A 95,688-nucleotide genomic window follows, 5' to 3' on the forward strand; every position below is an offset into this window, starting at 1 on the left:
ATGTTCCAAGGCGTTCTTCTATTTTTCCTTTTAGCGTGTGACTTTTTCATTCGTTACCGCGTTGTACCATCACGTGAAAACATGGCCTAGGAGTAAAGCGTGGATATTGATTTAATTACACAAGTTCTGTTTGCGGCCATTAAAACTGGTACGCCGTTGCTGTTCATTGCGCTAGGCGAAGCAATCTGTGAAAAGACGGGCGTACTTAACCTTGGTCAAGAAGGCATGATGCTGATGGGCGCTGTAGTAGGCTTCATGGCGGCTTATGGCACAGGAAATGCAGGCTTTGGCTTACTTGGTGCCATGCTGATCGGCATGGTCATGAGCCTGATTTTCGGCTTTTTAGTGTTACACCTTGGTGCTAACCAAGTCGCCACTGGTTTGGCTTTAACTATCTTTGGCACTGGGTTGAGTGCATTTATTGGCTCTGGTGTCGTTGGACAGACCATTGCGGGCTTCCAGCCTGTGCACATCCCTGTTTTGTCCGACTTGCCTGTTGTGGGCAAAGTTCTGTTTAGCCACGATCCACTGGTATATCTAGCCATCGCATTAGCATTAGTGATCGCATGGGTAGCCAATAAAACGCGTATCGGTTTAACAATCAAAGCAGTAGGCGAAAACCCTAACGCGGCCAACGCAATTGGTATTAAAGTACTACGAGTACGCTATCTTGCAGTTATGTTTGGTGGCGCTATGGCCGGTCTTGGTGGTGCTTATATGTCACTTGTTTACACACCAATGTGGGTAGAAAACATGACGGCAGGCCGTGGCTGGATCGCCCTTGCCTTGGTTGTTTTCGCATCATGGCGTATTGGCAATATTGTATTAGGGGCGTATCTATTTGGCCTTGCCAGCATCATGCACTTAGTACTTCAAGGTATGGGCTGGTCTATTTCACCAAACTTACTAGCAATGTTGCCTTACGTTGCGACCATTGTCGTTATGGTGATTATTAGCGCAGACAAATTCAAAGAGAAGCTATTAGCACCGCGCTCTCTTGGCAAGCCGTTCGATCCACGTCAAATGGCCTAATAGGTTTTGGTAAACGTTTTTTGTAAATCGCCCTCGGGCACAAAAGGAGCAAATAATGAAACTTAAGAGCTTACTTGTAGGTCTAGGCCTATTGGCAGGTGTTGGTGCAGCTCACGCTGCAGACGACCCATTCAAAGTAGGATTTGTTTATGTAGGCCCCGTTGGCGACCTAGGTTGGAGCTATGAGCACGACCGCGGCCGTCAAGAGCTTGAAAAATACTTTGGCGACAAAGTTGAAACTACTTACGTTGAAAACGTGCCCGAAGGTGCTGATGCTGAGCGTGTTATCACGCAACTGGCTAAATCTGGCAACGACCTAATCTTCTCTACGTCATTTGGTTTCATGAACCCGACACTGAAAGTTGCTAAGCGCTTCCCAAAGGTTACCTTTGAGCACGCAACAGGCTACAAACGCTCTAAGAACATGGGGACTTATGTTTTAAGAACGTATGAAGGTCGTTATGTTTCTGGCGTCGCCGCAGGCATGCTAACGGAAACAAATACGATCGGTTACATTGGTTCATTCCCAATCCCGGAAGTTATCCGAGATATCAACTCTTCTTTCATGGCAGCTAAGAGCGTTAACCCTGATGTTACCATGAAAATTGTGTGGGTGAACTCTTGGTATGATCCAGGTAAAGAAACCGATGCTGCGAATGCTCTAATGGATCAGGGTGTGGATGTATTGCTACAGCATACAGATAGCCCTGCGCCACTTATCGCGGCAGAAAAACGTGGTAAGCGTGCCATTGGCCAAGCGTCTGACCAAAGCAGCTTCGCTCCAACAGCGCACGTATTCTCAGTACGTGATGATTGGGCTCCTTACTACATCAAAGTAACTCAAGCGGTTATGGATGGAACGTATGAACCATCTGACTTCAGGGGCGGTTTCCAAGAAGAGATGCTTAGCCTAGCGTCTATTAATGACAACTTACCAACTGATGTTCGCGCGAAAATCGATGAGACTTACGCGAAAATCAAATCTGGTGAGTTCCACCCTTTCACTGGTCCAATTAAGGACAACAAAGGTAATGTAGTTGTCGCAGAAGGTCACACATTAACCGATACTGAGCTTGATCAAGTAAGCTGGTATGTTGAAGGCATCACTGACGAGATTCCTCGTTAAGCTACGACGCTTCTGTCATTAAAAACGGGCGATCAATTGATCGCCCGTTTTTTTGGTCAGGCACTTTTTCAAACCTGTGTTATCATCGCTCAAAACTTTACTTAGAGCAGCACTATGACGATGAGCAACACAGATTTTTTTAGAGAAACCAGCCAGTCACGCTATGATTTATTTGTTAAACACATAAGCAAAGGTGGCGTTTGTTTCACACTTGCCGACGAGGAAGGCTGTTTAAACCTCACTGTAGGCAGTGAGCGCGTTTTACCTATTTGGCCTACTGCTGAACTCGCTAATGAGTGGGCTTCGACAGAGCACCAAGAATTCAGTGCTCTTGAGATTAGCAACGAAGCCTTTGTGGAAACTTGGTTACCAGGCATGCAAAATGACAACATCAGCGTTGGCGTAGCTCCAAACATGGCTGGAGAAGGCATTGTCGTTCAGGCAATGGAATTAAAACAAGAGATTCAAGGCTAAAAAGGAAATCACCATGACCTCTAAACTATTGCGAATGTTGACCATAGGACTAGTTAGTACCGCTTTAGTGGCCTGTAGCACCTCCCCTACTGGTAGAAAGCAATTAGTACTGATGCCAGATAGTCAGCTCAATGAAATGGGGGTTGCCTCTTTTTCAGAAATGAAATCCAGTACACCTGCCTCTAGTAGTACAAAAGCGACTCAAAACGTTCAATGCGTTGCCGACCGTATCATTGCTGTACTGCCTGACGATTACCGCAATCAATCCTGGGAAGTGGTACTTTTTAATGACGAGCAAGTGAACGCATTTGCTTTGCCAGGATATAAAATTGGGGTATACACAGGCTTATTAGATGTAGCACAAAATCAGTCTCAGTTGGCTGCAGTGATAGGCCATGAAGTAGGGCATGTGATGGCCCGCCATGGTAACGAGCGCGTTTCAACACAACTAGCGACCAGTCAAGCCCTCGCAATTGGCTACCAACTATCAGGCGAAGATTCCGCGACCAAGGCGGCTATTTTTCAAGGTCTAGGGATAGGTGCTCAAGTAGGGATTATTCTGCCTTTTAGTCGTATCCATGAATCCGAAGCAGATGTGATTGGCCTAGACCTAATGGCCAAAGCTGGCTTCAACCCTGAAGAAAGTATTAAGTTATGGCAAAACATGGCTAAAAATGGCTCCAGCACAACGCCAGAGTTTTTATCCACTCACCCATCCCATGATACTCGTATGAAAGACTTAAATGCTGCGATGGCAACACCTAAGCAAGTATACGCGTCTTTAAAAAGCGCCAACAAAGTTGCAAACTGCTACTAGCCTATAAAGCGTCACAAAAAAGCCCTTAAGCCTTCCACAACTTAAGGGCCTTATTTATTTTGGACTATCCCTCAAGGATCACATCCAACATAGTCGGTTTCTATGGTTTTTTCACCCATGCCTGACACCAACCATTAGCTTCTACTGCATGGCCTGCAAACAACGGACAAGCTCCCGTTGCTGCATTGAAAAAGTTACAGTTTGAGCAGCTACTGCCAGCTTTAAAAGCAGCATGAGACGCAGCAGATGCTGCATCAGGAGTGTAAGCCAACGCTTTCGCATTTGGTGCGTTAACATCTAGCATAGGTAGCGCGGCAAATGCCTGCTGAGTCAGCGCTCCCATACCAAATGGCAATACAGCCAGTCCAAACAAGCCTCTTTTTACAAACTTTCTACGATCTTGATTCACCATTCAAACTCTCCTGCTGTTTAACCTGCTGACAGGTTTATCATTTCTTTAACAACAAAAGAGTAAGGGTGGAATCATTCTCAGAGACTGACTCATATCACAACTTACTTAACCGCGAGCTTTAAACTCATCGAAACACTCCACTCGATTACGTCCATTCTCTTTGGCGACATATAGGGCTTGATCCGCTCGCTTCAACAATGTCTGATAGTCTTTACAACCCAAGCCATTGGCCAAACCAATGCTCACTGTAATATCAAATGCGCCCTCTAAAGAAGGGTAATCTATCTGTGCCACCCCATCTAAAAGCTTTTTACAAATTCGCTTCGCTTCTTCTGGAGAGCAGTGCAACAAGACCGTAAACTCTTCTCCCCCCATCGTGCTACTTGATTTGGCTCGAGCACAGTTGCATTAAGGTAAGATGCGACCAGTTTAATAACTTCATCCCCCACTAAGTGAGAGAAACGATCATTCACCTGTTTGAAATGATCGATATCAATAATGGCAAGATTCAGGTGACTCAATTGTGGAAAAGCAAGGATGAAGTCACTACGAATTTTCTCATCAAAGGCTCGACGGTTAGATAAACCTGTAAGTGGGTCTTCTTTAGACTGCTTCTCATAAAGCTCAGACTGCTCCCTCAATGCTTGAGTTTTCAATTCAATTTGCTGCGCCAGATATACTTGGCGTAACTTCAGCAAACGGATACGCCAAAGCACCAAACTAGCAAGTAGTGCAACAAGCATTAGAACTGACAATACTTGCACTTCTATTTTCTGCCACCAAAAAGGGAGTATTTCAAACTGATAGCTTGTACCCGCATCACTCCAAGCTCCATAGGGATATCGGGCACTGACCAAGAACTCGTATTTACCAGGAGGCAAGTTAGTATATTCTGCTACTGTTTGATTTTCTCGATAACTCCATTCCTCCTCAAAACCCACTAACCTAGTTTGATACTGAATACGCTCAGGCATAATAAAACTTAGTCCCGCGAATTTAATTCTAAGACGGTTAACGCCTGGGCCTAAATTAGAAGCAGACTCAGGGTTAATCAATTGGCTGTCTACTTCTACTTGTTCGAGAACAACGGGGAGTTTATATTGATATAACTGCTTTATTGAGTTGGGGCTGATGAGGGAAACACCTTTTGCCGTAGCGAATACCATAAGACCCTTCTTAGTCATCAGTGCAGCAGGTGTTGAACCGCCGTTTACTTGATCACTCCCCATACCGTCCATCTCCCCAAAGTGTTCAAAAGAGATTTGAGCTGAGCTGCCCGACGCAACGCGATGCGCTTCTACATAGCTGATCTTCCATATCCCACGATTACTCGTTAGCCAAAAGCTTCCCATATGGTCATAAACAATTTGAAAAAACTTATCAATTGGCAAACCTGATGGTTTTCCAATACCTCCGATGCTTTTTAGCTCGACATCATAACGGATTATTCCCCTATCACTAGCCATCCAAACAAAACCTGGCTCTACATAAAAACCAAAGACGTACTGAGCATCTTCATAAACGGAAATATCAACTACATGAATATCTCGTTCCTTTGTGTAAAACGCCACGCCTTCGGCTGTGCCAATCCATATATGCCCCTTACTATCCTCGCTTATCGCCATGACATAATTATCAGGCAAATTTGAGTTATTTTGATTGATAGTATGTTGCTTTCCATCGGGTGTAATCAACAAAACACCATTAACAGTTCCTAACCATAAACGGCCTTTTGAATCCTCTAAAATCGCTCTAATCTCATTACTAGGAAGCCCTTCCTCAGCGCTGACTAACGCACTTAACTTCCCGTTCTGCCATTCAAACAAACCAGATCGCTGTGTACCAACGTACACCTTTCCAGAAGAACTGTTTGCAAGACTTAAAATAGATTGATGTGATAAATCCAAGGCTAATGAAGCATCCTTCGCCTTTCCATCTTCAACGAGGTTTAATCCTTCACTGGTTCCGACCAATAACTCACCGTTGGGTGTGTCAAGTACTGTCCTTACAAAATCACCAACTAACCCATCGGAACTATCAACAGAGTTAAATGGAGCGGTTCTAAGTCTCAATACGCCCCGGTTTGTTCCCACCCAAATACTGCCTTCAGAGTCTTGGAACCAAGACAATACTCGGCTATTAGGTAAGCCATTTTCCACATTAATAAACTCAACGCCTCTACTACTTAGCCGTGCCAGACCTTTATCCAGTGTGCCTAACCATATTGCCCCGTCTTCGCTTTCTTCTATTAATGTGATCTCGGTGGTCATTAACTCGTTTTGATAGCGTATAACAGTCTCACCTTCTAGACGCCAAGCCCCCTTATGACTGGCAATAAGAAGAGCTCCCGCACGATCAAAAGACACATAACTCACGCGAGTGTTCTGAGGAACTCCTGGTAAGACGATACGTTCAGCTTTGGCATTAGAAATGTGAAAAACCCCCTGCGAAGTTGCAGCATAGATGAGACCATTTTGATTTTGTGCAAGCCGATAAGTGCCAAAATTTAAAACCTTCTGCTCGCTTCCATAAACACCATCGGATATGAAGGGTCTATAGAAAACCCCTTCTCCTTCAATGGCAATCCACAAGTTGCGCTGGTTATCCTCTAAAATATGATTTACCAAACCCTTTGCTAATGTTTGCGGATACCAATTAAAGCCTTTACGAAGTGTGATTCCCCCTCGAGCACCCCCTACCCAAAGGCGGTTACTATCGCCAGTTACTAATGTCCGAGTTCCGGCATCAACAATCCCCGTGGCCCCATCACGACTGAAAATAGTGAACGATAATCCATTGTAACGCGCGACACCTTCCCATGTTGCAAACCAAAGATAGCCGTCAGTAGTTTGTGATATTGAATTAACGCTGTTATGCGGTAAGCCTTGACGAGAGGTCCATACTTCCTTGAAGTAGTCATCGACGCTGACCAAGGCAAAAAGCGGACATGAAAAACATCCTAATGTGATGTAAAGCAACCACTTGACCAATAAACTGCTAACTTGAAACTGCATCGATTAACCTTATGAAGCCCTTATCAGATCCTTATTAATTACACATTAATAATAGGCAAAACATAGGATAAAACCAATCAAATTAAGCATGAGTAGATAACTTAAATTATAAAATGGTTGCTTTATATACTGTATTCACTTTTGATATAGTTGATTGAAAATAATAACTGGAGTAAGTCGTGGAAACGCAGATTCCTAATCTACGTCATTTACGAGCATTTATAGCCGTATGTGAACTTAAGAGTATTACTCGAGCTTCTGAGAAGATATATCTATCTCAGCCTGCCATCACACAAGCCATTGCAAAATTAGAAAAACATCTGGAAACGCATTTATTCGAAAGGCATTCAGACGGCATGTATCCTACAGCATCAGGCTGTTTATGGCAGAAACGAGTGATCCGCGCACTAGATTATCTTCAGCAATCAATCCTAGATTTGCTAAGGGACCCTTCATTAAGGGAAAACCTGTCCTCAAATGTAATGGTCCAAATCAGTACAACCCAATTAAAAGCGTTAGTTGCAGTGTGTGATGTACAGAACTTTAGTATAGCCAGTCGCAATTTGGGGGTATCGCAATCCAGTGTGCATCGAGCCGCACGAGACTTAGAAAAGCTCCTAGGCATCGCCCTGTTTGAAAAAACCAATACCGGAATCAATGCTACAGATGCAGCAAAAGCGTTAACCAAAGCCTCGAAACTTGCGTTTAATGAGCTACGCCAGGGCATTTATGAAATCCATGCCTTGCAATACAAAGACGTTTCAACCATTTCACTGGGCAGCATGCCTTTAGCAAGGACAACGATTTTACCTAAATCAATTCTGCGTTTTGGTGATCAACACCCAGACGTTAACGTCAACGTGATTGAAGGACCTTACCCTGATTTACTGCATCACTTGCGTCATGGTGACATCGATATCGTGTTAGGCGCGCTACGCTACCCTGCCCCTGCGGATGATGTGATACAAGAAGAACTTTGGAATCCGCCGTTATCCATTATTTGTCGCGCTGATCATCCGTTACTACAATTGGAAACAGTGACGGCAGAAGACCTCGCAAACTGCGCGTGGGTTGTTCCAGCCTCTGGTACGCCAACCAGAACCGCTTTTAAAGCACTATTTGACCAAGCCGATTGCACGCCACCAACACGAATTGTTGAGTCCAGTTCACAAATTCTTATCCGTGAACTTTTGCTAGGCAGCGATCGTTTAACACTGATTTCAAGGCATCAAATGGAACGCGAGTTGGATTTAGGGTTACTCAAAATCTTATCCTATCCGCTAGAGCATACGCGCCGACCAATAGGCCTATGCGTCAGGAAAAACTGGCTAGCAACCATTACTCAGTCGCATTTTTTAAGTGTTCTGAGAGAGATTTGTGATCAGTTCAGGTAACTCTTTAAAAGGTATAGCTATCTTTTTTTTAAATATCATTGTTGGTTTACGAATTACATCATTTGAGCCGTCGATGTTAGATTGATGTCCATACGTTAAGAGTCGAAGAACTCCACTGAATAACAAGACAACGGTTAGGAGATATTTAATGAGAATTTGTATTGCAGGTGCATCTGGTGCATTCGGTATGAAACACATGGACGCCATTGCAGCCATCGAAGGCTCTGAAGTGGTATCTGTTGTAGGCACAAAACCTGACGCCATCAAAGCGTTTGCTGAGGAGCGTGGTGTACCACACTACACTACCGACTTAGCTGAAGCACTAGCACGTGACGACGTTGATGCCGTTATTTTGGCAACTCCTACACAAATGCATGCCGCACAAACGATTCAATGTTTGGAAGCCGGTAAACACGTGATGTCTGAAATCCCAATGGCAGACAACATTGAAGACGCTCGCAAAGTCGTTGAAGTACAAAAGCGTACTGGTCTAGTGGCAATGGCTGGCCACACTCGCCGCTTCAACCCTTCTCACCAATGGATTCGCAACAAGATCGAAGCAGGTGAACTAAAAGTTCAACAGATGGATGTACAAACGTACTTCTTCCGTCGCTCTAACAAAAACGCGCTAGGACAAGCTCGTTCTTGGACAGATCACCTTTTATGGCACCATGCTTGCCACACTGTTGATCTATTCCAATACCAAACTGGCGAAGTCGCTTCTAAAGTACAGGCCCTTCAAGGCCCTATCCACGAAGAGCTCGGCATTGCTATGGACATGAGCATTGGCATGAAAGTACCAAACGGTGCAATCTGTACACTGTCTCTATCTTTTAACAATGACGGTCCATTCGGTACGTTCTTCCGTTACATCTGTGACAATGGCACTTACCTTGCTCGCTACGATGATCTATACGACGGCAACGATAACAAGATCGACCTTTCTGGCGTAGCAGTATCTAACAACGGTATCGAGCTGCAAGATCGCGAGTTTATTGCTGCAATCGAAGAAGGCCGCGCACCTAATGCTTGTGTCACTCAGGCAATCGATGCAATGGAAACACTACATAAGCTTGAACTGTGCCTAGAAGACTAAGCACCGACAAGTGATTCAAAAGCAGGGCCATTTGCCCTGCTTTTTTCATTTATACAGACCAATAATGAGGCAAGGAAAATGTCGAATAAGCACCCAAATTTACTGACGCCTAGCATCGGCCTTGGCTGCATGAACCTATCGCATGCATATGGCTCACCGGTTGCCGCAGAAGAGGCGGTCAAAGCACTACATGAAGCCTTTGACATGGGCTACCGTCACTTTGATACCGCCACATTATACGGTGGTGGCAAAAATGAGCTTTTAGTTGGCAAGTCACTTAAACACCTTCGCAACGAATTGTTCTTGGCCAGCAAGTGCGGTATGGCCATCGTTGATGGCAAAAAAGAAATCAATGGTCGCCCAGACAATATCCGACAGCAGTGTGAAAACAGCCTTAAACGATTAGGCGTTGAGCACATTGACCTATATTACCTACACCGTAAAGACCCAAACGTAGCGATTGAAGAAAGTGTTGGAGCGCTCAACGACCTAGTCCAAGAGGGTAAAATCGGCGCCATTGGCTTATCTGAAGTCTCTGCTGAAACGTTACGTAAAGCACATGCTGAAGCGCCCATCACTGCCTTGCAGTCCGAGTACTCTCTTTGGACTCGTAACCCTGAGATCGCCACACTAGAAGCGACTAAAGAGCTTGGCGTAACCTTTGTTGCTTTCAGCCCACTTGCTCGTGGCTACCTGACTGGCGCGGTGAAAAGTGCAGAGGAATTGGAGCAAGGCGACATCCGCCTAAACATGCCTCGCTTTAGTAGCGAACACTACCCTAACAACTTAGCCCTTCTAAATGATTTCATTGGCATGGCAAATGAAATTGGCTGCACACCAGCACAACTTGCTCTGGCATGGGTACTTCATCAAGGTGATCACGTTGTTGCTATTCCAGGTACACGCTTTGTGAAGCACATGAGCGATAACTTAAGCGCAACCGACGTTCAGCTTTCTAAAAGCCAGTTAAGCGATTTAAATAACATGATCAATCAAACCAATGTCAGCGGTACGCGTTACAACGACGCACAACAAAAAGAAATCGATACCGAACAGTTTGATTCTAAGCAATTCTAACTGTGGCATTAGTCTAGGAGTAGCTTGTCAGCAGAACCGCTACTTCTAGATTAACTCACTGACAACGTCATATTTCTCACGAAACTGATTCCACACAGGTGTCACATCATCAACCTGAACGCCCGTGAAAATTTCAAACGCATCCAAGGCTTGATAAAAGAACAGATCAAAACCTGACACAATCGTTAGTCCAGCAGCGTTCGCTGCTTTTAGAAACTCGGTATCAAGTGGTGTGTATACCGCGTCGAAAGCCCACTTCTGAGCACCAAATGCCGACGCTGCCAATGGGTTTCCTGGGGTTTTGTAATGGCCAACTGGTGTGCAGTTCACCAGACCATCAACGCTCTTCGCAACATCCGCCATTTCATCAGCGCTAATCACTGTCGCTTTGTAGCCAGCATCGCTCAAAGACTGGGCCAGCGCCTCGGCCCCAGCAACATTCAAATCCGTGATGAACAGCTCTGTTGCACCAACCTCAAACAAGCCAAAGGCAACAGCGCGCCCAACGCCACCTGCTCCAATCATCAATACCTTACCCGCAGACTGGTCTGCTAAACGCGTACGATAGCCACGGATAAACCCCGTGTAGTCAGTATTAAAGGCACAGACTTTGCCATCCTTAAGCAGCAACGTATTGGTTGATCCAACCTTTTTTACGGAGTCATTGACTTCATCTGCACTGTCCACAGCAATCTGCTTAAACGGAAAAGTAACGTTCGTTCCGATAAACCCCTTATCACGGATGAGAGATAAACGTTCTGTAAACGCCTCAACAGCAGAGCTATCCAGTTCCTGAAGCTCGTAGCTTACGGATAGATGCTTAAGCTCACCTAGCATATTGTGAAGTGATGGAGAACGGGAAGCAGAAATACTCTGACCAATAAGACCAATAAATTGCATATACGTTACCTTTGAATGCGTCACATATCCCAAAAAGACATGTATTCACTTTTGCTTATCTATACAAAAAAGTGTGGTACAAAATTTTATAGAAGTGATGAAAGCGTATACAAGGTACGCCTTCATGAGTATGACAAGTTCGACCGTTATGTATGTTGAAAATTATAGATAATTTATCGTGCGTTGTCAGTTGCAAGCAGCTGCAATCCAGCCCCAGTATTAGAGATTGGCAGATGGTAACTACGGTGCAGCTCCTTCAAAGCCCCCTCATTTTCCAATGCCCCACGCATGGCTAGCCACATATTTAACTCGACACCTTGCGCCCCTGCTTTTTCAACCAGTTCATAATTACTAAACTGGGTTAATAACTCTGGCTCATTGACAATCTTATCCATGCAATAGAGGTCAAAGGGTTTGTTAATGTAGCCTGCTCGCTGGCCATCTAACTGATGTGACAGACCTCCAGTCCCCATTACCACCACTTTTTGATCGCCAGCGAACGATCGAACCGCATCACCAATGGCTTGACCAAATGCGTAACAACGGCTCGGTTTGGGCATCGGGTGACGCTCACAATTAATCGCCACAGGAATCACTTTGATATGGCCGTACTTATGGCCTGGCCACATCAAAGTCAGCGGCACAGTTAAGCCATGATCTACCTTCATTTCTTGGCATACCGTAATGTCAAAATCGTGCTCAATTAAATGATTCACAATGTGCCAAGATAGCTCTGTCTCACCTGTTACGGGTGGAATTTCTGCAATTCCCCAACCTTCGTCGGCATTCTCATAAAGTTCTGACGCTCCGATAGCAAACGTAGGCTTACGATCATGGAAGAATTCAAGACCATGGTCGTTGTAGAAAATAATAGCGATATCTGGTTCTTGTGTGTAAAGCCAATCGCGTACCGGGGGATAAGCATCAAAGAAATCTTTCCAATAGGGAGTTTCTTCAAGGCCTTTGTCCATAGCCATACCGATAGCTGGTATATGAGACGTAGCGATACCACCAAGTAAATTTGCCATTACACTTCCCCTTGCTTAACTAAGAACGCTTTAAATTCATCTGTGGTCATGCCAGTTTGTAACCCGCCCACATCCTGAACATTTAAACCCAGAATGCCGGCAAACTTAGCCAGGTAGTAAATACTGCCGCCTGCTTCAAGCATGCCAATAACATCACGTTGACGCATCGCCTGCTTTTGTGCTTCGGTTAGCTTGAACTTTTCATAATATGCTTCTTCATCTGCCCTAAATTCGTCTCGTGCGGATGCATTATTGAACGAGTAGCACATCTTATTTAAGGGGTAGCCCTTAGTCGCCATAGGACCATCTAACATTATGGTTCCGGGAATACTGTCTTGACTAGCCATTTTTCACCTCTGCAATATATTCTTATTGAATAACAACTCATAAAAGTGAGTATAAATTGAACTGAGAATAAGAAATTTGACTTACATCTATTTAAAAGGCGAGTACATATTGCTTTTACAGGAAGGAATATTCAAAAAAGTTATACTTTATATAATAAAAAAGCCACCTAATGGCGGCTTTTAGATAATCAAATTTATTGATTATTTATTTTCTAACAGCATCAGCCCTGATCCTGTATTTGAAATAGGGGCATGATAGTTACGGTGCAACTCGGTCACTTCACCCAATAAAGCACCTCGCATTGCAATTAGCATATTAAGCTCAACCGCTTGTGCTCCACCTAACTCTACGAGATCGTAGTTTGAATACTGTGTTAGGGATTCAGGGTCGGAAACCAATTTATCTAAACATTCAATATCAAACGCTCGGTTAATATAGCCTGCTCGCTCACCATCCAATTGGTGTGACATGCCGCCTGTACCGAACACAACAACTTTTAGGTCATCCTCGAAAGATTCGACCGCACGACCGATTGCTTGACCTAGCGCCAAGGTACGTTTTGGCTGAGGCATAGGGTGTTGTTCACAATTAATACAAACAGGAATCACCTTTACATGGCCGTAGTTGTGACCTGGCCACATCAGGTTTAGAGGTACTGTAAGACCATGATCTACCTTCATTTCCTGGCAAATCGTCATATCAAAACCATCCTCAACCAGACTGTTGGCAATATGCCAAGACAACTCAGACTCACCTGTCACGGGTGGAATAGTTGGAATGCCCCAACCTTCATCAGAGTTGTAATACTCATCAGCCACACCCATAGCAAAGGTTGGCTTCTTATCAATGAAGAACTCTAAACCATGATCATTGTAGAAAAGGATGATGACATCTGGCTTTTGTTCATTAAGCCAATCTCGTACTGGCGGATAACCATCAAAAAATGGCTTCCAATACGGCGTTTCTTCCAGGCCATTTGCCATTGCATTCGCAATCGCTGGAATATGAGAAGTGGTCACACCACCGATAATTTTAGCCATTACACTTCTCCTCGACCGTTTTTCTCAAGCATAGCTTTGAACTCTTCAACACTCATGCCTGTTTGCAAAGCACCGATATCTTGCATATTAAGTTTCAGAAGTCCCGCGAATTTCGCCAAGTAGTAAATACTGCCGCCTTCTCTTAATAAAGCAATAATATCTTTATCTTTAATTGCCTGTTTCTGAACATCTGTCAGCTTATACTTTTCACAGTATGCATCAGGATCAGCATTAAACTCATCACGTGCTTCTTGATTATTAAAAGAGAAGCACATTTTATTTAGCCCATATCCTTTTTTAGCCATTTCGCCATTAAAAAGATACGTTCCTGGAAATTCGCGTTTATCGTTAGTCGCCATAGGGTGACCTCATTATTTTTATCGTTTTACTTAGCCCAATAAAGCTTCATTGGGTTATCGACTAAAAGTTTCTGCTGAAGTGCTTCAGTCGTTGCAATCTTAGGAATTACATCAACCAAATGACCATCATCTGGCACATGTGATTTCATGTTTGGATGCGGCCAGTCTGTTCCCCAAAGAACACGATCAGGGAATTGCTCAACTAAGGTTTTAGCGAATGGTACAACATCTGAGTAATCAGGTGCTTGAAGCGTTAGACGCTCTGGGCAGCTAACCTTACACCAAACATTGTCGTTTTCAGCCATGAAATCCACAAAACGCTGGAAGTCTGGATGGTCAACGCCTTTCGCAACATCTGGGCGTCCCATGTGATCAACGACAATCGTTGTACCCAATTCTTTTAAGAAAGGGATCAGCTCTTCAAGATCGGGCGCTTCAAAGTACACAACAATGTGCCAGCCCAGTTGCTTCACTTTTTCTGCGATGGATAAAAACACTTCTTTTGGCGTGCTATCAACCAAGCGTTTAACAAAGTTAAAGCGAACACCACGCACGCCAGCGTCATGAAACTCTTTTAATTGCTCAAGAGTAAACGAGTCATCAATGAATGCCACACCACGTGCTAACTCGCCAGCAGCGTTTAGTGCATCGATTAAAGCGGCATTATCAGTACTATGGCAAGATGCCTGAACAATAACATTACGAGAGAAACCTAGATGATCACGTAACGCAAACAATTGATCCTTAGAAGCATCACATGGCGTGTACTTACGCTTTGGGTGGTATGGGAACTGATCAGCTGGACCAAATACGTGACAATGTGCATCCACAGCCCCTTCAGGTGCTTTGTAAGCAGGCTTACTTGGGTTGGGATGAAATGGAAGATAATCTTTGTCCATCTTTTAATACCTATTTAATTCTTGTTAAAAGAACGGCTTATAAGCCGTTCTTATGTACAAATACTTTGCCATCAAACAGCTTTCGTGCCGTACGCAACAATGCCGCTGAGCTAACATCACCCTGCTCATCTTGGTCCAGTACAACGGTCATACAACCTGTCGGATGCTCAACATCGAGTGTCATACGTGATGCCGCATCATACGTTGCCAACGCATTGGCTGGCGAACCTTTTAACACCGCAGCCGTTGCCACACTCACCGCTCCTAATACCCCGATCGTTGCATGACAGCGATGAGGAATAAACGTACGAGTAGAGATTGCACCACCATTAGAAGGCGCGGACACCATGGTCATCTTGGGCACGGACTTTTCTTTGACATCACCAAGGTTCATCAAAGGACCAGCTTGCAAACGAATAGACTCGAGTTTGGCACGAAGTACCTCATTGGCCTCCAGCTCTTCACGAGTCTCTTGTCCTGTTATGCCCATGTCTTCTGCACGCATCACCACACACGGCATGCCGTTATCGATCATGGTTAACTCGATGCCATCAATGACATCCACTGCATTACCCGTGGGTAGCAAAGCACCGCAACTAGAGCCTGCTGTGTCTTTAAAGGTAATTGGAACCGGTGCAGAGAAACCAGGCACGCCATCAATACGAGCATCACCTTCGTAGACCACCTCTTTGTCTTGCACTTGCACTCGCGCAACAGAGATTTGGCCGGTATTACGCATAAAAATGCGCACTTCCGTTTCACCTTCTACGGGATCAACTAGCCCACGTTCGATTGCGAACGGGCCAACTCCAGCAAGAATATTGCCGCAATTTTGCGCATCAGTGACGACAGCTTGATCAACGAATACTTGTAAAAACAAGTATTCAACATCTGCATCATCACGATCGGATTTACTGACCACCGCAACTTTAGACGTTAAAGGATCGGCACCACCCATGCCATCAATTTGACGCGCATCAGGCGATCCCATTACGCGTAGCAGGATATCCGCACGCGCTTGCTCATCACTTGGCAAAGCATCCGCAAGGAAGTACGCCCCTTTCGACGTACCTCCGCGCATCCACATGCATTCGATACCCTTAGACATACTTCAGGCCTTTTTCTTCTAGGCGTGGGCGCATGTTATAAATATCGAGACCTAGCTCACCATTTTCTAGACGAACACGCTTAGCTTCTTCGTTGCCCATACGCTTACGGGCCAGCTCTAGAACCTCAGCCGCTTTCTCACGGCGAACAACTACCACACCGTCATCGTCTGCAACCACAACATCACCCGCATTGATCAATTGATCCGCACAAACGATGGTAACGTTTACTGAACCAAGCGTTTCTTTGATAGTACCTTCGGCACAAACCGCTTTAGACCAAACCGGAAAGTTCATTTGGCGAAGGTCACGAGTGTCACGCACACCGCCATCGATCACCAAACCAACCACGCCACGCGCTTGCGCTGACGTCGCTAGCAAGTCACCAAAGAAACCGTGGTATGAAGGCGATGTCGGCGCAAAAACCAAAATGTCACCGGCTTTACATTGCTCAATCGCAACGTGCATCATCCAGTTATCACCCGCGGCACCAGAAATAGTGATCGCAGAGCCTGCTACGGCTTTGTCTTGCTGAATCGGACGCATGTAATGAGCCAACAGGCCAACGCGACCTTGAGCTTCGTGAATCGTCGCCACGCCACATTCTGCCAAACCGTCAATGACTGCCTGATCGGCACGTTCAATGTGTTGAACTACAACATTCTCTCGCATGACTCATTCCTTAAACTTTTAGACGGCTGAAAACACGACGAGTATTGTTCTCGAAGATGTCTTGTTTCTGTTCCGCAGTTAGAACAGTGTTGTTATCGATGTAACGTTTCGTGTCATCAAAGTAATGACCGGTTTCTGGGTCGATACCACGTACCGCACCAATCATTTCCGATGCAAACAAGATGTTCTTAGTCGGGATAATGTCTAGCAGCAGATCAATACCACGTTGGTGATAAACACACGTATCGAAGTAGATGTTATTCAATACTCTCTCTTCTAGATCAAAGCCTTTGTCTAGTGCAAGACCACGGAAGCGCCCCCAGTGATAAGGCACTGCGCCGCCGCCGTGAGGGATGATGATCTTCAAATCTGGGAAGTCTTTGAATACGTCAGACATCATTAACTGTTGGAAACCAGTCGTATCTGCACCTAGGTAGTGAGAGCCAGTCGTATCGAAGCAAGAGTTACAAGCCGCAGATACGTGAATCATCGCTGGGATATCGTATTCACACATCTTTTCATAAATTGGGTAAAAAGAGCGATCAGACAGACGAGCGCCATCCCAATGACCGCCAGACGGATCAGGGTTAAGGTTGATACCAATGAAACCCATTTCCTCAACGGTACGAATAATTTCAGGAACAGATTTCGCAGGATCAACACCTGGAGATTGAGGCAGCTGAGCCACTGGAACAAAGTTTTCTGGGAACAGATCACACACACGACGGATCAAATCGTTCTGGTGCTCAGTCCAGTATTGGCTGGTGTATTCATTTCCAACATGGTGTCCCATCCAGCTTGCACGTGGAGAGAAAATCGTTAAGTCCGTGCCACGCTCTTGCTGTAAACGTAGTTGGTTATTAATGATACTTTCACGAATTTCATCATCAGTAACGTGGATAGTACCTTTTTCACCCTTAGCTAGTGGGTCTTTTGCTACCAACGCTTTCTGCTTATCACGGTATTCGCCAACTGCAGGTGGGGTGGTTGTATAGTGACCATGGCAATCTATAATCATGTTGCTGCTCTCTTACATATCTCTATTATTATTGGATGTATGAAGCGACCAGAAAACACATTCATCTTAAAGCAGATAATAATGTTCCTAGTTGGCTTATTTATCTATCTAAGAGATATTAGAGGGCGAGCATATTTTGGCTATTTCATTTTCAAACTATATGTATTGCATTTTGAGATAGCTGCTAAATCATTTTTTCCAATACCCATTTTAAAAATGAATAAAGAAAGGGTACCCGAGACATTGACACACAATCAGACAGAAATAAAAACAATATAACCCATTGTTTTTATTTGATTTTTTAATGTATAATACTCTTTTAGCTTTTTCGTAGATTATCTTACATATTTAGCATCTAAGAACTCCATATCTAAAGCGCCACGGTTTAATTCATTTTTGAGGTGCCAATAAAAATCGAGTGCGCAAAGCATCCTTGGTTTGCAGCGTGTTCTTAGCTAGCAAAGTCACCTTTAAGTGGAATTAATACAAACAAATACGCAAGTGAAACGCGGATTCAAGTTGACGATCAAAGTAGAACAAGCACTCAAGCTCTAGGACTTTTCTAAAGAGGTGAGGACTTGATAGACCCAGTCCTCAACAAGTGCTCCGCATGCCATAACTTCTTGGTTTACCCCTAAGCCGCTTAACTCTTCTCGAATCGAATCAGGCACCATTGCAGTACCTTCAAAATCGATGATTAGCTTCACCTCATGTCGTATGATAAGCGCTGCCATATCACTAGGATAACGCACTGTGGCGCCAAGTAGTTCTGTTCGATTGGTCCAAGGTTCATCGTCAATAAATGCAATGATAGCCACCTTTTTGCTCTCTAATAATTTCTGAGCTAACTGATAACTGGGAGTATCTATGCCGACGATGATGACATTAACGGGAGATTGACGAGTTCTAAGGAACGTCTTTTTAAGCCATTTTGACCACACCATTGGTTCTCCCAAGACTTATACGGATGGTATAAAGACCAGTTGATCATTGACCTTTCCTTGTTCTAATGGTTGTTGGTACAGAGGTTCTAAGTTTTCAACCGTCAGCAACTGTTCAGTCTTGCCCATTAAAGCGGGACGATCAGGGTATAGCAACATCACATGCGAGCACCATTTGGTCGCTAAATTCACATCATGAAGGGTCATCACCACTAATTTATTCTGCAACGCTTGCTGGGATAGCATCGTCATCACCGCGACTTGATGGTGAAGATCTAAGTGATTACTTGGTTCATCTGCGAGCCATATCTTTGGCGCTTGAACCAACAAGGCTGCAATGGCAGTACGCTGGCGCTCCCCACCCGATAATTGGCTTAACGGTCGAGAAGCAAGTGCCTCCAACTCTAATTGCTTTAAGGCAAGAGTCGCAAGAGCAATATCTTCTTCCGAGTCCTTATGCCAGCTCGAGGTATTATGGGGAAACCTCCCGAGCAGAACCGTTTCAAGTACCGTTGCCGGAAATCCATCTTGATGTTCTTGAAACAACACCCCCATATTTTGAGCGATGAACAAACGCTGACAATCATGCAGATTTTGGCCATTAAGCAGTATCTCACCCGAGCGTTTATTGCGCAGGTTTGCAAGGGTGTGCAGCAGTGTCGTCTTCCCTACCCCGTTTGGCCCCAAAATCCCCCAAATCTCGCCTGGATTCATAACAAAAGACAATGGAGGCTGGTTTCGATTAGGTAAATCAAGTTCCAGTAACTCAGCTGACAACATCATTACATACGGCCTTTACGCAATAAGAAGAGGAATGTTGGTACACCGAGTAATGCCGTCATAACCCCCACTGGTAGTTGTTCAGGAGCAATGATTGTTCGCGCTATGGTATCAGCAAAGGTTACTAAACAGCCCCCTGCTAACGCCGCCGCAGGCAAAATCACACGCTGATCATTTCCTAATATCAAGCGCATCATATGCGGCACAACCAGACCCACAAAACCGACACTGCCCGCTGTCGTGACAGCAACGGCGGTCATCAAGCTTGCCAACACAAAAACTAAACGTTCGACCAAAGTAACATTCACTCCCAAGGCTGCAGCTTGTAATGGCCCGCGGGAGAGAACATTCAGAGATTTAGCAAACGGCATCATTACGCCCATTACGGCTAATAACGTGACCCAAGCCAACCAAGGTGTATGAGCATAGGATAAATCCCCCATTAGCCAAAACAACATACCCGGTATTTTTTGCGGCGGCGCCACAGCCAACATCAATGTAATGCACGCCCCCCAACCAGCGGCAATAACAACACCGGTTAAAAGCAGTCTGATAGGCGTTGTCTGTCCTGTTCGTTGAGACAAGCCGAATACCAATAACGTCGATATGACCGCTCCGATAAAAGCGGCTCCGGACAAGAGTACACCACTTACACCCAGCAATATCGCACTCAGCACCATAACAGACGCCCCACCGGAGATACCAAGAACATAGGGGTCAGCTAATGGATTACGTAATAAAATTTGCATTAATGCTCCCGCGAGGGACAACAAAGCACCTGTAGCAAACGCTGCCATAACTCTTGGTACTCGAAGATCCCAAATCAGCGTTTGCGCTAGGTAAGTACCTTCTGATCGCAATGCTAATGCAACCTCGGAAACAGTTAAGGCAACACTTCCTTGAGAAAGAGAAAACACTACGACCACGATGGCAAGCAAAAGCATCAGGAGCAGTACGGAGCTATGAGACAGTTTAATGTTCAAATTAACCTCGTCGTGATCTAGCCAAATCGAGCTTCTCACATAACATCTTTGCACCCTCTAATAGTCGGGGTGTAGGACGCTGCAGTAATGATGGGGGGACAAAAAAAAGATTTCCTTGCTTGGTTGCCATTAACTCTGGAAAAGCGCGCCATCCTTCAAGCCAATGAGCGTTACGTTCACCCATGCCTCCTGCTACGACAACCTCAGGGTTTTCGATCAACACTGCTTCTTTATTTAAACGTGGGATCAAACGTGGTGATTTAGAAAACACATTGATGCCACCGCATAATTCAACAACCTGATTGATGTAATGCTGACCATTCATGGTCATCAGAGGTTTATCCCATACTTGGTAGAAAGTTCGAACTTGTGGTTTTTGAGAATACTGCGTTTTAAGATCTGAAATTCCCTTTAGAAAAGCGCTTGTCGCCACATCACCAGAGGCTTCTGTGCCAGCTAATTGAGCAATGTCTCTAATGTCTTGTGCAATGCTCGAAAATGAATGGGGTTCAACATAGAACACTTTCATTCCCAACCGCAATAATGTCGAGATTTGCTCGCTGGGGTTACCGGTTCCCCATGCTAGGATCAGATCAGGTTTCAGGGCCAGTAAGCGTTCAAGGTCCAAGCGACTGGGACTGCCCACGGACTCTATTTCTTGTGCCGCTGGAGGATAATCACTGAACGACACCACTGCGACTACCTTGTCACCAGCACCCGCAGCAAATGCCAATTCCGTTGCCCCCGGTGACAACGCTGCAATACGCGTCACAGGGGCATTCGAGCAAACCTCACGCTCTCTATCATCTATTACACAACTCCCCCAAACGGAGCTGACATAGAAAAACAAAACTGTAAAAATAAACGCGGAGGTCGCTTTAAACATGCATTACATCCTTTCCTTAAAATGCGGAATACTGAACTGAAAGGAAAATACCTCGACCGGGATTACGGTATCCGTCAGCGGTTTGATAACTTTTATCCAAAGCATTTTTCACTTGAACACTCGCTTTCCAATGCTCGGCTAGATCGTATTGAGCACGCAAGTGCAAAAGGCCAAAGCCTGGCAAGACGGTACTGTTAGCCGCATCATCATAGCGTTGACCGTAACCAACTAATGTCGCCCCGAGCAAACCTTTCTCAAAGTGGCGATCCAACTCAATGCGCGCGCTCTGCTTTGCTCGTCTTGCTAGCTGCTTACCGTACTCATTGCCTGCACTGCGGTTTTCTGTTTCCATAAATGTTGCCGCTACAGCAAGTGACCACTGCTCAAGTGTTATCCCAGATGAAAGCTCAAGTCCTTGTGCTCGAGCCGCATCAATGTTACCAACCGTCGGATAAGTCCATGAAATCAAGTCTTCGTAATCCGCTTGATAAATTGCCGCATCCCAATACACGTTAGCAAAGTCTGCGCGAATACCCGCCTCTATTGTTTGGGACGTTTCTGGGCGGATTTCATTCGTTAGGGTATAGCCCCAATTTTCCGCATTCATTGAATTAAAAGTCGGTGCAGTAAATGAGGAACGGCCACTTAGGCGAAGTGTGTAGTGATCATCCACTTGATAGCCTAAGGCAATACCACCCGTTGTCTGCGTGTCATACTCGCTGTAGTGATCGGCTCTAATATTTAGCTGCACACTTGCTTGGCCAAATTGCGATAGGCTTTGAGCAAAAAAGCTATTGCTTTCTCGGTCTTTTGAATATGAGCCTTCAAAGTCATCTTCAATACGTTCGGCCCCAACAACAAACTCATGGTTATCAAGCCAAAGAGTATTACTCCATCGTAGTGCCTGAGACCGACTGTTATAAAACGTGCCCGTTGCATTTCCGTCAATGTCTAGTACATCGTATTCATCACGAGCTTCTCGTAGCTGTAGTTCCGATTGCCAAGACTCGCTCACATCAATGCCAGCCGTCAGCGCCATGACTTGATTCATATAATCGTTGGAGCGCAAATTACCATAGGACTCATAATCAGACTCTCCTGCTGCCCGCATGACGAGCATTTTGATGTAAGCGTCGTTATCGAATTCGTAGCCAAAGCGCGCCAAAAAGTGGTCATTCGAGTAAGGCATACTTTTGTTCTCTGACTTCACAGGTGTACCGTCAGTTCGAAAAGTCCCCGCAGAGATAACATAGCTTGCACTCCCCTCTTGACCGGATACCGAAACATCAGCTTGTTTAGTTCCAAACGAGCCAGCGCCAACCGAAACATCCGCCGCCGTTTCTGCATTGGCTTCAGGTAAGAAAACTTGGATCACACCACCTGAAGCACTTGATCCGTATAAAGAAGATTTTGGACCGCGTACAATTTCTACACGTTCAACCTGACTAATGGGAATGTATTGCCAAGAAGGGGTTCCGAGAGAATGGGATTGGATCGGTACACCATCAATAAGAAGTTTCGTGCCCGTGCTATTGGCCCCACGCGTGAATACACTGGTGCTTTTGCCATAACCGCCATTGGTGGCAATATCAATACCTGGCTGGCCAGCTAATACCTCGGATAGTTCTTGGGGCTGTTGAGCCTTTAATGTCTCTTTATCAATAACGGTAACAGACGTCAGTGATTTAGCCGTAGTTTGTTCAGTTGTCGTTGCCGTCACCACCAGCTGACTTAACGTATTGAGTTCGGTTGAGCTGTCACTTTGAGCAATAGAGCTAGATTGATGAGCAAGAAGCCCCAACGCAATGAAGGTCTTCGGTAAGGAAATAGTCGTGTTCATAATGTCTTCTATGTAGAGATCGAGCACGCCCGCACGATCGTTCATCATTCGCCAACTACATTGACGCCTCACCATAGGCAGGTCTCCGGACTGATAAAGTGGGTTATCCAGCTTGATCGCCTTCCCATGTGAACACAGTGGCCTAATGAACAAGCATTACTTTAATTACCGTTGCGGGGGCAGTGCTGAACTTGCATCAACTTCCCTTTTAAGTCAGAGCATTAGCCTCTTTTACTAAATCTCTGTCACCTATAGCGGCGCGTACTCTAACACATGCCCTATGCGGATTGAATGAAAGCCACTCAAGAGAAAATTAATAAATTGTACTAATTGCTTTTCGAGATGGTTTAAGAGCATTATTATTTTTACTTATAGATGGAATGAATTATCACAAGGCCGTGAGTACGTTTGTCATTTGAGGCTTTTATGTTTCGCAATCTTTCTTTCAGTCTTACTCTTCTTGCAGCCACGCCAGTTTTTGCTCAGATCAATGCCACCGTAAACAACATCAACTCGGTATACGATGCTGATACGTTTCGCGTGGATATCGCTGGCTGGCCAGACATTGTCGGAAAGAATATTCCCGTACGTGTCAATGGCGTCGATGCCGCAGAGATCCGTGGAAAGTGCCTAAGTGAAAAGGAGCAAGCGAAAGCTGCACGAGATTACACCAAGGCATTTTTGCAAAGTGGCAGCACCATCGAGCTGCGAAATATTCAGAGGGGCAAGTACTTTCGTCTACTTGCAGATGTATATGTGGACGGCGCCTCCCTATCTGAAGCGCTTATCGCATCAGGCCATGCCAGAAGCTATCAAGGTGGAACGCGTGAAGGCTGGTGCCAAGTAAATTAACTTACTTAAAAACTTTTGTAGTCAGGAGTATGTTGATCTTTACATGTTTTGAACGGTGAAATGATAGAACCTGCCACACATTTGTGTAACTATGTGTTGTTATAATCTTCAACAGTCATCTGTTCAAGACAAGCAACTCCGCTTTAGGCCTTTTAATACATCAACTATGTTACGTAGCCTTGTTCACTTTGCGGTGTGAAATGCCCCCTTCCATATCAAACTTTATGAGGTTTTATAAATGCTATTTTTGAATAAGAAGCTGCAATCAAAACTAAATGACATGGAAAAAGAGCTTGCTAATTTTTACAGCATTCACAGTAACTTACTTGAAGAGATGTTGTACTTCGCCGTAGATCATCAAGGAAATTTTCTTGATGCCAATCAGGCCTTTTTGAATTCATGCGGTTTTAACTTAGAAGAACTAGGGGCATTAGCGGACAGAATTTCGCAAAAGGCCTTAGCCAAAGATCATTCAAAAAAAATATTAGAAGCCATCCGAGAAAGTAAACCTTGGCACGGCGCTTTACAACTAACAGGAAAAGATGGAGAAGAGCGCTGGTACCGAGTCATCATGACTCCTGCACCAACAAACAATCAACAGCGAATTGTCGCCTATTGCTCAGAGTTAACAAGAACAATCTCCCAATCTCGCCAACAAGAAGACATGCTAGCTGCACTTGACCGATCGCAAGCGGTCATCGAATTCAGTCTCGATGGCATTATCCTCGAAGCAAATGACAACTTTTTAAAAGGCATGAGCTATCAGAAAAGCCAAATCTTAGGAAAACATCACAGGATCTTCTGTGACCCAGCTGAAGTCGAGTCAGAAGACTATCAGAAGTTTTGGCAAACGCTCGCATCTGGTAAGTTCTTCTCTGGTCGCTTTAAACGCATTGATAGCCATGGTAACGAGGTTTGGTTAGAAGCGACTTACAATCCAATTCATGATGAGCATGGTGACTTATACAAAGTTGCTAAATTCGCCTCTGTGGTAACGGATCAAGTCAATCGAGAAAACGCAGTCTCTGAAGCCTCCGAGGTGGCTTATAACGTTTCCCAAAGAACCGATGAACATACAGCTAAAGGTATCCAAGTCATTAATGACACCATTAAGACCATGGAAGAGCTTTCCTCTCGTATGGGTGATGCTAGTGATGGCATAACTGAGCTTGATACTCAGTCCTTGAAAGTTTCTGAACTTGTCGAAAGTATTCGAGGGATTGCAGACCAAACTAATCTACTCGCACTGAACGCTGCAATTGAGGCCGCTCGAGCAGGAGAGCAAGGGCGAGGTTTTGCAGTGGTTGCTGACGAGGTAAGGCAGCTGGCTTCTCGCACCAGTGCCGCGACCGAACAGATCATTGAAGTCGTTTCTGATAATAAGAAATTAACTGAGCGTGCGGTTACCTTAATCAGGGGCAGCTTAGATAAAGTTGAAGAAGCCCATAAACTATCCAGTGACGCAGGCGTCGTGATAGATGACATTAAAGTAGGCGCCCAAGAGGTTGTCAACGCCGTTAATCAATTCAAACGCAGTCTATAATAATCGTATTGTCCTAATGATATAGAGCCCTTAACGGTGCTTTATATCATTAAATTATTCACGGAGTTTAGCCAACCCCCTGACAATGCTTCGCACCACCGTGATCAAGCCTTTGTCTTTCAATTACGATCCCTTTAAAAAAAAGAAGTAACCCTGAATAAATAGAGTTAGAATAGAACTTTACATAACTGGTTTTCAGACTTTTTATAATTCCAATGAATGAGCTTTCAAATCAATTAAAAAATTTGTCATATTGCTTAACTGTATTGCCTGTCTCCAATAAATGCGTAGAAGCGATTGCTTGCCGACATGATTTAAAGAAAGCATTAATCACACTGAGTAAAGCGCTTGCCAAGCATCGTCATTCAGGCTTTGACCTAGAAGGAAAAAAGCTTCCTATTGAACATGCATTTCTATCGGCATTAGATAAAATACAAAGCAACCATTTTACTATCAACGACGTACATAAACAGTGCAATCTATTAACTCAACTCGAGAAATCAGCCTTACTCGATTTAACTCAGAAAGTGATTGAAAAAATGGACGAGCGAGCAGCGAAGGCACAGCGAATCCTTTCTGCAATGCAAGAACATGGGCTTCAGATACAAGATATAAAGCCCAACTAATGCGAAATCTATTTTTGCCTTTGACTTAAATACTGATCTAGCCATTGAAGCGCATCTTGAAAGGCCAACTTATCAATATAAGGTTTCATATCAGCCAACGTCATCTGGCTCAGCTCATCATTTTTATCCAATAGCTGTGCATAAAAGCTAAGGGCCTCCATGTTTGACTCTGCCAGCAAAGCGCGTAATTCAACTAATTCTTGTAACTCAAGTGTTGGCTTATCTAATTGCACAACCAAATGGCTTTGATTTGTATCAAGGTATTTTTGTATTTCGACAACAGCCTGCTCGAAAGCTGTTCTGGTCTGGTTAAGCATACGCTCACCTAGATCAAGGTCTTTATTCTTAAGAGCTTCCTCCAAGGCACTAGAAAACGTGGATAGTCGCTCAGCGCCTATAGTCGAGCTAACACCTTTCAATGTATGCGCCAACTTTCGAAGCTTTTCGATATTATTTTCGTTCAAAGCCATATCTAGACACTGTTGAGAAAGCTCTGGGTCCTGCATAAAAGATTCTAAAGCCGTAATGTAAATATCATGGTTGTTATCCAGTCTTGACAATGCTCCATCTGTATTCAAAACTTCACAGCTTGAACAAACTTCTTGAGTGTCAGTATCATGAAGCGGCATCCGCTTTCGTCTCACATGTTTCAAAATTGTTCGGATTAACTCTGCACTGTTAAATGGCTTGCTAACGTGATCATTCATACCGATATCCAAGGCTTGCTTTCGATCCGTATCCATCGCGTTTGCAGTCATAGCAATAATCGGCAGCTCACTAGAATCAAAATCTTCTCTAAGTATCTTAGTTGCCTCATAACCATCTAAAATAGGCATTTGGATGTCCATTAAGACAACTGAATAACAAGGCTCAGCTAACTTGATTGCCTCCACCGCTTCTTGGCCATTCTCGGCCAATTCCACTTTGGCTCCCTCCGACTCAAGGATCTCGCTAGCGACCAATTGATTAATCCCATTATCTTCAACTAAAAGAATGTTCAAACCAACGAGCAGCTTAGTGTTTGACGATATATGAAGGGTTTCTTTGACCTCCGAAAGACTTTGTTCAGCAATTCGGTCAACTAAAACAGAGGCTGAAATAGGCTTTTGAATAATGCTCTCAAATAGCTTCATTTCACCCTTTTTTTGATCAAGCTCCACATCTTTTCCATAAGAAGTAACGGCAAGTATTTTGCCCTTGAATATACTGTCGCCTAATCCGCGAATTTCCACCGCCGCATCACTTCCGCTCATATTGGGCATTTTCCAATCCATTAAAATGAGATCAAAAAACCGTCCTTTGGCAGCATGAGTTTTCAGTAGATCAATTGCTTCTTGGCCGCTACAAGCGACTTCTGCTTTCCAACCCAAGCTCTCAATGATATGAAGACTTGCCTCAAGTGCTTCTGATAAGTCATCTACAATTAACACATCAAGACATTGTTTTTGGGGTGAAAAGGCATGCTCATCAAAGCTGGATTGGTACGGTATGGTAACTGAGAATGTCGAACCTACGCCTATTTCACTCTTGAAAGAAAATGTTCCATTCATTAAGGATGTCAATTTTTGAGTGATAATAAGACCTAACCCTGTGCCGCCAAATTCACGTACGGTTGAAGCCTCCGCCTGACTAAACGCTTCAAGTATTTTCTCCTTTTTATCTTCGGCAATACCTATACCTGTATCTTTTACCTCAACCTTGAGCGCCCTATCTTCAGATACATTTATAAACTTTATTTGAACAATACCCTTATGGGTAAACTTGATAGCATTGCTTGCAAGATTAATGATGATTTGTTGCAGACGGTAAGAGTCTAAAGTAATAAATGTGGGTAATTTTGGGGATACATCAATCACCAATTCAATAGGTTTTGTACCAATATTTGTACTAAGCACTGTGGTAATATTTTCTACTAAGTCATGCAGGTTGAATGGGTGTGGATCAATCTCAAGCTTTCCTGCTTCGACTTTCGAGAAGTCTAAAATGTCGTTCAAAATATGCAGAAGGGAGCGCGCGGCACTATCGGATTTGACCACGTAATCATGTTGTTTATCATTCAGTTCCGTTTTACGTAATAACTCTAGTAAGCCAATAATCGCATTCATTGGAGTTCTAATTTCGTGGCTCATGTTGGCCACAAACTCAGACTTCGTTTTGCTTGCTAAGTCTGCTGCTTGCTTAGCATCTTTTAAAGCTTTCTCGTAGCGAACTTGCTCGCTTATGTCTTTGTTGATTCCAACCAATTTAAATGAACTGTCAAAGGGGCTCTTCTCAATAGTAGCTAATGCCTGAATCGTCTTACGTCTTCCAGTGGCGGCAATAACATCGAAAACAATTTCAGAGTCTCCAGCTCCATCACCTTGAGCGAATTTTTCAAAGTGAGTATTAGCATGCTCCCTATCTTCAGGCGCAACCATATCAATCCATCGGTTAACGTCAATATCGTCACTTGGCTGCATATCGTACACTTCGTACATTTTATCATTCCAAGTAATCTCATTTGTGGCGGGGCTCCAACTCCATATACCTATGTCCGCAATATCTGAAGCAATTGCTAATTGCTCTTTTAAAGCTTCAAGTTTCTTACGGCTCGCAACACGTTCTGTAATATCCGTTGCCATTCCAAGAAAACCGACCAAATTATGCTCAGCATCGTATAACGCTGTGATGGATAAATTAACAGAAATTCGTTTGCCATTTTTGGCAATATAGGTCCACTCTCGTTCGTTTTTTCTACCTTTTAATGAATCCAATATAAAGACAGTAAACCCTGGCTCAACTCGCTCATCATATTGCTTAGACAGCTCTTGTGCTCGCGTTTCAATTTCAGACATTAAATGAAAAACCGCAGGCGTTTGTTTACCTTTCATTTCGTCTGCCTGATAACCCAGCATTTTTTCCGCAGCGGGGTTAAACAATGTAATGACACCTTTGTTATCTGTTGCAATTACTGCATGGGGGGCATTATCAAGAATGGCTGTTTGCAATGTATACGTTTGTTGTAGCTCCGCAGTACGCTCCTGAATCTGCTGCTCTAAAATCTGATTAAACTCTTCGAGTTGGTGTTCTAAATGCTTTTGTTCGGAAATATCTCTGACAATCATAGAGACACCAATCAATGATTCTTGATCGTTCAGAATGGGCGATGCGCTGACGGATACCTCTAACTCCTGGTCAGCCTTGGTTTTCCACTTCGTATCAATCGGTTTTACTGAATTCCCGAGTAATAATTCTTGACGAAGCTTGTACTCGTCTTGCTGCATGGTTTCATTGACAAAGACATCATAAAGGTATTCACCAGATACTTCTTTTTTCGTAAAGCCAAACATCTTAGCTGCGCTTGGATTCCAATCTGTGATACGCCCGTCAATAGTTAGCCCCAAAATGGCATCTTGACTACTTTCAACGATTGCACTGATCTGCGCCTTTTCTAAAGCAAGTGCATTCTGAGTTCGAACGCTGGACCGATAAAATATAAAGAAAATAAAAAACAGTCCCATACCTGCGGTCAACAACGCAAAGGAATACAGAGTATTCATCAATGCCTGCATATTAAGAGCATTTATGGGATGTAATAAACGCAAGGTAATTGAGTGCTTTCCTGCTAATAAAGGAATAATTTTTTCAAAATAAAGCGCCTCAGAAACACTGCTTCCTTGTTGTCCTATACGAACCTTCTTACCAGATAAAAAATGTTCGGTAGTTAACTGCCAACCATGAGTCTCTTCATATTCAAACTTGAAAGACTGAGAATCATTAGGATGGATTATGAATTGATCAGCGTCGTTAGTGATATATAAACTAGTGTTCGCGTCAATCGCGTTGCGTAAACGAGATAGCACTGAGTCGACATTTACATTAAGCATAATAAACCCAAACAACACACCATCTTCCGAATACACCTTGATCGCAAAACGTATGGTTGGCGTGTGAGGCACCTGAATCTCACCATATTCTCTATTTAAATTGATCTCTGACACATATAAATCAGAATAGGTAGGAGATATGATTTCTTGAAAATACTTCCTGCTTCCTTTGCTTTGGAGCAGTTCATCGGGCAGCCGTTTAACACCAGAAACGGATTTATCAACTCTTACTAGCTCTTTACCATTTTGCGCTACACCGATGTAACGGGCCTGATAGACATCATCATGGGCATTGACATAACTGGTAAAAATATCTGCTAAGCGTGACTTCCAAGTCTCTAGCGAGCTCTGATCTAGTGGGTCAATACCTTCATTCGCCTGCGCCCTGATAATGCCCTGTATTGGTGGCACTAAGTGTAAAAATTGTAGGTCGTTAGTCAGTTCAGAAAGTTTAGAACGTAAAATTTGTTCCTGCTCAGTTGCATCCAGTTTCATCGTGGCTAACTGATTAGTAACTAGTTGTCTATAATGAAGATTGTAAATTACATATGCGCTGATGATCAGAAATAACAAGACTGCAACTGCGACTAAGTACCATTTTATCCGGTGCATCATTTAATAAAACTCCATGTATCATTCAGAAACTATAGCCGCCAACCTATGAATTCTCCAATCACTTCAACACTACCAAGAGTATATGTAAACACTTTTCACCATTTGAGTGGAGCTGATATCATTTAACTCTAGCTTATAAATATTGCTAATGTGAAAATACGTGTAATAGCGACTAAAATTTAGGCATTACCGCACAACACCTATCCAAGGATGACTGTATGTTTAGGCCAACGATAACATTACCCTCAATACTCATAGTTGATGACTCACCTTCTATTTTGAGGCTGCTACACACAGCGACTAAGGATTTGGGGAAAGTGTATTTTGCAACAAATGGAATTGAAGCCGTTATTAAGGCTAAAGAGATTCGTCCTGAGTTGGTATTGCTTGATATAGAAATGCCTGACTTGAGTGGCTATGAAGTATTTACTCAAATTAAGTCTCTGCCCGGCCTAGAGAATGTTGCAGTAATATTTATCACCAGTCATCAAGCTCAAGAGCATGAATTAAAAACTCTTGAGATGGGAGGGGCTGATTATATAACGAAACCAATCAATATTCCTGTGACACGGGCTCGAGTCAAAACCCAGCTAACACTTCATCAACAAAAGACCAGTATTCAACGTCATGCTGATGAAATGTCCCTTGTTTTAAGCGCTATTCCTGCACATATCGCGTACTGGGATTCTCAAGGGATTAATGTTTTTTGTAACGATAAAGATGGACAATGGTTTAAAAAATCAGCAAGTGACATACACGGCAAACACTTTTCAGAGACTTTTCCTACATCGGTTAGCGAAAAAATTGACGTTTTGATACAAGACAAAACTGCAATTTCAGCAAAGCAATCCATTGATGTTAGCTATAGTATCAACGACTCGATACGCCACGGACAGGCAACAGTCGTACCATACAAAAAAGGCACATTATCTCAAGGATACTTAACCCTAATAACAGATATCACCAGTCGTAAGATTGCTGAGCAATGCCTTATTGATGAAAAAGAACGTATTCGCATCACACTCAATTCCATTGGTGATGCCGTGATCGCAACAGACACCCAAGGCACAGTGACATTCCTTAATCCCATTGCTGAAGACATGACTGGTTGGTATTTAGGCAAAGCAATTGGAAAACCCATAGAAGAAGTCATGCCGTTATTGGATGCAACAACTGGCGCTCCGATGCCGAATCCAATTCGCTCAGCATTGAAAGAACAGAGAATAGTTGGTATGGCGCTGAACTGCGCTTTAGGTAAGTCGTTGAGTAGTGCCATTGCAGTAGAGGACTCCGCTGCCCCTATTGTAAATCATGAAAACGAAACCACTGGCGCTATTATTGTATTTCATGATGTCAGCGAAGCGCGCGCTATGGCGATAAAAATGACGCATCTCGCACAACATGATCCTCTAACAAACTTACCTAATCGCTTACTTCTACGCGATCGGGCACTACAATCGATTAAGCATAGCGCACAAAGCAATAAAAAGCTTGCTATGGTTATGATTGATCTAGATGACTTCAAAGCCGTTAACGAGCTTGTAGGTCATGATGCAGGTGACCTCGTTTTACAGCAAGTCGCTTATGAACTCAAAAACGAACTCAACTTAGAGGGAAACTTATTTCGACCTGGGGGGGATGAATTTCTTATCATACTTTCGCATTTAACTAGCAGTATTCAAGTCACGCGATTCATACATAAGCTCATGACTCTGTTCCAGTCCACCTGGGAAACGGAAAACCATCACTTTAAACTTAGTGTTAGTATTGGTGTTTCGGTTTACCCTGAGGATAGCCGAGATTTTGATGAGTTGTATCGCCATTCCGAATCTGCACTGTTTTCTGCAAAGTCAGCGGGAAAAAATCAATTTAAGTTTTATAACCAAAAGCTAGAAAAGAAACTGATCTTAAGGCAGCGGCTGGAACAATCACTTAAAACCAGTGATGCCAAACAACAATTTGAAATACACTATCAACCCAAAGTTGATATTGATCATCAAAGGGTGCAGGGAGTGGAAGCGCTTGTCCGCTGGCACGATGAAGAAGGAAAATTGGTCTCACCAAATGATTTTATTCCTATCTGCGAGGAATCAGGCTTAATCATTTCTTTGGGAGAGTTTGTTCTTCGCAAAGCTTGTGAGCAAACGGTCAAATGGCTAGGCGATGGACTGACGATTAATATGGCCGTTAACGTTTCTGTTATCCAGTTTGAAGACAGTAAATTTCTTTTCACGCTCAACAAAATTATTCAACAGACGGGCATTCCCCCCCACTTACTGGAATTAGAACTTACTGAAAGCATCCTTGCTAAGGATATTGATTATGCGCGAAAACTTATCGAAGATATTCGCTCATTAGGGGTCAGAATAGCACTTGATGATTTCGGTACGGGCTACTCTAGTCTTTCGTATATCAATGGTTTTCCTATTGACGTACTAAAAATCGATCAAAGCTTTGTACGTAACATGCTGCGTAGCCAAACTGACTTAACTATCATTGCGGCCATTATACAAATGGCGGAAGGTCTACATTTAAAATTGATTGCGGAAGGTGTGGAAACACAAGAGCATGCCTGTGAACTAAAAAGAATGGGATGCAAATTGATGCAAGGCTACTTTTTCAGTAAACCGATCACCGCCGATGAAATGACCTTAATGCTGAAAGAAAGCGCTTGCGCCAATCTATGAGCAATTTTACTAAGCCTCTGTTCTCACAGAGGCTTTTTTTTTAGGTAAATAGCTCGATTCCGGCCGCAATACATCGAGCCATAGCCTCAACATTTAGACAGTTATATATTCTAATATTAGAACAACATTCAGCATATTATATTGTATCCAATCTTAAAAACCGTAGATAAGCCAATAAAATCAAAAAAAACTGATCACATCCGCACTGAAACATGCTAACTTTAAACACCTTATTTCCATATTTATTGCTAACTATAATAAGGTACCTCCTATGACAGCGACTTATGTTGTTGGTGTTGACGGCAGTGATGCAAGTCATCGCGCTTTATCTTTCGCTAAACGCCAAGCATCCCTTGTGGGTGATGACTGTACTCTACTACTTGTATGTGTAGTGGAGTGGTCCCCATACAAATTTCAAACACACGAAGAAAACGCTCGTCGAACTAAACAAAAACAAGAGGAAATTAAAGTTGCCACTGAACGTGTGATCACCCCTCTACTTCAAGAGCTCAACGCTGAAGGCATAAAGGCAGAAGGCAAAGTAGTTCACGGCAAAGCAGCCACTGTATTGAATAATGCAGCGCTGGAAGCTAACGCAGAACAAATTTTTGTTGCTCGCTCTGCTGACCACGGTTTGAGTGCGCGCGTATTCGGTAGTGTAACCGCTCAACTTGTGATGAGTGCAAATGTCCCAGTGACAGTTGTTAGCTAAAAAGGGTCCCCAACATGTTTAAAAATTATATCCAGGCAGCTATTGTCGCACTGCTAACTTTTGGCTGTTCCACTTTATTTGCAAGCGAAGGCTTAGACCAAACCGTTAACGCAATTTTTGCTTCTTCTACTGGTTGGTTTGTTAGCCTAATCTTCGCTCCTATCCCTGGGACATCTTTCCCATGGATCGTTCTATGGTTGGTAGTGGGAGCAAGTGTTTTCACACTTTATTTCGGCTTTGTTCAATTCCGATCTATTGGCCACTCTATCTCCCTCGTTAAAGGTGACTACTCAGACCCTAATGACGCGGGTGAAGTAAGCCATTTCCAAGCTTTAACCACTGCTCTATCTGGTACAGTTGGCCTTGGTAACATCGCGGGTGTTGCCGTAGCAATTGGTATTGGCGGCCCAGGTGCAATCTTCTGGATGATTCTGGCTGGCCTTCTGGGTATGGCATCTAAGTTTACCGAGTGTAGCCTTGCGGTGAAATACCGTAATGAATATAAAGATGGTAGCGTATCAGGTGGTCCGATGTACTACATCACCAAGGGGTTTGCTGAGCGCGGCATCCCAGGTGGTAAAATTCTAGCCGCGATGTTTGCAGTGTTTTGTATCTTAGGTGCTTTAGGCGGCGGCAATATGTTCCAAGCCAACCAAGCGCATGCTCAACTTTCTGGTGTTTTTGGTGATTACCCAGGTTGGGTAACAGGTTTAATCTTCGCGGGTATCGTTTTCGCAGTAATCGTCGGTGGTATCAAATCTATCGCTAACGTTACCGAAAAAGTGGTGCCTTTCATGGCGGTTCTTTACGTTGGTACTGCGATCATCATCCTAGCGATGAATGCAGACAAAATTGGCTGGGCATTTGGCCAAATCTTCGAAGGTGCATTCACAGGTCTAGGTGTTGCCGGCGGTATGGTTGGCGCATTGATTCAAGGCTTTAAACGTGCCGCGTTCTCTAACGAGGCGGGTGTCGGTTCTGCGGCGATTGCCCACTCTGCAGTACAAACTAAAGAGCCAATCACTGAAGGCTTTGTCTCTCTTCTTGAGCCATTTATCGATACAGTCGTAATTTGTACTATGACTGCTCTAGTGATCATCATCACTGGCCAGCTTATGTTCGATGCACAGCAAGGAATTTACCTTGTAGGGGACGGCGGCCACATTCAGACAATTGGTGACACATCTGGTGTCGCTCTGACCTCAGCAGCATTTGGTTCCGCTGTAGGTTGGTTCCCATACCTATTGGTCATCGCTGTTGTATTATTTGCTTTCTCAACCATGTTGAGTTGGTCTTACTACGGTCTTAAGGCTTGGACTTACTTATTTGGTGAAGGTAAGAACACTGAGCTTGTGTTCAAACTGATCTTCTGTGTCTTTGTTGTCATTGGCGCAGCGGCAAACTTAGGACCTGTTATCGACTTCTCTGATGCAGCGATCTTCGCTATGGCTGTTGTTAACATCATCGGTTTATACTTCTTGATGCCGATTGTTAAGCGTGAACTTTCGTCTTACAACGCTCGCCTTAAAAATGGTGAGATCAAGAAAACTAAGTAATTCATAGTTACTTTGAATGAAAAAAATCCCCAGCCAATGGCTGGGGATTTTTTTAGAAACCTCTGTGATGAATGGCTTTGGATAACCACTTCGTGGCTTTCTGCTCTAGCGCTGAAAATACACCTAAGCCAATTCTCTCGGTTAATCCCTTTGTTTCTCGGTACGACACCTGCAAAACATCATAGTCTGCATAAAACTGCTCAAGATACGCGTCACTGGTCATCACAGAATCAGCGAGCTTGTTTTCAATAGCTTCTGATCCATACCACGTTTCACCTGTAGCAATGGTTTCGATGTCTAACACAGGACGATTCGTTGAAACAAAACGCTTAAACAACTCATGGGTATCTTCTAGATCCTGTTTAAACTTTTCTCGCCCTTCATCGGTGTTTTCACCAAGCATCGTCAATGTGCGCTTGTACTTACCAGCCGTATGAAGCTCAACATCAATGGTATTGCGCTCTAGCAAACGGTGAATGTTCGGAACTTGTGCCACCACACCAATAGAACCCAAGATCGCAAACGGAGCAGCCACGATCTTGTCCGCCACACAGGCCATCATGTAACCACCGCTGGCCGCAACTTTGTCCACTGTTACCGTCAGTGGAATACCTTTGTCTTTAACGCGTTGCAATTGCGAAGCAGCCAGACCATAACCATGCACCACGCCACCAGGGCTTTCTAGGCGAACCACTACTTCATCTTTAACGGTCGCGACACTTAAGATAGCGGTAATTTCTTCGCGCATGGATTGCACTGCACTAGCCTTCATATCGCCGTCGAAGTCGATGACGTAAACACGCTTTTTCTCTTCTTGATCGACTTTTTGCTTTTGCTCTTCTTTCTTTTGCTTTTTCAGGGCTTTCTGCTGCTGTTTCAAAGTTTTTTTATCGAACAACTGCTTACTCAACTCCGACTTCATCGCTTGGTAGCCTTCATTTAGCTTACTAATGGTCAGGTTACCGCCTTTACGCTGCTTATTTTTGCCACTCGCCACAACAGATAAAATGAGCAAAATAATCAATGCGATGCTCAACAAGCGAATTAAAAATCCGGCATAGTCTGCTAAAAAATCCAAGTCATACTCCTAATGTTACATATCAATCAAATTCAGAAACCATAATAGAGCTACTTATCCAATTCACAATAGATAAATACGGCTTAGTTGATTTTTACTATCGCTCTTTGGGCTGTATTTGCTTAAAATTTCCACATTAATAACCTACCAGAATAATAAAGGAGCGCATTTTAATGAAAGCCTCGTTGTCCCAAGCTTTCGGTAATAACTTTTTGGGGTCCTCTCCCCTGTGGTACAAGCAAACCATAATCGCCTTTCTGATTTTGAACCCCATCGTTTTGGTGACTATGGGGCCATTTGTTACCGGCTGGCTACTGATTATTGAGTTTATTTTTACCCTTGCCATGGCTCTTAAGTGTTATCCGTTACAACCGGGTGGGTTATTAGCCATCGAAGCCATACTACTAGGTCTGACCAGCTCTGACGGCGTGTATCACGAAGTGAAAGGGAACATCGAGGTCATTTTGCTACTGATGTTTATGGTAGCTGGCATTTACTTTATGAAGGACATGCTACTGTTTATATTTAATAAACTTCTGATTCGAATTCGATCTAAAGTTATTATCTCTTTGGTGTTCAGCTTTGCCGCGGCACTTCTATCGGCATTCCTTGATGCCTTAACTGTGACGGCAGTTCTCATTAGCGTGAGTGTAGGCTTCTATTCTGTTTATCATAAAGTTGCCTCCGACCAATCCAGTAATAAAACTCATGATCACAGTGGTGATGATCTAATACTGCCAGTCAACCAAGAAGACTTAGCCAAGTTTCGTGCGTTTTTACGTAGCCTGCTTATGCATGGAGCGGTGGGAACAGCGTTAGGTGGCGTGTGTACATTGGTCGGTGAGCCGCAAAACTTATTGATTGCCCATACCGCAGGATGGGATTTCATTGAGTTCTTTGTCCGTGTCGCACCTGTATCTATGCCAGTGCTGGCTGCAGGCCTAGTCACCGTGATTGTTTTAGAAAAAACGAAGTGGTTTGACTACGGCGCTAAACTACCAGAAAACGTACGTAATATTCTTAAGAATTTTGCAGACGAAGAATCAGCCAAAAGTACTAATAAACATAAAGCCCAATTGATCATTCAAGGCATTGTTGCCGTTGTCTTAGTCTTTTCCTTGGCGTTTCACGTGGCTGAAGTGGGCTTAGTGGGTTTGATGATCATCGTCCTATTGACCTCTTTTAATGGCATTACAGAAGAACATCGTATCGGACATGCTTTCGAAGAGGCGCTGCCTTTTACCGCTCTACTGGTGGTATTTTTTAGTGTGGTGTCGGTCATCCATAGCCAACATTTGTTCCAGCCGTTTATTGATATGGTGCTTCAGCTACCACATGACACTCAACCGATAATGTTCTTTATTGCCAATGGTCTCCTATCTGCCATCAGCGATAATGTATTTGTGGCGACGGTTTACATCAGTGAAATAAAAGCGGCGTTAGATGCGGGAGTCATTGACCGTGAACACTTTGATCTGCTGGCGATTGCCGTCAACACCGGTACTAACTTACCAAGTGTTGCAACACCGAACGGACAAGCTGCCTTCCTATTCTTGCTGACCTCAGCCATTGCCCCTCTACTCAGATTGTCCTATGGCAAAATGGTATGGATGGCTCTACCGTACACTATCGTTCTTTCAATTGTTGGCGGTATTTGCGTGAGCTTACTGAGTGCTTCGTAAGCCTTTGCCACTTCTTTTAAAGAAAAAAACGGCAAGCCCAATTAGGTTTGCCGTTTTTATTTATGCTAATTTGGCTAACAAGCCTATGCATCTAACATTACTCTTGTGAAACCAGCTCTGGGTTCTCAAGTTTGCGCCATAACGATAAACCAGACTTTTTATCGATTAAATCCAAACGTTCATTATGAGCCTCTAGCTCCGATTCACTCACTTTAAGAACTTTGAGGCGAGGTCTGTCTGGCGACAATCGACGGATAGTGTAAAGATCTTCACCATCTTCGTCACCATCACCGCCGAATCCCCCCATGGTGATTTGCCCACCTGTCATGAGCAGGTACACGTCCGCTAGGATTTCGGAGTCAAGCAAGGCGCCGTGCAATTCACGATGAGAGTTATCAATACCATAACGACGACATAGAGCATCTAGGTTATTTTTCTGCCCTGGATGTTTACGACGAGCATAGACTAAGCTATCGAAGACCTTGCAAACGTCGGCAACATTTGGAAAGCCACCCAACATAGAGAACTCATGATCAATGAAGCCCACGTCGAAGGGTGCGTTATGGATGATTAACTCCGCCCCATCGATGAACTCTAGAAACTCTTTTGCCACCTCCGCGAATTTTGGCTTATCCGCCAAGAACTCATTACTGATACCGTGGACATTGAAGGCTTCTTCTTCCACCTCACGTTCAGGATTGATATAAACGTGAAAATGTCGATTGGTCAGCTTACGCCCCACCATCTCGACACAACCAATCTCGATGATTCGGTGGCCTTGTTTCGGGTCAATACCTGTTGTTTCTGTATCAAGTACAACTTGTCTCATGAGCGAGCCCTCAACTCTTCAATACCTTGGTTGGCTAGCTGGTCGGCAATTTCATTGCCTTCAATGCCAGCATGCCCTTTCACCCAATGCCATTCTACCTGATGTTTTTGACACATCTCATCCAACTGCTGCCATAGATCTTGATTCTTAACCGGTTGCTTTGAAGCGGTTTTCCAACCCTTACGCTTCCATCCAGCTAACCACTCAGTGATCCCTTTCTGTACATAAGAAGAATCTGTGTACAAATCGACTTTGCAAGGTTCTCGCAATGCCTTTAAACCTTCAATTGCTCCCAACAACTCCATGCGATTATTCGTTGTGTCGTGCTCACCGCCACACAGTCGCTTTTCATGTTGACCAAATGTTAACCATGCACCCCAACCGCCTATGCCAGGATTACCTTTACAAGCACCGTCGGTGTACAGCGTTACTTCTTTCATGTGATTACTTGATCTCTTTTATCGTTGGTTTTGTCAGTGGCGGCACGCGCACTTTTGCCGTTTTCCAGCGCGGTTTTAATGGGATATAACGTCGTGTTTGCTTGGTGGCGGTCATAATGTAAACGCCTCCCAATGGCAGCTTAAGCGCTTTTGCTGAACCGCCCACCCAATTCATACGCTGACGCCACTTGTTTGATTGAAGCGGCATATCGTAATCAATAAACGCCACACTTTCGAGGGTTAATCCTGCCACTTTTAACCAATCATCCAAACGACGATGAGAAATGAAGCGCCCGGCCCATGGTGCTTTCATACGGTTGCTAAAATAACGCCGAATCCCCCAAAAACCCATTGGATTAAAGCCAATAATGATTAGCTTGCCGCTTGGCAGCAAAGTGCGAGCCACTTCATATAAATCTCGATGCGGGTTCTCTGATAAATCTAAAGTGTGATGCAACACCATTGCATCAATCCCATCTGATTCAAGCGGTAACTCACTCATGCGAGCAACAACCGTTCTTTGACTCGCCCCTAACTCGAGTACTGGTGACAACGAAATCGTCTCACGCATTCGATGATTGTGAAAAGTTAGTTGGCGTAGTGGAGATTGCTGTACCAGATAGTAGCCCACCATATTATCCAGCGCGCGCTCAATGAGATCATGTTCTTCATTAAGCAATCGCTGACCTAACTCGGTGTCGTACCAATCTTGGAATAATTGTCTTGATTGGTTATCCAACATACAATGCTCTCTTTTAGTGATCAGACTGCCATAGGAATGTTATGGTGTCTTTTATCAATATTTAAACATAACGTTAGGCATATGACATTTATTCCGTTACCTGCATTCAATGACAATTATATTTGGGTTACCCAAGCAACATCACAACAGACTATCTGGGCAGTCGACCCAGGTGATGCCAAGGTTGTCATTGAATACTGCCAGTCCCAACAACTCAAACTAGCAGGGATTTTAGTGACCCACCACCACAAAGATCATACCGGTGGTGTTGCTGAGCTAACCCAGCGCTATCAGTGTCCAGTCTATGGTCCAGCGTCGTTAGCACCACAAGTGGTCACCCATCCAGTACAACAAGGTGATGAAGTGTCAGTGGCAGACAACACGTTTCTAGTTCTTGAAACACCTGGACACACACTAGATCATTTGTGCTACTTCGCACAGCCACAAGACTCCAAGCCCCTTTTGCTTTGTGGCGATACCTTATTTAGAGGCGGCTGTGGCCGTTTGTTTGAAGGCAGTCCAGCGCAAATGCTAAGCGCTATGACAAAATTCAGATCATTACCTGCTGATACATTGGTCTTTGGTACCCACGAATACACACTGGCTAACTATCGATTCGCTGCGGCCATTGATCCTAATAATGCCAAATTAGTTGAAGTCATCGAGGAAGCAGAGTCTCTAAGAAAAGAAGGTACGCCTACATTACCTTCGACCATTGCCCTTGAAATTGAAACCAACCCTTTTATGCGGTTCGACAGAAAAGAAGTCGTCGAAGGCGCAGCAAAGCTATTAAAGGAAGATATGGCATTAGATGCTATCAATAGCTTTGCGCAAATCAGACGAGCTAAAGATGACTTTTAGTTGACCTCAACTGACCAATCTTTAGAATGCAGACCAAATGAAAATCTAATGTGAGCAGAATGACGAAAAACTTACTCATCGCCTTCTTAGCAGGCAGTATCTTGACTGGCTGTCAGTCCATGACAAATCAACCAGCAGACATTGCCGAAATTGATGCTGAGAACGAAGCCATCGGCGCACCAGAAGCCGAGGCGAACGAAGTCGACTTTATTGATACCGTCAAACCTGTTCGCTCTGACGAAGCAAAAGCTCTTGCCAAAAGCCAGCAAGACCAGGAACCAGCAAATCTTCCTCCGGAAGACCTGTGGGACCGTATCCGTGCTGGCTATCAGTTTAATTTAGATGTCGACCAACCACGTCTAAAATCTCAGATCCGTTGGTATAGCACGCACTTATCTTATCTAGATCGTGTGTCTAAACGTGGTGAGCGTTATCTTTACTACATCGTAGAAGAACTAGAAAAAGAAGGTTTACCACTTGAAATCGCCCTTCTGCCCATCGTAGAAAGTGGCTTTGACCCATTTGGCTACAGCCATGGGCGAGCATCTGGCCCTTGGCAATTCATCCCGTCTACGGGACACATGTACGGACTAGAACAAACTTGGTGGATTGATGGCCGTCGTGACATTCAGCTTTCCACTAAAGCGGCTATAGCATACCTGAAGCGCCTTAATAAGATGTTCGATGGTGACTGGTTACATGCATTGGCGTCTTACAACTCAGGTGAAGGCACTGTCATGCGTGCTATTCGTAAGAATAAAAAAGCGGGTAAGCCGACGGACTTTTGGTCATTAGATCTACCAGCCGAAACTCGTGCTTATGTACCGAAGTTGATGGCATTGGCCATCATTATGAAAAACCCTGAACGATACAACTACGAGACTTACTTCATTGCCAATCAACCGTACTTCGAAGAAGTAAACATTGGTGGCCAAATGGATCTGGCTCAAGCAGCTGATATGGCAGAAGTGAGCATCGATGAAATCTACCTATTGAACCCTGCTTTTAATCAGTGGGCGACGTCACCAGATGGTCCGCATACCCTGCTGGTACCGATTGATTCAGCTGACAAATTCCGTACTAAGCTTGCAACATTGCCACCAAAAGAGCGCGTTACTTGGATTCGCTACACTGTTCAAGCTGGCGACAATTTAGGAGCCGTTGCTCGCGACCACAACACCACCGTTGCAGTATTACAAGACATCAACAAGATGTCTTCCAGCTTGATCCGTGTAGGTCAACAGTTAATGATTCCTGTAGCTGGACAAAGCGCAGCAAACTACACACTAAGCTCACATCAGCGCTTGCTGGCAAAGCAATCTCGTTCGCCTAGCAGTAGTCGAGTAAAAATAAATTATACCGTTGAAAGTGGCGATAGCCTGTGGCGTATCGCAAAGAAATACAACACGGATACAAAAACTCTAGCGCGCTGGAACAGCATGGGCTTAGCGGATCCATTATTCCCGGGCAAAAAGCTTGTAGTATGGATGAAACCGGAAACAAATGGCTCTAAAAGCAGCGCACGCTCCGTTGTTAAACGTGTGGTATACACCATTCGCTCCGGCGACTCATTAGCGGTTGTTGCGAATAAGTTTAATGTCCGCGTCAGTGATATCCGTAAATGGAATCCAAAAGTGGGAAGCCAGAAGTATGTCCAACCTGGCGACAAAGTCACCCTTCTTGTGAATGTTGTCGGTGGTTAGCAGCTTCACCCGATAAAAAAGAGGCGTTCTCACATGGGAACGCCTCTTTTTTTGGATTCTAAATTCTATTTATCGAGAAAAATAGGACTTATTCGTAGCGGCAAAGGTAAGCTGTTGTTTCTGTCACTTTTACGCCGAATTTTTGATTTGCTTCAACGATAAAGGTTTCACCTTTATTGAATGTTTTCCACTCAGATTCGCCAGGCAATAGAACCGTTAAAGAACCCGAAACAACCATCATGTATTCGCGCTGAGAAGTACCGAACTCGTAATCACCGATGCTCATTACACCTACGGTAGACGTTCCCTCTGCGTTGTCTAGGGCAATAGATTTAACGGCATCATCAAAATAACTATTTACTTGTAGAGACATAAAACACTCACTGTGGTCAAACACGGCCAGTTATCTAGCCAACATAAAAACAGCTATAAATTAGCTGTCGTTCATTTCTTCAATAATCCATTCTTTAAACGCTGCCATGGCTGGCGTTAATGCGCGTTTTTTCTCGAATACCAAATAGAACGAACGGTTGGTATCCAGCTGTTTATCAAATAGCACCTGCAATTGACCAGAATCGATCTCAGGGGTCACTAAGCTAATATCAGCCAAAGCAATGCCTAACCCTTGAGCAGCGGCCCCAGCGGTAAGAGAACCACTTGAGAACATCAGGCCGCGTCGAAAAACCTTTGGATCTAGATCATTCTGCACCAACCAATCGTTCCACTCATCATTGCGTTTACTAACGTGCAGCAAGGGGTAAAAGCGCATATCTTCAGGCTGCTTAATTGGTTGATCCGGTTTGATCATCTTCGGAGAACAAACCGGAGCAAGTCGAATCGGCCTGAGGTAATGGGCTTCAACATCACTCCATTCACCGTTACCAAAGTATACTGCCATATCGATTTCCCCTAGGGAGAAGTCAATAAAGCCCATAGATGATCGGATTTCGATCTCGATGTCAGGATAACGACTTTGGAAACGCTCCATGCGCGGCATCAGCCAACGAGTTAAGAATGAGGGCGCGACCGCAAGCCGCAAAGATCCTGCATGCTGAGCGCTCTTAAGATCTGCAGTCGCTTGCTCTAACTTTTGGAAAATTTGCTTGATCGGTTTTAAGTACGTCTCACCAGCCTCGGTCAACACAACTTTTCTTTTCGTGCGACGAAATAGCTCGATCCCCAAAAAGCTTTCCAGCCCTTTGATCTGATGGCTAATCGCTGAAGGTGTCACATTAAGCTCTTTAGCAGCTTTGTTAAAACTGCCATGACGAGCAGCCGATTCAAAACACTTCAACGAATTTAAAGGCGGCAATCTGTTAATAATGAGCTCTCCGAGTCAAGCAACCTCTAGCGAGGCTTTACAGCATAGCGATCCAGAAACCACTACGCATCCTGTTGTTTGTTTTTCTTAGGCAAACGAAACGGTTCGAATCCCTGTTGTGTTTGGTCTTGAAAGACAACCTTCTTACGTGCAGCCGGTTTCTTTTGGACTTTATTAATCTTCGGTTTTTGCTTGGTTTTAGGTTTCGATTGTTTCTGCGGCGCTCGCTTACTCGCAATACCGGTAAACGTCGCTTCTAGCCCTTCGACTTTCGACAATACGAAGGTACGCTTTAAAAACTCTTCCACGTCCTTAAAATTAAACCAATCTTTAGGCCCCACCAATGAAATGGCTTCACCTTTAAAGCCAGCTCGTCCTGTACGTCCAGTTCGATGTACGAACTCTTCAGCCGGTTTTGGGATATCAAAGTTAAACACATGGGAAACACTTGCAATATCTAGTCCACGTGATGCGATGTCGGTACTTACCAACACCTCAAATTTACCTCGTGCAAAATCATCCATCACCTTACTGCGGGCACTCTGACTCATATCACCGTTCAAACTGCCTGTGCGCACGTCCCAGCTACCAATAAGTTCAGCCAAACGAACCGTATCACTTTTAGTTGCAGTGAAGACAATGGCTTGTTTGATCGTGAGGGAACGAATGAAATGTTCTAGTAGCGCCTGCTTATGATCCAAGTGATCACATAGGTAAACATGTTGTTTGATATCTTGGTGTTCATCTTGGCTGTGACCAATGGCCACACGTACCGGCTCATGCAATAACTCTTGTGCAATCTCATTGACGTCAGTGTTATCGAGTGTCGCAGAGAAAAATAACGTTTGGCGACGACGGTGATTCGCAGCATTGTTGATGGCGCGTAAGTCCGCTGCAAAACCTAAATCTAACATGCGATCCGCTTCATCAAGGATCAACATTTCTAGACCTTCTAAAAACACATTGCGCTGTTTTAGGTGATCCGCCATACGACCTGGTGTCGCCACCACAAAATGTGGGTCTTTCTGAAAGTTTTTATGCTGATCGTTAAAGTTCTCTCCACCGAGCACCAAAATCGAACTGAAACGCGTCCCCGCAATTAACGTTCTGAGGGTAGCGTATACTTGCTTTGCCAACTCTCGAGTTGGCACCAGAATAAGGACACGAGGATCGCGCTTCGCCAAGGCTTTGCGAGTGTACAAGCGGTGAACCGCAGGCAACAAATACGCCAGCGTTTTCCCTGAGCCCGTCTTGGAAGACGCCAACAAATCTTTACCAGCCATCGCTTCAGGTATCGCACGCTCCTGAATATCCGTTGCGTGCTCGTAGCCAAAGTGACCAAAAGACTTCATTAATCGGCTATCTAAATCAAACTCAGAAAATAACAATCGCTTCACCTTACAAAGATATATGTCAAAGGCCCATTATAACGTAGCCCATCAAATGACTGACACAGAAATCGTTTATATTTCGTGAAAAGTTCCAATTGTGTGGGGTTGTCCAGCACTTTTCAGTTGTAGGGTAATACCTTGAGCTTGCTCAACTTGCTCAGCCTCATCGACTAACTGGTAGAAAACATTACGATGAAAATTTGCCCACATACCATGGCGCACTGAAACGTAAGGCATCCAATCCCCCTGATAAGGTCGCAATTCTATATGGCAATCTTCTCCTAACGTTAAAACATCATTTGTTTTCGTGTAAAAGCGCCAAACAGATTCGCCTGTAACATTGCGTTCCTGCTCCGCTCGCACAATTTGAAATGGCACATCCTCCACTTGTATGCGCACCTTTTCAACGGGCGTTACCAAGAAATACTCCTCCCCTTCACGCCAAAGAATGCGGCTAAACATCGTCACCATTTTTTCACGCTTAATTGCACTTCCTTCATGAATCCATTCACCATTCGCTTTGATGAGTAAATCCATATCGCCACAAAAATCGGGGCGCCAACGCTCAACAGGCGGATACTCTTCTCCCATGGTAATTGGGTCTAAATTAATACTCGGCATAAACTTTCCTCATACAGCAAATTAGCGCCATTCAATTCAACTTCAAAATTATTCACACGCGGATAGCAGATCTTGAATTCGATTCACTGTTAAAATACGCAATATAAAATGATTACAAGAAGCTAAGCTTCCATAGAGATTATAAAACGAGCCCCCCAAATGACTACTGAATTAGCACGTAAATTTGCCGACCCAAATCGTGGGGTTTACTTTATCGGCACAACACCGCCGAAAAACACGATTGATGATGACCATAAACTCAATGACATTGGTCAAAAGTTACTTGACCGCCTAGGTCAAATCGAAGTCGACGGCTTAATTGTTTACGATATTCAAGATGAAAGCAGCCGTATATCAAAACCGCGTCCATTCCCATACATGGAGACTCATGACCCATTAGAATGGTCAAAACGTCTGAACACGCTGGCAATCAAACCAGTGATCACCTACAAAAGCGTTTCTTCACGCAGTGCACAAGAGTTTGATCAATGGCTGAACTCTGCTTGGGAAGACTATGGTGTACGCGACATCGTTTTGGTAGGTGCGCCTTCTTCAGAAGGTCAAATTGTTCTACCACTGAACCAAGCCTATGAAACACTACAAAAGAATGCCCATGACTTTAACTTGGGTGGTGTCACCATTGCCGAGCGCCATGCGGTGAAAGGTGATGAACACCTACGTTTGATGAACAAGTCCATCGCAGGCTGTGATTTCTTTGTTTCGCAAGCCGTTTACAACCCACAAGCGACCGTTGACATGCTGAGCCAATACGCTCGCTCTTGTCGCGATAAAGGAGAAGCACCTAAGCGTGTGATCTTAACCTTCACGCCATGTGGTAGTGAAAAAACATTGAGCTTTATGGACTGGTTAGGCATTTCGGTGCCTGACGCGACCAAGCACCGTATTCTTGATGCTGAGTCGCCACTTGATGAGTCGATTAAGATTTGCCGCTCTGCTTTGGAGCAGATTATTGAGATTGCTCTGCCTTTAGGCATTCCTCTTGGTCTAAACATTGAGAGCTTAACCAACCGCAAGGAAGAGATTGACGCCTCGATCAACCTCTACAAGCTTTTAAAAGCAACCCTTGATCTAAAGCTTGCTGAACAAAATATCAACTAGCCATCGTCTGCAGCTGAGCAATCACTTGCTCGGCTGCAATATGCTCCATTGCCTTAGGGTCATGTACTCGAGCTGCCCAAGGCAATTCTGCTACTGGCTTGCCGTACTCTTTCTCAGCACATTCATCATAAACACTGACTACATGATTTAAGTCGGCATAAGGCCCTGTACGCCTTGGATTAGAGTGTGCATATAAACCAATCACAGGTGTGCCGACCAGTGTCGCCATGTGCGCAGGTCCGGTATCTGGACTCAACACCCACATAGCCCCCGCCAACACAGAGAGCATTTGTGGCAGGCTAGTTTGCCCTACCAAATTGATTACTCCCTCAGACTCAAGTTGTTGTGCTATTTCCCGTTCCAAAGAACTTGGGCCACCGGTTAGAACCACGGTTTTACCCTGCTCAGAACACCACCGGATCACCGCTTTGTATCCCGAAATGGTCCAGTTACGCTCAGCTTTTGAGGCACATGGATTAATCACGACGTAATTGTCAGGGAGCGTCGCAGGCTTTTTAGGTAAAGACAACGTTAATGGCAGCTCAACCTCTGTAATGCCCAACAAAGAACTAATAGAAAGAAAGGAATCTAGAACGTGTTCAGACTTAGGTGTCACGCCATACTCGTTCACAAACCAATGCTGCTTTTCACGTGAGAAAGCTTTATTAAAACCAATACGTCTCTTGGCCCGAACCATCCTACTTAACAAACTAGCACGCATTGACCACTGCAAGTGAAGCAACACATCAAAAGTAATACCAGACAGCTGTTTTCGCAGCGCCAACATCCCTTTTACCCCTGTTCGCTTATCAAATACTTTGACGCTAATATTTGGTAGCAAACGAACCAATTGCGCTTCGAGCGGTCCAGTCACCCATGTTATTTCAGCGTTGGGGTACTTCTTTTGTAGTGCACAAATAACCGCCATAGCATGGCACACATCGCCAATAGCCGATAAGCGAATCACGGCAATACGTTGAATAGTCTGATCCATTTGCTCCCCTGGGGCTGTTTAAATAGATCAACTATTATAAAATACGCGCCGTTAAAATGGCCCGTAAAACCTGCCATCTCATTCATTTTTTTAGATTATTTACATGCCAAGCATTCACCCAACCGCAAGCAGCGACATTCTTTTTATCAGCCCAGGCAACCCGGGAGTCGCCAAGGAATGGTTTACACCTGAATATTGGCAATCTCAAGACAGGCTAATTCATACCGCTGTGGGGCGAGGTACCGTCTGGTTTCTAGACACGCCTATAGGTCAAACTGTACTTCGCCGTTACCGACGTGGCGGATTCATCGCAAAATTCAATACGTTTCACTTTTTCACTCAACCGATCGAACAAACTCGTGCTTACAAGGAACTGGCGCTGCTTGAAAGGCTGCAACAGCTAGACCTACCAGCCCCGAAGCCCGTGGCAGGTATGGTTCGTCGCAATGGTTTGTTTTATCAGGCTTGGCTGATGACACAAGTGATCCCCAATGCCAAAGATCTCTATGAATGCCTTCAACAAGCGCCTCTAGAAGAGGCTGTTTGGCATCGCATTGGACGCACTATCGCAGAATTCCACAAGTATAACGTGTATCACAGTGACTTAAACTGCCATAACATCATGATCGATACGTCGTTTCAGGTTTGGGTAATAGATTTCGACAAGTGCTCAATTCGTAACGACCAAAAGAGCTGGAAGAAAGAGAATTTAGAACGTTTAAAACGCTCCTTCCTGAAGGAGCAGGGCAAACATGCCCAGTTCCAATTCAGTGACGCCGCATGGCAAGTCTTACTGCAAGGCTATGGCGCTTAACTAGCGGTTTTGCAGTCGATTGTAGTCTAAGATGCCACTGCTCAGTGGCTTCATAGACTGATTCATATGTGCAATTTTATCGCTGATCGGCCAAAACTCAGGGCTGGTACGCCTTACACCATACTGATCTAGTAAAGCGGTATAGCCACTGTTATCACGGATGCCACTAACGGTTTCAACAAATGCATCTACTTCATCTTCAGAGAGCTTTATTAAGACATTAGGGTAATCTCCGACGACACCATAGGCGACAACAAAAGAATCTTCGTTAGGGGCCACGGTTGATTCTTCATCCAGTAAGCTGGTGATATTGTAATGTCCTCGGTTATGCACCAAGGTGACCAACTCAGCATCACCATTCGATTGCTCGATCAATATCAAAGACACCTCAGGAAATGGTGCAACAGCTTGTCCTTGAAGCGTTTGCAACGATAACAAGGCATCCTGAGTCTTCGCTGCTAGTGAGCTTTGTGAAAGTTCATGATCATGGTTCAACACCTTCACCATACGCTGACGAATGTGATCAAACAGCTCATTTTTAGGATCATCAGTCTTATAGTCAATACTCGACTCAATATTTACTTTTAGAAGATCGCTGAAGATATAATCTTTGATAGTTTGATCTGCGTTGCGGTACCAATACTCGCGCACAGCCTGACGCTGATCCTTGGGTAATAAAAGTAAGAAATTCATCTCACCTTCCATACGCAAGAAATCCATATATAAACGTGTCACGAGCTGATGCCCTACGTTTCCAAATACATCAAAGCCTGCAACAAGCAAGTAGTGGATACGCTCGAGCAAAGGGTAATCGATAACCCATGCGGTTTTAGGATTTGGCCCTATCATGCCTTTTTCCACGGTTGCATTATCGAAATGACGCATCACAGTGAGGGCCGCGTTCTCGTTATGCCCTTCCCCATCCCATACCAAGGATGTCGACATGGTAAGACCTTTATTGCCAAGCTTTTCGATCAGTTTCGCTTTAGCCGAGAGATAGTTCTTTTGCTTCTCGGAATACGATACCCAAGAGGTTAATGGCAAAGCATTACTGCTTTGCGATGCAGGTAGCGCCAACGAAGAGGCATTTTCTTTTAGGAATGCACTACCGATATTATGTATCTCTAAATCTGGGTCAACGAAGTAAACCCAAAATTGCTCATTGATAACGTTTACTGCTACTTGGCCACGACATACTGGGCCTTTTATAAATGCCATGATCGTATTTTGCGCGTGATCGAGTAAGAAGCGGTAGCGACTGTTTGCCGGTAGCTGTGCAAAAGACTGAAATGGGTTACTAGCCACTTCTGGTGCATAACTTGGTAACTCTGTGACATCAAACGACAAGTCGTATAACCAAGCACTCCAGCGCTGCAATCGATCATCATCCATTTTCATAGGAATGAAAGTCTTCTGGACACGGCTCTCAGGGTCTAACCAGAGTCGATAATAGACTCGTTCCACCCCTGGCGCATCATATGGACGACGAGTACTGATACGCTGAATTGGCTCACCCGGTGGCGTGCTAGATCTGACTAATTTGTAAGTAAACTGAGCGTCGTCATCAAAATACAAGCTGTAAAGATAGATATGCTCGTAAACATAGCGATTGATCAATCGCGACTTGAGATCATCTCCATTAAACACCGCTTCCCATTTCGCCACCTGCTCAGTTATCTCAGACGGAACATTCACTGGCGCAGACATAGGTGCCCCTTTTACCAACCATCGAGTCAAGATGTCGTACTCTTGATCCGTTAGTTCAGGTAAACCATATGGCATTCCCCAAGTCGGGTGGGAGGCTTCGAAGTTAGAATATTCTTCCACTGCTGGACACTCTTGATCACGGTCCAGTGAAAAATCGTAATCGTCCGATGGCAGCACAGTATCTTGAAACTCACCTTGCTGTCGACGCAAAGCAATGGCTCGATATAAGACACTGCCTTGCAAATTCGCCGCAGGACTTTGTGATCGCTCGTTTAAAATGGGGTAAAAACCTTTATCACGCCACTCTTGGGCTGTACGAGCATCTTCAAATAATCGAGTTGGCTGCACAGCTAGTAAACGATCGCCCTCATAGACTTTATCCTTACTACCACCGCGCTCAATACCATCGGCGGCAGTCAGTTTAATTTGGCAGGGAGCGTCGTAACAGGCATGACAGTTAATACAGCGGTTCTCTAAAATGGGTTTAACTTGATCTTGATAGAAGTTAACAGGCAACTTCTCTTCTTGCGGCAACCGATTCGCGCTGTTAGCTTTTCCATAAGCTTCATCCAAGTTTTGAGTGGCGTATACAGCACACCCAGAAATGGCCAATAGAGCCAAAATGCCCAACCAGCGAGAAATCGATTTCATATATTCGTCCTAGGATTCTTTTATGACTAATACGTTACTACATTTAAAACAGTTCAATGAGCAATAAAAAAGGGGAAAGTAAACTTCCCCCTTTTTTATATCATGCAAATTGGGCTTAACGATTGTCTTCGTCTTCATCAAACTCAACAAGTTCGTAAGCGTCTTCGCCCATGTCTTCGTTAGCAAGTAGCAATGCATCTTCATACGCACTACCAAACTCAATACGAGTAATGTCATATAGGTCATATTCGTATGTTTCATCGAACCAGCGGGCATCTGAACCGATTTCTTCCAGTTCAAAAGTGGTGGCATCTGCTCGAAGCACACGACCGATTTCACAACCATCAGAATCCACTTCTTCGCGATGGATGGTCACCAAACCGAACTCTTCACTGATGTCCATTAGCAGTACCGCAAGATCATCCAAGTCCACTTCAGGGTCTTCAATCTCTTCACCGCGGATCTCAAGCACGCGCTTTTGGAAATCATTAAACGGCGCGGGATGCATAAAATCGCTAATATCTTCTAGAAACAGGATCTGATAGCCATTTAGATGAACACCATCATCAATGAGCTGCATCAGCACCATTTCTTCATTCGCCGCGATGATAAAGCCATCTGTCCAATTATCTGGTCCGTCAATTTCCTCACGGAAGATACGTACTACATTCTTACGTGTTCGGGCTTTTTCCAATTCGATGAGCATACTGGCTCCTAAAGGACATCATTAAAAACAGGGTTAGTGTAAACCTTGGCTAACCTAGGAACAACTTATTGCTGAAATTCGTGCCAATTTTCAATCAAATCAATAAGATCATCTAAGCCACATTCCGATTCAATGCCATCATTGGAGGCTTGAAAAAAGTTACTTTGAGTGTCGAACATGGCTTTAATCTCGTCTTCTGCTTGGCTCATGTCTACGCGACGTTTTACCACGACGCCTTCAGGGCTGATCACAACTTGAAAAATACCGTGCTGAAACTCTGTGGTTTCGTCTTCTTTTTCCGCCAACGACACAGCTTGCCAAACACGCTGAACCGTTTCTTTGTTGGTTAGGTGCTCGCTAACCCATTCCGCAATGGCTGAAAACTCAATGTCCGCAAATACGCGGTATGAGCCTTCTTCTTGATCAAATGCTATTTCATAATCCATAGAGCAGAACCTCACTCTTTACTATCACTATCAAGGGTATCACTATTTTCTTGGCGATATGCCACATTCTGTTGCTGCTGGCGTTGGGGTACTGCAGCGGCAAGTCGCGCTTGACGTGCGGCTTCCTTAGCGGCTTTAACTTGTTCTACTTTGACCCATTCATCTGCCACCATTTCAGGGGTTTCCATAACATATGGACCAATGGCGCCGCTGCGCACATCTGACAAGAAAACTTCAGCAGCTTTGTGCATATCGACTTTTCCGCCAGCGCGTAACGCCCCGCGCTTGGAACCAATAATCTTTAGTGTTTCAGCTGCATCTGTTGGAGTTTCTTTTAACTTATAGCGGGTAACAAGCGCATCATTGTAATCTGCTAAGAAAAAGTTCAAGCCTACTAAGGCGACATCTTCATAATCAATGGCGGTATCTCGCACCGCACCAGTCACTGCCAAACGATAACTGGCATCAGGGTTCTCGATTTTGGGCCATAGAATCCCAGGCGTATCCAACAGTTGAAAACCATCATGTACGCGCAGCTTTTGCTGTGCTTTGGTGACTGCTGGCTCATTACCAACTTTCGCTACTCGCTTACCCAACAAAGCATTCATCAAACTCGATTTGCCAACATTTGGGATACCAGCAATCATCGCTCGGATAGGCTTCTCTGCAGTACCTCGATGCGGGACAAGAGCTTGTACCCAATTTGACAGTTTTGCTAAATCCGCCTTATCAGTCGTACTAAAGGGGTAAGCAGTGATATCGTCAGCTTCACGCCAATGCTCTAACCAGCGATTGACACGCTCGCGGTCCGCTAGATCTTTTTTATTGAGCAGGCGTAATACAGGCACATCCCCACGCAAAGTGGTCAGCATAGGGTTTTGACTTGAGTCCGGAATACGGGCATCCAACACCTCAATGACCAAATCGACTTGGGTCATGACCTTCTCGATTTCACGTCGAGCTTTGTTCATGTGCCCAGGGAACCATTGAACGCTCACGATTACACCTCTCAGTTTGATTCAAAAAAATTGGCGCGCAGTCTACCACAAAGTTTAGTTCACCTACGTAAAAACTCTGCGTTGTTGCACAAATAGGCTGTGATTTAGCGGATCTTAGATCAAAAACGACGGATAAATGCAGGAACCACCTTAACCTGACATGTGTCAACGCAGTAAAAAGCCCTCCTGCCTATACTGCCAAGCATCCAGAAACCTTAGGTGTTTAATCACTTATGCTCTCTCTGGGTGTTCTCTCGATCGGGCTATCGCCCCTTTGGCCGCAGTGACGCCATCACTGCGGCCTTTCTTTTATATGATCCACTCATTCAGAGAAATCCATGGCTTGAACATAATCCAAAACGTCTGGGTAAAGAATTTCAAAGGGCTTTCGGCTCTGCTCTAACAACAATGGTAGCTCTTGAATAAAAGGCTCTAAATAATGACCCAAAGTCCACCTGCGCTGAATAGAGCGTAACGCTCTTTCAACCCCCTGCTGTGTCCCTAAATCAGATAGCCAATTTCTTTGTTCGAGTGAGCTAATCATGGCCTGTAATCTTTGAGGGCAATTCTCTTTATCTTCCCTCAAAGCTAAAACCGCTGTGTCGGCAAATCGCTCAAAAGACACTTGTTCAAAGTGCCCCCAAGAACGAACCAACCAATAATCCATGACCACATCCTGAACAATGCCAGCAAATCGTCTGCGCCCTTCTCTTGGTAAACTTTTAAACGCTAGTGACTGCGGATGCGTATCCACAAACGTGTCAACAGCTTGATGCAAGCGCCACCCGGTAACCAAACCCTGTTGCTCATTATTCGGTAACCAAGGGAAATCGCCGAGCAAATTGCCCGCATAAGAAGTGCCGGTCACTTTAGCGATGTGTAAATGCGCAATGTAGTTCACAATGTTTAACCATAAATTTCAGTCTGTCTTACCTGCTATAAATAGTGACGCTTCGCAAAATTTGCTAGACTGCGAAAAATTTTTATCATTTAGGTACGCATTTGAACGCTCCGACCAATATTTCGCCTGCGGGCATCCTGCCTGCAAAGCTGACCAAACTGCTTGCAGACATGGGCATCCAAGATTTCACTCCGATCCAACAGCAAGCTTTACCAGACGTCATTGATGGCAAAGATGTCATGGCACAAGCACAAACCGGTAGTGGTAAAACACTGGCGTTTGCCATTGGCTTAATTCTGCGACTTAATCCTCGCTACTTTGGTTGCCAAAGTTTAGTGCTTTGCCCTACTCGTGAGCTAGCTGATCAAGTCGCTAAAGAGATTCGTAAAGTTGCGCGCTACCTAGAGAACATCAAAGTGCTAACACTTTGCGGTGGTATGCCATTCGGCCCGCAAATTGCGTCCCTTGAGCACGGTGCTCACGTGGTTGTGGGTACCCCTGGTCGTATCATGGAGCATTTGCGTAAAGGCAATTTAGATATTTCAGGCATTAGCACACTCGTTTTGGATGAAGCGGATCGTATGCTGGACATGGGCTTTATCGATAGTATTCGCGATATCGTTGAGCTAACACCTAAAAGTCGACAGACCTTATTGTTCTCAGCCACTTACAGCGACAACATTGCCAGCATTAGTGATGAATTCCTCCGCCAACCACGCTTTATTAAGATTGAAGCAGAGGAAAGTTCAAAGCCCAATATTGATCAATATTTTGTGAGAGCTAACAACAGCGACAAACCAAACCGGTTGCTAGATACACTAGCGCATTTTGAACCTTCTCAGGTCATCGTTTTCTGTAATACCAAGGCGGAATGTGATGACGTTGCAGCGTGGTTAACTGACCACGATATCAGCGCCCTTGCGATACATGGTGATTTTGAGCAGAAACAACGTGACCAAGTGTTGGTGCGTTTCTCAAACCGAAGCTGTTCAGTACTGGTGGCGACGGACGTGGCAGCTCGTGGTATCGATGTGAAAGAAATTGACCTTGTTATAAACTACGACACTACACGAGACATCGATGTGCACACGCACCGAATTGGCCGAACTGGCCGCGCTGGTGCACAAGGCATTGCTGTTAGCTTCATTACTGAGCGTGAAGACTACAAGTTGGCAGACATTGCCGAGCGCTTTGACATTGAGCCAGAATTCCTGCAAATGGGCATCTGCCCTGGCAATTTTTCACTACAACCAGATGTCGCTACCATTGCCTTTGATGCTGGTAAGAAGAATAAGCTGCGAGCTGGGGATATTCTTGGTGCGCTAACCGCAGGACTTGGTCTTGAAAAAAGTGCGGTAGGTAAAATTGATATTTTCGACTTCCAAGCCTATGTTGCAATTGAAAAACAACAAGCACGCCAAGTCGTCAAAGCTCTTGCTACTAAGAAGATTAAGGGCCGCACCATCAAATCTCGAGTACTGCGCTAATTATGAGTAGGCGCCGCTGGATAAATAGCTCCAAGGCTCAAAACCTTGGATTTATTGTTGGTGCATTGACCGTGATGCTGGCCACGTTAATGCCTGCCTCATCACTCGGTTCGCCACCAGGCTCCGATAAGTTACATCATATTTTAGGCTTTTCATTTTGGGCAGTACTATGCGCATGGGGGCCATCTAAACGCTTCTATGTCTTCGCCTGTCTTATTGTTTTGTGTGGTGGGGCTATTGAGCTGATTCAACCTTATGTCAATAGAATTGCAGACTGGAAGGACTTCATTGCAAATACAATCGGCGTATCCATTGCCTGCTTATTTCACCTAATCCTCTCTTTCATTAAAAAGCGTGGTACAGATACTGCATAGGGTTTAACACGATGATTCGTGTTAAACCCACCTAACAATAATTAGGGAGTATCAGGATGACCAGCTCAACTACAGCGCATACCCAACTATTGCACTCGTTGTTCGAAGCCGCATTGGATGTGGCCCAACCTAATCGATGTGTTCCAAGACATATGCCCAGCCCCGTTGCAGGTAGAACCATCGTCATTGGCGCAGGAAAAGCATCTGCCGCCATGGCTCAATCGTTTGAACAAAACTGGAAAGGTGAACTCAGCGGTCTCGTGGTCACACGATACGGTTACGCAGTACCTTGTGAACAAATTAACATCGTCGAAGCTGCTCACCCAATCCCTGATGAAAATGGCCTAAATGCCGCACAAGCCATGCTTGATTTAGTCAGCAATCTGACCGATCAAGACCAAGTAGTCGTGTTAATTTCAGGCGGCGGTTCCGCATTACTGCCTCTTCCCTATGAAGATATGACATTAAAGGAAAAGCAAGACGTTAATAATGCATTGCTAAGATGTGGCGCGAACATTGTTGAAATCAATACGGTGCGCAGACACCTCTCTAAAATCAAAGGGGGACGTCTAGCCGCTGCGTGTTACCCGGCAAAAGTCACCACGCTTTTGATTTCAGATGTGCCGGGCGATGATCTGTCTGCCATAGCATCCGGTCCAACCATCGCTGATAGCACGACTTGTTTGGACGCTTTGGCTATTTTAGATAAATACCAGATAGCCATAAACGATCGTATTCGTGAGCAATTGCTAAAAGGCACTTATGAAAGCGTTAAGCCGAATGATGAACGCCTTGCTTTGGCAACAACCAAGCTGATTGCCACACCACAAATGGCATTAGAAGCCGCGGCAAAACGGGCTCAAGAGCTTGGTATTAATAGCCTGATTTTAGGGGATAGTATTGAAGGCGAGGCCAAAGAAGTCGCAAAAGTGATGGCCGGTATCACCCGTCAAGTGAGAACCTTTGGCCAACCCATTAAGCCACCTTGCTTACTCTTATCCGGTGGTGAAACCACTGTTACCCTATCGGGCAACGGAGTCGGTGGTCGAAATGTCGAATTCCTACTTGCCTTGGCCATACAGCTCCAAGGCCAAAGCGGCATCTCTGCTATTGCTTGTGATACCGACGGTGTGGACGGAGCCGCTGACATTGCAGGTGCTATCATCACTGAGCACTCCTTAAATGACGCTGATAAGAAAGGTTTAGATGCTAGCGCTTTTCTTATGAATAATGACGCACACACATTTTTTGAAAAAATTGGTCAATCCGTCGTGACAGGACCAACGATGACCAATGTTAATGACTTCCGAGCAATATTTATTGATACACTGCCAACCTAGTCGCCTCCAATTGAGCGGGCAAAGAGATGCTCGCTCATTGACTAAAACTAAACAATCGGTCAAAGTCTTTGCCCGACGAATTTTTTCCCTTTATTTCAACTAGTGAGACAACATGGCAACGATTAAAGCATGGCGCTCCGCCATCCTGCATTGCACCGCAAACCCAACTGAAGTCGGCACAGAGCAAGCCTTCGAATATTTCGAAGATGGATTGCTCGTAGTTAAAGACGGTATCATTCAAGCGTTAGGAAATGCGGAAGAACAGATTGCCCTATTGGACTCGACGATCGAAGTTGAACACCATCCTGATGCGCTGATTGTCCCAGGCTTTGTCGACACCCACATTCACTATCCACAAAGCGACATGATCGCCTCTTATGGCGAACAGTTGTTAGATTGGCTTAATAACTACACTTTCCCTGAAGAAAGTAAATTTGCCGATAAACAACATGCAAGCGACGTTGCTGAACGTTTTCTAGCCGAACTGCTACGTAACGGTACGACCACAGCTTTGGTCTTTGGTACGGTTCATAAGCAATCGGTTGACGCATTCTTTGAAGCTGCACTCCCTCTTAACCTGCGTATGATCTGCGGTAAAGTCATGATGGATCGCCATGCCCCTGACTATTTAACCGACACACCGGAAACCGCTTATAAAGACTCTAAAGAGCTGATCGAACGTTGGCATAATCACGGTCGCTTACATTATGCTGTGACACCTCGTTTTGCGCCCACATCTACATCAGAGCAACTTGCTGCCGCCGGCAAGCTGTTATCTGAATACGATGATCTTTATATGCACACACACCTTTCTGAAAATCGACAAGAGTGTAGCTGGGTTCAAGAGTTGTTCCCTGACTCTAAAAACTACTTAGATGTATACGATCAACACCAGTTGCTAAGTGAACGCTCGGTTTTCGCCCATGGTATTCATCTATGTGATCAAGAATACAACCGCCTTAGCGAAACAGGCTCTGCAATCGCCTTCTGCCCAACTTCAAACCTATTCCTTGGCAGTGGGCTGTTCAACTTAGAAAAAGCCGAATTGCATAAAGTGAACGTGGGAATGGGAACCGATGTCGGAGGCGGCACCAGCTTTTCAATGTTCAGCACACTGAACGAAGCTTACAAAGTGATCCAAATGCAGGGCCAAAACTTAGATTCAATTAAATCTTTTTACCTAGCAACGTTAGGTGGCGCAAAGGCCCTAAGACTGGATGACAAGGTGGGTAACTTAGCCGTAGGCAGTGAAGCTGATTTCGTCATCCTAGATAAACAAGCGACGCCCTTACTTAGTAAACGCTTAGAGCGTGCCAAAGACATCAAAGATACCTTGTTTGCCTTGATGATTCTGGCCGATGATCGAGCTATCCAAGCCACCTATGCGATGGGCCAATGTGTCCATCAAAGAGACGCTTGAGCTTGAAAAGGGCCTGATAAATCGGATATCAGGCCCTGATCTGACCTACTGTTATTGAACAGCGTCCATCAGGAATTGGCCAATTTTTGAATGATGCTGTATAGAAGACACAGGCAGAATCTGTGCAGCTGGCCCCCAGGCAAATACATTCACTGGCGTACTGGTATGAGTCCCCGTTCCCCACACTGTATTTTGTGCTGTCGCCTGTACTCGACCCAATAAATTGCCTCGGTCGTTGTATGGGAAGAAAGCATCAAAGTCATGAATAGCAGGAATGGCCTCAGCACTTAAGTAGCTATGGTCATGCGTATGATAAGGATTAGGCTTATCTTGTAGCACTTCCTCAGCTTGTGCCAACGTGATATCAAACTCAGAATTCTGATTGACGACTTTTTGTAGGTTGGCGGCGGTATGTTCTGATTCAGGTAACGCTTCGAACTCCGCTAGGATGTCGTAATAGCTTTTCTTCTGATTGTACAAACCATCAAGGATATCAAAGCTCCCGAAATTGAACTTTGGCGCATAATCCGCGGCTTGGAACGCAACGCCATCTTTTTTCTGTGGTGCCGGAAGATCGTTAGAAGAGTAACTAAATCCAAATGAGCCCGTTTCATGATCCGCTGTGACTACGACAATGGTATCGTCTCGATCTTTTGCCCAGTCATATACCACTTGGATTGCTTCATCAAACTTCAACAGCTCATGCAACATAGTGCCTGCATCATTTGAATGAGCGGCCCAGTCGATCTGGCCACCTTCAATCATCAAGAAGAATCCATCTTCATCTTTTTCTAGCACGGACAGTGCCTTTAAAGTCATTTCCTTCAACGATGGCTGAGTGCGCGATTCGTCAGACTTTGAATGGCTGTAGCGGATACCATCCATCATGCCTGAGTAAGCAAATAGACCAAGTAGTTTGCCTGAATCAGACGCTTCAAGTTGATCTTTATTAAAGGCTAAGCCATAGCCCTTTTCTTGCGCTTCAAGCAATAAATTACGCTCGTCCTTACGCTTTGATTTTAAGTAAACATCGCCGCCCGTAAGCTCTGTAAGCTGCTGATATACTTCACCCTTTTCATTAGTAGATTCCGGGATCCAATAGCGTAAGCCCCCTGATAACATGACATCTGGACCTGTGTTCAGCATGTCGACGGCTATTTCATTTTCATAAGAGCGATGCGGCTGATGGGCTGCGAAAGCAGCAGGAGTAGCGTGTGTTAAACGCGTATCAGACACTAAGCCAGTTGCTTTACCCAAACGTTTGGCTTTCTCCAACACCGTTTCCACGACATTACCGTCTGCGTCAATACCAATAACCTCAGAACCTGTCGCTACACCCGTCGCTAGCTGTGTTGCTGAGCAGGCAGAATCTACCACTATTGCGTCGGTTGGGTAAGTCAGTGAAGAGCCTACAACACCTTCCTGCGCGAAACGATGCAAGGCTGTCGGTTTTCCATGATAAATCGAATTTGGTGCTTTTTGAGCATAGGTTTCCAGCATACCTACTTGCTGAGGCCCCATACCATCCCCAATCATAAGTATGACGTTTTTCACTTCTGCGGCGACGGCACTATATGACGCAACACATAGACCACCAACAACTAATGCTTTCTTTATCGTATTCATACTGTCCCTTTTTTATTTATTAAACGTTCAATTAAAAACGAATTGCTACACTATCATTACAACTCAAAGTTTTGAAGTGTTTATTTTTCGGGCAAAAAAGTATCAAAACACGACTATTCGCTCTGCCAGCTTCTCAGTAAAATACTGAGTCACTATATAAATTCCTAAGGAAGGGCACGATTGATGAAAAATAACGTTACCAAAGTAGCTCCACCTTGCCGTAGCAAAATCCAATACATTTTAGAAAGTGCTGACTTCTATGACGCATGGGAAGTTAGAGCCGCTGACCCTATGCTGACTCCCTTAGAGCAGTTTTTGAGAGTTGCTTCTAAGACCCCAAAATGGGTAGATAGCCTGATGGTGCTGAGAAATAAAGTAGTCTCGCCGCTTGGGCTTAAAGATCTAGGAAAGCTTTCCGGTATATCGGCTAACAAATCAAGCAGGGACTATGTCGCGGGAGATCGCGTTGGTATTTTTACATTAATAGAACAGTCCGAAAATGAAGTGCTCTTAGGAGATGAAGACGAACACTTAAAAGTGGTTTTATCTCTTTATCAAACACCGCTTGGAGATAATCAAACTCAAGTTACCATGACCACAGTCGTGCATGTGAAAAATATGCTAGGGCATCTTTACATGCTACCAGTGAAGCCAGCACATCACGTTATAGCGAAATCCATGACCAAACTGATAGGTGAAAATTAGGAACTGGAATAAAGCTTGCTAGGACTTAGTTGCCAGAAAAACTAAGAGTTACATCACATTATCAGCGTTTCAAGCATGCTCAATTCTCAGCACGCCTAACTTTACACCAAAGCGGTGCACAGATTTGTTCTCGGCACCGCTTTGGGATGTTTTTAAGGATACAAACGCACTATTCCGGTCTTTGCTTCCATATCTGCAACCATCCAGATTTTTTCGAATGGATGGTCGTCGGGGACTGTAATGTGGCCAAATAGTTTCTTGATCTCGTCTTTGCCCCACTGAGGATGGGTATTACGAATCACCAACCATACTTTCTCTGTGTGATAGCGCTTACCAGCTTTGTTCAAAAGAATTCTATTTAATGCTTTTAACAAGCGCTCATCGGCTTCTAAGTCTAAAGAGTGCAGTTCAGCTTGCGTTTGCTCGGATAACTCCCGCCCTAGGATGGCCATCGCTTCGGCCTCAGAGCCATACAGATGAGCTATCTCAAGATCCAACCTTTCACCTTCTAAAGTACAAGAAACATCTGGCCGCATGGGTTGATTGTGCCAAATATGACGAATGGGCTTGCGGGTGTTTGCTTCATAACAGCGCATAAACAACTTCGCCGCTTCGTGCTCTAAGCGTATTTTTTCATGTTCGCTACGTTGGCCTTCAGTGACATCTGCCATAACTACTCCTACCGAAGTTTAGCCTTTCAGGGTTTAGCATAGACCAGTTGAACCGTTTAGTCCCCGTTTCTAGTTCCTTGCTTTCCTATTTAGTCCTCATTTTTAGCAACACAGAATTCATAATAAAGCCTTATAATTCAGAGTTCGTTTTGCATTCACTTTTAAGGACTATTGATCATGCCTTCAATTTCTCAACGCTCAGAAATGGGAGCAAAAGAGTTCACTGTGTTGGTTGCACTGTTGATGTCGATTGTCGCTATTTCAATTGACGCCCTGCTTCCCGCACTTGGCCTCATTGGTCAAGACTTAAAAGCGACAGACTCTAATCAGCCGCAACTGTTAATCAGTTTAATATTTTTAGGCATGGCGATTGGCCAACTCATTGCTGGCCCCTTGTCTGATGCACTAGGCCGAAAACCCATACTCTTTGCTGGCTTTGCTCTGTATCTGGCTGGCACGGTCTTTTGTTTTTTTGCACCAACTTTATCAGAGCTAATGATTGGTCGATTTATACAGGGCTTGGGCGTTTCAGGCCCTTATATCGCGGCCATATCTTTGGTACGCGATAAATTCAGCGGTGCAAAAATGGCTCGCACCATGTCATTTGTAATGATGATATTTGTCTTAGTACCGGCAATCGCCCCCACACTAGGTCAAGCCATCATGTTTGTTGCGGATTGGCACAGCATTTTTATTATGTACTTTTTATATGCCGCTATTCTGCTCGTATGGATTGCGACACGCCTGAAGGAAACACTGGCCAAACCTGATCGTATTCCGTTCACCTATTCAGGATTTAAAAATGGCTTCAAAGAAGTCCTAAGTAACCGCCAAACACTTTGCTATATGCTGTGTATGGGGCTGTTCTTTGGTAGCTTTATTGGTTACTTAAACTCTTCACAGCAAATTTTCCAAGTGCTATTCAATACTGGCGCCCTATTCAGTTTGTACTTTGGTGCCTTAGCACTCGTGCTTGGCTTTTCCTCGTTATTAAATGCTCGTATTGTTGAAGCATTTGGGATGCGTCCTATTGCACTGTGCTCCATCACTACAGTGGTCATTGCCTCACTTGTTTTCTGGGCACTACATTCATTCGTTAACGTTACATTATGGATGTTCTTAACCTACGCAACTGTGTTGTTCTTTTGCTTTGGCTTACTGTTTGGCAACGTTAACGCCTTAGCCATGGAGCCTATGGGACATGTTGCAGGCATTGCTTCTGCGGTCATTGGCTCAGTTTCTTCTATCTTATCGATGGGCATAGGCACTTTGATCGGTCAGTTGTACGACAATACGCTTATTCCCGTTGTCATGGGCTTTAGCCTACTTGGGCTACTAGCACTGGGGCTGATGTATATTGCCGACAGCAAAACACCTGATGACTTAGATCCTGCGATAGCATAGGCACAACATGCGTAAAACAGATAAGAAAAGAGACAACTTGATTCGAGAGTCGCTGACTAAGCTCTGCGATGAACTATTGGCTCTGAACATAGGCTTTGCGTGGCTGACGCACACCGTGGATTACAATGCCTTTCCACAAAGCCTAAAAGTCATCATTATCTTTGAGACAGACGAGGCTCAAGAGCGATTCGCCAACAGTTCCGCTCTAGACAAACTCTTATCGAATATTGCCAATCGCTTTAAACAGCTAGACATCCGCCTTGCCACGCCACATAAACACGTCTTGCTCGATAACGAGCAAGCATGTTTTAGAAGTCATCAAGGCAAATGGGCTCACCGATTACAGCAACACTGAGTACGTTCCTGCTTGCTCATGACAAGGCGCTGACTTAAGAAGCGCCTTTTTCTACAAACTTTCGCCTGTATACATATTCTTTACATTCTCGGCTATAACTCCCCATTCATCGCACGTTTCTTGCGCTTATTTCATGCCTAACTTGTCTAATCTGATTGTGTCATTTAGAAAATTAACGATTAAGGAGAACGTATTATGTTGGGTTGGACTTTTCTATTTTTGATTGTGGCGTTATTGGCGGGTGCTCTTGGTTTCACTGGGATTGCAGGGGCAAGTATGGGAATTGCAAAAGTACTGTTCTTTGTCTTCTTAGTATTGATGGTTATTTCTGCAGTCCTCCATGTGGTTCGAGGCAAAAAACCTCTTTAACCGCTATTCCATTTATAGGCCCATGGGCATTTACTATGGGCTTTAATCGCCTTATTTTTGTCACCTTTTCCAATCAGATAAGACGTTCTATGGTTTTCTTCGCCCTATCAATGTACCAGAGGATGAAACATGAAAGCTTACAAGTACGTACCATTAATCATTTTGCCATTCGCCTCAAGCACCTATGCTGATGAACTGAACTCCAGCATCGGTGTTACAGGTATTTGGGCCGAATCTTATATCGTAGGCGAAGATAACGTCAGCGACCCTTTTCCTTACGTCAATCTGTCCTATGGCATGTTTAGAGCATCCCCACAAGGTATAGGCGTAGAACACGCCATTAATGACAAAGATAAAGTCAGCCTACTTGTGAAGCTAAGACGATCCCCACTGGATATTGATGAGAATAGCCAACTTACTGGCCTAAATGAGCGCAAAGATGCCACGGAATTAGCTCTAGGCTGGTCAACCAAGCTTCAATCTATTGATATAACCTCCTCTTTGGCAGCGGACATCAGTAACAAGCACAATGGCTACGAAGCGAAAGTCAAAGCATCCAAACCATACAAAACACAAGTTGGTTTGCTTATTCCTTCCCTTAGCTTGGCCTATCAATCAAAAGACTTAGTCAATTACTACCATGGCATCAATGCTGATGAGTCTGTTTTGTCTGGATACGAAGTTTGCGAAGATGAAGGTGGTGTAATTGGTCAAATGGGCATCACACACATTTTCCCTATTTCTGATCACTGGAAAACCATTACAAACATTCAACATACCATCTTAGGCGATAACATTAGCGACAGCCCAATTGTTGAGCAATCTAGCTTCTGGGCCGGCATGTTTTCGGTAGTGTATACATTTTAAACGGATTAAATAGTGTGATATGACCTAGGTTTGATTTAGACTGAAAAGACCATCATCGCGGAGGTGCTTATGAAAAAACTGAAGAATGAAGCGCAGTTAGTAAAAAAAGCCATTCAAGTAGGTGAATCTTATGCCAAGAATCGTGGCTATGCGGCTTTTTCGGCACAGACCTCAGCCAATCAAAAAGTGGAGTCTTTATACCGCTTACTGGTACTCGATAAACTGGTGGTCGCACTACCTCCGGATAAAGAAGACTTACCTGGAATGAAACACAAACTGGCTATTTGGATTGATAAAATGCTCCCCGCAGATCATCTATTGAAAGAAGCTGGTTTGCACTGAACCAATAAAAAATGGGCCTTAAGCGGCCCATTATTTTATGCGTTTTAATTATCGCTAGATTGTGTTCTTTTTCGAGGTGTACGGTTTAACGAAGCTTTTTTTCTCCAGAACGTTGAGAGTGTCCAGCAGGTTTACTTGATGATTTAGCCTCACCTCCACGAGATCTTTGTGGGTTAGGCTTACGCTGAGTAGGCTTATTTGAACGCGGCTTCGCACTGCCATCTTTTGCTGACGCTGCAGGCTGTTGAGTTTGATCCGTCTTTGGCTTCTTTGGCTTTTTCGGTTTCTTAGGCTTAATAGGACGAGTATCCAATTTTGAGGCCTGCAAAGGAGCGCTTGGTGGGAATTCAGCGCTTACTTGGCGTTCAATCAATTCACCAATCACGCGTTCAATAGCAAACAACTCTTTGATATCTTCTTCTGTTACAAAAGATACCGCATGACCTGTTTCACCCGCGCGGCCAGTACGACCAATGCGGTGCACGTAGTCTTCCGGCACTTTTGGTAAATCAAAGTTCACTACGTACGGCAGCTGGCTAATATCAATGCCACGGGCTGCAATATCCGTTGCCACCAACACTTGTACCGCGCCTGATTTAAAGTCGTCCAAAGCTTTGGTACGAGCGTTTTGGCTCTTGTCTCCATGGATCGCCGCAGCAGTGATGTCTTTGGCATTCAACATACGTGCGATGCGATTCGCACCGTGTTTTGTTTTCGAGAATACCAGAACCTGACGCCAGCCTTCTTGCTTCACAAGGTGGATCAAAAGCTTAGTCTTATTTGGCTTGTCCACTTCGAAAACGGTATGACTGATCGTTGCGGCTTTTGTATTAGCAGGCGACACAGAAACTTCTTCTGGGTCATTAACAAAACGCTCTGCGAGTTCTTTGATCGGATCCGAGAAGGTTGCCGAGAACAACAAGGTTTGACGCTTTTTCGGAATCAACGCCACGATCTTTTTCAAATCATGAATAAAGCCCATATCCAACATACGGTCAGCTTCATCCAACACTAAGATTTCCAAACGATCCAGTTTCAAGGCATTTTGCTGGTACAAGTCCAACAAACGACCTGGGGTCGCCACTAATACATCCGCGCCGCCACGAAGCTTCTGCATTTGCGGGTTGATCTTGACACCGCCATACACCACCGCGCTTTTTAACGGTAAATGCTTGCTGTATAGCGCCACGTTATCAGCCACTTGCTGCGCCAACTCACGGGTTGGAGTCAGCACAAGAGCACGTACTTGGTTGTTACGCGCCCCTTGACCCGCTAATAAATTTTGCAGCATCGGCAAGGTAAAACCGGCTGTTTTACCCGTCCCTGTTTGCGCCGCCGCCATCAAATCCTGACCCGACAACACCACAGGAATCGCCTGCTGCTGGATTGGGCTAGGAGAAGTGTAGCCCTTCTCTTCCAAGGCTTTCAAAATGCGCGCGTCTAATCCTAGGGACTCAAAATTCATTAGGGTTCTCAATTGGGTGATACAAAGGCGCGAAGCTTAACCTTTGTAGGGGGAATTTGCGAAGGGTTTTGTAAATGTTATATTTTGTTATCTTAATTTAAGCTTGATAATAAATTAATCAGGTCCATAGGTACTTGCCTATCTAACCAAAGCGACATGCAAATATGGATTTCCTGACATTACGGAACCAATAGTGCCTTCTAAAACTCAACACAAACGTTTATCGAGCCGATACTTACTTTTGTCTCTAGTAGTGGCATTGGTTCCATTATTTATATTTGCCGGTCTTTATGATCGATACTTTGACCAGCTAGTTTCAAAAATTACAGATGGACGAATCAATACTCAAGTTGCCGCGGTTCAAAATGAGTTTCGCGTTCATTTAAGAGAGCGCTTGTATCAACTTGATGTACTTGCGGATGAGCTTGATTCTCCCGAAATTTTTCAAAAAGATGGTAAACAAAATCTTCCTGAGGAACTGGAAGCGCTTTTGCGGTTACAGACTGACCTTAATAATGTTTACGGTATTGCCTTTTTTGATGCTGAAAAGCAGTTTCTTTGGAGTTTCCCTAAGTACGCCTATTCACCGGACAGATATCACGCAGTTCAGCCATACAAAACACAGTTTGAACAGGCGGATATTTTAGGGCCGGAAGAGTTTACCTTTGATCGGCCAAGTTCGGTCCTACTTGTTAAACCAATTATCGGTCTATCCGGTAATAACAAAGCGCCCTATTTAGGGCTTATTCTGCGTTTCAACTCGTTAGCTGCAATCCCAAAATCGCTGGGCACGGACGGGATTTTTACTCCTTATTTAGGCGTGCCAGGTAACCGCATCTTTGACATCGTAGGTCAGCCAGTTCAGAGCATAGACCAATACGATCAAACGTTTGACTTGTTCCCAGGCTGGTCTATCAAGCTTAGACAAAACGAAGTGCTTGCTGCACCGCCTAGCGCAACCCTTAGATATTGGTTGATTGGCTTAGTGATATTAACGGCAGCTTGCCTTCTAGTTGTTCATTGGTTTGTTTCCAAACGCTTAAATCGTCAATTAGATACGCTGATTGTGGGTATTGAACGAGTTGCTTCGGGAGATCTCAAATCTCCAGTACCAACTCAGCCGGGTACAGAGCTTGATCGACTAACGATTGCGATTGAGAAAATGCGTTCTCAACTCAATCAAGTGATCCAATCAAATGTTGAAATGGAAAGGCGAGCCTCTCTCGGGAATCTAGCAGCAGGGCTGGCTCATGATATCCGCAATCCGCTTAACATCGTTGGGATCACCACCAAAGCATTATTAAAAAGAGAGCTTAACGATGAAAAAAAAGAAATGCTCTCTATGGTCACGGATGAACTTGGACGGGTAAATCGAGTGATTGACAACTTATTAAACTTTGCTCGACCAACGCCTCCTAAACAGGAGGTTGTGATATTGGTTGAGGAGCTTCAGCTGGTGGCGAACCTTTTAAACGCAACAGTATACAAACATAAGGCTAACTTGCGCATAGAGTGTGACGCGACATTAGAACTGTTAGCAGACCCTACTCACTTGCATCAGGTATTAATAAACCTTGTCTTAAATGCTATCCAGTCTTTTAATGGTCAAGGCGGTAACGTGACCATTAATGCTAAACGTGAGCCTGAAGAGTTGGTCATCGCCGTTTTTGATAATGGTCCGGGTATAGACTCGTCACATCTTGAGCGGATTTTCGAACCCTTTTACACCACGAAATCCACCGGCACAGGCCTTGGTTTAGCCATTTGTCAGGCTCTTATTCAAGCCAACCATGGACGGATAGAGATTCGTTCTGACAGTGAAGGCACCACTGTATGTTTAAAATTCCCAATACAAGCAAAGTTAGACGATACTTATGAGTAACCTAAGCGTTTTGGTCATTGATGATGAACAGAATTTAGTACGAAGTATTAAATTCTCTTTGAGTAATCAGGATATTGAATTCTCAGCTGCTTTTACAGGGCAAGAAGGGATCACCGCGTTTGAGCAAATAAGCCCCGATTTAATTCTGCTCGATTTGGGATTACCAGATATGTCTGGGCTTGAGGTATTAAGCCACTTGAGACAACTTTCTCCAACAACGCCCGTTATCATGATCTCTGCTCATGGTGATACTAGAACAGCAGTTAAAGCTGTCAAAGAAGGCGCTGTGGACTACATTACTAAACCATTTGATGTTGATGAGCTTGAACTGCTGATGCTCAGAACCGCTGAGCAGCAAAAAACCACCAAAGAACTCGCCTTTCTTAGAAATAAAGATGATCTAAACAATCAAATCATTGGCCAGTCGACGAAAACTAACCTGCTTAAGAAAATGATCACTCAGGTTGCCAACAGTGCCGCCAGAACTATTTTAATTCAAGGCCCATCTGGGACAGGAAAAAGTATGGTGGCAAAGAGTATCCATAATCAGCGTTTCAACAATGCTCCTTTTATCGAAGTCAATTGTGCTGCATTGCCTGAGCACTTAATTGAAGCCGAGCTTTTTGGCGCTGAAAAAGGCGCTTATACCGGGGCAACATCTACGCGAGATGGCCTCATTGCGCTGGCGGATGGTGGTACGTTATTTTTAGATGAAATTGGCGAAATGCCACTTAATATTCAAGCAAAACTACTGACGTTTTTAGAACAAAGAACCTTTCGTCCTGTTGGAGCAGGAAAAGAGCGCAAGTCGAATGCGGTCATCATTGCGGCAACGAATCAGAACCTTGCTAAACAAGTATCAGAAGGTCGTTTTAGACAAGACCTATTTTATCGGCTGAATGTAGTACCTGTTGAAATTCCAGCGTTGCAAGAACGCGCCACGGACATTCCAATCCTTGTTGAACATTTCTCTAGCCTCATGGCTCAAAATGAAAGCTGCCAACCAGTGATCATGACGCCGGAAGTCATGATGTCATTACAACAGTATGCTTGGCCCGGAAATATTAGGGAACTAAAGAACCTAATCGAGCGATTAACGATCTTGTACCCAGGTGAACACATAACTTGTTCGTTATTACCTAACGAAATCCTACCGAAAACTCCAACATTGCATTCACCGCAAACAAGTTACGATGAGCAGGTTGAGTCAAAAGAAAAGGAAGTCATTTTACAGGCACTCAGTGCGGCTCAAGGAAAAAAAGGCTTAGCGGCTGAGAAGCTCGGCATTTCAAGACATGCCTTAAAAAGGCGGATGCAACGCTTAAATTTAGACCTTTAACTGAATGAACTATGCAAAATAAAAATAAATTTAAACTTCGTATTAACAATACGCTTTGTCTATTAATGGCTTGTTTGCTTTCGCAAAGCGCCCTTGCAGAAACAAGGTTAGGTTCTGTCAATGAACACGCGACCAAAGTGGGCTGTTTATTTCCTATGACAGGTCGCGGCGGCCTTTACGGGCACGATAGCTTGATCGGTATTCAAATCGCTTTGGAAAAGATCGCCTCTTCCCCTCGTTATCCAGAACTTCAGGTATTAATTGAAGATTCACGTTCGAAAGCGTCTCGAGCGACTCGCATTGCGCGAACATTTGCCCAAGAAGAAGGTGCTCGTTTCTTATGTGGCGTCGTTAACTCTTCTGTTGCGATACAGGTCGCGCAAGTAGCGAGCCAAGAGGAAGTGTTTTTTATTGGTACTGATCACGCTTCATCACGCTTAACAGAGCCGTTAACCAATCCTTATTACTTTCGGCTCAGTAATAACACCAAACAAAGCATGCTAGCGGGTGCTAAATACATTAAGGAGCATTTACTCCCTAAGACGAATAACCGCCCTATTCGTATTTCCTACATAGCACCAGATTACGAGTACGGTTACTCCGTCTGGCAGGACCTCACCAGCGCTTTGGACGAATTAAATGTACCGTATCAAATCGTAACGACATTGTGGCCTCGATTGTACGAAGCAAATTATTCACCTTTTATACGAGCGTTAATGGAGCAACCGACAGATCTTATTGTTAACTCTATGTGGGGAGGTGACCTCGTTGCCTTTATTCAACAGGCAAAAAGTACTCCCCTGTTTGATCATTCTGCGTTCGCAAACTTTGATACGGGGGGGAATTACGAAGTCCTTGCCGCATTGGGCGACGACATGCCAGATGGTTTGATCATGTCCTCCCGACATCACACCAATTGGCCAAGAACAGAACTAAACCACTGGTTTGTTGAACGATTTAAAGAGATAAGCGGTCGCTATCCTTCTTATGCCGCGGAAGGCGCCTACTCGGGGCTAATGGCCATTGCTGAATCCCTTGCGATTGCCGGAACCACTGCCAGTAACGATACAATAAGAAAGACTCTGGAGCAGCTTGTACTCCATCTGCCGGAGGACCCCATTGGTTACTCATCTTTTATGGATGAGCGAACACACCAAATTCAGCAAGTCATTGCGATAGGCACAACTCAAGCTAATTCAAATCAGCTCCCAGCCAAAAAACTGCTTGGCGATTGGGTTGTCTATTATCCTAGTCGCTTCAGCCCATTTAAAAATAAAGAATAAAACCAGCGAGCGGAATCCGCTCACAATTTCATGTTAATCATGAGCGGATTCCGCTCATGATTAACATGAAACACCATATAAAAATAATTTTTTCCCTTTAATATCAATGCAGTAACAAAACTTACAAAACTGGCACCACCTTTGCTATCTCACCTTTAGTACTGCGATCAGTGCGCTCATTTAAGATAAATCAACATTCATAGTACTGCTCAATCGTGAATGTTGACTGAAGCGCACTAGCAGTCGTTTGGCAAAATTAAGACTTGTTTATCACTTGCTTTGCCTACGAATCATAAAAATAAAGGTGTTATAACTATGTATCTACATGATGCGTCTCTATTAAAAGAACGCTGCCTAGTAAACGGCCAATGGGTTTCCGCAGCGGATAATAAAACCATCCCTGTCACCAACCCTGCTAATGGCGAAATCATTGCTCATATCCCTCACCTAAGCGCAGACGAAGTGTCTTCGGTTATCGAAGCGTCACAAGAGGCTCAAAAAAAATGGGCGGCTATGGCAGCAAAAGAACGCTCAAAAATCCTGCGTCGCTGGTTTGATCTCATCATCGAAAATACCGATGACTTGGCAATGATCATGACCTCTGAACAAGGCAAACCGTTAACGGAAGCCAAAGGTGAAATTGGCTATGCCGCTTCTTTCGTTGAATGGTTTGCAGAAGAAGCGAAGCGCGTTTACGGCGACACAATCCCTGCCCCAGTGACAAATCAACGCTTGACGGTTATCCGACAGCCTATTGGTGTGACAGCCGCGATTACTCCTTGGAATTTCCCGGCAGCGATGATTACTCGTAAAGCGGCCCCAGCGCTGGCAGCAGGCTGCTCTATGATTGTTCGCCCAGCCGACTTAACGCCTCTGACTGCTTTAGCACTTGCTGAATTGGCACTAAGAGCAGGCATTCCAGATGGCGTTTTCCAAGTGATTACCGGCTCAGCCAGCAAACTTGGCAAAGTCTTAACAGATAGCAATGTGGTGACCAAACTTTCGTTCACTGGTTCAACAGAAGTAGGTCGTTTATTGATGGCTCAATGTGCGGACACCATAAAGAAGGTTTCCCTAGAGTTGGGTGGTAACGCGCCGTTTATTGTGTTTGACGATGCGGACCTTGATAAAGCTGTCGAAGGCGCTATGGCGTCTAAGTACCGTAATGCTGGGCAAACCTGCGTGTGCGCAAACCGCATCTTAGTTCAACGCGGTGTTTACGACGCCTTCATTGCCAAACTTCAAGAAAAAGTAGCGGCACTTAAAATTGGTCATGGCATTGAAGATGGCGTCCAAATCGGACCAATGATTGAAGAGAAAGCCATCACCAAAGTAGAAGAGCACATTCAGGACGCGGTTTCTAAAGGTGCGAAGTTGATCCATGGTGGCGAACGTCTAGGTGGATTATTCCTTGAACCTTCGATCTTGGTGGATGTCACCAGCGATATGAAAGTGGCACAAGAAGAAACCTTCGGCCCGATGGCTCCAATCTTTCCATTTGATACAGAAGAACAAGCTGTTGCCATGGCAAACGACACCATATTTGGTTTAGCCGCTTACTTCTTTACCAAAGATCATGCGCGTAGTGTGCGCGTTTCTGAAGCCTTAGAGTACGGCATGGTAGGTCACAACACTGGGCTTATTTCCAACGAAGTTGCACCGTTTGGTGGTGTTAAACAGTCAGGCCTAGGACGTGAAGGCTCTAAGTACGGTATCGAGGAGTACTTGGAACTGAAATACATCTGCAGCGCTCTTTAACACGAGGAAGTCATTATGTCTCAAGGTATCAAACCCTTTTCTTTTAATACTCCAGGCTCCATGCATGTTGAATGGGGTGGAGCCAAACGTCTTGGTGAACTAGCGTCCGAATGGTTCCAAGAACGCAACGTACTGCTCGTGACGGATAAATTCCTGAGTGAAAGCGGTCTGTTGAACGAAACCAAAGCCTCTTTAGAAGCTCAAGGTTTCAGTATTTCCGTTTTCGATGACGTAGTAGCGGATCCACCAGAACACGTCTTAATGGCCTGTGTAGATTTTGCAAAAGCCAATCAGACTGATTTGGTGATTGGCTTAGGCGGCGGCTCACCAATGGATATTGCTAAACTAGTGGCCGTTATGCTGACATCAGAGCAGCCATTGTCTGAGCTATATGGGATTGGCAAAGTACAGGGCAAGCGCGCACCGTTACTTCAAATCCCAACCACAGCAGGGACCGGTTCTGAAGTTACCAACATCACCATTTTAACAACTGGTGAAACGACCAAGATGGGTGTGGTTTCTAAGCAGCTATACGCAGATTATGTCTTACTAGATGCTGAGTTAACCATTGGTTTACCTTCCCTACCGACCGCTGCAACGGGCATTGATGCCATGGTTCACGCGATTGAAGCGTACACATCGGTACACCTAAAGAACCCTCTTTCTGATGCGCTGGCAAAAGAAGCATTACGTTTGCTTAGCAAAAACTTGCTGACCGCTTGCCAAGAAGGCACTAACCGCGCAGCACGTGAAGCCATGCTCTTGGGTGCCAACTTAGCAGGCCAAGCTTTTTCAAATAGCCCGGTCGCAGCCGTGCACGCTTTAGCTTACCCATTAGGCGGTCACTACCATTTACCGCATGGTTTAACCAATGCTTTGATGCTAGGACCTGTGCTTCGCTACAACATGAAAGAAGCAGCGTCACTTTACGCTGAGCTTGCCGACGTTGTATTGGACTCCCCTGAAGGAAACGAAAACAGCCGAGCAGAGCAATTCGTAGCCTTTATGCAAAACCTGATGAATGAGTCTGGCGCGCCACAACGACTACGTGATGTTGGGGTCACTGAAGAGAGCCTTCCAACACTCGCCAAAGATGCCATGCTGCAAACCCGTTTGCTTGGCAATAACCCTGTTCCAGTGACTGAAAGCGATGCCCTAAAACTGTATCAAGAAGCTTTTTAATTCAATGAAACAATGTTTGTTTCTGCAATAAAAACCTGTAGCAACCCCTCTGCAACCTCTGGTTGCAGAGAATTTGAATTATTACAAAAATAATAGGAAATCATCATGAGTAAAGAACGTATTGATGGCCAAGAAACACCATTTTGGTCTATGGGCCCTTTTAAGGTCCGCCTCCCGTTTGTCCACTATCGCATAGAATGGCCTGATTACTTTCAAGGCCTGCTTATGTGTGCCGTCGACCTTGCTGCCATCCCATTAATGACCGAGTTGCTAGGCATGCCATTTGAAGTGGCCTTAGCGGTTGTTATGTTAAACGGCCTTTTCTACTTGTTACATCACTTGTTAGGTGACCCTGTTGTTCCTGGCTGGATTACGCCAGCGATTCCGCTATTGATGGCATACTGTACAACTTTCCCTGAAGGACCTGAACGGATTCATGCCTTAATATCCTTCCAGCTCTTGCTCGGAATATTCTCGATATTTATCGGGGCATCTGGACTGGCTCACAAGGTGGTTTCGTTAATACCCCAAGCCATCAAATCGGGGGTCATTATTGGAGCCGGCATTGCAGCAGTCATGGCTGTATTTAAAGTCGACGGCCGTTTTGATACTTACCCAATCACCATCACTCTTGCTGTGGGCATTGCGTTTTATGTGATTTTCTCGCGCCACTTTGCGCATTTAAAACAGAACAACGCTTTCTTTAACGTGATTGGTAAATTAGGTGTTTTCCCGATCGTTGCCTTAGCCATTGTTATTGCCCCTACCGTTGGCGAAACATCTTGGCCAGACATCCAATGGGGCTTTTCTTCGCCTGATTTCGTTACACTTTGGAACGAGTACACTGTGTTTGGCCTTGGGATGCCGCCCTTAATGATGTTTTTAACTGCAATTCCTACGGTGTTAGCAGCTTATATTGTTCTATTCGGAGATGTATTACAAAGTCGAGCTATTTTGGAAGAAGCTGACCAAATTCGCAAAGACGAAAAAATTGACTATGATCCGGATCGCGCACACATGATTTTTGGTGCACGTAACTCTGCCATGTCAATTTTAGGCCCTGATGTTGCTATGTGTGGTCCACTTTGGGCGGCGATGCACGTCGTGATCGTCGAGCGTTTCAGCCAAGGTAAGAAAGCCATGAAGTCCATCTTTGGTGGTGCTGGCTCTTTCCGTTGGGGTACTAATACGGGCTTGCTATTCATGCCAATCGTAACCCTAGTGCAACCAATCCTAGGGGTTGCGCTGGCACTAACGCTACTGATTCAAGGCTACGTTTCGGTTCGAATCGGTGTAATGGAAGCACGCTCACAACGTGATCTTGGTATTGCAGGTATCGTCGCGGCCGTTCTTGCCACACGTGGTGCCACATGGGCCTTTGCTGTCGGTGTAGTGCTTTGTATTTTGGTCTACGGACGTGATTTCTTCAAAGGTGAGAAAGACAAAACCTTTGTGAAAGATCAAGCTCAATAAACCTCCTGGCGCTATCGCGTTTTGGAAAAATGCTAAAGATAAAAAATGCCCCAAGTGTTTCATCACTTGGGGCATTTTATTATCACAATGCAATAGCGCATTAAGCAGACAGTAACCTTATTTTCTTACATTGAGCCCCTAGATAGACGCCCAAAGCAATCAATAGCCCCATTCCTAACACTCTAAGAGTGATGACACTTGTGCTGAAGTCTGCAGCAGCTTCTGGCCAAGCAATTAGCAGAGCAGACACGATAAAACCACCTCGTTGAACCATGGTTAAAGGGGCTCCTACCCCGTGACCTCTAAAGAATCCTTCATTGTGGGCGCAAGAAGCTATCCTGGTAATCCGTATGATGGGCACACCCTGAAAGATCAACTGCAACAAGTAGAAACCTTGATTGGGCGAAAACCTGAAACCTGTTTTGTCGACCGAGGATATAAAGGATCAGGTGTGGAAGACATTAAAGTCTTGATTGCAGGTCAAAAACGCGGAGTCCCCAAGAAAGAGAAGAACTGGATGGGGAGAAGAAATAGCGTGGAGCCCATCATCGGGCATCTCAAGCCAGATGGAAAACTCAGACCATGCTTCCTCAAAGGAATACTGGGCGATGCGATTAACATGACCCTAAGCGCCTGTGGCCAAAACCTTCGTAAGCTGCTGAATTGGCTTAATTTTGCCTTGATCCGGTGTGGCATTTATAGCGGGATGAAATTGATACAAGCCTTATTGTCACGAAGGCTAGAAAATGAAATAGCGCTTTAGTCTAAAAACGCCATTATTCAGGGACGACTAGAGAGCGAACCGACGACTTTCGGGTTATAACCGAACGTATAAAATCTGGATTTACTGCTAAGAAAGGTTTTGGATTTACTGCTAGAAAGACTTTGGAGAATAAGTCTTGATTTGGTTGCGGGAGCCGGATTTGAACCGACGACCTTCGGGTTATGAGCCCGACGAGCTACCAGGCTGCTCCATCCCGCGCCTGAAAAAGCCAAAGAATATGACTTTTTAATTGTAATCTTTGAACTGGTTGCGGGAGCCGGATTTGAACCGACGACCTTCGGGTTATGAGCCCGACGAGCTACCAGGCTGCTCCATCCCGCGCCTGAAAAAGCCAAAGAATATGACTTTTTAATTGTAATCTTTGAACTGGTTGCGGGAGCCGGATTTGAACCGACGACCTTCGGGTTATGAGCCCGACGAGCTACCAGGCTGCTCCATCCCGCGCCTGAAAAAGCCAAAGAATATGACTTTTGAATTGTAATCTTTGAACTGGTTGCGGGAGCCGGATTTGAACCGACGACCTTCGGGTTATGAGCCCGACGAGCTACCAGGCTGCTCCATCCCGCGCCATTCAGTCTAGTGACTGTCTAAGATTTCATTCAAGTGATTATGGTAGCTGTAAAACTAAATGGTTGCGGGAGCCGGATTTGAACCGACGACCTTCGGGTTATGAGCCCGACGAGCTACCAGGCTGCTCCATCCCGCGCCATTCAGTCTAGTGACTGTCTAAGATTTCATTCAAGTGATTATGGTAGCTGTAAAACTAAATGGTTGCGGGAGCCGGATTTGAACCGACGACCTTCGGGTTATGAGCCCGACGAGCTACCAGGCTGCTCCATCCCGCGCCTGATTTAGTTTTAACTAATCACTTTCGGTGCGTATTTTAGAAATGCACACACCTGTCAAGAATGTGTTCCGCTTTAAGTTCTAAAGCTTCCCGTCTCAACGAGGTGCGCATATTAGAGATGTTTTTATGTTTGGTCAACCCCTAAGTTTAAAATCTTTTAATTCTAAACGCTCTGGGTAACCAAAAGACGAACAGTAACAACGAAGACCGGAGCGGTCCGATTGGATGCTACGTGAATAGAGAGAAATCATCTCACGTGCATTTTGAGACATTTCTTGCCAGTTTTTCAGAAAGTTAATGTAGGGTGTCTGTTGGATAGAGTTAACAACCCAACCATTTTCCCCTTCAATAATCCCGTAACGCCTACCCTGTTTTGAAATAAGCATAACAGGCATCCCATACGCATTAGCAACATCAACTAAATTGAAATCCGCTTGCAATGCTTCCGAAACGACCAAAAGCCCACACTCATGCACTAGATACTGACTAGGTGGCAAAAACTCTTGTAACGAACCAACTTCTAGATCTATTTGATTGAGGCGAGCATGCTGAACAATCGACTCCGCTAGCGGATCTTCTGCGAAGCTTAAAAGTTTGGCCGATGCTGAAGAAAAATATCTTGGAAAAAGGTAGTCCTCTTCTGTAGTACCATCACCCCAATTGTCTTCTTTATGAATGTATCTCGCTATTCGCTTAATAGCTGATGAAACCTCTGATTGATCTAACCAGTCGGGTAATTTGTTGGTATGTAATTTACAACGCAATGCAGGGCTTATGAGTGAAGCAAGCGAATTCGCCTTCGAACCAAACGTAATTAGATGAAGCGGTGACTCTTTATGCACTATGTCCAATAGCGCTTTCATGCTAGGTTTTATTTGATTGGTTGCAGACTCAATGACGTCATTGATCGACACGACCTTGAATGTAAGGGAAAACCTTTCAAGCTCATGGCAAAACTCTTCAATGAAAAGTGTAAGCACTTTATTTTCATGTCGAGCATCCCAAACAATCAACGCATCGGACATATTGAATCTTCCTCTGATTAAGACTCATTAAATTCTATGTCAGTGCTGCTTTAACACCACTATTACATGGTGTTTTTTTGCATCAATGCGTAAGCATACGTTAATTTAGCACATTTATTAGCCAGAAAAATCATTTAAAACAGGTATAGTAAAATGAAAGAAAATACATCTAACTTATTGAAAAAATGCGAAATACCTGAAAAAGAAAATGCATTAAAGGGAAGAAATGAACCACTATTCATAGAAGATACAAATGCAGTTACAAAAGATAACATTAAGCGCACTCCTAAAAGTAACGAAAAAGAGGTTATTTTAGCTTTAGGCTGCTTCTGGGGGGCTGAACGCAAGTTCTGGAACACGCCTGGCGTCACTGTGACCGCTGTGGGCTATGCAGGCGGTTACACACCTAACCCTACCTACGAAGAAGTGTGTACAGGGCAAACAGGACATACGGAAGTGGTCAGGGTGATTTTCGATACCAATCAAACCACTCTGGAAGAAGTATTAAAGGTCTTCTGGGAAAATCACGACCCTACCCAAGGTATGCGCCAAGGCAATGATATTGGTAGCCAGTACCGTTCTGCCATCTACGCATTAAACGAAGAAGATTTGGCCTTCGCTAAAGCCAGTAAAGAAAAGTTTGAACGACGCCTGCTAGCCAGCGGTTTTGGCATGATCACAACTGAGATCGAGCTATTGGATACGTTTTATTATGCTGAGACTTACCATCAGCAATACCTACACAAGAACCCAAATGGTTACTGTGGACTCGGTGGCACAGGGGTTTCATGCCCAATTGGTTTAACGGTTTAATAGGATTAACAATGCCTGGAACAATACAAATCAACTCCATCTCTCTTGAAGCGGCACAGAAAATGCCAGTTTTAGGGAGTTGCAGGCGGTAACGTTGTACAAGATGACGAATGCGCATTGGCTGGCTTTAGCGTTCTCTCTTAACAAGAAACCGAGAAGAGCCTATGCACTTCTCGGTTTCTTTTCACCAATGGTCAAGCTGATCACTTAACTGATATAGAGACTTAAACCGCTTGTTCGCTCTACTTTCCTATTCATGGCTTCTTCGAGCACTTTCTCTCCCCCAGAAATCAGGGTGAAATGCTTTTTAGAGCGAGTAATGCCCGTATAGATCAGCTCTTTGGTCAAAATAGGTGAGCTCTGGCTTGGCAGCAGCATAGCGGTATGATGGAACTCAGACCCTTGGGATTTGTGTACCGTCATAGCAAACACTGTCTCAACGCTCTGCAAGCGGCTTGGCAACACCCAGCGCACGCCCCCTTTGCCATCTGAAAAGACAACACGCTGTTTCAACTCACCATTCACTGGATAGCGTAAGCTAATACCAATATCACCATTCATCAGGTCAACACTGTAATCATTTTGTGTCACCATGACAGGACGACCTAGATACCACAGACTATCGGTGTCCATAAGCTTCTTATCAGAAACTAACAAACGCTCAATCTGGTCATTCATACCTTCAAGCCCCCAGTCGCCTTTACGCAGTGCAACCAGTAACTGAAAATTCGTATGAGCCTGTAAAACCTTTTTTCCCCATTGATCGAAAGCCTTTGAATCAAGGGTTTGTGGCATTTGTGCCACCACATCCAAATAATGACCGTAACCAAATATGATCAGTTTTTTAAAATCTGCTTCCAGAACTGAATCAGAATGTTGTGGCTGTGTTAACAAACGCAACACAGGCACGCCATTTACAGCATCTTTTTCAGCGAAGATGTCTTTTAGCTCATCCATTTTCGGAGCTTCAAGATAGTTGTCACGCTCTTCATTTACCAAGCTTGCCAAGCGGTGAATTACCCCACCCTCAAGGAATCGGTAACTTTTGCGCAGCATACAAACCGCCTGATTGAGCATCGAGCCCTGCTCGTCACGATAATCATCGCTCACCTCTTCACCACAGACGTTTTTAATCCACTCCATGGTGTCGGGCGTGTAATGCCCTTCGAGCGCACCGCGACAAAGGTCCCCTAGCACGTAACCCGCCTCAACTGAGGCAAGCTGGTCTTTATCGCCTAGTAGAATGACTCGAGTCGTCGGTTCAATGCCTTCAAATAGGCTCGCCATCATTTCAATATCGATCATGGAGGCTTCATCAACTACAACAATATCGGCCACTAATGGATTGGCCTTGTTATGCATAAACTGTCGAGTATTGGGCTTAGGCTTAAGCAAACGGTGCAACGTCATGACCTGTGTTGGGATGACGGCTTTTAAATCTTCCGGTTGAATATTTTCAAACTCTGGCAGCTGCAATCGTTGTAAGTTATCAGCAATGGACTCATTCAACCGCGCTGCGGCTTTACCTGTCGGAGCAGCAAGACGTATAGCAAGCGGCGGAAGCGCCTGCTTTAGACGCTCTGCTTGCAAAAGGGCCAGTAATTTTAAGACGGTGGTAGTCTTACCGGTTCCTGGACCACCAGTAATGATGGAAAAGTGGTTACTGGCTGCAATGCCACAGGCGATACGCTGCCAATCAGTATCCGTCACAAACTCTTTATTACCATCAAATAAATCGGCCAGTAGACTTCGAATATCACCATCATCAATTTGGCTAGAAGACATCAAGCGCGCACGTATCGCTTTTACGATGAAATCTTCGGCTTGCCAATAGCGGCGTAAATACAACAACGCTGAATCCTTGCTTTCGACCAGCACTAATGGGGAGTTTGGACCGCCTTCCACCGCGCCCGATGCATCAGTCACTGCAATGGCGGAGCATGCCTTGATTGCATCTATCCATGGCTTTAACGATAACCCCTTAATCCACTCTAGCATTTGCACACGTGCAATTTGCTGTGCTTCGTCATCACCCTCGTCCATGCTAAACAACGCTTCTGGCGTGTTTATCACATCCTCTAGGTTGATACAGACCTGACCCAATGCCACGCTGTGACTGGTGAGCATGATCGCTAACAGGGCTTCATCGGTAACCTTCGGAGTTTGCTCCTGGATAAACTTCACCAATGCATAATCAACGTATCGAATTAAGCCCGCATCCACCCAAGATTTCATAAGAATCACATTAGACATGGTCAACCTCCTGCATGCCTGCAAAAAGCTGGTCTAACGCTTCAATGAGCACTGTTGGCGGTTTGTCCATCACAAGCCCCTGAGTCTCGTGGTTTTCATAACCACGCAAGAAGAAATAAATCGCGCCCCCGACATGCTCATCGTAAGAGTAATTCGGAATGCGCTCTTTCAAATGACGGTGTAAGGCCACTAGATACAGCACGTACTGCAAGTCATAACGCTTTTTCAATAAGGCTTCTTCTAAGGCATCCGCATGATAATCTTCATCGCTACTGCCTAAGAAGTTACTCTTCCAGTCAATCACAAAGTACTGACCGTCAATATTGGCCACCAAGTCGATAAAGCCTTTGAACATACCTTGCAAGGCTTGGAAACTCGCCATCGGACGCTCTTTTCCTTGCCAAGTATGACGACGCACTAATTCATCCATACGCATGGTATTCACTTGATTGGCAGCAAACATAAACTCAAGCTCAACCGCAATGTGCTTCGGCGTTAAGTCCATAAGTCGGAGACTATGCTCCGATTTTTGAGTTAACGAAGAAAGATCAAACGACGTAGACAAGAAGTCTTTTAACCAATCCGACAAGCCCAGTGCAAACTCATCCAAGTTACGCTTACGGCAGCGACTATAAAGTGCTTCTAGGCGTGTATCATCATCTGCGACGGCTGCTGAGAAACCTAGCAACCGCTGACCTTCTGGCGTTTCAAAACGTTGCTCAGCAGACCACTCGATTAATCCGTGTAAAAACGTCCCCATAAAGCTACCGCGAGGCAATCGGTGCATCAGCTTCAACGCTTTTCCACTAGCACTGGATTCGTTTTGCTCTGTGTCATCGTCACTGATTTGCTCATCGATGGCTTTTTCGGCTTCGGTACTCTGTGGAAATACCGGCTCACTTTTCGCCCCATATTGAATAGACGAATAACTGGCAATCCACCAAGGCTCAATACCTAAATCGTCCACACGACGTGCATCCCGAGGCGCTAAATCTTCAGAAGGCCTATACGCTTCTACCTCTACTTTTGGCTCAGCTACAGTGAAGACTTCATCCATATCTTTGTATTGCGTTAAAACCGAGCCACCGCTGTGCCCAACCAAGGCATGGCCTGCTGAATTCAGCTCTGGCTCAGGGTTCTCTTGGGTGCCTTTGGGGTCTTCGACTGCCACCCATTGCGCGCATACTGCACGGGTCATAGCAACGTAGATTTTACGTACATCTTCCGCCAGACGTTCAAAATCAGCTTGCTCTACTTCATCTGCTTCAGGGGTAAAGGTTAAACGCAGCTCACCGTCCGTATGGTGGTATTCGATCGGCAAATCAGAGCTTTTCACAGGACGTACATAATCCAAGTATGGCAGCATAACGATCGGGTACTGTAGACCTTTGGATTTGTGGACGGTGACCACTTGCACCAAGTCCGCATCGCTTTCTAAGCGCTGCTGACGACTTTCCTCGCCAGACGCTTCGCTGGTAATGCATTGCTCGAGATGATGAATAAGCGCTTGTTGACCCTGCACCACTTCTGAGGCTTGCTGCAGCAGTTCAGTGATATGGAATAAATCCGTGATAGAACGTTCGCCATTGGCGTCATTTAAGTAACGACTGGTGACCTTTTGCTCAGTAAAAAAACGATGCAACGTCGCCATCACGCCAAACGATAACCAATGATGATGCAGGCTTCTGAACTGCTCAATAAAACTTTCCCAGAATACTTCGTCGTGGTTCAAACGATCCAACTCATAAAGGCTCATGCCCATCAAACGGCTACCCAGAGCAATACGCAAATGATAGCTGTTGTAAGGCTCCGCCATCGCTCGTAGCACACGCAAAATATCCTGCGCTTCTTCAGTTTCAAACACGTCGTTAGAGTCTGACAAGTACACACTGGAGACGTTTAACTCAAACAACGCGCGGCGAATCTGCCGCGCTTGATTACCGCTGTTTACCAACACAGCAAAATCTTTTGGCAAAAGCTTACGCTCACCCTCACCTAGATTGATCTTCGCTCGCCCCGCCTCTGATAAATTTAAAAGATACGTGATTTCCTTCGCCGTAACCTCGGCACGATCCCACTTTTTATCTTTTTCATCTTCGTTATCTTCATTAATTTCTAGATTCCAAACCTGCTGTGGCGGAACTACTTCATCATCTACCAACAAGGCAATCGGCTTACCCTCTTTACCCGATTTCACAGGTAAAAATGGAATCGGGTTGGCCCCTTTGTCTTTGAATAAAAAAGCACCTTGAGTCTGGTTATGTTGATCAGCGAACTCAAAGTATTTATTTACGCGGTGGACTAGCTCTGACGCTGAGCGGAAGTTATGCGTTAGCGTATATTGGCGATCGCCGGTGTCTTCTTTCGCCGCTAAATAGGTGAAAATATCCGCTCCACGAAAGCGATAGATCGCCTGTTTCGGATCACCGATCATAAAGAAGCCAGTATCAGGGTGCGGCTCAGAGACATTGTAAATGGTGTTAAAGATTCGATATTGAACAGGGTCGGTGTCTTGGAACTCATCTACCAAGGCCACTGGAAACTGCTTACGAATCACTTCGGCTAAACGCTCGCCACCCTCGCCCTGTAGTGCTTGATCGAGCTTGATCAACAGATCGTTTTGGCTCAACGCACCGATCTGCAGTTTTTCGTCTTCGACACGCTTAGCGATCCAGTGGCTTGAATGGCTAATAAGAAATTGATCCGGTGTAATCAGCTTTTCAACTGTTTCTTGAAGCTCACTTAAGACTCTTGCTGCTCCCAAATCAATTGGAATCACGGGTGTTGTCCAAAAATCACGGTCGACCAAAGCAATCTTTGCAAAGCTCTTACCGCTAAACAGCTTTTGTAGAATAGAAAGAGATTCACCGGCAGAGCTCGCCCACTCAGCCAAACCATCAAAGACCGATGCTCGATGCTTCGCATTAAGCGAGGTCGCTTTAAAGAGTTTTTGCTTTGCCGCGTCTTCAAAGCCTTTTTGCAGCACAGGTAAGGCATCACGTACCTTTGACTTTAGCTCTTTTACATTGGCTTCACGCTCTTGCGCAATCTCTACAAGCTGCTCACTGATGTTATCCGGTACCTTTGCAATCGCATCAACTTTGTAAATCACACGGCTTACAGTGCTGTATAGATCTGCCGGGGATTTGAAACAACCCAGCACTTGGCGCAACTCTGGTTCATCTAGGGTGAAAACCATTTCACGCCAATAATCTTCGCAAGCTTGCAACACCATTGGTTTTTCATTTTCGATCAGTGTTTGCGAGAAACTTAATCCACTGTAGAACGCATGCTCCGATAGAATACGGCTACACCATGAGTGAATGGTTGACACTGCGGCTTCGTCCATCCATTCCGCGGCCACATCGAGGCGACGTGCCGCTGAATTCAGACTTTGCTCCTGCTCGACTTCGTTACGTAGTTTAATCAGCGCTTCGTCTTTTGATTCGAGATCACCACGAAAAAACGCTGCGGCTTCGACCAATCGAGCACGAATACGGTCTCGCAGTTCACGTGTCGCCGCTTTGGTGAAGGTCACAACTAGAATATTGGGTGGCAGCAAGTAATCTGAAAAGCTGTTTTCACCGCCATGCTTTAGCACCAAGCGCAAATACAGCAGTGCCAAGGTATAGGTTTTACCTGTGCCGGCACTGGCTTCGATCAGTGCTGACCCCGTCAGCGGGAAGGTCAAAGCATTTAGTTGTTTGGTGTTATCGCTCATGCTTTTTCCTCCTGCAAACAATTCAACATCGGCTGGCATAACTCTGGGATCAGAGCCTCAAATTGTGTTACTTGCGCTTCTGACAAGGGAGCTTGGAAATACTGACGCGCATAGTGGCTAGCAGAACTGGCAAGATCACTGTTGAAATAGGCTTCCGCCATACGGTCTACATCAGGCTTTTTCGAGCGGCCTTTATTCAAATAGGCCATCGCCCCATTCACACCAAAACACTGCGGCGCTTTCATGGCTTTCTGCCAAGTCGCCACTAACACACCTAAATACTCCTCGGCGTCTTTTTGAGTCAGCGCTCTGAATTTCATATCGCCGTTCGGGGATAGGACTTGCGTTTGTACATTCCCTTGGTGAGCAACGTTTGCCACCACGTGTTTTACCCAGCCCAACACTAAGTTCGACCAACGCACCTTACTGCCAATATCATTTTTGGTAATCGGGCGTGGAAGCTCTTCTTCGGAGATTTTGGCTTCGCCATAGACATTGGAGGTTTGCAAAATAAACTGGGTCAAATTGCCATTGCCGGAGAAGTACAAACGCTCTAGATCGTCTGCAAACACCAGACCGGATTTTTCATCCATCACACGCTCAAATTGACGTAATGTATCTGGCTTTACTGTTAAAGCCTCAACATGGTGACGCCACGAGAAATACAAGGCTTTCACTTTGGTTGGGAACAGCTTATCGCGGCGGATCTCGGAAAACGCACCCGCTTGCAACTCACCTGCTGCCACATGACGCTGGAGTTCTTGTTCGACTCGGTCATCCCACTCGGATTCTGACGGGGTAAAACGCTTGGCGTATTGCAAAATAGTGTCGTGCACCTGCCATTCGTCCAGCCCATTACTAACGAAGTTCTCCACCACCTTGGTTTCTTCAATTTCACTCGGACGGTGAATGTCTAAGCGCTGTGCATACAGAGCGTCTACTGGTGAACGCAGCAACGCTGTGAGCTTACGAACATCGAGCGGTGCATCAGGTTGCCAATCCGGCAGAGGTTGCTCTTGCCCCAAAGTCACTTCGTTATTGTGCTCCCACTCTTTTTGGTAAGTAAAAAGTGGTGAGCCTTCAACAAAATATTGGCGGCTGAATGGCTGCATTGGGAAATCGTTTGTTAGACTTTTCAGTAAGTCTTTATTAATCCATGCCTTGCCAATGTAATCACGTAACTGGCCAACTAGCACCGAAGGGGGCTGCTCGGTATTGTCTTTGGCACTGCGACCCTGCCAGCTGATCACAAGCTTATCTCGGGCCGACAATACCGCCTCTAGGAATAAGTAACGGGCATCTTCACGGCGAGAACGGTCACCAGGTCGATAGTCACCCACCATCAAGTCAAAATCCATAGGCGTGCTAACTTGCGGATAATCACCATCGTTCATGCCAATCAAATACACCTGTTTGAATGGGATCGCGCGCATTGGCATTAAAGTGGCAAAGTTCACCGAGCCAGATAAGAAACGCTGGCTTAACGACGGTTCATCCATTTGCCCTAAGAGCGTTTCTTGCACCACCTCGATGGCAACGCATTCTTCATCTACCCCCGAGCCACGAACGGTTTCTTCAAGGAGTTCAATCTGATCTTCAATCCGAGTAATCACACGACGCTCATGGTCGTTACTTGGCTCAAAAAATGTCTGCAGACAGCTTTGAAGTGCCTGGCTCCAATCTAGCAGTGGTTTGGGCTCTTTAAAGCTTTGCCAAACCGTTTGCACATCGTCGACTAAGCAATGCATTTGACCGAGCAAGCGTGCTTCTAGTCCACCAATATCACCATAGGGCAAAACATCTTGCCAGATTTCACCGTTGCCAACGCTATACCCCAGCAGCATTCGCTTTAAGCCGAACACCCAAGTGTTTTGCTCAGAGGAATGCGTCAGCCCCAACCCTTTGCGTTGCTCTTGGTTTAGTCCCCAGCGAATATTGGCTTGTTCGATCCAGCTTTTCAGCGTCACAACATCGCCTTCGCTCATACCATAACGTTTACGTAGTGCCGGAATATCCAATAAGGACAGCAAGTCGGTTGCTTCAAAGCGCGAACGTGAAATGGATAACAGGGACTCAAACGCCGCTACAATAGGATGCTGCTGACGAGCACTTTGATCGGCTACGTGGAATGGGATAAAACGTTCGTCGGCATGCTCACCATATTTAGTAAAACGTCCGAAGACAGCTTCGATATGCGGCACGTAAATATTGATATCAGGAGCCATGATCAAGATGTCACGAGGCTCTAATGGCTCGCCTTGTTGCTCGGCTTGTTCGAACTCATTGAGCAAGGCATCGCGAAGCACCTCGATTTCACGTTGTCGACTGTGGGTTTCCACAAAGCGAATGCTTTGATCATGCTCTAGGTTTACATGGCGGGCCAGCGCTTTGCTGTCTTCAATGCTGCGTAAGTTGAAAATATCGTCTTGTAACTGCTGCAACATCGTCTCCACTCCCGGAGACTCGAACAGGTCGATTTTGCTATCAACAAAGAAGGTTTGGTATTGGTCTGGCTGGTCTTTTTCATCGAGCGAGTGCAGATAATCACGCCCCAGTTTGCCCCAAGAAGCCAGCAATGGATTGCCATATAAATGCACATCATCAAGGGAAATATCTTTGCCGTTTCGGCCATCTTTTACCGGGCGACGAGACTTTGCTTGGCGCAACAATTGTCGACCTTCGATTAAGTCTCCCCAGTAATATTCACTTGGGTTCATAGTGAACAACAAGATCTGCGTAAATGGTGCAATGGCGTGAAAGACTTCTAGGATTTGATTAGGCAGTGATGAAATACCAAACACCACTATACGCCGCGGCAAGCCTTCCATAGAGGTTTGCTTGCGACAATATTCGATAAAGTCCTGGTGGATTTGCGAACGGTTAACAATTTGACGTTTGCCCTGTGCAAACTGCGGATCTTGCTCTACGTCTTGCACTAAGTAACGCCAAAGCATCGGTTGCCACAACTGATCATCAGGCACAGATTTGGATTGGCTATTGGCGGGCTCGTCACGCTTTGGCAAGACATCTAAACTATCTTGCCATGCTTGCAACCAGTCCGCACGGTAGACTTGGTATTGGTCAAACAACTTGGCAATGCGTTCCGCTAACACATAACGGCGATGTTCTTCGTTTTTACCCATAGCGATAAAATGAATCAGTGAATCATAATGACCGTCTTGATTTATGCTGCTTAAGTCTTTTAATAGACGAAACAGACGCCAAGTCATCGGCTTCATATCAAATGGCGACTCAGTATCTAACTCCCAAAATGCCGCACGATACGCTTCCCAGATAAAACGCCCCGGCAACGAGACATCAATGGAAGTCGCAATCCCTACACCACCATCGTGTTCGTCTTGAGCCAACGCTTGCTGCAACCACTGTGCAATGCCATTACTCTGGACCAGAAATTTATCTGTCTCCAATGGCTCCAGCGGATAACGCTTGACCCACTCCACCAACACATCTTTCAACGATTCAAGACGATTGCCTTGAATGACCATCAATCCCGTCGGCCAACTGCTCACATCATGCCCCTTTCGCCCAATAGTCAAATTAGGTCTATGGTACACCAAAGTCACGACAGATAATGACGCCAGCAAACGCTTGTTTTAAAAATAAAAAAGCCAACTCGAAAGCTGGCTTTTGAAACATACAAGAGACTAACAATTAGCCATCAATATTGATGTTATATTCAGTGTTATTGAAGATAACTTTTAGTGAATCTCCGGAGTCGACATTACTATCCGAACCGAAAGTAGCAATTTCTTTGGTGTAGTTTTCACTGTCTACAACGCCAACTCCACTTTCAGTCACAGATAAGTTGTCATTTAGGAACTTCTCAATGTCTTCTTCATCAGAAGGTAACGTCAATAGATCCGACACATCTAGGGCATCCTCTTTAGCATTGAAATCTGTAATCACGTCGTTGGCATCATCATTCTTGAGAATGAAAGTATCTTCCCCTGAACCGCCGGTCATGGTATCCGAACCGTAATCAGCTCCACCAAACAAGATGTCATTACCATCATCACCTAAAAGGTTGTCAGCTCCAGCACCACCATCAAGGTAGTCATTGCCTTCACCGCCATCTAGAAGATCATTATTACCTTCTCCATAAAGTGAATCATCATCAGCTCCTCCATACAGAGAGTCATCATTTGAGCCACCTTTCAAGGTATCGTTGCCTTCATCTCCATAAAGAGCATCGAGATTAGTTCCGCCATCTAGCAAGTCATCTCCTAGACCACCGTGCAATTCATCGTCACCCGATTCACCAAATAACGAATCATCGCCATCACCACCATATAAGGTGTCATTTTGGGAGCCGCCGTAAAGCTCATCATTGCCTAAGCCACCATGAATGGTGTCATTACCTGCTTCACTCTTAATAATATTATCTGAATCATCTCCAGTAAGATCATTAGGCTCCCAAAGGTTTATGCTAGGTTCTGAATCTAAACTGGCCAGAGTGTTAAAGTTAAGGCTGACAATACCAGAATCACCGTCTGCATCTTTAACTAATAAGTTCACATTTATACTGGCATCTACTAAAGATTCGTATTGTTTAATAGTCCATTCCCCAGTAGAAGAATTTAGCTCTACTTCATATACAACTTCTCCACCTTTGGTCGCTTTTAATAGCTGCCCATTATCAGTATCAATAATCGATACTAATGGAGCGGCAGAAAGCCCCAGCGAAGAAAAGATTGACGCTAAACCATTGGTTAAAGTCGTCACTATATTAGTGCTAAATACAGCAGTCCCTCCATCTGCACCGATACCACCTAAATCCCCACTGACCTCTGCATAGTCTTTGCCAGCAACGAGGCTTAATTGAGCATTTAGAACAGTATCAAGCAGACTACTAGGAGAATCATCATCAACAGTTACTGTAACCGTTTCAGAATCAATCACAGAGTCATCATCGCCTATTAAATTAACGCCGAAAGTAAGGTTAAGCTCATTTTCAGTTGCACCAGTACTAACTAAACTATCGACGATGTTTGCAACTAAATTCGGTGCTTCATGGTCTACTGCTTTAGACAAAGTCACTGTGTAAGTGGCTGTGCCTTGGTCAGATATATCACTTAAAGAGATGCGCATCACTTCATCATCGGTGCCTTCAACGACACCGAAGGCATCGCCATTGTCTGATTCCCACTCAACTGTTTTACCGCCAGAAGTCAGCCCCTGCTCTTTTAGAGAATCGATATCAATAGCGAGCTTAACACCAGAGCCAGCCTCGAAGTTGGTGATCTTAAATTCCTTGGTAACCTCTGTAACAGCATCCTCGTCACCAAACTCACGTAATCCTTTATCAGGTAGAGCTTCTTCCGAAACAACTGCCAAATCAGAGTCTGTCAAATCAAGACTTACTTTAGAGGCATCAGGAGTTTCAGTAACACCAACTGCAGTAATATTTAGAATGCTAGTAGCCGAATCACCATCAGCATCAGTCAAATCCACTCCTACTGAAATTGCAGAGCTTAGACCCTCGATATTTTGATACTGTAAGAATTCCCAGCTGCCTGTATCGGTATTCAGATGGATTTGGAAGACTGTATCACTATTACCATCAAGCACCGACAAGGTATCAACATTCGAACTATCGCTAACTTCAAACTCAACTTTAGCGCCCGAGCCAATTGTTGAAAGTACAGATTGCAACTGTGACTCGATATTTGCACTAAACGCAATATCACCATAACCATCTGCACCAAAACCACCAACCGCACCAGAAGCTTCAGCTATAACTCCGCTAGAGAATGAGATCGACTTGATAGTGAAATCGCTATTATCATCTTTGTTTGCATCATTTCCGTTATCAAGTGCTTCAATAACCAATTTATCAAAGCCACCTTGAGAAATAGATAGAATTGAAGCATTTACATCCCCACTAGATTCCTCAGAAGTTATCGTAGTAAAGCCTACCTCATCATCTCCTCGATAAAGCGTAACTTTAGCAACTTCTTTACCACCTTGGTCTGTTGAGTAGAAACGGCTAAAGTCAATTTCTGCACCGTAAGCAACGTCGTTTAGTGTGAAAATAAGCTGCTCAGAAACTCCTGCACCATCTTTAACACGGTATTCAATCTCACCAGGTAAAGAGTGTCCAAAGTCACTTGAACTTCGAACCCCAACACCATCACCATTTTGGTAAAGAGCCGCTGTAGATTCAGCAAGCAAATCTGACGCTGTTGTCGCACCAAATGCTCTCGCTGTAATCGTAAACGGAAGCTCCGAGGTGTTTAAAGATTTACCGTTTATTAAGTCGAAACCATTAGCATCAAACAGAGCTGAACTTGAGCTTACTGCTGTCGCAGTAGCACTGAATGAAGCTTCACTTGGCGAGTCATCTTCGATATCAATCTGAACAGTTTCTCGAACGGTTTGATTACCATCTGTTACAACAATATCAACATTCAATATTGTTACATCTTCCGATGTATCATCCGGATGATCGATTGGCGCAGATAGCGTCACATCGTAAGAAGAACCATCTAATGAGATTCGAATAACTTCAGTATCACCCGCTTTACCAATCAATTCAGTATCTGTACTGTCATCCCAATTGATATCTACATCACCAGATTTTAACGTAGGTTCATTACCGTTAAACTCCAAAGATAACTTAGCCGATTGAGATGCACCAGACACAGTAAAGCTACCGGTATCTGTCGCTTCGTTAGTCGAATCAGTTGGACTACCTACGTTATCTTTTATACCACCGCTAAGCGCCTCTTCACTGACCACAGTGTCCGCACTAGCAACATCAATAGATAATGGTGTCGTTTCTGGAACGTTATAAACCGTCACATCTATTGCTTTGGTTGCAAAAGCCTCATCATTGTTAGATTTCTCCACGGCTTTAGCAGTAAACGTAAGTGTAAACGTCTCATCAGACTCCATAGATGGCACATTAATTGTTAGTGATTCAAAATCCCAACCCGTTACATCTACCAATTCATTAGAGTTAGTAAAAGTAACTTCATGAACACCATCGGATAGTGTTGCCCCAATTGGCGCACCACCGACTGAAACAGTATGAGTTTCTGAACCATCTTCAGTATCAAAGAAAGTCACATTGAAAGATTGAAGACTGATATCTGTGCCTTCATCACCCGCATTCAATGGTGAATTAGTAGAAACACCATCAGGGAAAGAAGCATCGAAATCAGCCGCAAGTACAGCCTCTGCACTAGGGTAAACATCAAAGTTAGTAGAATTTATTTGGAGTGCATCACCGCCATCCACAGCCATGTATACGTCGTAGTAACCTGGGCCATCTTCATTATGGTGGGCAATCTCGATTGCATAGTAGCCTGATTCATCAGCGGTAAATAAACCATCAACAGCGTTGTTTGATTCACTACCATTCCATTGACCTTCCGCAACCAACTCATCACTAATTTTCACATAAAGACTGTCATCAACATCACCTGAGAAGCTGTAAGTACTACCAGCTTCTAAATAAATGTAACCAGTGATCGTTGTAAGCGTATCAACAGGAACGCCAGATACTTTAGGAACAGATTGAACGACTATAGAACTTTCCGCTTCTGATAAATCATATTTGTCAGCCAGCAGACTAAGCTCCTCTTGAGTTAAACCTAAACCTCTATTATCAACCTTTTCACCACTACTATCCTTTAGTACTACGTTAACCCACTTAGTTAAAATCAACCCTTCTTCACCTGAACCAGTGAATATAGGCGCATCAGCGACAGCGACCACATCAATCGACAAGGTTGTAGACTCACCTGCATCTGTTGTATAAGTCACAACAGGTACTTCACCAGCCCAGTGTTCGACTGGATCAAAGGTATAAGAACCACCGCTTTCTAAAGTAAAATCACCAACATTCTCAATTGTTACTGTTGAGCCAGCCGCATAGCTCGCAGAGTCACCTGCAATAGTGAATGTGGAAACTACAACTGATCCATAGTTTGAATCATTTTCTAATACATTCCCTGTAGCAGGACCTTCATCCTCGTTTATCTGCTTAACGTCCGCAATAACCGATGAGCTATCGTCCTCATTAGTAACAGTGATTACTAAGGTATTTTCAACATGATCTCCATCGTTATCTACTGTCGTATAGACAAATGTAGCATCAGCACTTTCACCAGCTTGGATTGAATCAGCAAAAGCGTCACTTGGCTGATAAACGTAAGAACCATCGGCTGAAATATTAATTGTACCAAACGTTGGATCATTGATTGTCTGAGCAGCTAGTACACCACCATCAGCACCAAAATCACCTGATAATGTAATGTTGCCACTGATTTCTGAGTATTCAGTCGCCGCAGAAACAACCTCAACTTTCGCAACAAGTGGTACTGTTTGAATATCATTTTCATCTGTTTTCAGTGTTGAGCTTAACTGACCATTGACCAAAAACCCTTCAAGGCTAATATTGTAGGTATTACCATTAACAGTCACCTCTTCAGATGAGAGGTTCGTTAAAGTCACAACGTCTGATGGATCTGAACTTGTGTTGAAAGGTTGTTCAATGCTTAGATCCGCCGTTAATGTAACAGTTACTTCTGCACCATCAATATTCAGCACTGCGGTATAAGACACTTCACTATCTTCTAGAGAAACGTATTTCGCATCAATTTCAGAATTTTTGTGGGTGAATTGTCCAAGGGTCAGATATTGACCAACATCAGGAGAGGATGCCGCAGAAGAATCCACTAGAGATAATTGAGTTGGATTATTATCATAATCATCCCAGCTTAATAAATCTTTTAAACTGTCTGAATCTGTATTTAGTGCTTCAGACTTATCTTTAGACAAGTAATGAGCTGATTCAAAATTAATATCTGTAAAGCCACCTTTTAAAGAAATAACAGAATATTCAGTAGCAGCAGTAGAACTTGAAATCAGAACGACCGAATCCTGTACATCAACCCCCTCAGGAGAGTCATCTTCAATACTAAGGTTGATTTCAATGCTATCGATTAAACTAGATGGATCCGATGTACTACCATCTATTACATTTATAACAAAACCTAGGTTCAAAACATCTTCAGTTGAAGGGTCTAAATGATCAACTGGAGCAAATAAGGATACAACATATTCTCCATTACCATTTTCTACATTAACTAGCTCAATATTTATCACATCATATTGTTCATTCGTATTGGTAGTCGCTATTCCTTTTAAAACCTTACCATCTTGTAATACTGACCACGAAACTTCATTGCCATTAGAAAAGATTTGCGGAGAATTTAAAGGCATCGAAAGGAACGTGCTCAAATCAACATCAGGGGTATCAATATCGGAATACTCGAAGCGCCCCGTTATATAGTGAAGGTCTGATATGTCATTTGGAGAACCAACAGAATCTTTATTAGGGTTTCTAGAATCTAAACCCTCTTCAGAAACAGTCGCAATCAAATCATCTGACTTAATTATAGGAGCGTCATTCTGTCCTTCTATAATAAAGTCAATTTGCTTATATCCAATCTCTCCATCTTGACTAGTAATTTTTACAAGGACATTAACATTTTCAACATCTCCTTCATTCATATCTTGATAAAGTCTTGTATCAAAAAAGTAGTGACCTGAACTAACATCTATAGAGAAACCATTTGGGATCGAGCCAACCGCTTCTAACTCAACATTTTGATTATCCATATCAACATCTAGAGCCCAACCATCTAAATCAGACCCAAAAGTCATAATTCGACCAGAAGCACCTTCAGTCAAGTAATGCTGCGTATAAGCATATACGGCGGCAAAATCCTCACCGACCTCAGATATTCCACCACTCGAGTTAGTCTGGGAAGCGTTTACATAAAATTGAGCTCCGTTATCGTATCTTTGATCCCAGCTAATCTCACCTTTCTGAGGGTCATAAATAAAGTTTGGATAGGGCTCAGAAGACGAAGAAGCAACATTCAAAGAGCCATCCTGTAGCAAAGAAACTCGATATGTATGCCCCTCATCTCCAAGCGATGAGTCAAACGTTATATCTACGTGCCCTCCGAGAGCAAACTCATCACTGTTAATGCTCACCATTACATTTGAGACATTGACTACCTCTTCTAGAGTTTCAAAGCGATCAATAATCTGATTATTATCTAAATCATCAACAATAGTAACAATAGGAGCACTTGTATCATGTCTGTGATCGTCGCGTGCTGATCTCTTGACACTGCACGAGGAACTTAACCTTAGCAATACGTG

Annotated in this window: 74 protein-coding genes, 6 tRNA genes, 4 pseudogenes and 1 riboswitch (1 of these 85 only partly in view); of the genes and pseudogenes, 38 read left to right on the forward strand and 46 right to left on the reverse strand. The window is 44.5% G+C overall.

Going from position 1 to position 95,688, the window contains the following annotated elements; genetic code table 11:
* From ACXAC1_RS19300 to ACXAC1_RS19320, 5 genes are all read left to right on the forward strand, one after another.
* Positions 1–90, forward strand: the 3' end of a protein-coding gene (locus tag ACXAC1_RS19300) for an ABC transporter permease (protein WP_475063659.1). The gene continues 978 nt to the left of window position 1, outside the view; 90 of the gene's 1,068 nt are visible here — the last part of the coding sequence; the start codon falls outside the window, past its left edge; the stop codon is at positions 88–90.
* A gap of 9 nt (positions 91–99) precedes the next feature.
* Complete coding sequence (locus ACXAC1_RS19305) at positions 100–1,032, forward strand: ABC transporter permease (protein ID WP_475063661.1); 933 nt, start codon at positions 100–102, stop codon at positions 1,030–1,032.
* A gap of 55 nt (positions 1,033–1,087) precedes the next feature.
* Positions 1,088–2,158 carry a BMP family ABC transporter substrate-binding protein gene (locus tag ACXAC1_RS19310; protein ID WP_475063662.1) on the forward strand — a complete coding sequence of 357 codons (1,071 nt, stop codon included), beginning with the start codon at positions 1,088–1,090 and terminating at the stop codon, positions 2,156–2,158.
* A gap of 114 nt (positions 2,159–2,272) precedes the next feature.
* Positions 2,273–2,632 carry a DUF2750 domain-containing protein gene (locus ACXAC1_RS19315; protein ID WP_475063663.1) on the forward strand — a complete coding sequence of 120 codons (360 nt, stop codon included), beginning with the start codon at positions 2,273–2,275 and terminating at the stop codon, positions 2,630–2,632.
* Between the two features lie 13 nt (positions 2,633–2,645).
* Positions 2,646–3,449 (forward strand): M48 family metallopeptidase, encoded by an 804-nt coding sequence (locus ACXAC1_RS19320; RefSeq protein ID WP_475063665.1) that lies wholly within the window; start codon positions 2,646–2,648, stop codon positions 3,447–3,449.
* 100 nt (positions 3,450–3,549) lie between these two features.
* Here the strand turns inward: ACXAC1_RS19320 and ACXAC1_RS19325 are convergent, their stop codons facing one another.
* Complete coding sequence (locus tag ACXAC1_RS19325; protein WP_475063667.1) at positions 3,550–3,861, reverse strand: high-potential iron-sulfur protein; 312 nt, start codon at positions 3,859–3,861, stop codon at positions 3,550–3,552.
* Between the two features lie 105 nt (positions 3,862–3,966).
* Positions 3,967–6,875 (reverse strand): annotated as a pseudogene (locus tag ACXAC1_RS19330) (two-component regulator propeller domain-containing protein).
* 179 nt (positions 6,876–7,054) lie between these two features.
* Between ACXAC1_RS19330 and ACXAC1_RS19335 the strand changes: the two are divergent.
* The 3 genes from ACXAC1_RS19335 to ACXAC1_RS19345 all read left to right on the forward strand — a co-directional run bounded on the left by ACXAC1_RS19335 (position 7,055) and on the right by ACXAC1_RS19345 (position 10,442).
* Entirely contained in the window at positions 7,055–8,269 is a 1,215-nt protein-coding gene (locus tag ACXAC1_RS19335) for a LysR family transcriptional regulator (RefSeq protein WP_475063669.1), read from the forward strand.
* 148 nt (positions 8,270–8,417) lie between these two features.
* Complete coding sequence (locus tag ACXAC1_RS19340; protein WP_475063670.1) at positions 8,418–9,365, forward strand: Gfo/Idh/MocA family oxidoreductase; 948 nt, start codon at positions 8,418–8,420, stop codon at positions 9,363–9,365.
* A gap of 78 nt (positions 9,366–9,443) precedes the next feature.
* Positions 9,444–10,442, forward strand: a complete 999-nt coding sequence (locus ACXAC1_RS19345; RefSeq protein WP_475063672.1) for an aldo/keto reductase — start codon at positions 9,444–9,446, stop codon at positions 10,440–10,442.
* A 45-nt stretch (positions 10,443–10,487) separates the two neighbouring features.
* On the opposite strand, the gene ACXAC1_RS19350 is transcribed toward ACXAC1_RS19345, so the two are convergent.
* The 14 genes from ACXAC1_RS19350 to ACXAC1_RS19415 all read right to left on the reverse strand — a co-directional run bounded on the left by ACXAC1_RS19350 (position 10,488) and on the right by ACXAC1_RS19415 (position 23,290).
* Positions 10,488–11,342, reverse strand: a complete 855-nt coding sequence (locus tag ACXAC1_RS19350; RefSeq protein ID WP_475063673.1) for a shikimate dehydrogenase family protein — start codon at positions 11,340–11,342, stop codon at positions 10,488–10,490.
* A gap of 173 nt (positions 11,343–11,515) precedes the next feature.
* Entirely contained in the window at positions 11,516–12,370 is an 855-nt protein-coding gene (locus tag ACXAC1_RS19355; RefSeq protein ID WP_475063675.1) for a class III extradiol dioxygenase family protein, read from the reverse strand.
* Positions 12,370–12,717, reverse strand: coding sequence for a protocatechuate 4,5-dioxygenase subunit alpha (locus tag ACXAC1_RS19360; RefSeq protein ID WP_475063677.1), 348 nt, complete (start codon positions 12,715–12,717; stop codon positions 12,370–12,372). Before ACXAC1_RS19360 ends, ACXAC1_RS19355 begins: the two co-directional genes overlap by 1 nt.
* Before the next feature lie 201 nt (positions 12,718–12,918).
* Entirely contained in the window at positions 12,919–13,758 is an 840-nt protein-coding gene (locus ACXAC1_RS19365) for a class III extradiol dioxygenase family protein (RefSeq protein ID WP_475063678.1), read from the reverse strand.
* A complete protein-coding gene (locus tag ACXAC1_RS19370) occupies positions 13,758–14,117 on the reverse strand; it encodes a protocatechuate 4,5-dioxygenase subunit alpha (RefSeq protein ID WP_475063680.1) in 360 nt (119 codons plus the stop codon). Before ACXAC1_RS19370 ends, ACXAC1_RS19365 begins: the two co-directional genes overlap by 1 nt.
* 26 nt (positions 14,118–14,143) lie before the next feature.
* Complete coding sequence (locus ACXAC1_RS19375) at positions 14,144–15,016, reverse strand: amidohydrolase family protein (protein WP_475063681.1); 873 nt, start codon at positions 15,014–15,016, stop codon at positions 14,144–14,146.
* Between the two features lie 37 nt (positions 15,017–15,053).
* Entirely contained in the window at positions 15,054–16,124 is a 1,071-nt protein-coding gene (locus tag ACXAC1_RS19380) for a 4-oxalomesaconate tautomerase (protein ID WP_475063683.1), read from the reverse strand.
* A complete protein-coding gene (locus ACXAC1_RS19385) occupies positions 16,117–16,794 on the reverse strand; it encodes a 4-carboxy-4-hydroxy-2-oxoadipate aldolase/oxaloacetate decarboxylase (protein ID WP_475063685.1) in 678 nt (225 codons plus the stop codon). The genes ACXAC1_RS19380 and ACXAC1_RS19385 overlap by 8 nt, the downstream gene beginning before the upstream one ends.
* A 10-nt stretch (positions 16,795–16,804) precedes the next feature.
* A complete protein-coding gene (locus tag ACXAC1_RS19390; protein ID WP_133560056.1) occupies positions 16,805–17,812 on the reverse strand; it encodes an amidohydrolase family protein in 1,008 nt (335 codons plus the stop codon).
* Between the two features lie 551 nt (positions 17,813–18,363).
* Entirely contained in the window at positions 18,364–18,756 is a 393-nt protein-coding gene (locus tag ACXAC1_RS19395; RefSeq protein WP_475063687.1) for a nucleoside-diphosphate sugar epimerase/dehydratase, read from the reverse strand.
* 15 nt (positions 18,757–18,771) lie between these two features.
* Positions 18,772–19,536, reverse strand: coding sequence for an ABC transporter ATP-binding protein (locus ACXAC1_RS19400; protein WP_475063689.1), 765 nt, complete (start codon positions 19,534–19,536; stop codon positions 18,772–18,774).
* On the reverse strand, positions 19,536–20,477 hold the full coding sequence (locus ACXAC1_RS19405; RefSeq protein WP_475063866.1) for a FecCD family ABC transporter permease: 942 nt from the start codon (positions 20,475–20,477) through the stop codon (positions 19,536–19,538). Before ACXAC1_RS19405 ends, ACXAC1_RS19400 begins: the two co-directional genes overlap by 1 nt.
* Before the next feature lie 40 nt (positions 20,478–20,517).
* Positions 20,518–21,402: a cobalamin-binding protein gene (locus ACXAC1_RS19410; protein WP_475063691.1), complete on the reverse strand. Its 885-nt coding sequence runs from the start codon at positions 21,400–21,402 to the stop codon at positions 20,518–20,520.
* 16 nt (positions 21,403–21,418) lie between these two features.
* Positions 21,419–23,290, reverse strand: a complete 1,872-nt coding sequence (locus ACXAC1_RS19415) for a TonB-dependent receptor domain-containing protein (protein ID WP_475063692.1) — start codon at positions 23,288–23,290, stop codon at positions 21,419–21,421.
* Between the two features lie 11 nt (positions 23,291–23,301).
* Positions 23,302–23,510: riboswitch (cobalamin riboswitch) on the reverse strand.
* Between the two features lie 158 nt (positions 23,511–23,668).
* Between ACXAC1_RS19415 and ACXAC1_RS19420 the strand changes: the two genes are divergently transcribed.
* The 4 genes and pseudogenes from ACXAC1_RS19420 (at position 23,669) to ACXAC1_RS19435 (ending at position 26,263) form a co-directional block, all read left to right on the forward strand.
* Positions 23,669–24,094: a thermonuclease family protein gene (locus tag ACXAC1_RS19420; protein WP_475063693.1), complete on the forward strand. Its 426-nt coding sequence runs from the start codon at positions 23,669–23,671 to the stop codon at positions 24,092–24,094.
* A 334-nt stretch (positions 24,095–24,428) separates the two neighbouring features.
* Positions 24,429–25,103 (forward strand): annotated as a pseudogene (locus tag ACXAC1_RS19425) (PAS domain-containing protein); the annotation flags it as partial.
* A 102-nt stretch (positions 25,104–25,205) separates the two neighbouring features.
* A pseudogene (locus ACXAC1_RS19430) lies at positions 25,206–25,637 on the forward strand (methyl-accepting chemotaxis protein); the annotation flags it as partial.
* Positions 25,638–25,852: 215 nt separating this feature from the next.
* Positions 25,853–26,263 (forward strand): hypothetical protein, encoded by a 411-nt coding sequence (locus tag ACXAC1_RS19435; protein ID WP_475063695.1) that lies wholly within the window; start codon positions 25,853–25,855, stop codon positions 26,261–26,263.
* An 8-nt stretch (positions 26,264–26,271) separates the two neighbouring features.
* Here the strand turns inward: ACXAC1_RS19435 and ACXAC1_RS19440 are convergent, their stop codons facing one another.
* Positions 26,272–30,624, reverse strand: coding sequence for a PAS domain S-box protein (locus ACXAC1_RS19440; protein WP_475063696.1), 4,353 nt, complete (start codon positions 30,622–30,624; stop codon positions 26,272–26,274).
* Between the two features lie 338 nt (positions 30,625–30,962).
* On the opposite strand from ACXAC1_RS19440, the gene ACXAC1_RS19445 reads away from it, so the two are divergent.
* The 3 genes from ACXAC1_RS19445 to ACXAC1_RS19455 all read left to right on the forward strand — a co-directional run bounded on the left by ACXAC1_RS19445 (position 30,963) and on the right by ACXAC1_RS19455 (position 35,699).
* Positions 30,963–33,431: an EAL domain-containing protein gene (locus tag ACXAC1_RS19445; protein WP_475063697.1), complete on the forward strand. Its 2,469-nt coding sequence runs from the start codon at positions 30,963–30,965 to the stop codon at positions 33,429–33,431.
* Between the two features lie 271 nt (positions 33,432–33,702).
* Entirely contained in the window at positions 33,703–34,143 is a 441-nt protein-coding gene (locus ACXAC1_RS19450) for a universal stress protein (protein ID WP_475063698.1), read from the forward strand.
* 14 nt (positions 34,144–34,157) lie between these two features.
* Entirely contained in the window at positions 34,158–35,699 is a 1,542-nt protein-coding gene (locus ACXAC1_RS19455) for an alanine/glycine:cation symporter family protein (RefSeq protein ID WP_475063699.1), read from the forward strand.
* Positions 35,700–35,751: 52 nt separating this feature from the next.
* Here ACXAC1_RS19455 and sohB read toward each other — a convergent pair whose 3' ends face one another.
* Positions 35,752–36,777, reverse strand: coding sequence for a protease SohB (gene sohB / locus ACXAC1_RS19460; RefSeq protein ID WP_475063700.1), 1,026 nt, complete (start codon positions 36,775–36,777; stop codon positions 35,752–35,754).
* Between the two features lie 173 nt (positions 36,778–36,950).
* On the opposite strand from sohB, the gene nhaB reads away from it, so the two are divergent.
* The gene (gene nhaB / locus ACXAC1_RS19465) at positions 36,951–38,459 is read left to right on the forward strand and encodes a sodium/proton antiporter NhaB (RefSeq protein WP_475063702.1); all 1,509 of its coding nucleotides are present in this window, start codon (positions 36,951–36,953) and stop codon (positions 38,457–38,459) included.
* Positions 38,460–38,556: 97 nt separating this feature from the next.
* Here the strand turns inward: nhaB and dnaQ are convergent, their stop codons facing one another.
* From dnaQ to ACXAC1_RS19480, 3 genes are read right to left on the reverse strand one after another with little or no spacing between them, the layout of a single operon-like run.
* On the reverse strand, positions 38,557–39,288 hold the full coding sequence (dnaQ, locus tag ACXAC1_RS19470) for a DNA polymerase III subunit epsilon (protein ID WP_475063704.1): 732 nt from the start codon (positions 39,286–39,288) through the stop codon (positions 38,557–38,559).
* Positions 39,285–39,728 carry a ribonuclease HI gene (gene rnhA, locus ACXAC1_RS19475; protein ID WP_273107204.1) on the reverse strand — a complete coding sequence of 148 codons (444 nt, stop codon included), beginning with the start codon at positions 39,726–39,728 and terminating at the stop codon, positions 39,285–39,287. Before rnhA ends, dnaQ begins: the two co-directional genes overlap by 4 nt.
* A 4-nt stretch (positions 39,729–39,732) precedes the next feature.
* Positions 39,733–40,470: a class I SAM-dependent methyltransferase gene (locus ACXAC1_RS19480; RefSeq protein WP_475063705.1), complete on the reverse strand. Its 738-nt coding sequence runs from the start codon at positions 40,468–40,470 to the stop codon at positions 39,733–39,735.
* 81 nt (positions 40,471–40,551) lie between these two features.
* Between ACXAC1_RS19480 and gloB the strand changes: the two genes are divergently transcribed.
* Both gloB and ACXAC1_RS19490 read left to right on the forward strand, forming a co-directional pair.
* Complete coding sequence (gene gloB / locus ACXAC1_RS19485; RefSeq protein ID WP_475063706.1) at positions 40,552–41,331, forward strand: hydroxyacylglutathione hydrolase; 780 nt, start codon at positions 40,552–40,554, stop codon at positions 41,329–41,331.
* A 59-nt stretch (positions 41,332–41,390) separates the two neighbouring features.
* Positions 41,391–43,034: a lytic transglycosylase gene (locus tag ACXAC1_RS19490; protein WP_475063708.1), complete on the forward strand. Its 1,644-nt coding sequence runs from the start codon at positions 41,391–41,393 to the stop codon at positions 43,032–43,034.
* Between the two features lie 88 nt (positions 43,035–43,122).
* On the opposite strand, the gene ppnP is transcribed toward ACXAC1_RS19490, so the two are convergent.
* The 4 genes from ppnP to ACXAC1_RS19510 form a co-directional block, all read right to left on the reverse strand.
* Positions 43,123–43,407: a pyrimidine/purine nucleoside phosphorylase gene (gene ppnP, locus ACXAC1_RS19495; protein WP_475063709.1), complete on the reverse strand. Its 285-nt coding sequence runs from the start codon at positions 43,405–43,407 to the stop codon at positions 43,123–43,125.
* A gap of 60 nt (positions 43,408–43,467) precedes the next feature.
* Positions 43,468–44,346 (reverse strand): transcriptional regulator GcvA, encoded by an 879-nt coding sequence (gene gcvA, locus ACXAC1_RS19500; RefSeq protein WP_475063710.1) that lies wholly within the window; start codon positions 44,344–44,346, stop codon positions 43,468–43,470.
* 71 nt (positions 44,347–44,417) lie between these two features.
* Entirely contained in the window at positions 44,418–45,752 is a 1,335-nt protein-coding gene (locus ACXAC1_RS19505) for a DEAD/DEAH box helicase (protein ID WP_475063712.1), read from the reverse strand.
* A gap of 66 nt (positions 45,753–45,818) precedes the next feature.
* Positions 45,819–46,367, reverse strand: a complete 549-nt coding sequence (locus tag ACXAC1_RS19510; protein ID WP_475063713.1) for a DUF1285 domain-containing protein — start codon at positions 46,365–46,367, stop codon at positions 45,819–45,821.
* A 159-nt stretch (positions 46,368–46,526) separates the two neighbouring features.
* On the opposite strand from ACXAC1_RS19510, the gene ACXAC1_RS19515 reads away from it, so the two are divergent.
* Positions 46,527–47,486 carry a methylenetetrahydrofolate reductase gene (locus ACXAC1_RS19515; protein WP_475063714.1) on the forward strand — a complete coding sequence of 320 codons (960 nt, stop codon included), beginning with the start codon at positions 46,527–46,529 and terminating at the stop codon, positions 47,484–47,486.
* On the opposite strand, the gene ACXAC1_RS19520 is transcribed toward ACXAC1_RS19515, so the two are convergent.
* Positions 47,479–48,480, reverse strand: coding sequence for a glycosyltransferase family 9 protein (locus tag ACXAC1_RS19520; protein ID WP_475063716.1), 1,002 nt, complete (start codon positions 48,478–48,480; stop codon positions 47,479–47,481). The genes ACXAC1_RS19515 and ACXAC1_RS19520 overlap by 8 nt on opposite strands.
* Positions 48,481–48,583: 103 nt before the next feature.
* Between ACXAC1_RS19520 and ACXAC1_RS19525 the strand changes: the two genes are divergently transcribed.
* Positions 48,584–49,294, forward strand: a complete 711-nt coding sequence (locus ACXAC1_RS19525; protein WP_475063717.1) for a 3-deoxy-D-manno-octulosonic acid kinase — start codon at positions 48,584–48,586, stop codon at positions 49,292–49,294.
* On the opposite strand, the gene ACXAC1_RS19530 is transcribed toward ACXAC1_RS19525, so the two are convergent.
* The 5 genes from ACXAC1_RS19530 to ACXAC1_RS19550 all read right to left on the reverse strand — a co-directional run bounded on the left by ACXAC1_RS19530 (position 49,295) and on the right by ACXAC1_RS19550 (position 54,703).
* Positions 49,295–51,652 (reverse strand): fatty acid cis/trans isomerase, encoded by a 2,358-nt coding sequence (locus ACXAC1_RS19530; protein ID WP_475063718.1) that lies wholly within the window; start codon positions 51,650–51,652, stop codon positions 49,295–49,297. It abuts the gene before it with no gap.
* Between the two features lie 115 nt (positions 51,653–51,767).
* Positions 51,768–52,358, reverse strand: coding sequence for a hypothetical protein (locus ACXAC1_RS19535; protein WP_133560093.1), 591 nt, complete (start codon positions 52,356–52,358; stop codon positions 51,768–51,770).
* A gap of 65 nt (positions 52,359–52,423) precedes the next feature.
* The gene (locus ACXAC1_RS19540) at positions 52,424–52,804 is read right to left on the reverse strand and encodes a YacL family protein (protein ID WP_133560094.1); all 381 of its coding nucleotides are present in this window, start codon (positions 52,802–52,804) and stop codon (positions 52,424–52,426) included.
* Between the two features lie 11 nt (positions 52,805–52,815).
* Entirely contained in the window at positions 52,816–53,802 is a 987-nt protein-coding gene (ylqF, locus tag ACXAC1_RS19545) for a ribosome biogenesis GTPase YlqF (RefSeq protein ID WP_475063720.1), read from the reverse strand.
* 322 nt (positions 53,803–54,124) lie between these two features.
* Positions 54,125–54,703: an ACP phosphodiesterase gene (locus tag ACXAC1_RS19550; RefSeq protein ID WP_475063721.1), complete on the reverse strand. Its 579-nt coding sequence runs from the start codon at positions 54,701–54,703 to the stop codon at positions 54,125–54,127.
* Positions 54,704–54,804: 101 nt separating this feature from the next.
* Here ACXAC1_RS19550 and dbpA point away from each other — a divergent pair, with 101 nt between their 5' ends.
* The 4 genes from dbpA to guaD all read left to right on the forward strand — a co-directional run bounded on the left by dbpA (position 54,805) and on the right by guaD (position 59,324).
* A complete protein-coding gene (gene dbpA, locus ACXAC1_RS19555; RefSeq protein WP_475063723.1) occupies positions 54,805–56,190 on the forward strand; it encodes an ATP-dependent RNA helicase DbpA in 1,386 nt (461 codons plus the stop codon).
* A 2-nt stretch (positions 56,191–56,192) separates the two neighbouring features.
* Positions 56,193–56,564: a VanZ family protein gene (locus tag ACXAC1_RS19560; protein ID WP_475063724.1), complete on the forward strand. Its 372-nt coding sequence runs from the start codon at positions 56,193–56,195 to the stop codon at positions 56,562–56,564.
* 56 nt (positions 56,565–56,620) lie between these two features.
* Positions 56,621–57,904 carry a glycerate kinase type-2 family protein gene (locus ACXAC1_RS19565; RefSeq protein WP_475063726.1) on the forward strand — a complete coding sequence of 428 codons (1,284 nt, stop codon included), beginning with the start codon at positions 56,621–56,623 and terminating at the stop codon, positions 57,902–57,904.
* A 112-nt stretch (positions 57,905–58,016) separates the two neighbouring features.
* Entirely contained in the window at positions 58,017–59,324 is a 1,308-nt protein-coding gene (gene guaD, locus ACXAC1_RS19570) for a guanine deaminase (protein WP_475063727.1), read from the forward strand.
* A 51-nt stretch (positions 59,325–59,375) separates the two neighbouring features.
* On the opposite strand, the gene ACXAC1_RS19575 is transcribed toward guaD, so the two are convergent.
* Positions 59,376–60,950 (reverse strand): alkaline phosphatase, encoded by a 1,575-nt coding sequence (locus tag ACXAC1_RS19575; protein WP_475063728.1) that lies wholly within the window; start codon positions 60,948–60,950, stop codon positions 59,376–59,378.
* Positions 60,951–61,133: 183 nt separating this feature from the next.
* On the opposite strand from ACXAC1_RS19575, the gene ACXAC1_RS19580 reads away from it, so the two are divergent.
* The gene (locus tag ACXAC1_RS19580; protein ID WP_475063729.1) at positions 61,134–61,655 is read left to right on the forward strand and encodes a DUF2867 domain-containing protein; all 522 of its coding nucleotides are present in this window, start codon (positions 61,134–61,136) and stop codon (positions 61,653–61,655) included.
* Positions 61,656–61,807: 152 nt separating this feature from the next.
* Here ACXAC1_RS19580 and ACXAC1_RS19585 read toward each other — a convergent pair whose 3' ends face one another.
* Complete coding sequence (locus ACXAC1_RS19585) at positions 61,808–62,326, reverse strand: hypothetical protein (protein WP_475063730.1); 519 nt, start codon at positions 62,324–62,326, stop codon at positions 61,808–61,810.
* A 177-nt stretch (positions 62,327–62,503) separates the two neighbouring features.
* Between ACXAC1_RS19585 and ACXAC1_RS19590 the strand changes: the two genes are divergently transcribed.
* From ACXAC1_RS19590 to ACXAC1_RS19610, 5 genes are all read left to right on the forward strand, one after another.
* Positions 62,504–63,730: a multidrug effflux MFS transporter gene (locus ACXAC1_RS19590; protein WP_475063732.1), complete on the forward strand. Its 1,227-nt coding sequence runs from the start codon at positions 62,504–62,506 to the stop codon at positions 63,728–63,730.
* Positions 63,731–63,737: 7 nt separating this feature from the next.
* Entirely contained in the window at positions 63,738–64,085 is a 348-nt protein-coding gene (locus ACXAC1_RS19595) for a Fis family transcriptional regulator (protein ID WP_475063734.1), read from the forward strand.
* 195 nt (positions 64,086–64,280) lie between these two features.
* Complete coding sequence (locus ACXAC1_RS19600) at positions 64,281–64,454, forward strand: DUF1328 domain-containing protein (protein ID WP_475063736.1); 174 nt, start codon at positions 64,281–64,283, stop codon at positions 64,452–64,454.
* Between the two features lie 129 nt (positions 64,455–64,583).
* Positions 64,584–65,321: a MipA/OmpV family protein gene (locus tag ACXAC1_RS19605; RefSeq protein ID WP_475063738.1), complete on the forward strand. Its 738-nt coding sequence runs from the start codon at positions 64,584–64,586 to the stop codon at positions 65,319–65,321.
* A 69-nt stretch (positions 65,322–65,390) separates the two neighbouring features.
* Positions 65,391–65,663, forward strand: coding sequence for a DUF5062 family protein (locus ACXAC1_RS19610; protein ID WP_475063739.1), 273 nt, complete (start codon positions 65,391–65,393; stop codon positions 65,661–65,663).
* An 85-nt stretch (positions 65,664–65,748) separates the two neighbouring features.
* Here ACXAC1_RS19610 and ACXAC1_RS19615 read toward each other — a convergent pair whose 3' ends face one another.
* A complete protein-coding gene (locus tag ACXAC1_RS19615; RefSeq protein ID WP_475063740.1) occupies positions 65,749–67,128 on the reverse strand; it encodes a DEAD/DEAH box helicase in 1,380 nt (459 codons plus the stop codon).
* Positions 67,129–67,321: 193 nt separating this feature from the next.
* Between ACXAC1_RS19615 and ACXAC1_RS19620 the strand changes: the two genes are divergently transcribed.
* The 6 genes from ACXAC1_RS19620 to ACXAC1_RS19645 all read left to right on the forward strand — a co-directional run bounded on the left by ACXAC1_RS19620 (position 67,322) and on the right by ACXAC1_RS19645 (position 76,045).
* Positions 67,322–69,010, forward strand: a complete 1,689-nt coding sequence (locus ACXAC1_RS19620) for an ATP-binding protein (RefSeq protein WP_475063742.1) — start codon at positions 67,322–67,324, stop codon at positions 69,008–69,010.
* Positions 69,003–70,349: a sigma-54-dependent transcriptional regulator gene (locus ACXAC1_RS19625; RefSeq protein WP_475063744.1), complete on the forward strand. Its 1,347-nt coding sequence runs from the start codon at positions 69,003–69,005 to the stop codon at positions 70,347–70,349. The genes ACXAC1_RS19620 and ACXAC1_RS19625 overlap by 8 nt, the downstream gene beginning before the upstream one ends.
* An 11-nt stretch (positions 70,350–70,360) precedes the next feature.
* Complete coding sequence (locus tag ACXAC1_RS19630; protein WP_475063746.1) at positions 70,361–71,632, forward strand: ABC transporter substrate-binding protein; 1,272 nt, start codon at positions 70,361–70,363, stop codon at positions 71,630–71,632.
* A 315-nt stretch (positions 71,633–71,947) separates the two neighbouring features.
* A complete protein-coding gene (locus tag ACXAC1_RS19635) occupies positions 71,948–73,390 on the forward strand; it encodes an NAD-dependent succinate-semialdehyde dehydrogenase (protein WP_475063748.1) in 1,443 nt (480 codons plus the stop codon).
* 27 nt (positions 73,391–73,417) lie between these two features.
* Positions 73,418–74,572: an iron-containing alcohol dehydrogenase gene (locus ACXAC1_RS19640; protein WP_475063868.1), complete on the forward strand. Its 1,155-nt coding sequence runs from the start codon at positions 73,418–73,420 to the stop codon at positions 74,570–74,572.
* A 105-nt stretch (positions 74,573–74,677) separates the two neighbouring features.
* Complete coding sequence (locus ACXAC1_RS19645; protein ID WP_133560124.1) at positions 74,678–76,045, forward strand: hypothetical protein; 1,368 nt, start codon at positions 74,678–74,680, stop codon at positions 76,043–76,045.
* A gap of 100 nt (positions 76,046–76,145) precedes the next feature.
* Here ACXAC1_RS19645 and ACXAC1_RS19650 read toward each other — a convergent pair whose 3' ends face one another.
* Positions 76,146–76,319, reverse strand: a complete 174-nt coding sequence (locus ACXAC1_RS19650) for a hypothetical protein (RefSeq protein ID WP_475063750.1) — start codon at positions 76,317–76,319, stop codon at positions 76,146–76,148.
* Positions 76,320–76,340: 21 nt separating this feature from the next.
* Between ACXAC1_RS19650 and ACXAC1_RS19655 the strand changes: the two are divergent.
* Positions 76,341–76,724: pseudogene (locus tag ACXAC1_RS19655) on the forward strand (IS5/IS1182 family transposase); the annotation flags it as partial.
* A 226-nt stretch (positions 76,725–76,950) separates the two neighbouring features.
* On the opposite strand, the gene ACXAC1_RS19660 reads toward ACXAC1_RS19655, so the two are convergent.
* From ACXAC1_RS19660 to ACXAC1_RS19690, 7 genes are all read right to left on the reverse strand, one after another.
* Positions 76,951–77,027: transfer RNA gene (locus ACXAC1_RS19660), tRNA-Met, on the reverse strand.
* 46 nt (positions 77,028–77,073) lie between these two features.
* Positions 77,074–77,150 (reverse strand) — tRNA-Met (locus ACXAC1_RS19665).
* Positions 77,151–77,196: 46 nt separating this feature from the next.
* Positions 77,197–77,273 (reverse strand) — tRNA-Met (locus ACXAC1_RS19670).
* A 46-nt stretch (positions 77,274–77,319) separates the two neighbouring features.
* Positions 77,320–77,396: transfer RNA gene (locus ACXAC1_RS19675), tRNA-Met, on the reverse strand.
* A gap of 62 nt (positions 77,397–77,458) precedes the next feature.
* Positions 77,459–77,535: transfer RNA gene (locus tag ACXAC1_RS19680), tRNA-Met, on the reverse strand.
* 62 nt (positions 77,536–77,597) lie between these two features.
* Positions 77,598–77,674: transfer RNA gene (locus ACXAC1_RS19685), tRNA-Met, on the reverse strand.
* A 136-nt stretch (positions 77,675–77,810) separates the two neighbouring features.
* Positions 77,811–78,701: a hypothetical protein gene (locus tag ACXAC1_RS19690; protein WP_475063751.1), complete on the reverse strand. Its 891-nt coding sequence runs from the start codon at positions 78,699–78,701 to the stop codon at positions 77,811–77,813.
* 153 nt (positions 78,702–78,854) lie between these two features.
* Between ACXAC1_RS19690 and msrA the strand changes: the two genes are divergently transcribed.
* Positions 78,855–79,514 (forward strand): peptide-methionine (S)-S-oxide reductase MsrA, encoded by a 660-nt coding sequence (gene msrA, locus ACXAC1_RS19695; protein ID WP_475063752.1) that lies wholly within the window; start codon positions 78,855–78,857, stop codon positions 79,512–79,514.
* A gap of 207 nt (positions 79,515–79,721) precedes the next feature.
* On the opposite strand, the gene recD is transcribed toward msrA, so the two are convergent.
* The 4 genes from recD to ACXAC1_RS19715 all read right to left on the reverse strand — a co-directional run bounded on the left by recD (position 79,722) and on the right by ACXAC1_RS19715 (position 95,403).
* Positions 79,722–81,767, reverse strand: coding sequence for an exodeoxyribonuclease V subunit alpha (recD, locus tag ACXAC1_RS19700; RefSeq protein WP_475063753.1), 2,046 nt, complete (start codon positions 81,765–81,767; stop codon positions 79,722–79,724).
* Complete coding sequence (recB, locus tag ACXAC1_RS19705) at positions 81,760–85,488, reverse strand: exodeoxyribonuclease V subunit beta (RefSeq protein WP_475063755.1); 3,729 nt, start codon at positions 85,486–85,488, stop codon at positions 81,760–81,762. The genes recD and recB overlap by 8 nt, the downstream gene beginning before the upstream one ends.
* Positions 85,485–89,018, reverse strand: coding sequence for an exodeoxyribonuclease V subunit gamma (recC, locus tag ACXAC1_RS19710; RefSeq protein ID WP_475063756.1), 3,534 nt, complete (start codon positions 89,016–89,018; stop codon positions 85,485–85,487). Before recC ends, recB begins: the two co-directional genes overlap by 4 nt.
* Before the next feature lie 142 nt (positions 89,019–89,160).
* Positions 89,161–95,403, reverse strand: a complete 6,243-nt coding sequence (locus ACXAC1_RS19715) for a choice-of-anchor K domain-containing protein (protein WP_475063757.1) — start codon at positions 95,401–95,403, stop codon at positions 89,161–89,163.
* Positions 95,404–95,688 lie beyond the last annotated feature (285 nt).

The sequence above is a fragment of the Marinomonas sp. AWM4_232 genome (assembly GCF_056158325.1).

Coding starts and splice junctions, on each gene's coding strand:
- ACXAC1_RS19310 (WP_475063662.1), top strand. CDS start 1,088: ATGAAACTTAAGAGCTTACTTGTAGGTCTAGGCCTATTGGCAGGTGTT.
- ACXAC1_RS19315 (WP_475063663.1), top strand. CDS start 2,273: ATGACGATGAGCAACACAGATTTTTTTAGAGAAACCAGCCAGTCACGC.
- ACXAC1_RS19320 (WP_475063665.1), top strand. CDS start 2,646: ATGACCTCTAAACTATTGCGAATGTTGACCATAGGACTAGTTAGTACC.
- ACXAC1_RS19325 (WP_475063667.1), bottom strand. CDS start 3,861: ATGGTGAATCAAGATCGTAGAAAGTTTGTAAAAAGAGGCTTGTTTGGA.
- ACXAC1_RS19340 (WP_475063670.1), top strand. CDS start 8,418: ATGAGAATTTGTATTGCAGGTGCATCTGGTGCATTCGGTATGAAACAC.
- ACXAC1_RS19345 (WP_475063672.1), top strand. CDS start 9,444: ATGTCGAATAAGCACCCAAATTTACTGACGCCTAGCATCGGCCTTGGC.
- ACXAC1_RS19350 (WP_475063673.1), bottom strand. CDS start 11,342: ATGCAATTTATTGGTCTTATTGGTCAGAGTATTTCTGCTTCCCGTTCT.
- ACXAC1_RS19355 (WP_475063675.1), bottom strand. CDS start 12,370: ATGGCAAATTTACTTGGTGGTATCGCTACGTCTCATATACCAGCTATC.
- ACXAC1_RS19360 (WP_475063677.1), bottom strand. CDS start 12,717: ATGGCTAGTCAAGACAGTATTCCCGGAACCATAATGTTAGATGGTCCT.
- ACXAC1_RS19365 (WP_475063678.1), bottom strand. CDS start 13,758: ATGGCTAAAATTATCGGTGGTGTGACCACTTCTCATATTCCAGCGATT.
- ACXAC1_RS19370 (WP_475063680.1), bottom strand. CDS start 14,117: ATGGCGACTAACGATAAACGCGAATTTCCAGGAACGTATCTTTTTAAT.
- ACXAC1_RS19375 (WP_475063681.1), bottom strand. CDS start 15,016: ATGGACAAAGATTATCTTCCATTTCATCCCAACCCAAGTAAGCCTGCT.
- ACXAC1_RS19380 (WP_475063683.1), bottom strand. CDS start 16,124: ATGTCTAAGGGTATCGAATGCATGTGGATGCGCGGAGGTACGTCGAAA.
- ACXAC1_RS19385 (WP_475063685.1), bottom strand. CDS start 16,794: ATGCGAGAGAATGTTGTAGTTCAACACATTGAACGTGCCGATCAGGCA.
- ACXAC1_RS19390 (WP_133560056.1), bottom strand. CDS start 17,812: ATGATTATAGATTGCCATGGTCACTATACAACCACCCCACCTGCAGTT.
- ACXAC1_RS19395 (WP_475063687.1), bottom strand. CDS start 18,756: ATGGTGTGGTCAAAATGGCTTAAAAAGACGTTCCTTAGAACTCGTCAA.
- ACXAC1_RS19400 (WP_475063689.1), bottom strand. CDS start 19,536: ATGATGTTGTCAGCTGAGTTACTGGAACTTGATTTACCTAATCGAAAC.
- ACXAC1_RS19405 (WP_475063866.1), bottom strand. CDS start 20,477: ATGCTTTTGCTTGCCATCGTGGTCGTAGTGTTTTCTCTTTCTCAAGGA.
- ACXAC1_RS19410 (WP_475063691.1), bottom strand. CDS start 21,402: ATGTTTAAAGCGACCTCCGCGTTTATTTTTACAGTTTTGTTTTTCTAT.
- ACXAC1_RS19415 (WP_475063692.1), bottom strand. CDS start 23,290: ATGATGAACGATCGTGCGGGCGTGCTCGATCTCTACATAGAAGACATT.
- ACXAC1_RS19420 (WP_475063693.1), top strand. CDS start 23,669: ATGTTTCGCAATCTTTCTTTCAGTCTTACTCTTCTTGCAGCCACGCCA.
- ACXAC1_RS19435 (WP_475063695.1), top strand. CDS start 25,853: ATGAATGAGCTTTCAAATCAATTAAAAAATTTGTCATATTGCTTAACT.
- ACXAC1_RS19440 (WP_475063696.1), bottom strand. CDS start 30,624: ATGAAACTGGATGCAACTGAGCAGGAACAAATTTTACGTTCTAAACTT.
- ACXAC1_RS19445 (WP_475063697.1), top strand. CDS start 30,963: ATGTTTAGGCCAACGATAACATTACCCTCAATACTCATAGTTGATGAC.
- ACXAC1_RS19450 (WP_475063698.1), top strand. CDS start 33,703: ATGACAGCGACTTATGTTGTTGGTGTTGACGGCAGTGATGCAAGTCAT.
- ACXAC1_RS19455 (WP_475063699.1), top strand. CDS start 34,158: ATGTTTAAAAATTATATCCAGGCAGCTATTGTCGCACTGCTAACTTTT.
- nhaB (WP_475063702.1), top strand. CDS start 36,951: ATGAAAGCCTCGTTGTCCCAAGCTTTCGGTAATAACTTTTTGGGGTCC.
- dnaQ (WP_475063704.1), bottom strand. CDS start 39,288: ATGAGACAAGTTGTACTTGATACAGAAACAACAGGTATTGACCCGAAA.
- rnhA (WP_273107204.1), bottom strand. CDS start 39,728: ATGAAAGAAGTAACGCTGTACACCGACGGTGCTTGTAAAGGTAATCCT.
- ACXAC1_RS19480 (WP_475063705.1), bottom strand. CDS start 40,470: ATGTTGGATAACCAATCAAGACAATTATTCCAAGATTGGTACGACACC.
- gloB (WP_475063706.1), top strand. CDS start 40,552: ATGACATTTATTCCGTTACCTGCATTCAATGACAATTATATTTGGGTT.
- ACXAC1_RS19490 (WP_475063708.1), top strand. CDS start 41,391: ATGACGAAAAACTTACTCATCGCCTTCTTAGCAGGCAGTATCTTGACT.
- ppnP (WP_475063709.1), bottom strand. CDS start 43,407: ATGTCTCTACAAGTAAATAGTTATTTTGATGATGCCGTTAAATCTATT.
- ACXAC1_RS19510 (WP_475063713.1), bottom strand. CDS start 46,367: ATGCCGAGTATTAATTTAGACCCAATTACCATGGGAGAAGAGTATCCG.
- ACXAC1_RS19515 (WP_475063714.1), top strand. CDS start 46,527: ATGACTACTGAATTAGCACGTAAATTTGCCGACCCAAATCGTGGGGTT.
- ACXAC1_RS19520 (WP_475063716.1), bottom strand. CDS start 48,480: ATGGATCAGACTATTCAACGTATTGCCGTGATTCGCTTATCGGCTATT.
- ACXAC1_RS19525 (WP_475063717.1), top strand. CDS start 48,584: ATGCCAAGCATTCACCCAACCGCAAGCAGCGACATTCTTTTTATCAGC.
- ACXAC1_RS19530 (WP_475063718.1), bottom strand. CDS start 51,652: ATGAAATCGATTTCTCGCTGGTTGGGCATTTTGGCTCTATTGGCCATT.
- ACXAC1_RS19535 (WP_133560093.1), bottom strand. CDS start 52,358: ATGCTCATCGAATTGGAAAAAGCCCGAACACGTAAGAATGTAGTACGT.
- ACXAC1_RS19540 (WP_133560094.1), bottom strand. CDS start 52,804: ATGGATTATGAAATAGCATTTGATCAAGAAGAAGGCTCATACCGCGTA.
- ACXAC1_RS19560 (WP_475063724.1), top strand. CDS start 56,193: ATGAGTAGGCGCCGCTGGATAAATAGCTCCAAGGCTCAAAACCTTGGA.
- ACXAC1_RS19565 (WP_475063726.1), top strand. CDS start 56,621: ATGACCAGCTCAACTACAGCGCATACCCAACTATTGCACTCGTTGTTC.
- guaD (WP_475063727.1), top strand. CDS start 58,017: ATGGCAACGATTAAAGCATGGCGCTCCGCCATCCTGCATTGCACCGCA.
- ACXAC1_RS19575 (WP_475063728.1), bottom strand. CDS start 60,950: ATGAATACGATAAAGAAAGCATTAGTTGTTGGTGGTCTATGTGTTGCG.
- ACXAC1_RS19580 (WP_475063729.1), top strand. CDS start 61,134: ATGAAAAATAACGTTACCAAAGTAGCTCCACCTTGCCGTAGCAAAATC.
- ACXAC1_RS19585 (WP_475063730.1), bottom strand. CDS start 62,326: ATGGCAGATGTCACTGAAGGCCAACGTAGCGAACATGAAAAAATACGC.
- ACXAC1_RS19590 (WP_475063732.1), top strand. CDS start 62,504: ATGCCTTCAATTTCTCAACGCTCAGAAATGGGAGCAAAAGAGTTCACT.
- ACXAC1_RS19595 (WP_475063734.1), top strand. CDS start 63,738: ATGCGTAAAACAGATAAGAAAAGAGACAACTTGATTCGAGAGTCGCTG.
- ACXAC1_RS19600 (WP_475063736.1), top strand. CDS start 64,281: ATGTTGGGTTGGACTTTTCTATTTTTGATTGTGGCGTTATTGGCGGGT.
- ACXAC1_RS19605 (WP_475063738.1), top strand. CDS start 64,584: ATGAAAGCTTACAAGTACGTACCATTAATCATTTTGCCATTCGCCTCA.
- ACXAC1_RS19610 (WP_475063739.1), top strand. CDS start 65,391: ATGAAAAAACTGAAGAATGAAGCGCAGTTAGTAAAAAAAGCCATTCAA.
- ACXAC1_RS19615 (WP_475063740.1), bottom strand. CDS start 67,128: ATGAATTTTGAGTCCCTAGGATTAGACGCGCGCATTTTGAAAGCCTTG.
- ACXAC1_RS19625 (WP_475063744.1), top strand. CDS start 69,003: ATGAGTAACCTAAGCGTTTTGGTCATTGATGATGAACAGAATTTAGTA.
- ACXAC1_RS19630 (WP_475063746.1), top strand. CDS start 70,361: ATGCAAAATAAAAATAAATTTAAACTTCGTATTAACAATACGCTTTGT.
- ACXAC1_RS19635 (WP_475063748.1), top strand. CDS start 71,948: ATGTATCTACATGATGCGTCTCTATTAAAAGAACGCTGCCTAGTAAAC.
- ACXAC1_RS19645 (WP_133560124.1), top strand. CDS start 74,678: ATGAGTAAAGAACGTATTGATGGCCAAGAAACACCATTTTGGTCTATG.
- ACXAC1_RS19650 (WP_475063750.1), bottom strand. CDS start 76,319: ATGGTTCAACGAGGTGGTTTTATCGTGTCTGCTCTGCTAATTGCTTGG.
- ACXAC1_RS19690 (WP_475063751.1), bottom strand. CDS start 78,701: ATGTCCGATGCGTTGATTGTTTGGGATGCTCGACATGAAAATAAAGTG.
- msrA (WP_475063752.1), top strand. CDS start 78,855: ATGAAAGAAAATACATCTAACTTATTGAAAAAATGCGAAATACCTGAA.
- recD (WP_475063753.1), bottom strand. CDS start 81,767: ATGTCTAATGTGATTCTTATGAAATCTTGGGTGGATGCGGGCTTAATT.
- recB (WP_475063755.1), bottom strand. CDS start 85,488: ATGAGCGATAACACCAAACAACTAAATGCTTTGACCTTCCCGCTGACG.